The 110,754-nt window shown below is 64.6% G+C and carries 112 protein-coding genes, 1 tRNA gene and 1 pseudogene (2 of these 114 cut by a window edge); 55 read left to right on the top strand and 59 right to left on the bottom strand.

The window, feature by feature from the left end; all coding sequences use genetic code 11:
* From ugpE to ABID58_RS01620, 5 genes and pseudogenes are all read left to right on the top strand, one after another.
* Positions 1 to 264, top strand: the 3' portion of a protein-coding gene (gene ugpE, locus ABID58_RS01640; protein WP_148749064.1) for a sn-glycerol-3-phosphate ABC transporter permease UgpE. It extends 585 nt beyond the left edge of the window; the window shows 264 of its 849 coding nt (coding positions 586–849); the start codon falls outside the window, past its left edge; it ends in the stop codon at positions 262 to 264.
* Positions 265 to 270: 6 nt separating this feature from the next.
* On the top strand, positions 271 to 1,356 hold the full coding sequence (locus ABID58_RS01635; protein ID WP_354031288.1) for a sn-glycerol-3-phosphate import ATP-binding protein UgpC: 1,086 nt from the start codon (positions 271 to 273) through the stop codon (positions 1,354 to 1,356).
* A 242-nt stretch (positions 1,357 to 1,598) separates the two neighbouring features.
* Entirely contained in the window at positions 1,599 to 2,024 is a 426-nt protein-coding gene (locus tag ABID58_RS01630) for an Hsp20 family protein (protein ID WP_011083554.1), read from the top strand.
* A gap of 51 nt (positions 2,025 to 2,075) precedes the next feature.
* Positions 2,076 to 2,348, top strand: a complete 273-nt coding sequence (locus tag ABID58_RS01625; protein ID WP_148749062.1) for a BQ00720 family protein — start codon at positions 2,076 to 2,078, stop codon at positions 2,346 to 2,348.
* Positions 2,349 to 2,974: 626 nt separating this feature from the next.
* A pseudogene (locus tag ABID58_RS01620) lies at positions 2,975 to 3,127 on the top strand (GNAT family N-acetyltransferase); the annotation flags it as partial.
* A 1-nt stretch (position 3,128) separates the two neighbouring features.
* Here ABID58_RS01620 and ABID58_RS01615 read toward each other — a convergent pair.
* Genes ABID58_RS01615 through ABID58_RS01605 form a run of 3 tightly spaced genes read right to left on the bottom strand, consistent with a single transcriptional unit; the run spans position 3,129 to position 6,695 of the window.
* Positions 3,129 to 4,667: an AMP-binding protein gene (locus ABID58_RS01615; protein ID WP_354031287.1), complete on the bottom strand. Its 1,539-nt coding sequence runs from the start codon at positions 4,665 to 4,667 to the stop codon at positions 3,129 to 3,131.
* 57 nt (positions 4,668 to 4,724) lie between these two features.
* Positions 4,725 to 5,855, bottom strand: a complete 1,131-nt coding sequence (locus ABID58_RS01610) for a DUF5938 domain-containing protein (protein WP_354031286.1) — start codon at positions 5,853 to 5,855, stop codon at positions 4,725 to 4,727.
* A gap of 36 nt (positions 5,856 to 5,891) precedes the next feature.
* Positions 5,892 to 6,695, bottom strand: a complete 804-nt coding sequence (locus ABID58_RS01605) for an SDR family NAD(P)-dependent oxidoreductase (protein WP_354031285.1) — start codon at positions 6,693 to 6,695, stop codon at positions 5,892 to 5,894.
* A gap of 285 nt (positions 6,696 to 6,980) precedes the next feature.
* Here ABID58_RS01605 and ABID58_RS01600 point away from each other — a divergent pair, with 285 nt between their 5' ends.
* Positions 6,981 to 7,619, top strand: coding sequence for a TetR/AcrR family transcriptional regulator (locus tag ABID58_RS01600; RefSeq protein ID WP_354031284.1), 639 nt, complete (start codon positions 6,981 to 6,983; stop codon positions 7,617 to 7,619).
* Between the two features lie 147 nt (positions 7,620 to 7,766).
* On the opposite strand, the gene ptsN is transcribed toward ABID58_RS01600, so the two are convergent.
* The 9 genes from ptsN to ABID58_RS01555 all read right to left on the bottom strand — a co-directional run bounded on the left by ptsN (position 7,767) and on the right by ABID58_RS01555 (position 17,629).
* Entirely contained in the window at positions 7,767 to 8,228 is a 462-nt protein-coding gene (gene ptsN / locus ABID58_RS01595) for a PTS IIA-like nitrogen regulatory protein PtsN (protein WP_014438750.1), read from the bottom strand.
* Positions 8,229 to 8,439: 211 nt separating this feature from the next.
* Positions 8,440 to 9,039 carry a ribosome hibernation-promoting factor, HPF/YfiA family gene (gene hpf / locus ABID58_RS01590; RefSeq protein WP_354031283.1) on the bottom strand — a complete coding sequence of 200 codons (600 nt, stop codon included), beginning with the start codon at positions 9,037 to 9,039 and terminating at the stop codon, positions 8,440 to 8,442.
* 173 nt (positions 9,040 to 9,212) lie between these two features.
* Positions 9,213 to 10,841: an RNA polymerase factor sigma-54 gene (gene rpoN, locus ABID58_RS01585; protein ID WP_354031282.1), complete on the bottom strand. Its 1,629-nt coding sequence runs from the start codon at positions 10,839 to 10,841 to the stop codon at positions 9,213 to 9,215.
* 91 nt (positions 10,842 to 10,932) lie between these two features.
* On the bottom strand, positions 10,933 to 11,946 hold the full coding sequence (lptB, locus tag ABID58_RS01580; RefSeq protein WP_354031281.1) for an LPS export ABC transporter ATP-binding protein: 1,014 nt from the start codon (positions 11,944 to 11,946) through the stop codon (positions 10,933 to 10,935).
* Between the two features lie 215 nt (positions 11,947 to 12,161).
* The gene (locus tag ABID58_RS01575) at positions 12,162 to 12,893 is read right to left on the bottom strand and encodes an LptA/OstA family protein (RefSeq protein WP_354031280.1); all 732 of its coding nucleotides are present in this window, start codon (positions 12,891 to 12,893) and stop codon (positions 12,162 to 12,164) included.
* A gap of 5 nt (positions 12,894 to 12,898) precedes the next feature.
* Positions 12,899 to 13,624 (bottom strand): LPS export ABC transporter periplasmic protein LptC, encoded by a 726-nt coding sequence (lptC, locus tag ABID58_RS01570; protein WP_354031279.1) that lies wholly within the window; start codon positions 13,622 to 13,624, stop codon positions 12,899 to 12,901.
* Positions 13,625 to 13,808: 184 nt separating this feature from the next.
* Positions 13,809 to 14,423 (bottom strand): ribonuclease D, encoded by a 615-nt coding sequence (locus ABID58_RS01565; protein ID WP_148749038.1) that lies wholly within the window; start codon positions 14,421 to 14,423, stop codon positions 13,809 to 13,811.
* Between the two features lie 153 nt (positions 14,424 to 14,576).
* Entirely contained in the window at positions 14,577 to 16,304 is a 1,728-nt protein-coding gene (locus ABID58_RS01560) for a hypothetical protein (protein WP_354031278.1), read from the bottom strand.
* A complete protein-coding gene (locus tag ABID58_RS01555) occupies positions 16,304 to 17,629 on the bottom strand; it encodes a UbiA family prenyltransferase (RefSeq protein WP_354031277.1) in 1,326 nt (441 codons plus the stop codon). Before ABID58_RS01555 ends, ABID58_RS01560 begins: the two co-directional genes overlap by 1 nt.
* Positions 17,630 to 17,906: 277 nt before the next feature.
* Between ABID58_RS01555 and ABID58_RS01550 the strand changes: the two genes are divergently transcribed.
* The 4 genes from ABID58_RS01550 to ABID58_RS01535 all read left to right on the top strand — a co-directional run bounded on the left by ABID58_RS01550 (position 17,907) and on the right by ABID58_RS01535 (position 20,261).
* Positions 17,907 to 19,178, top strand: coding sequence for an MFS transporter (locus ABID58_RS01550; RefSeq protein WP_354031276.1), 1,272 nt, complete (start codon positions 17,907 to 17,909; stop codon positions 19,176 to 19,178).
* A gap of 21 nt (positions 19,179 to 19,199) precedes the next feature.
* Positions 19,200 to 19,376: a hypothetical protein gene (locus ABID58_RS01545; protein ID WP_502916369.1), complete on the top strand. Its 177-nt coding sequence runs from the start codon at positions 19,200 to 19,202 to the stop codon at positions 19,374 to 19,376.
* Positions 19,377 to 19,809: 433 nt separating this feature from the next.
* Positions 19,810 to 20,034 (top strand): hypothetical protein, encoded by a 225-nt coding sequence (locus ABID58_RS01540; RefSeq protein WP_354031275.1) that lies wholly within the window; start codon positions 19,810 to 19,812, stop codon positions 20,032 to 20,034.
* Between the two features lie 32 nt (positions 20,035 to 20,066).
* Positions 20,067 to 20,261: a hypothetical protein gene (locus ABID58_RS01535; protein ID WP_354031274.1), complete on the top strand. Its 195-nt coding sequence runs from the start codon at positions 20,067 to 20,069 to the stop codon at positions 20,259 to 20,261.
* A 390-nt stretch (positions 20,262 to 20,651) separates the two neighbouring features.
* On the opposite strand, the gene ABID58_RS01530 is transcribed toward ABID58_RS01535, so the two are convergent.
* The 3 genes from ABID58_RS01530 to ABID58_RS01520 form a co-directional block, all read right to left on the bottom strand.
* A complete protein-coding gene (locus ABID58_RS01530; RefSeq protein WP_354031273.1) occupies positions 20,652 to 20,945 on the bottom strand; it encodes a type II toxin-antitoxin system RelE/ParE family toxin in 294 nt (97 codons plus the stop codon).
* Positions 20,946 to 21,155, bottom strand: coding sequence for an addiction module protein (locus tag ABID58_RS01525; RefSeq protein WP_354031272.1), 210 nt, complete (start codon positions 21,153 to 21,155; stop codon positions 20,946 to 20,948). It lies immediately after the preceding gene.
* A gap of 219 nt (positions 21,156 to 21,374) precedes the next feature.
* Positions 21,375 to 21,461: transfer RNA gene (locus ABID58_RS01520), tRNA-Leu, on the bottom strand.
* 152 nt (positions 21,462 to 21,613) lie between these two features.
* Between ABID58_RS01520 and ABID58_RS01515 the strand changes: the two genes are divergently transcribed.
* Entirely contained in the window at positions 21,614 to 22,579 is a 966-nt protein-coding gene (locus ABID58_RS01515) for a complex I NDUFA9 subunit family protein (protein ID WP_354031271.1), read from the top strand.
* Between the two features lie 126 nt (positions 22,580 to 22,705).
* Here the strand turns inward: ABID58_RS01515 and ABID58_RS01510 are convergent, their stop codons facing one another.
* The 3 genes from ABID58_RS01510 to ABID58_RS01500 all read right to left on the bottom strand — a co-directional run bounded on the left by ABID58_RS01510 (position 22,706) and on the right by ABID58_RS01500 (position 25,679).
* Positions 22,706 to 23,446, bottom strand: coding sequence for an SDR family oxidoreductase (locus tag ABID58_RS01510; RefSeq protein WP_354031270.1), 741 nt, complete (start codon positions 23,444 to 23,446; stop codon positions 22,706 to 22,708).
* Positions 23,447 to 23,449: 3 nt separating this feature from the next.
* Complete coding sequence (locus ABID58_RS01505) at positions 23,450 to 24,778, bottom strand: FAD-binding oxidoreductase (protein ID WP_354031662.1); 1,329 nt, start codon at positions 24,776 to 24,778, stop codon at positions 23,450 to 23,452.
* Between the two features lie 94 nt (positions 24,779 to 24,872).
* Positions 24,873 to 25,679, bottom strand: a complete 807-nt coding sequence (locus ABID58_RS01500; protein WP_148749047.1) for an undecaprenyl-diphosphate phosphatase — start codon at positions 25,677 to 25,679, stop codon at positions 24,873 to 24,875.
* A 169-nt stretch (positions 25,680 to 25,848) separates the two neighbouring features.
* On the opposite strand from ABID58_RS01500, the gene ABID58_RS01495 reads away from it, so the two are divergent.
* Entirely contained in the window at positions 25,849 to 26,541 is a 693-nt protein-coding gene (locus ABID58_RS01495) for a glutathione S-transferase family protein (RefSeq protein ID WP_148749048.1), read from the top strand.
* Positions 26,490 to 27,695 (top strand): tRNA epoxyqueuosine(34) reductase QueG, encoded by a 1,206-nt coding sequence (queG, locus tag ABID58_RS01490; protein ID WP_354031269.1) that lies wholly within the window; start codon positions 26,490 to 26,492, stop codon positions 27,693 to 27,695. The genes ABID58_RS01495 and queG overlap by 52 nt, the downstream gene beginning before the upstream one ends.
* Positions 27,696 to 27,950: 255 nt before the next feature.
* On the opposite strand, the gene ABID58_RS01485 is transcribed toward queG, so the two are convergent.
* Together ABID58_RS01485 and ABID58_RS01480 are read right to left on the bottom strand one after the other, a co-directional pair.
* Entirely contained in the window at positions 27,951 to 28,418 is a 468-nt protein-coding gene (locus tag ABID58_RS01485) for a nuclear transport factor 2 family protein (RefSeq protein ID WP_354031268.1), read from the bottom strand.
* 142 nt (positions 28,419 to 28,560) lie between these two features.
* Entirely contained in the window at positions 28,561 to 29,349 is a 789-nt protein-coding gene (locus tag ABID58_RS01480) for an alpha/beta hydrolase (RefSeq protein WP_354031267.1), read from the bottom strand.
* A gap of 252 nt (positions 29,350 to 29,601) precedes the next feature.
* Here ABID58_RS01480 and infC point away from each other — a divergent pair, with 252 nt between their 5' ends.
* Positions 29,602 to 30,141 (top strand): translation initiation factor IF-3, encoded by a 540-nt coding sequence (gene infC / locus ABID58_RS01475; protein ID WP_148749060.1) that lies wholly within the window; start codon positions 29,602 to 29,604, stop codon positions 30,139 to 30,141.
* A 64-nt stretch (positions 30,142 to 30,205) separates the two neighbouring features.
* On the opposite strand, the gene ABID58_RS01470 is transcribed toward infC, so the two are convergent.
* On the bottom strand, positions 30,206 to 30,601 hold the full coding sequence (locus tag ABID58_RS01470; RefSeq protein WP_354031266.1) for a hypothetical protein: 396 nt from the start codon (positions 30,599 to 30,601) through the stop codon (positions 30,206 to 30,208).
* 271 nt (positions 30,602 to 30,872) lie between these two features.
* Here ABID58_RS01470 and rpmI point away from each other — a divergent pair, with 271 nt between their 5' ends.
* Both rpmI and rplT read left to right on the top strand, forming a co-directional pair.
* Entirely contained in the window at positions 30,873 to 31,073 is a 201-nt protein-coding gene (gene rpmI / locus ABID58_RS01465; protein WP_008539890.1) for a 50S ribosomal protein L35, read from the top strand.
* Positions 31,074 to 31,153: 80 nt separating this feature from the next.
* A complete protein-coding gene (gene rplT / locus ABID58_RS01460) occupies positions 31,154 to 31,513 on the top strand; it encodes a 50S ribosomal protein L20 (protein WP_014490867.1) in 360 nt (119 codons plus the stop codon).
* 8 nt (positions 31,514 to 31,521) lie between these two features.
* On the opposite strand, the gene ABID58_RS01455 is transcribed toward rplT, so the two are convergent.
* Positions 31,522 to 31,947, bottom strand: a complete 426-nt coding sequence (locus ABID58_RS01455; RefSeq protein WP_354031661.1) for a hypothetical protein — start codon at positions 31,945 to 31,947, stop codon at positions 31,522 to 31,524.
* A gap of 151 nt (positions 31,948 to 32,098) precedes the next feature.
* On the opposite strand from ABID58_RS01455, the gene pheS reads away from it, so the two are divergent.
* From pheS to ABID58_RS01440, 3 genes are all read left to right on the top strand, one after another.
* Positions 32,099 to 33,181: a phenylalanine--tRNA ligase subunit alpha gene (pheS, locus tag ABID58_RS01450; RefSeq protein ID WP_354031265.1), complete on the top strand. Its 1,083-nt coding sequence runs from the start codon at positions 32,099 to 32,101 to the stop codon at positions 33,179 to 33,181.
* 124 nt (positions 33,182 to 33,305) lie between these two features.
* Positions 33,306 to 35,714 (top strand): phenylalanine--tRNA ligase subunit beta, encoded by a 2,409-nt coding sequence (pheT, locus tag ABID58_RS01445; RefSeq protein WP_354031264.1) that lies wholly within the window; start codon positions 33,306 to 33,308, stop codon positions 35,712 to 35,714.
* Positions 35,711 to 36,481, top strand: coding sequence for a sulfite exporter TauE/SafE family protein (locus ABID58_RS01440; RefSeq protein WP_354031263.1), 771 nt, complete (start codon positions 35,711 to 35,713; stop codon positions 36,479 to 36,481). Before pheT ends, ABID58_RS01440 begins: the two co-directional genes overlap by 4 nt.
* A 5-nt stretch (positions 36,482 to 36,486) precedes the next feature.
* On the opposite strand, the gene ABID58_RS01435 is transcribed toward ABID58_RS01440, so the two are convergent.
* Positions 36,487 to 37,875 carry a flavin monoamine oxidase family protein gene (locus tag ABID58_RS01435; RefSeq protein WP_354031262.1) on the bottom strand — a complete coding sequence of 463 codons (1,389 nt, stop codon included), beginning with the start codon at positions 37,873 to 37,875 and terminating at the stop codon, positions 36,487 to 36,489.
* Positions 37,876 to 38,063: 188 nt separating this feature from the next.
* On the opposite strand from ABID58_RS01435, the gene ABID58_RS01430 reads away from it, so the two are divergent.
* Positions 38,064 to 39,029, top strand: a complete 966-nt coding sequence (locus ABID58_RS01430; RefSeq protein WP_148749056.1) for a YiiX/YebB-like N1pC/P60 family cysteine hydrolase — start codon at positions 38,064 to 38,066, stop codon at positions 39,027 to 39,029.
* Between the two features lie 26 nt (positions 39,030 to 39,055).
* Here ABID58_RS01430 and ABID58_RS01425 read toward each other — a convergent pair whose 3' ends face one another.
* On the bottom strand, positions 39,056 to 39,331 hold the full coding sequence (locus ABID58_RS01425; RefSeq protein ID WP_148749057.1) for a metal-sensitive transcriptional regulator: 276 nt from the start codon (positions 39,329 to 39,331) through the stop codon (positions 39,056 to 39,058).
* A 50-nt stretch (positions 39,332 to 39,381) separates the two neighbouring features.
* On the opposite strand from ABID58_RS01425, the gene ABID58_RS01420 reads away from it, so the two are divergent.
* Together ABID58_RS01420 and nikR are read left to right on the top strand one after the other, a co-directional pair.
* On the top strand, positions 39,382 to 41,832 hold the full coding sequence (locus tag ABID58_RS01420; protein WP_354031261.1) for a heavy metal translocating P-type ATPase: 2,451 nt from the start codon (positions 39,382 to 39,384) through the stop codon (positions 41,830 to 41,832).
* A 207-nt stretch (positions 41,833 to 42,039) separates the two neighbouring features.
* Entirely contained in the window at positions 42,040 to 42,486 is a 447-nt protein-coding gene (gene nikR / locus ABID58_RS01415; RefSeq protein WP_354031260.1) for a nickel-responsive transcriptional regulator NikR, read from the top strand.
* A gap of 210 nt (positions 42,487 to 42,696) precedes the next feature.
* Here the strand turns inward: nikR and ABID58_RS01410 are convergent, their stop codons facing one another.
* Both ABID58_RS01410 and ABID58_RS01405 read right to left on the bottom strand, forming a co-directional pair.
* The gene (locus ABID58_RS01410; protein ID WP_354031259.1) at positions 42,697 to 43,644 is read right to left on the bottom strand and encodes a hydroxymethylglutaryl-CoA lyase; all 948 of its coding nucleotides are present in this window, start codon (positions 43,642 to 43,644) and stop codon (positions 42,697 to 42,699) included.
* Positions 43,641 to 44,816 (bottom strand): CoA transferase, encoded by a 1,176-nt coding sequence (locus ABID58_RS01405; protein ID WP_354031258.1) that lies wholly within the window; start codon positions 44,814 to 44,816, stop codon positions 43,641 to 43,643. Before ABID58_RS01405 ends, ABID58_RS01410 begins: the two co-directional genes overlap by 4 nt.
* A 101-nt stretch (positions 44,817 to 44,917) precedes the next feature.
* Between ABID58_RS01405 and ABID58_RS01400 the strand changes: the two genes are divergently transcribed.
* From ABID58_RS01400 to ABID58_RS01390, 3 genes are all read left to right on the top strand, one after another.
* On the top strand, positions 44,918 to 45,844 hold the full coding sequence (locus ABID58_RS01400) for a LysR family transcriptional regulator (protein ID WP_148752697.1): 927 nt from the start codon (positions 44,918 to 44,920) through the stop codon (positions 45,842 to 45,844).
* A 221-nt stretch (positions 45,845 to 46,065) separates the two neighbouring features.
* On the top strand, positions 46,066 to 47,481 hold the full coding sequence (locus tag ABID58_RS01395; RefSeq protein WP_354031257.1) for an MFS transporter: 1,416 nt from the start codon (positions 46,066 to 46,068) through the stop codon (positions 47,479 to 47,481).
* A gap of 249 nt (positions 47,482 to 47,730) precedes the next feature.
* Positions 47,731 to 48,471, top strand: coding sequence for a sulfate transporter family protein (locus ABID58_RS01390; protein WP_354031256.1), 741 nt, complete (start codon positions 47,731 to 47,733; stop codon positions 48,469 to 48,471).
* A gap of 6 nt (positions 48,472 to 48,477) precedes the next feature.
* On the opposite strand, the gene ABID58_RS01385 is transcribed toward ABID58_RS01390, so the two are convergent.
* Genes ABID58_RS01385 through nth form a run of 3 tightly spaced genes read right to left on the bottom strand, consistent with a single transcriptional unit; the run spans position 48,478 to position 52,067 of the window.
* Entirely contained in the window at positions 48,478 to 50,106 is a 1,629-nt protein-coding gene (locus ABID58_RS01385) for an MFS transporter (protein WP_354031255.1), read from the bottom strand.
* Entirely contained in the window at positions 50,093 to 51,226 is a 1,134-nt protein-coding gene (locus ABID58_RS01380) for an HlyD family secretion protein (protein ID WP_354031254.1), read from the bottom strand. The genes ABID58_RS01385 and ABID58_RS01380 overlap by 14 nt, the downstream gene beginning before the upstream one ends.
* A gap of 37 nt (positions 51,227 to 51,263) precedes the next feature.
* Positions 51,264 to 52,067 carry an endonuclease III gene (nth, locus tag ABID58_RS01375; RefSeq protein WP_354031253.1) on the bottom strand — a complete coding sequence of 268 codons (804 nt, stop codon included), beginning with the start codon at positions 52,065 to 52,067 and terminating at the stop codon, positions 51,264 to 51,266.
* 22 nt (positions 52,068 to 52,089) lie between these two features.
* On the opposite strand from nth, the gene ABID58_RS01370 reads away from it, so the two are divergent.
* Together ABID58_RS01370 and ABID58_RS01365 are read left to right on the top strand one after the other, a co-directional pair.
* Positions 52,090 to 52,623, top strand: a complete 534-nt coding sequence (locus ABID58_RS01370) for a DUF2244 domain-containing protein (RefSeq protein WP_354031252.1) — start codon at positions 52,090 to 52,092, stop codon at positions 52,621 to 52,623.
* Positions 52,624 to 52,677: 54 nt separating this feature from the next.
* Positions 52,678 to 53,574 (top strand): methylated-DNA--[protein]-cysteine S-methyltransferase, encoded by an 897-nt coding sequence (locus tag ABID58_RS01365; protein ID WP_148752703.1) that lies wholly within the window; start codon positions 52,678 to 52,680, stop codon positions 53,572 to 53,574.
* A 112-nt stretch (positions 53,575 to 53,686) separates the two neighbouring features.
* On the opposite strand, the gene ABID58_RS01360 is transcribed toward ABID58_RS01365, so the two are convergent.
* The 8 genes from ABID58_RS01360 to dnaK form a co-directional block, all read right to left on the bottom strand.
* Complete coding sequence (locus ABID58_RS01360; RefSeq protein WP_148752704.1) at positions 53,687 to 54,310, bottom strand: 2,3-bisphosphoglycerate-dependent phosphoglycerate mutase; 624 nt, start codon at positions 54,308 to 54,310, stop codon at positions 53,687 to 53,689.
* A gap of 25 nt (positions 54,311 to 54,335) precedes the next feature.
* Positions 54,336 to 55,151, bottom strand: coding sequence for a 4-hydroxy-tetrahydrodipicolinate reductase (gene dapB, locus ABID58_RS01355; RefSeq protein WP_354031251.1), 816 nt, complete (start codon positions 55,149 to 55,151; stop codon positions 54,336 to 54,338).
* Positions 55,152 to 55,267: 116 nt separating this feature from the next.
* Positions 55,268 to 55,579 (bottom strand): DUF1330 domain-containing protein, encoded by a 312-nt coding sequence (locus ABID58_RS01350; protein ID WP_354031250.1) that lies wholly within the window; start codon positions 55,577 to 55,579, stop codon positions 55,268 to 55,270.
* 23 nt (positions 55,580 to 55,602) lie between these two features.
* The gene (gene pyrF / locus ABID58_RS01345; protein WP_354031249.1) at positions 55,603 to 56,313 is read right to left on the bottom strand and encodes an orotidine-5'-phosphate decarboxylase; all 711 of its coding nucleotides are present in this window, start codon (positions 56,311 to 56,313) and stop codon (positions 55,603 to 55,605) included.
* Between the two features lie 6 nt (positions 56,314 to 56,319).
* Positions 56,320 to 56,898: an NADPH-dependent FMN reductase gene (locus ABID58_RS01340; protein ID WP_354031248.1), complete on the bottom strand. Its 579-nt coding sequence runs from the start codon at positions 56,896 to 56,898 to the stop codon at positions 56,320 to 56,322.
* A gap of 57 nt (positions 56,899 to 56,955) precedes the next feature.
* The gene (locus ABID58_RS01335) at positions 56,956 to 57,555 is read right to left on the bottom strand and encodes a class I SAM-dependent methyltransferase (RefSeq protein ID WP_148752709.1); all 600 of its coding nucleotides are present in this window, start codon (positions 57,553 to 57,555) and stop codon (positions 56,956 to 56,958) included.
* 93 nt (positions 57,556 to 57,648) lie between these two features.
* Positions 57,649 to 58,785 carry a molecular chaperone DnaJ gene (gene dnaJ, locus ABID58_RS01330; RefSeq protein WP_148752710.1) on the bottom strand — a complete coding sequence of 379 codons (1,137 nt, stop codon included), beginning with the start codon at positions 58,783 to 58,785 and terminating at the stop codon, positions 57,649 to 57,651.
* A gap of 243 nt (positions 58,786 to 59,028) precedes the next feature.
* The gene (dnaK, locus tag ABID58_RS01325; protein WP_148752711.1) at positions 59,029 to 60,930 is read right to left on the bottom strand and encodes a molecular chaperone DnaK; all 1,902 of its coding nucleotides are present in this window, start codon (positions 60,928 to 60,930) and stop codon (positions 59,029 to 59,031) included.
* 410 nt (positions 60,931 to 61,340) lie between these two features.
* On the opposite strand from dnaK, the gene ABID58_RS01320 reads away from it, so the two are divergent.
* Positions 61,341 to 62,282, top strand: coding sequence for a hypothetical protein (locus ABID58_RS01320; protein WP_354031247.1), 942 nt, complete (start codon positions 61,341 to 61,343; stop codon positions 62,280 to 62,282).
* Between the two features lie 118 nt (positions 62,283 to 62,400).
* Positions 62,401 to 63,123, top strand: a complete 723-nt coding sequence (gene pncA / locus ABID58_RS01315) for a bifunctional nicotinamidase/pyrazinamidase (protein WP_354031246.1) — start codon at positions 62,401 to 62,403, stop codon at positions 63,121 to 63,123.
* Positions 63,124 to 63,268: 145 nt separating this feature from the next.
* Here the strand turns inward: pncA and grpE are convergent, their stop codons facing one another.
* Entirely contained in the window at positions 63,269 to 63,874 is a 606-nt protein-coding gene (gene grpE / locus ABID58_RS01310) for a nucleotide exchange factor GrpE (RefSeq protein WP_354031245.1), read from the bottom strand.
* Positions 63,875 to 63,972: 98 nt separating this feature from the next.
* On the bottom strand, positions 63,973 to 65,061 hold the full coding sequence (gene hrcA, locus ABID58_RS01305) for a heat-inducible transcriptional repressor HrcA (protein WP_148752715.1): 1,089 nt from the start codon (positions 65,059 to 65,061) through the stop codon (positions 63,973 to 63,975).
* A gap of 179 nt (positions 65,062 to 65,240) precedes the next feature.
* Between hrcA and rph the strand changes: the two genes are divergently transcribed.
* From rph to hemW, 3 genes are read left to right on the top strand one after another with little or no spacing between them, the layout of a single operon-like run.
* Complete coding sequence (rph, locus tag ABID58_RS01300) at positions 65,241 to 65,954, top strand: ribonuclease PH (RefSeq protein WP_354031244.1); 714 nt, start codon at positions 65,241 to 65,243, stop codon at positions 65,952 to 65,954.
* Between the two features lie 11 nt (positions 65,955 to 65,965).
* Positions 65,966 to 66,601, top strand: a complete 636-nt coding sequence (gene rdgB / locus ABID58_RS01295; protein WP_148752717.1) for an RdgB/HAM1 family non-canonical purine NTP pyrophosphatase — start codon at positions 65,966 to 65,968, stop codon at positions 66,599 to 66,601.
* A 16-nt stretch (positions 66,602 to 66,617) separates the two neighbouring features.
* Positions 66,618 to 67,802, top strand: a complete 1,185-nt coding sequence (gene hemW / locus ABID58_RS01290) for a radical SAM family heme chaperone HemW (RefSeq protein WP_354031660.1) — start codon at positions 66,618 to 66,620, stop codon at positions 67,800 to 67,802.
* A 115-nt stretch (positions 67,803 to 67,917) separates the two neighbouring features.
* Here hemW and ABID58_RS01285 read toward each other — a convergent pair whose 3' ends face one another.
* Entirely contained in the window at positions 67,918 to 69,153 is a 1,236-nt protein-coding gene (locus ABID58_RS01285) for a penicillin-binding protein activator (protein ID WP_354031243.1), read from the bottom strand.
* Positions 69,154 to 69,503: 350 nt separating this feature from the next.
* On the opposite strand from ABID58_RS01285, the gene rsmI reads away from it, so the two are divergent.
* The 7 genes from rsmI to ABID58_RS01250 all read left to right on the top strand — a co-directional run bounded on the left by rsmI (position 69,504) and on the right by ABID58_RS01250 (position 76,521).
* Positions 69,504 to 70,454 carry a 16S rRNA (cytidine(1402)-2'-O)-methyltransferase gene (rsmI, locus tag ABID58_RS01280; RefSeq protein ID WP_354031242.1) on the top strand — a complete coding sequence of 317 codons (951 nt, stop codon included), beginning with the start codon at positions 69,504 to 69,506 and terminating at the stop codon, positions 70,452 to 70,454.
* Positions 70,441 to 70,854 carry a YraN family protein gene (locus tag ABID58_RS01275; protein WP_354031241.1) on the top strand — a complete coding sequence of 138 codons (414 nt, stop codon included), beginning with the start codon at positions 70,441 to 70,443 and terminating at the stop codon, positions 70,852 to 70,854. The genes rsmI and ABID58_RS01275 overlap by 14 nt, the downstream gene beginning before the upstream one ends.
* Positions 70,855 to 70,864: 10 nt before the next feature.
* Positions 70,865 to 71,809 (top strand): glutathione synthase, encoded by a 945-nt coding sequence (gene gshB, locus ABID58_RS01270; protein WP_354031240.1) that lies wholly within the window; start codon positions 70,865 to 70,867, stop codon positions 71,807 to 71,809.
* A gap of 283 nt (positions 71,810 to 72,092) precedes the next feature.
* Positions 72,093 to 72,917: a Flp pilus assembly protein CpaB gene (gene cpaB, locus ABID58_RS01265; RefSeq protein ID WP_354031239.1), complete on the top strand. Its 825-nt coding sequence runs from the start codon at positions 72,093 to 72,095 to the stop codon at positions 72,915 to 72,917.
* A 10-nt stretch (positions 72,918 to 72,927) separates the two neighbouring features.
* Complete coding sequence (locus ABID58_RS01260) at positions 72,928 to 74,445, top strand: type II and III secretion system protein family protein (protein ID WP_354031659.1); 1,518 nt, start codon at positions 72,928 to 72,930, stop codon at positions 74,443 to 74,445.
* Between the two features lie 55 nt (positions 74,446 to 74,500).
* On the top strand, positions 74,501 to 75,235 hold the full coding sequence (locus ABID58_RS01255) for a CpaD family pilus assembly protein (RefSeq protein ID WP_354031238.1): 735 nt from the start codon (positions 74,501 to 74,503) through the stop codon (positions 75,233 to 75,235).
* A complete protein-coding gene (locus ABID58_RS01250; protein ID WP_148752724.1) occupies positions 75,232 to 76,521 on the top strand; it encodes a CpaE/TadZ family protein in 1,290 nt (429 codons plus the stop codon). The genes ABID58_RS01255 and ABID58_RS01250 overlap by 4 nt, the downstream gene beginning before the upstream one ends.
* A 45-nt stretch (positions 76,522 to 76,566) precedes the next feature.
* On the opposite strand, the gene ABID58_RS01245 is transcribed toward ABID58_RS01250, so the two are convergent.
* Positions 76,567 to 77,361 carry a tetratricopeptide repeat protein gene (locus tag ABID58_RS01245; RefSeq protein ID WP_354031237.1) on the bottom strand — a complete coding sequence of 265 codons (795 nt, stop codon included), beginning with the start codon at positions 77,359 to 77,361 and terminating at the stop codon, positions 76,567 to 76,569.
* An 83-nt stretch (positions 77,362 to 77,444) separates the two neighbouring features.
* A complete protein-coding gene (locus tag ABID58_RS01240) occupies positions 77,445 to 77,690 on the bottom strand; it encodes a PilZ domain-containing protein (protein WP_148738150.1) in 246 nt (81 codons plus the stop codon).
* Between the two features lie 227 nt (positions 77,691 to 77,917).
* On the opposite strand from ABID58_RS01240, the gene ABID58_RS01235 reads away from it, so the two are divergent.
* The 3 genes from ABID58_RS01235 (at position 77,918) to ABID58_RS01225 (ending at position 82,372) form a co-directional block, all read left to right on the top strand.
* Positions 77,918 to 79,456 carry a YifB family Mg chelatase-like AAA ATPase gene (locus ABID58_RS01235; protein WP_354031236.1) on the top strand — a complete coding sequence of 513 codons (1,539 nt, stop codon included), beginning with the start codon at positions 77,918 to 77,920 and terminating at the stop codon, positions 79,454 to 79,456.
* 95 nt (positions 79,457 to 79,551) lie between these two features.
* A complete protein-coding gene (locus ABID58_RS01230; protein ID WP_148752727.1) occupies positions 79,552 to 80,022 on the top strand; it encodes a hypothetical protein in 471 nt (156 codons plus the stop codon).
* Between the two features lie 124 nt (positions 80,023 to 80,146).
* Positions 80,147 to 82,372, top strand: a complete 2,226-nt coding sequence (locus ABID58_RS01225; RefSeq protein ID WP_354031235.1) for a PAS domain-containing hybrid sensor histidine kinase/response regulator — start codon at positions 80,147 to 80,149, stop codon at positions 82,370 to 82,372.
* Positions 82,373 to 82,476: 104 nt separating this feature from the next.
* Here ABID58_RS01225 and coaA read toward each other — a convergent pair whose 3' ends face one another.
* The 7 genes from coaA to hisB form a co-directional block, all read right to left on the bottom strand.
* Positions 82,477 to 83,433 (bottom strand): type I pantothenate kinase, encoded by a 957-nt coding sequence (coaA, locus tag ABID58_RS01220; RefSeq protein WP_148752729.1) that lies wholly within the window; start codon positions 83,431 to 83,433, stop codon positions 82,477 to 82,479.
* A gap of 28 nt (positions 83,434 to 83,461) precedes the next feature.
* A complete protein-coding gene (locus tag ABID58_RS01215; RefSeq protein WP_354031234.1) occupies positions 83,462 to 83,788 on the bottom strand; it encodes a phosphoribosyl-ATP diphosphatase in 327 nt (108 codons plus the stop codon).
* Between the two features lie 78 nt (positions 83,789 to 83,866).
* On the bottom strand, positions 83,867 to 84,643 hold the full coding sequence (gene hisF, locus ABID58_RS01210; protein WP_148752731.1) for an imidazole glycerol phosphate synthase subunit HisF: 777 nt from the start codon (positions 84,641 to 84,643) through the stop codon (positions 83,867 to 83,869).
* A 3-nt stretch (positions 84,644 to 84,646) separates the two neighbouring features.
* Positions 84,647 to 85,384 (bottom strand): 1-(5-phosphoribosyl)-5-[(5-phosphoribosylamino)methylideneamino]imidazole-4-carboxamide isomerase, encoded by a 738-nt coding sequence (gene hisA, locus ABID58_RS01205; RefSeq protein ID WP_354031233.1) that lies wholly within the window; start codon positions 85,382 to 85,384, stop codon positions 84,647 to 84,649.
* Positions 85,381 to 86,031 carry an imidazole glycerol phosphate synthase subunit HisH gene (gene hisH, locus ABID58_RS01200; RefSeq protein WP_354031232.1) on the bottom strand — a complete coding sequence of 217 codons (651 nt, stop codon included), beginning with the start codon at positions 86,029 to 86,031 and terminating at the stop codon, positions 85,381 to 85,383. Before hisH ends, hisA begins: the two co-directional genes overlap by 4 nt.
* Positions 86,028 to 86,558: a DUF2628 domain-containing protein gene (locus tag ABID58_RS01195; RefSeq protein ID WP_354031231.1), complete on the bottom strand. Its 531-nt coding sequence runs from the start codon at positions 86,556 to 86,558 to the stop codon at positions 86,028 to 86,030. The genes hisH and ABID58_RS01195 overlap by 4 nt, the downstream gene beginning before the upstream one ends.
* 67 nt (positions 86,559 to 86,625) lie before the next feature.
* Positions 86,626 to 87,219, bottom strand: a complete 594-nt coding sequence (gene hisB / locus ABID58_RS01190; protein ID WP_354031230.1) for an imidazoleglycerol-phosphate dehydratase HisB — start codon at positions 87,217 to 87,219, stop codon at positions 86,626 to 86,628.
* 192 nt (positions 87,220 to 87,411) lie between these two features.
* On the opposite strand from hisB, the gene hslV reads away from it, so the two are divergent.
* The 5 genes from hslV to ABID58_RS01165 are packed head-to-tail and all read left to right on the top strand — an operon-like array spanning position 87,412 to position 91,600.
* Positions 87,412 to 87,972 (top strand): ATP-dependent protease subunit HslV, encoded by a 561-nt coding sequence (gene hslV, locus ABID58_RS01185; RefSeq protein ID WP_027534993.1) that lies wholly within the window; start codon positions 87,412 to 87,414, stop codon positions 87,970 to 87,972.
* A gap of 3 nt (positions 87,973 to 87,975) precedes the next feature.
* Entirely contained in the window at positions 87,976 to 88,461 is a 486-nt protein-coding gene (locus tag ABID58_RS01180; protein WP_354031229.1) for a GNAT family N-acetyltransferase, read from the top strand.
* The gene (locus ABID58_RS01175; protein ID WP_354031228.1) at positions 88,458 to 89,090 is read left to right on the top strand and encodes a DUF2585 domain-containing protein; all 633 of its coding nucleotides are present in this window, start codon (positions 88,458 to 88,460) and stop codon (positions 89,088 to 89,090) included. The genes ABID58_RS01180 and ABID58_RS01175 overlap by 4 nt, the downstream gene beginning before the upstream one ends.
* Positions 89,091 to 89,142: 52 nt before the next feature.
* Positions 89,143 to 90,447, top strand: a complete 1,305-nt coding sequence (gene hslU, locus ABID58_RS01170; protein ID WP_354031227.1) for an ATP-dependent protease ATPase subunit HslU — start codon at positions 89,143 to 89,145, stop codon at positions 90,445 to 90,447.
* A gap of 28 nt (positions 90,448 to 90,475) precedes the next feature.
* Positions 90,476 to 91,600 (top strand): hypothetical protein, encoded by a 1,125-nt coding sequence (locus tag ABID58_RS01165; RefSeq protein WP_354031226.1) that lies wholly within the window; start codon positions 90,476 to 90,478, stop codon positions 91,598 to 91,600.
* Here the strand turns inward: ABID58_RS01165 and ABID58_RS01160 are convergent.
* Genes ABID58_RS01160 through ABID58_RS01150 form a run of 3 tightly spaced genes read right to left on the bottom strand, consistent with a single transcriptional unit; the run spans position 91,597 to position 94,404 of the window.
* Positions 91,597 to 92,190, bottom strand: coding sequence for a Smr/MutS family protein (locus ABID58_RS01160; RefSeq protein ID WP_354031225.1), 594 nt, complete (start codon positions 92,188 to 92,190; stop codon positions 91,597 to 91,599). The genes ABID58_RS01165 and ABID58_RS01160 overlap by 4 nt on opposite strands.
* Positions 92,187 to 93,722 carry a murein transglycosylase A gene (gene mltA, locus ABID58_RS01155; protein WP_354031224.1) on the bottom strand — a complete coding sequence of 512 codons (1,536 nt, stop codon included), beginning with the start codon at positions 93,720 to 93,722 and terminating at the stop codon, positions 92,187 to 92,189. Before mltA ends, ABID58_RS01160 begins: the two co-directional genes overlap by 4 nt.
* Entirely contained in the window at positions 93,700 to 94,404 is a 705-nt protein-coding gene (locus tag ABID58_RS01150; RefSeq protein WP_148752743.1) for a Tim44/TimA family putative adaptor protein, read from the bottom strand. The genes mltA and ABID58_RS01150 overlap by 23 nt, the downstream gene beginning before the upstream one ends.
* Before the next feature lie 401 nt (positions 94,405 to 94,805).
* On the opposite strand from ABID58_RS01150, the gene secB reads away from it, so the two are divergent.
* Positions 94,806 to 95,291, top strand: coding sequence for a protein-export chaperone SecB (gene secB / locus ABID58_RS01145; protein WP_148752744.1), 486 nt, complete (start codon positions 94,806 to 94,808; stop codon positions 95,289 to 95,291).
* 8 nt (positions 95,292 to 95,299) lie between these two features.
* Here the strand turns inward: secB and dnaQ are convergent, their stop codons facing one another.
* The 4 genes from dnaQ to ABID58_RS01125 are packed head-to-tail and all read right to left on the bottom strand — an operon-like array spanning position 95,300 to position 98,169.
* Positions 95,300 to 96,019, bottom strand: a complete 720-nt coding sequence (gene dnaQ, locus ABID58_RS01140; RefSeq protein WP_148752745.1) for a DNA polymerase III subunit epsilon — start codon at positions 96,017 to 96,019, stop codon at positions 95,300 to 95,302.
* Between the two features lie 41 nt (positions 96,020 to 96,060).
* The gene (coaE, locus tag ABID58_RS01135; protein ID WP_354031223.1) at positions 96,061 to 96,660 is read right to left on the bottom strand and encodes a dephospho-CoA kinase; all 600 of its coding nucleotides are present in this window, start codon (positions 96,658 to 96,660) and stop codon (positions 96,061 to 96,063) included.
* 23 nt (positions 96,661 to 96,683) lie between these two features.
* The gene (locus ABID58_RS01130; protein ID WP_354031222.1) at positions 96,684 to 97,292 is read right to left on the bottom strand and encodes a Maf family protein; all 609 of its coding nucleotides are present in this window, start codon (positions 97,290 to 97,292) and stop codon (positions 96,684 to 96,686) included.
* 37 nt (positions 97,293 to 97,329) lie between these two features.
* Positions 97,330 to 98,169, bottom strand: a complete 840-nt coding sequence (locus ABID58_RS01125; protein ID WP_148752748.1) for a pyruvate, water dikinase regulatory protein — start codon at positions 98,167 to 98,169, stop codon at positions 97,330 to 97,332.
* Positions 98,170 to 98,629: 460 nt separating this feature from the next.
* Here ABID58_RS01125 and hemJ point away from each other — a divergent pair, with 460 nt between their 5' ends.
* From hemJ to ABID58_RS01090, 7 genes are all read left to right on the top strand, one after another.
* Positions 98,630 to 99,064, top strand: coding sequence for a protoporphyrinogen oxidase HemJ (gene hemJ / locus ABID58_RS01120; protein WP_148752749.1), 435 nt, complete (start codon positions 98,630 to 98,632; stop codon positions 99,062 to 99,064).
* A 246-nt stretch (positions 99,065 to 99,310) separates the two neighbouring features.
* Positions 99,311 to 100,576 (top strand): transcription termination factor Rho, encoded by a 1,266-nt coding sequence (gene rho / locus ABID58_RS01115; protein ID WP_027535007.1) that lies wholly within the window; start codon positions 99,311 to 99,313, stop codon positions 100,574 to 100,576.
* A 327-nt stretch (positions 100,577 to 100,903) separates the two neighbouring features.
* The gene (gene mnmE, locus ABID58_RS01110) at positions 100,904 to 102,208 is read left to right on the top strand and encodes a tRNA uridine-5-carboxymethylaminomethyl(34) synthesis GTPase MnmE (protein ID WP_354031221.1); all 1,305 of its coding nucleotides are present in this window, start codon (positions 100,904 to 100,906) and stop codon (positions 102,206 to 102,208) included.
* 276 nt (positions 102,209 to 102,484) lie between these two features.
* The gene (mnmG, locus tag ABID58_RS01105; RefSeq protein ID WP_354031220.1) at positions 102,485 to 104,389 is read left to right on the top strand and encodes a tRNA uridine-5-carboxymethylaminomethyl(34) synthesis enzyme MnmG; all 1,905 of its coding nucleotides are present in this window, start codon (positions 102,485 to 102,487) and stop codon (positions 104,387 to 104,389) included.
* Positions 104,390 to 104,500: 111 nt separating this feature from the next.
* On the top strand, positions 104,501 to 105,172 hold the full coding sequence (gene rsmG / locus ABID58_RS01100; RefSeq protein ID WP_354031658.1) for a 16S rRNA (guanine(527)-N(7))-methyltransferase RsmG: 672 nt from the start codon (positions 104,501 to 104,503) through the stop codon (positions 105,170 to 105,172).
* A 25-nt stretch (positions 105,173 to 105,197) separates the two neighbouring features.
* A complete protein-coding gene (locus tag ABID58_RS01095) occupies positions 105,198 to 106,052 on the top strand; it encodes a ParA family protein (protein ID WP_354031219.1) in 855 nt (284 codons plus the stop codon).
* 146 nt (positions 106,053 to 106,198) lie between these two features.
* Entirely contained in the window at positions 106,199 to 107,086 is an 888-nt protein-coding gene (locus ABID58_RS01090; protein WP_354031218.1) for a ParB/RepB/Spo0J family partition protein, read from the top strand.
* A gap of 147 nt (positions 107,087 to 107,233) precedes the next feature.
* Here the strand turns inward: ABID58_RS01090 and holA are convergent, their stop codons facing one another.
* The 3 genes in view from holA to leuS are tightly spaced (at most 29 nt apart) and all read right to left on the bottom strand, a layout consistent with a single transcriptional unit that may run on beyond the window.
* Positions 107,234 to 108,262 carry a DNA polymerase III subunit delta gene (gene holA / locus ABID58_RS01085; protein WP_354031217.1) on the bottom strand — a complete coding sequence of 343 codons (1,029 nt, stop codon included), beginning with the start codon at positions 108,260 to 108,262 and terminating at the stop codon, positions 107,234 to 107,236.
* A gap of 29 nt (positions 108,263 to 108,291) precedes the next feature.
* A complete protein-coding gene (locus ABID58_RS01080) occupies positions 108,292 to 108,843 on the bottom strand; it encodes a hypothetical protein (RefSeq protein ID WP_354031216.1) in 552 nt (183 codons plus the stop codon).
* Positions 108,830 to 110,754, bottom strand: partial view of a leucine--tRNA ligase gene (leuS, locus tag ABID58_RS01075; RefSeq protein ID WP_354031215.1) — the 3' portion only. 727 nt of this gene lie beyond the right edge of the window; only the last 1,925 of its 2,652 coding nucleotides appear in the window; the start codon falls outside the window, past its right edge — the gene reads right to left on this strand; it ends in the stop codon at positions 108,830 to 108,832. The genes ABID58_RS01080 and leuS overlap by 14 nt, the downstream gene beginning before the upstream one ends.

Here is a 110,754-nt window from a genome sequence, read left to right as displayed (position 1 = left end):
CTGTCGCGCACCAACATGGCCGCGCTGTTCGTGATCCTCTTCATCCTCGGCTGGAATCAATATCTCTGGCCGCTGCTGATCACCACCCGCGACGACATGCAGACCATCCAGATCGGCATTCGCAAGATGATGACCACCAACGATGCGCTGACCGAATGGCCGATCGTGATGGCGACCGCCGTGCTGGCCATGCTGCCGCCGGTGTTCGTCGTCGTCGCCATGCAGAAACTGTTCGTGCGCGGCCTGGTCGAGACGGAGAAGTAGAGAGTCATGGCCAACGTCACCCTGCGCAACGTCCGCAAGACCTATCCCGGCGGCTTCGAGGCCATCAAGGGCGTCAACGTCGATGTCGGCGACGGCCAGTTCTGCGTGCTGGTCGGCCCCTCCGGCTGCGGCAAGTCCACGCTGCTTCGCATGGTCGCGGGGCTCGAGACCGTCACCGGCGGCGAGATCGACATCGGCGGCCGCGTCGTCAACCAGGTCGAGCCCGCCGATCGCGACATCGCGATGGTGTTCCAGAACTACGCGCTCTATCCGCATATGAGCGTGTTCAACAACATGGCTTACGGCCTGCGCAATCGCGGCATGAAGGAAGCCGAGATCAAGACCCGCGTCGAGGAAGCCGCGCGCGTGCTCGAGCTCTCGGCGATGCTGGAGCGCAAGCCGCGCCAGCTCTCCGGCGGCCAGCGCCAGCGCGTCGCCATGGGCCGCGCCATCGTCCGCCAGCCGAAGGTGTTTCTGTTCGACGAGCCACTGTCGAACCTCGACGCCAAGCTGCGCATCGCGATGCGCGTCGAGATCCGCAAATTGCAGCGCCGCCTCAAGACGACGTCGGTCTACGTCACCCATGACCAGCTCGAGGCGATGACGCTCGCCGACATCCTCGTCGTGATGAATGGCGGCCAGGTCGAGCAGATCGGCAATCCCCTCGCGATCTACGAGAAGCCGGCCACGACCTTCGTCGCCTCCTTCATCGGCGCGCCGCCGATGAATCTGATGTCGATGCGCACTGTTGAGATCAAGTCGCAGCTCGGCGGCAGCGCAACTGAAGCCGGCATCCTCGGCATCCGTCCGGAAGATTTTGTCATTACCGACCAGACCCCGGCCGGCGGTGTCGCATTGCCGCTGACGATCGAAGCGATCGAGCGCGTCGGCGCCGAAACTTTTATCTACGGCTCGCGCGCCCAGGACGAGCAGCGCGTCGCCGCCACTCCGGGTGAGCTGCCGCCGGGCGAAGTCATCGTCCGCATCCCCGGGACTGAGGCCCCGGCGATCGGTGAGAAGATCCGCGTCGCGGCAGTGCGCCAAAAGCTGCACCTGTTCAGCGGCGACGGGCGGACGCGGATCGAGGCCTGACGGGTCCGACAGAACAGCCGACTAAAGACCCAAAACAACCCCATGCACAGTAGAACGGGGCCTGTTTTCATTGGGATAAATCGCCCGCAAATTCGTCACGGCGGGGCGACGGCGGAAGCAGTGAATCCACAGCCCCTGCTACGTCCTTGAACCCACATGGGGATATGCCCATATTGCTGACCAAGGGGCGCCGCTTCCGGGCCCTGAAATGCCAAAGTCGCTTCGAGAGGACTTTGTAAACTATGTCTCGTGTTCCCACGTTATCCAGTCCGTTCCTTCTGGGCTTCGACGAGATTGAGCGCGTGCTCGATCGCGTCGTCAAAGGCGCCGACGGTTATCCTCCCTACAATATCGAGAGGTGCGACCGGTCGGACGGCCAGCCCGAGCGGTTGCGCATCACGCTGGCGGTCGCCGGATTTACCCGCGACCAACTCGATGTAACTATTGAGGAAAACCAGCTCGTGATCCGCGGACGACAGCAGGACGACAAGACCCGACAATACATCCATCGCGGCATCGCCGCGCGCCACTTCCAGCGCACCTTCGTGCTGGCGGAGGGGATGCTGGTACTGGGTGCGGATCTGAAGAACGGGTTGTTGTCGATTGATCTTGCCCGGCCAGAACCGGAGAGGATCGTTAAGACAATCGCTATCAATGAGCACGAATAATGGAACGAGTAGCGGACTCGACCGCTTAGTTTCTGTGAAGGAGTCGAGACCATGAGTGAAGGTCATGTTGCGTTCGAATACGAAGCCAAGACGGTCTCTCCGGAGACGCTGGCAAGCCTCGGCGAAGGCCACATCGCCTATGTGAAGCAGATCCGCTCCGAGGACGTGCCCGGCCTGTTTCCCGAGGCCCCGAAGATTGCGCCCGGCCTCAAGCTGTTCGCACTCCACGCCGCCGACGGCACGCCGATCATGCTGACCGACAGCCGCGAAGCCGCGGTTGCGAATGCCTGGAGCAACGAGCTGCAAGCGGTGAGCGTGCACTGAGCACGCGCGCGTCGCACGAATAGAGTTTTGAGCGGGCATGCCTTCGCACGAAGGCGTGCCCGCTTTCATTTTGCACAGTTTTCATTTTGCACACTTGGCAAAGCACCAGGACCGCTCGAGATTCGCTCGATCGAGCCACGGGCTCCCTCAACCTCTCCCGCTTGCGGGGGAGGTCGGCGCGAAGCGCCGGGTGGGGGGCTCCCTCCTCGCGGGGATACTCTCCGCAGCCCTCAAACACTCCCAACGCGGAGACACCCCCGCCCCAGCCCTCCCCCGCAAGCGGGAGAGGGAGTACACCGTCTTCACGACTGCGACTGAGCTTCTTCAAATCACGACTAGGACGGAGCGCGGAATGCCCGGACTCGACGAAAGCGATCAAGATAAGGGGCAAGTGGTGACTGTCGATTCCAACAGAGTGTCGGCTCAACCAGGCCTTCGTGAGTCAAATACTCAGCCAACCGGTGCAGACATTGTCGCTGCGCTCGCGAATTCGCCGCTCGCAATCGTCAACTTTGCTCGACTATCGATTCGCGCGAAGGTCCGATCGGAACCACACGATATGGACGAGTGGCTTTAAGTTACGCCGCAGGCGCCGCCACACGTTCCGGCAACCAAGCCCATGTTAGGCCGGACGCGATCGCATCGTCTGCGAAGTCAATCGGCAGCCTCCGAATCCGGCGTCGGATGCCTTTCACGCTGCGTTGGGATTTGCCGAGGTCGGCAGCGCGATCATCCACAACGGTAGCAAGACCGTGCGCTATTTGTCGCGTACCCTCTAGACTAATCGCCTGAGCGATCCGACAGCCGCGCGCGGATGTCCGGCTTCAGCACCTTGCCGACCTTGGAGCGCGGCAGATCGTCCCAGACTTCGATCTGCTTTGGTGTCTTGACGCTGCCGATCCGCTGCTTGACGAACGCCGCCAGCGCAACCGCATCGACGCTTTGGCCGGCGCGGGGCTGCACCACGGCGACGATCCGCTCACCCCATTTCTCGTCCGGAAGGCCAATCACGGCGCAATCCTGCACCGCCTCATGCGCCCGCAGCGCGTTCTCGACCTCGATCGAGTAGACGTTGAACCCGCCGGTGATGATCATGTCCTTGGCGCGATCGACGATATAGAGGTAGCCGTCATCGTCGATGTAACCGATGTCGCCGGTGTGGTGCCAGCCATGCGCGGAGGCCTCCGCCGTCGCCTCGGGATTTTTGTAATAGCCCTCCATCACCAGCGAACCGCGGACCACGATCTCGCCGCGTGCGCCGGTCGGCAGCAAATTGCCGTCGCCATCCATGATGCCGGCCTGCACCAGCGGGCTGATCCGGCCGGCCGAGGCGAGACGCTCCATCGCGATCGTGCCGTCGGCATTGTAATGCTCGCTAGGTGCCATCATCGAGATCATCATCGGCGCTTCGGTCTGACCGAACAGCTGCGCCATCGGCCCGATAAGCTGGAGCGCCTCCGCAAGCCGCGCGGCCGAGATCGGCGCCGCACCGTACCAGAAGCATTGCAGAGACCCGAGCTTCGCGGAATCGAGCTTTGGATGATCGAGCAGCATGTAGATCACGGTCGGCGGCAGGAAGGTATGCGTGACGCGATAGCGCTCGATCAAATCGAGAAATTCGGCGATGTCGGGGTGATGCATGATCACGATGCGGCCGCCGAGCGCCATGATCGGGAAACACAGCACGCCGGCCGCGTGGGTCAGCGGCGCGAGCGCGAGATAGATCGGACGCCCCTTGAAGGGATAGCCCATCAGCGTCAGGGCCGTCATAGCCTCGATATTGCGGCCCGACAGCATGACCCCCTTCGGCTTGCCGGTGGTGCCGCCGGTGCCGGGAATCATCGCGAGATCGTCGACCGTCTCGCGTTGATAGCGGTCGTCGGCGAGGCCGGCGAGCCAGCTGTCGAACGAGGGGGCGAAGGATAACTCGGCATCGAGGCAGACGAGGGCGCGCAGCTTTGGCAGCTCTGCACGCACCGCCTCGACCATCGGTGCAAAGCTTGAATGGAACAGCAGCAGGCTGCAGTCGAATTGGTCGAGGATGAGCCGATTTTCGACCGCCTCGTTGCGCGGATTGATCGGGCACCAGACCGCACCGCCACGGGAAATGCCGAACACGCAAGCAAACGCGACCGGATCGTTGCCGGAGAGGATTGCGACCTTCTCGCCGGCAGCAATACCCGATCGCGCGAGCCCGCGCGCGACGCGGTAGCTCAGCCGCTGCACCTCGCGATAGCTGAGGTCGCGCCCGTCCATGGTCAGGCACGGCGCGCCAGCGCCGAGCGAGGCACCTTTGTCCAGGTAATCGATGAAGCGCATGATCAACACCCGAAGCGGCAGCGGGTGACGCGGAGGTCCGCGCCACCCGCGATTGACTTAATCGTGCACGGTCAGAACAGGCTTGCTGACGAGCCCGAAGCTGCGCAATTGCCCGAGCAGCTCGTGATGGCCGAACGCCTGGCAGCCGGAGGCGAACCCCACGCGCTTCGGAGGCTGCTGCAGCAGGTGCGCCGCGGCATAGGCCTGCAACATGCCGGTCTGCTTGTAGTTGCTGTTGCCGTAGATGACGCAGTGCGCGCGCCCCAACGGGCCGGAGGCATGCACCGAATCCAGCGACTTGTTGACGCGCGGGTTCTCGCGCGGCGGCATGGTGTTCATCACACCGGCGGCGGTCTGCGCCAACGCGGCGTAGCGGTCGTCGGGGTTCATGTCCTTGGTCGCTTCCAGCGCGGCGGCGACGATCTGCGGCACGGCCAGCATCAGCCCGCGGTTGAACACGCCGCCCAGCACCTTCACGTTGGCCACGCGCGGATCGCGCTTGAACCACACCGGGTGCGAGGTGCCGCCCCAGGGCAGCGCCAGCGCCAGCTCGTGCTGGCCGGGGATAGCGAGGGTGGAGAGGCCGGCATCGGGCTGGTGCTCGACGTACTTGTTTTGCTCCAGGTAGTAGGCCTTGGCCATCGCGGCGTTGACCAGGATGGTCTGCGTCGATGCGATGGTCGGGCTGCCACCCCAGAACACGGCGATATCAAGCGTGTCGAGGCCGGGCGTCTCCAGGCACAGCTGCGCGGCGATCTCGCCGGTGGTGTACATCTGCGCGATGCCTGGCGCCAACAGCAGCCCGGCATTGGCGAACTTCGCGCCCCACTCCTGCTTGAGCGTGATCAGCCAGTCCTGCTCGCCGGTGGTGTCGCTGTAATGACACTTGGAAGCCAAGCAAGCCTGCACCACTTCGCCACCGAACTTGGCGAAGGGGCCCACGGTGTTGAGCACCACCGAGGCGCCCTTGAACAATTCAGTCAGCGCGGCCACGGTGTGCGGCACCTTAACCACCTCGTAGTCGGCGGTCTCGATGCCGGCCACATTCGACTTCATCGCGGCGTTGAGCTTCTCAGCGCTGCGGCCGGCGGCGATGAAGGGGATGTTGTACTCGCGTAAGTATTCGCAGACCAGCCGGCCGGTGTAGCCGGAAGCGCCATAGACGATGACGGGCTTCTTCTCGCTCATTGCGATCCTCCAAATTGCTTGTTGTCGGCCTTGTTGTCACATGCCCATGCCGCCATCGACCGGCAGTCCGATGCCGGTGATGAAGCGCGCCTCGTTCGAGCACAGGAACACCGCGGCATCGCCAATGTCCGAGACCTCTGCGAGCCGGCCGAGTGGGGTTTGCTCGACCACCGAGCCGACCGCAGCGTTGACGTCAGCCGCGAGTCCTACCTTGACGATGTCGTTGGCGAGCTGCATGCCCATGTCGGTCGGTATCAGGCCCGGATAGATGCAGTTCACGCGCACGCCGAAGCCGAGCTTGCCGGCTTCCATCGCTCCGACCCGCGTCATGCGGTCGACCGCGGATTTGGTGCCCGAATAGACCGCGATGCCGGGAAAGGCGATCGTCGCCGCAACCGAGGCGATGTTGACGACGGCGCCGCCCTTGCCGGCCGGCCCGCCCGGGCGCATGGCACGGAAGGCGTGCTTCATGCCGAGCACGGTGCCGACGATATTGACGTCGCACATCCGCCGCGCGTCCTCGGCCTTGACCTCGGAGATCAGCGACGTGATCTCGATGCCGGCATTGTTGATCAGGATGTCGTAGCCACCGAGGGTTGCGACCGTCTTGGCGATCGCCCGCTCCCATTGGGCGTCATCGGTGACGTCGAGCTGGACGAATCCCGTCGTCACGTCTTCCTTCGCGACTGCAGCCGCGCTGGCACGGCCGGTCTCTTCCAGGATATCGGCGATCATGATCGAGGCGCCGGCTCGCGCCAACGCCTGTGCGATGGCCGCGCCGATTCCGCGGGCACCTCCGGTGACCAGGGCTTTCCTGCCTGCAAGGCTCTTCCCACTCATGACGCACTCCTCCGTTGCTGGTGATTGATCGATGCGTGCTGCGCCAATCGGCGCGCACCAGGTCGCTGGGTGCCAAGCCTTTCGGCGACACCCAGCGAAGCGTTCCTCCATGGTCGGATGTCTTGACGACTGTCCAAATTCTTGGTGCGAACCTCCGCCAGAAGCTTGACACTTGTCAAGAACGAATTTGACAGTTGTCAAAGGAAGTGGTTGTGAGGGGATGGAGCATTCCGCGGTCGGCGCGGTATAAGTCCTTGAAAGAACGGGACTGAGGATAAGGACAAGATGGCGCGGCAGGTGACGGGAGCGGCCCGGCGTGTGGCTGATGCGGCCGAGGTGCTGCGCGACGAGAAGTTCAATGCACGGCGCATCGAGCTTGCCGAGGCCGCGCTCGAAACGCTTGGAGAGCTCGGCTTCGCACGCACCAGCCTGCGCGAAATCGCGCAGAACTCGGCGTTCACGCACGGCGTGTTCCACTATTATTTCAGCGACAAGCTCGACCTGATCTGCTGCTGCGTCCGCCACTACAAGGCGAAGTGCGTGACGCGATATGATGATGTCGTCGCAACAGCAACGAGCCGCGACGAATTGACGGAAGGTTTCCTCGCCAAGCTCGCCGCAACCCTGCAGAACGAAGCCCGTATGCACCGCCTCTGGTACGACCTGCGCTCGCAGGCGATGTTCGAGGCGGCGTTTCGCAAGGACGTGCTCGAGATCGACAAGAGCCTGGAAGCGATGATCTGGCGCATCGCCTCCCGCTATGCCGAGCTCGGCGGCAAGCGGCCGGCGTCGTCGCCAGCCGCGCTCTATGCACTGTTCGACGGTCTATTCCAGAGTGCTCTGCTCAAGCACCTCGCGGGTGACAAGACGGCGATGCCCGAACTGCTCGACGAAGTCCGGCACCTGCTGCCGACGGTCTGCTGAAGCGCACGGGCGGCGCCGGTGATGTTTCCGCGTCGTCATTGCGAGCGCAGCGAAGCAATCCAGAATCTTTCCGCGGAGGGACTCTGGATTGCTTCGCTGCGCTCGCAATGACGGCGTTGAGACAGCTACGCGCTCGATGACGAGCGATTACGCCGCGGTCGCCGGCGGCAGCGCCAGCACCGAGTAGATCGCCTGGGCATCGCGCGAGGCGCGGAGCTTCTTGGCGATGTCCTGGTCGCGCAGCAGGCGGGCGATGCGGGCGAGCGCCTTGAGATGATCGGCGCCGGCGCCTTCGGGGGCGAGCAGCAGGAAGACGAGGTCGACCGGCTGGCCGTCCATCGCCTCGAAATCGATCGGGCGATCGAGCCGGGCGAACAGGCCGAAAATCTTTTCCAGCTTGGGCAGCTTGCCGTGGGGAATGGCGACGCCGTAACCGACCGCGGTGGTGCCGAGCTTCTCGCGCTGGAGCAGCACCTCGAACACGGAGCGCTCGTTCTGGCCGGTCAGCTCCGCTGCCCTGGCTGCGAGCTCCTGGAGCGCCTGCTTCTTGCTGTTGACCTTCAATGCCGGAAGTATCGCCTCGGGCGCGACCAGATCGGTAATCGGCATGGAAGTGTTCCGAGGTGAATTAAACCGTCAGGTTCCGAATTGGCCGGCTCGATCAGATCGAGCCCGGCCGGCGTCAAGAAGGTGAAGCAGGAGGCGGACTTAGCCCCGATCCTGATGTTGGGGCGCTTCTACTCCAACGCAATCCCGGTGCCAACTCCCGCGTGCGGCTTTGCCCTGCTCATTGTTAAGGGCTGTGGTTGATACGGGACTCCTAGCCGCCCGATTTGGCGCCCGGGGGGTCGATCCAGCCGACATTGCCGTCGGCCCGGCGGTAGATGATGTTCACCCGGCCCGAGGAACCGTGCTGGAATACCAGGCAGGGTGCCCCGCTGAGGTCGAGTTCCATGACGGCTTCGCTGACCGACATCTGCTTCAGCGACGTCGTGGCCTCGGCGATGATCACCGGGCTGTAGCCGGTGACCTCGTCGTCGTCCTCCCCCTCGCCCGGCGCCTCGAGCACGTAAGCAGTCGCGTCGAGCGCAGCCAGCGCCGCGGAAGCGACATGGGTCTTGCGGGCCGAACGGTCCTTGAGCCGGCTCTTGTAGCGCTTGAGCCGCTTCTCGATCATGATCAGAGCCTGGTCGGCGCTGGCATAGGCGTCCGGCGCGTTCGATTCGGCCTCCAGCGTAATTCCCGAATCGAGATGCAGCGCGCAATCGGTCCGGAAGCCGAAGCCATCCTTGCTCAGGGTGATGTGGCCGGAATAATTGCCGTCGAAATATTTACGCAGGACCTCATCGGTCCGGTCGGTCACGCGGCCGCGCAGGGCCTCGCCAACGCTGACGCTCTTGCCCGAAATCCGAAGAGTCATGTGATGCCTCGCTTGGTTTGACGCCGAGCTGCCATGACTGCGTCATCGCAGCTCGGGTTGTTCCCTGCGCATGATCTGGCCGGAAAACCGCCGGACACTTTTCCGGATCATGCGCGTGCTTGGATCGGTCGCGACAGGGAGGATGAGAGTAGCGCGATTTCGCGCCAGCGCAATCAGGCCGGTTCGGTGTTGCGGGAGCGATCGGACATTGCGGTGGAAAGGACGTTACCAAGAGCGCTCTGCTTGTCACGACGGCGTTGCACCGAGGACGGAATGCGCATGGCTTCGCGGTACTTCGCGACCGTGCGGCGGGCAATATCAATGCCCGAGGCGCGCAAGCGTTCCACGATGGTATCATCCGACAGGATCGCGGCCGGTAGCTCCGAATCGATCAGCTGCTTGATGTGGTGACGCACGGCTTCGGCCGAATGCGCCTCGCCGCCGTCGGCCGAGGCGATCGACGCCGTGAAGAAATATTTCAACTCGAATGTGCCGCGATTTGTCGCCATGTATTTGTTGGCGGTGACGCGCGACACCGTGGATTCATGCATCTGGATGGCGTCGGCGACGGCCTTCAGATTCAGCGGCCGCAGATGCGCGACACCGTGCGTGAAGAAGCCGTCCTGCTGGCGCACGATCTCGGTTGCAACCTTCAGGATGGTACGGGCGCGCTGGTCGAGCGCGCGCACCAGCCAGGTCGCGTTCTGCAGCGCGTCGGTGAAATACGACTTGTCGCCGTCCTTGCCTTTTTTCTTCGAGAGCTCGGAATAATAGGTCTGGTTCACCAGCACGCGCGGCAAGGTGTCGCTGTTGAGCTCGACATGCCAGCCACCGTCCGGACCCGGGCGGACATAAACGTCCGGCACCATGGTCTGCAGCCGCGCCGAGCCGAACTTCATGCCGGGCTTGGGATTGAGGCGGCGAATTTCGCCGATCATATCGGCGATGTCCTCGTCGTCGACGCCGCAAACCTTGCGCAGACCTGCGATGTCGCGCTTGGCAAGGAGATCGAGATGCTCGACCAGCGCCTGCATCGCGGGATCGTAGCGGTCGAGCTCGCGGAGCTGGATCGCCAGGCATTCGCTCAAGTTGCGCGCGCAGACGCCGGGCGGATCGAATTTTTGCAGCACGGCAAGAACGCCGTCGACGTCGGCTTGCGACGCGCCAAGCCGTTCGGCGGCTTGCCCGAGATCGCCCGGCAGATAGCCGGCCTCGTCGACGAGGTCGATCAAATACTGCCCGATCATGCGCTGCGCCGCACCGGTGAAGGCAACCGAGAGCTGCTCGGCAAGATGGTCGCCCAGCGTGGTTTCCGCCGCGACGAAGGCCTCGAGATTGTAGTCCTCGTCGCCGGAGGCGCCGCCGCCCCATTCCGTGTAGGTGGTCGGCGCGACGTCCTGGGCGTTGCGCGCCGCCGTCTCGGCGGGCTCCTCCGAGAAGACGTTGTCCAGGCCCGTGTCCAGGGTCTGCTCGATCTCGGCGCGGGTGCCGAGATCCTTGCTCATCCATTCTTCCTGGCCCGGCTCGAAGGCGTTGCCGCTGCCGCCAAAACCGTCATCAGCACCCTGGCTGCCTGAATCATCGCCATCGTTGTCGCTGAACTGGCCGGCCTCGGCCGGGGCTTCGCCGCCGGGGGCCTCGTCATTGGCCCGCTCCAGCAGGGGATTACGCTCGAGCTCCTCCTCCACGAAGGTGGTGAGATCGAGATTGGACAATTGCAGCAGCTTGATCGCCTGCATCAGCTGCGGCGTCATGACCAGCGACTGCGATTGCCGGAACTCTAATCTCTGCGTAAGCGCCATCTAACAAGAACCGTTCCCAAAAAATTGGTCCAATTCTTGCTTATCTTAGTCCTGGCCCGATGTACACGCCTTGACGAAATGGAAAAAAGGGCTAGAGGCGGAACTCCTCGCCAAGGTAAAGGCGACGAACATCCGGATCGGCGACGATCTCGTCCGGGCTCCCCTCCGTCAGGATTTCACCGGCATAGACGATATAGGCGCGGTCCGTGAGGCCGAGCGTCTCGCGCACATTGTGGTCGGTGATGAGCACGCCGATGCCGCGATTGGTGAGATGGCGAACCAGGTCCTGAATGTCACCGACCGCAATCGGATCGATGCCGGCGAAGGGCTCGTCGAGCAGCATGTAGTTCGGACGCGTCGCGAGCGCGCGCGCGATCTCGACGCGGCGGCGCTCACCGCCGGACAGCGCGATCGACGGCGATTTCCGCAGCCGCGTGATGTTGAACTCGTCGAGCAGGGAGTCGAGCTGCTGCTCGCGCTTCTTGCGCGAGGGCTCGACCACTTCGAGCACGGCGCGGATGTTCTGCTCGACGGTGAGGCCGCGGAAGATCGAGGCTTCCTGCGGCAGATAGCCGATGCCGAGCCGCGCGCGCTGATACATCGGCAGCTTGGTGACGTCGTGACCGTCGAGCTCGATCGCGCCGCGATCGGCCTTGATCAGCCCGGTGATCATGTAGAACACGGTGGTCTTGCCGGCGCCGTTCGGGCCAAGCAGGCCGACCGCTTCGCCGCGCCGCACATAGATGCTGACGCCGCGCACGACCTGGCGGCTGCCGAAACTCTTTTCCACGCTATGCACAGCCAGGAAACCCGGCCGCTTCAGGAGTTGCGGTCCGCTTGTGCCGTTGGACTTTGCAGTGGGCCTGGCGCTGGATTTGGCTTTGGGCGGTTGAGCGGCCGGCTGACGCGTCCGCGGCCGGGCCTCAACGCCATAAGGGTCCGAGGCCTGCATGGGCTGGTCACGGGCAATCGGCGGCGCGTCCCGCACCGGGCTCGCCACCAGGCCCCCGACGCTGTCACCGAGCGCGGTAATGTCCTGACGGGCAAATCCTGGCCGGCCGCGCTTGGCGGGGCGCCGACGGAACATGCTGAATAGATCGACCATCCCCGCCTTCTTTACGGATCCTGCGCGGTGCTCGCGCGGTCTGCCGCGCCGGCCGCTTGCTTCGCCGACGCAGCATGAGTGTAGGGATGTCTCATGCCCAGTGAAACACGCCCGAAAAGCGGCGGACCCCGCTTAGAAAGCCCTGCGCGCTAGATACAGCCTCGCCGGGCAAGCTTCAACCTCGGATCGGCCGCACCTGGGCCAAGCTCTTGAATTTACTTTTGTTTACCTGAACCGGGCAACTGCAAGGGCGAGCCCGCGCCCGGGGCTACCGGCGTTCCGCATTTGCCGTTCGCGCCGCCCTGGGACTGGATGAACAGGCCCTGCACCTTGCCGCTGTCGGATTCCACCCGGGAGACGCCGGTGGTCATGTCGACCATGAGGCGGTCGCCGCGCAGCACGTTCTGGCACTGCGTCAGCACGACGCCGCCGAGCATGGTGATGAGGTTGGTCTTGGTGTCGAACACCGCGGTCTCGCCGGTCACCACCTGGTCCTTCTGGGTGACGACGACGCTGCCGCGCGCTTCCAGCCGCTTGATCGAGGAGGCGCCGCCCGGCCCCGGTGTCGCCGATTGCATCGGCGCCGCCTTCTGGCCTTTTGCAGAAGCGGATTGGGCCGGCGCAGCCTGCGGCGCGGCGGCCTTGTCGCTGCTCGATTCGTAGAACACCACCAGCGTCTTCGAGGTCATGGTGGTGTCGCCCTGCACGACCTTCACATTGCCGGCGAAGGTCGCTTCCTTCTTCTTGTCGCGCATCTCAAGCGAGGCGGCCTCGATCTGGATCGGCTGATCGCGGTTCTGCGAAAAGCCCTGCATCGCATTGGGCACGCCTTGCATCGTGCTTTGCGCGAGGGCTGCACCGGCCGCAATCAGTGCAGCGCCGCCAAGCGCGATCGCGGCGACGATGGCGCGACGCCTGCTGTCGTTGCGCGAAAAAAAATCAGTCATGAAAATCACTTTGAGTTCGCAGATTTGTTCTTGGACTTCACAGGCGCTGGCGCGGGCTGCTCGACCGGCGCGGGCGCCGCGTCATCCGTGCTGATCTTGTCCAGATGCATCACGACATTGCCTTCGAAGCGGATGACGTCGCCGCCCTCCGTGATGCGCAGCCGGTCGGCGGTCAGCGTGCCGTTGGTCAGCTTGACGTCGACGTGGTCATCGGAGGAGACCGTGCCCTTGTTCATGTCGACGAAAGCCGAGTTCAACCGCGCCTCGTAGCCGGTCGAGGTGCGCAGGAAGATGTCCTTGTGCAGATCGAGCTGCTGCTGCTTGTTGTCGAAGCGACCGGTGCGGGCATCCAGAAACAGGGTCGACTGGTCTTCCATCAGCACCTTTGCCTTGAGGTCATTGAGATCGACGTGGTCGGGATCCGTGATGTCCTGCGTCGCGGTCTTGGCCCAGAGCTCGTAGGGCCGCTGGTCCGGTGTGAAGCCGGACAAATGCGGCGATTCCATCGTGATCCTGGTGCCGGTCACCACCATGTTTCCGGAATCGACCTTCACGGGGATCATGGTGAAGGGGTTGAGGAAGGTCGAGACCGCGACGATCGAGGCCATGGCCAGAACCACGGTCACCGGCACCGCGATGCGCAGAAACCGCACCAGGCGGCTGTGGCGCGCCGCGCGGGCAAACTTCGCCGCAAGCGCGGCGTCGTAGGTTGGAAACTGGGCCGAGTTCACCGCTGCTCCGGGGGCATCGCTTGCCTGGTCAGAAGGCTCCAATCGAGGGCGCCCCATTGTACCCGCGACCTCAGGAATATGCAGCCTTTGGAATAGGCAGCCTTGGGCATACCAGCTTTGGACAGGCCGTTACGAAAGTGTCCGAAACGGGGCGGCAGCCTCAGCCTGGGTGCCGCTAAACGGCTCAGGAGTGCGCGAAAATGTCCTCTTCCGCCCAGCCCTGGAGGTCGAGCAGGGCGCGGGTCGGCAGGAAGTCGAAACAGGCCTTGGCCAGCGCGGTGCGGCCCTCCCGGACCAGCATGGCGTCGAGCCGCTCCCGCAGGGCGTGCAGGTGCAGCACGTCCGAGGCAGCGTAGGCAAGCTGCGGCTCGCTCAGGCTGTCGGAACCCCAGTCGCTGGACTGCTGCTGCTTGGAGAGGTCGATATTGAGCACCTCGCGCACGAGGTCCTTGAGGCCATGGCGGTCGGTATAGGTGCGGGTCAGGCGGGAGGCGATCTTGGTGCAGTAGATCGGCCCGGTCATCACACCGAGGCTCTGGTACAGCACCGCGACGTCGAACCGGGCGAAATGGAAGATCTTCGTGATGGCGGGATTGGCCAGCAGGGCCTTCAGGTTCGGCGCGTCGGTGTGGCCCTTGGGGATCTGCACCACGTCGGCGCTGCCGTCGCCGGGCGAGAGCTGGACCACGCAGAGCCGGTCGCGGTGCGGGTTCAACCCCATGGTCTCGGTGTCGATCGCCACCGCGCCGGTGTAGCGGGTGAGGTCAGGCAGGTCGCCGCGATGCAGGCGTACGGTCATGGCGTTTCAAACCCTCAATCGAATCGGCGCTAGATCAAATTAATGCCTGAAGCGGCAACTGGCGAGGGCCGGTCGGACCGGAGATCCGCCAGCAGCCTTGCGCGCCGCGATGTAGCTGCTGGCCACGGTCGGCGCAAGCATCGGGGCCGTATTTCAACCGGCCGGCGCGCGTTCGGCGGCCGAGACGCAGAGCCGTCCGGTCCGGAACACCACGTCACGCTGCGAGGACAATGTCTCGCAGCGATCGACGACGTAATCGATGCCGTGCCCCGCGGCATAGGCCAATCGTGCGGCGTGGGACTCCAGCGCCTCCGTCTCGGTCATGCGCTCGTGCCAGATCGGGTAGTAGGACGGCGTCCACATCGCGGCGGCGCCGCGCTTCTGGTCGACCCAGATGCGGCGATGCGCCACGAATTCGAAGATCGTCACTCGCGCGAGCGCGAGGTCCCCGGGATGCGCCGTCGTGGTTTCCGCGCGATGGGATAGCGGCAGGAAGATCGCATCGGTCCGTGTCGCAGCGCGCGCCCAATTGCCGACGTCCTGCCACTCACCGACCGCATCGTTGAAGAGGCGGTTAACGGCGACGTTCTGCCAGACCGCAAGCGGCCATAGCACCAGACCCGCCAGCGCCAACGCCGCATAGCCGAACCGGCGATGCGAGGCGGGCGCGTCGTCCGTCACGCCCGCGGCCAGGATCACGCCCACAACCAGCGGAACGACGAGCGCGATTGCGATGCCGTTGATGCCAAGGCAGAGCACCATCAGGCACCCCGGGAGGAAGGCGATCGCACGGTCACGGCTCAGCCAGTTGGTCGCGAGCGCCGCCATGGCAAGTCCGGCCAACAGATAGATCTGCGTCCCAGACCGCAGCAGCTGAAGATTGAGAATGAGATTCGCACCGGAGACAAATGGAATGACGATACCGACCGCATAGACCAGGAGCGCGCCGAGATAGGCCGCCCACAACGCGCGCGCCCGGGCGCCGAACCACGCCAACGCGGCGGCGCCGGCGGCGATCACCGCGACCATCACGAGGATGCTGTCGAGATCGACCGCCGCGATCAGCGAATGGCCGGCATAATATTCACGGAGATAGGCCGGATAGTCGAAACCGGGCGGCTTGCCGAACTCGGGATTGCCGAGCACGGCATGCAAGACCGGATAGGCAACGGGGAGCGAGATCACGAGCCCGGCGAGGGTCCGCCAGCAGACGGTCCGCAGCGTCGTCTCGCCTCGAAGCATCGAGGTGACCGCGACGAGAACCAGCAGCGGCGCCAGCCAGACGGCAACGAAGGCATTGACGAAGAACGTGACACCGCAGGCAATGGCCGCCGACGTGAACCATCCTCGCGCCGCGAAATAGATTGCGAGCAGGACGGTGCCGTTGGCGATCTCGGAATGCGTGAAATAGTTCACGAACAGTCCGCCCATGCCGGCCCGGCCGTAACCGTCGAGGAACGCGATCGCGCACAGGATCAGGCTGAAGGCGATCTTGTCGCGCCGCGTGACGACGCCGAGCAGCGAGGCGCAGCACAGGAACCCGACGAAAGACAACAGGCGCGACAGATAATTCAGGACGAAGAACAGCACTTCCGTCTGCCCCACGTCCTTCTGGGTGTCGTTCAGCAGGATCCAGACGCCGGAGGCGAAATAGCGCAGGGACTGGATGAAGGCGTCATCGTGAAACTGCGGCTCGTTGCCGAGCCCGGCGACGATCGGAAGATGGAACAGGTTGTTCCAGATGCCGAAGGCGAAGCCGGTGCGCAGCAGGGACACCACGGCCGCGAACGCCGCAATCACCAGCGTATCCACGATCGCAGGCGAGAGCGCCCGCAAGCCCTTCCGGCTCGCGGTACCCAGGCTCGATATCGCCAGGCTCATCAGATCGCCGCCAGCATGATGCAGACCATCGCCGCCACGGTGGTGCGGCTCGCGCCGTCCCGGAAGGCGTAGATGATGGGATCGTCGGGCATCTCGCGGCGATGCGCGATCATCAGGGCGCGGCCGAACCAGTAGAGCAGCAGGGGCGCGAGCAGCCACAGCAGCCGGGGACGGCTGTAGAGCGGCGTCACCGCGGAGGACGAGACGTAGAGCGCGAACACCGTCACCGCATTCATCGCGCTCGCGGCCGCCATCGCGGCGATGATGTGCAGATCGCTGATGCGGTAGTCGCGGTTGGAGGGATCGGCGAGGCCCTCGCCATGGCGCATGCTGAGCTCGCTGAAGCGCTTGATCAGCGCGAGCGAGGTGAACACGAACAGCGAGAACACCATCAGCCATTCCGACAGCATGACACCGGCCGCGACCGCGCCCGCGCCGATGCGCAAGGAGTAGAGGCCGGCGAGCGTGACGACATCGACCAGCATCTTGCGCTTGAGCACAAGCGAATAGGCGATGGTGGTGGCAAGGTAGGCGGCGAGCACGCCGAGGAAGGTCAAGGAGATGCAGAGGCTGGCGGCGAAGGCAAACAGCCACAGCGCGGGGATCGCCGATAGCGCCGAGGAGATCGGCAAGTCGCCCGCCGCGAGCGCGCGATGGCGCTTGGTCGGATGCTCGCGGTCGGCGGCGAGGTCGAGCAGATCGTTCATCAGATAGGCGCCCGACGCACAGGCCGAGAACGCCAGGAACGCCAGCAGCGTGGTGCCGAGCGTGGCAAGGTTCAGCTGATGCGCCGTGATGACAGGCACGAACACCAGCGTGTTCTTGGCATACTGATAGACCCGCAGCGCCTTCGCCCAGGTATTCAGGCTCGCGCGGCCGCGGCTTCGATGCGCGATGCGCTCGATCGCGGCGCGATCGAACGGCAGATCGTCGCCCGCAGCAAGATCGACGGGCGTAACGACGCCGTCAAAACCGAGATGCGCGGCGATGCCCGTGGCGTGCTCGGCGAAGCGGCCGGCGACCAGGAAAATCTTGGCGCCGCGCGCCCGCGCCGCCAGCGCCTGGTTCAGCACGTCGGCATCGTAGGGAAGCTGGGCGTAGTCGAGCTCGGCGCGCGCCAGAATATCCGTGAGCGCCGCCATGCCGGCGCGCCCCCCCGCACCGAAGCGGGCCAGCATGCGCGCGGGACTCGAGAACAGCGCCTCCATCAGCAGCTCCGAGCGCAACAGGGCGCCCTCGAGATCGATGACGAGGGTGCGCCCGGGCCCAGCAATGGCCTGCGGCGCGGCCTCGCTCCGATCGTACTGCCTGACGGGCTGCTCCATCCGAAAACGCTCTGACTGCCCGCGACACGGCCGGCCCAAGGGCTGGGGAGGCCGGGGAGCAGGAAAATGGACGGCCGCGAGCCTAGGGAGCATTCGCTAAGGGCGGCTTAATTCGACCGGCCGAACGGCGGCCGAGAGGGTCCGCCGCCAGGCTGTGTTGCCGGGATCCCACAATCCGGCGTGCGCGCGATATACCAGCGGAACTTGAGGCCGGTGCCCGTGGAAATCGCGCTTGCCCACCCTATCTGAGCCCAGCTTCTCACACGCATCAGGTGCCATGACAGACCAGACGCTCGCCGCGCCGATCGACGATCAACAGCAACGCCAGCGCGGCTTTTCGCGCTACCAGTCGCTCCTCGTGGCATTGCTCGCGTTCGCCCAGTTCACGATCATCCTCGATTTCATCATCATGTCGCCGCTCGGCGCCATCCTGATGCCCTCGCTCGACATCACCGCCGGGCAATTCGGCGTCGCGGTGTCGGCCTATGCGTTCAGCGCCGGACTCTCCGGCATCCTCGCCGCCGGCTTTGCCGACCGGTTCGATCGCAAGCGGCTGCTGCTGTTCTTCTATGTCGGCTTCACGCTCGGAACGCTGCTCTGCGCGCTGGCGCAGACCTACCACGTGCTGCTGCTCGGCCGGGTCGTGACCGGATTGTTTGGCGGCGTGATCGGCTCGATCGTGCTGGCCATCGTCACCGATCTGTTTCCGCTGCATTTGCGCGGCCGCGTGATGGGATTCGTGCAGACGGCGTTCGCCGCGAGCCAGGTGCTGGGCGTTCCGGCCGGACTGTTTCTCGCCAGTCACTGGAGCTGGCATGTCTGCTTCTTTGCGATCATCGCCCTGTCGATCCTGGCGATCGCCGTCATCGCCTTCGCCATGGAGCCGGTCGACGCGCACCTGAAGCTGAAGCAGGACAAGAACCCGTTCCACCATCTGGTCGCGACCATCGGCGAGCCGCGCTACACGCTGGCCTTCGCGGTCACGACATTGCTGGCGACCGGCGGCTACATGCTGATGCCGTATTCCAGCGCCTTCACCGTGAACAATATCGGCATCGACATCGTGCATCTGCCGACGATCTATCTGGTCTCCGGCCTGTTCAGCATCGTCACGGGACCGCTGGTCGGCCGCGCCAGCGACGCCTTCGGCAAATATCCGACCTTCGTGTTCGGCTGCGCGATGACCGTCGTCATGGTGCTGATCTACACCCATCTCGGCCACGTCTCGCTGGTGACCGCGATCATCGTCAACGTGCTGCTGTTCGTCGGCATCTTCTCGCGCATGATCCCGTCGCAGGCGCTGATATCGGCGATCCCCGATCAGAGCCAACGCGGCTCGTTCAGCGCGGTCAGCGCCTCGCTCCAGCAGTTCTCCGGCGGGCTCGGCTCGGTGCTCGCGGCCGCGATCATCTCGCAACAGCCGGATGGTTCGCTGCTGCATTTCGAGCGGATCGGCTATGTCGTCGTCACCACGACGATCATCACGCTGGCCGCGATGTATTTTGTGCAGAAGGCGGTGGTGGAAAGGGCGGGGCGGAGCGTGGTCTGAGGGCACTGGAGGAGAAGCAGCATGGCGATACGAGCGGGCTCGGGCAACGCCCATGAAAACCTTGCCACAAGGCTGGTTGCGCTAGACGCCGCGATCGCACGCGGGCTCGACGACGCCGAGACGGGTCGGGTAAAGCCGATTTCTGAGGTTTTTGACCGACTGGAGGCGGAATTTACCGGCAACGTCGACCAGACGTGATCCGTAAACGGGACCAAAAGACTAGATTTTCTACGAGGTGGCGCTGCCGAATAACGGTCGCACCGACTTAAAGTGGTGCCCAGGAAAGGACCGGATTGCGACCATCGAGAAAGCCCGAATTTGCTGGGATTTTCAGCCGTCCGGTAGGAACCGGCGTTGTGTACCGTTTTCAAGCCGGTTCGAGCCGCGCCAGGAGTACGATGTGACGGAACAGTTTGAAGCTAAGGCCGCAGAAGGGGGTCCGCCGCGACGGATCGATATTGAGCTATTTATTGTGCACCCAACGTTGGAGCCCACAGACATTAGCACCGCGCTTGGGTTGGACGCGCACTTTGGTCATCGTGTTGGAGAGCCCAGGAAGACCCCGAAGGGCACTCTCCTCCAGGGAAATTACCACGATACGCGATGGAGACACTGCTTCCGGTGCAGTCTCGTGGATCAATGGTATGCCGCAGAGGTGACGAGATTTGTCGATAGACTTGAGCCTCACAAGACGTTTTTCGCCGACCTCAAATCGACGGGCGGCACAGCGCAGGTAATCATCCAGTTTTTTGGCGACGGATACTTGGGTGACGAGCTACCCGTGGCCACTCTGGCGAAGCTGGTCGACCTTGAGCTGGCCCTTGCGATCGAATGTTTCGCCGACCCACAGTCGTGACCGGGTCAACCCTGTCGAGAGGATCGCTGTCCATGACCCGCAATTTGGATGACGAAGCGACGAGACTAACGGAGTTGCTTCGAGGAAAAGTCGTAAAGGTGATGTGGCGTCACCGGCCAAAAGAGATCGGGATTGAGTTCAATGACGGGACACGCCTGTTTGTTGACGCGGTCGATGACGGGCTGGATCTCTCTGTCACCGGAGGCGACGAGTTCGATGAGACTTAAACCGCTGTCACGGCTGATTCCGCATCGATGACACCACCGTGAAACACCCCAATCCAAGGAAGCATCGATTGGTTCGGCGGCTCCAGTGGAATCCCGATCGCGCGGGCATCATGTGGATGCTGGCGTCAGCAATTATCGCTACGACCATTTTTGCGGCGGTTGTAATTTACTATCCTTTCTTACCACAGCGGAACGCTGGTGCGGGCTTTGGACCCGACTGGGATTGCACCCCTCACCCCAGCGGCGAACCCACATGCATCAAGAAAATCGGCCGCTGAAAGTGAAGTTTCGATGAGGCTTGAACCCAGCCGTCGCGAGCCCTCGCTTTAATCGTTCAATCGAAAAGCAAAGCAATTCCGCTGGGACCAAATTCTTGAACGCTTGGCGATGCTACGAGCGCTGCTTCCAAACTAGGGGATCGCGACTCGTATGAAACACCGCAATGACATAGACCGCATCGTGCGTCTCACGAAATACGAGAATGTAAGGGAAGCGGCGTAGCAAAGCGCGGCGTGTGTTCTTGAGAGCCGGCGGAAACTGCTTCGGATTCTCCGCGATCCGCATCAGCGCTGTGCGCAAGGCCTCACGAAATTGCGGCACGACCTGCGGAGCGTGGGTGTCGTACCAACGGACGGCCTCGGCGAGGTCCGCCCTCGCCGCAAGCGTAAAAAGAATCTTGGCCACTTATCGGGACCGGCGGTCAAGCTCGGTGTCGATATCCTCCCAGGGGATCGCTTCGCGACGGTCCGCGTCAAACGTCGCAAGCCGACGGTCGAGCTCGGTCACCTGCGCCGCGGTCAACGTCACGTCGGCAGCGGAGAGACTGTCCCAGAGCTCGCCGATGAGGTCGAGCCGTTCCTTGGGCGTCAAGCGACTGATGTCGAGTGTTGCCATAGTCTCGAATCCTTTGGCCCTTTTGCCAACGAAATCACAATCCGCACGGAACCGTCGAGACCAATATCGTTATCGCCGCGATGAACGGAAAGAGCCGGCTCCGATGACTTTAGGACGATTCCGCAACATTATTGCGGACCAAGCTGCCGCCGGCACCCGCGACGGGTGAGCGCCTACCAACCTTCGGACTGCACCTTGGGGGTATCCAAAGAAAAAAGCTGGTGCCCAGGAAAGGACTCGAACCTTCACGGCCGTTAAGCCACTGGCACCTGAAGCCAGCGCGTCTACCAATTCCACCACCTGGGCATGCCGTTTGGGGCACGGAGGCGGTTACTACGGTTCAGTGACGCTGTTGTCAATTCATGGTTCGGCTTGCCGATTGCGCATTGCAAACCGGGCCGATACAAGCCTGACAACACTCTGCTCTTCCGCAGGAATGGACCCCGGGAATAGATCTCATGGCATCGAATCTGGAAACTCTCGTCACGGTTTTCGGCGGATCGGGGTTTTTGGGCCGGAATGTCGTCCGCGCGCTGTGCAAGCGGGATTACCGGATCCGGGTCGCGGTGCGGCGGCCGGAACTGGCCGGGTACCTCCAGCCCTCCGGCAAGGTCGGCCAGGTCCACACCATCCAGGCCAATCTGCGCTATCCGGCCTCGGTCGAGGCGGCGGTGCGCGATTCGGATGTCGTGATCAATCTGGTCGGCATCCTCACCGAGGGCGGCGGGCAGACCTTTGACGCCGTCCAGGCTAAGGGCGCCGAGACCGTCGCCAAGGCGGCAGCCGCCGTCGGCGCAAGGCTGATCCACGTCTCCGCGATCGGCGCCGATGCCGAATCGCCCTCGCGCTATGCCAGGGCCAAGGCCGCCGGCGAGGCGGCGGTGACGGCTGCCGTGCCGTCGGCCACGATCTTCCGCCCCTCCGTGATGTTCGGCCCCGAGGACCAGTTCACCAACCGCTTTGCGGCGCTGGCGCGGATCTCGCCGGTGCTGCCGCTGATCGGCGGGAGCACCCGGATGCAGCCGGTCTATGTCGGCGACGTCGCCACAGCGATTGCCGATGCCGTCGACGGCAAGGCCAAGGCGGGCGCCACCTACGAGCTCGGCGGGCCGGAGGTGCTGACCATGCGCGAGATCATCGAGGCCATCGTCGCCATTGCCGATCGCAAGCCGATGCTGGTGCCGCTGTCGTTCGGCCTCGCCCGCTTCCAGGCCAACTTCCTGCAATTTGCGCCTGGGGCCTTCAAGCTGACGCCGGACCAGGTCACGCTGCTCGAGCGCGACAACGTCGTGTCGGATGCGGCCAAGGCTGCCGGCCTGACGCTGGAAGGCCTCGGCATCACCCCCGATTCGCTGGAAGCGATCGCCCCGCAATATCTCTGGCGCTTCCGCGCCGCCGGCCAGTTCCAGCGCAAGAGCGTGTGAGCCTTCCGCGCCGTCATGGCCGGGCTTGACCCGGCCATCCACGTCTTTGTTAACGCGGATGCTAAGAACGTGGATGCCCGGCACAAGGCCGGGCATGACGAGCTTGTGGCGCGAGCTGCAGCAGCCTCAAAACTTCAGCTTCTTGAACACGGCCTCCGGCAGCGTCTTGATGATGAACATCACGAGACGCCATTTGCCGCTGACATAGACGACATCGGTCTTCTTCTCGACCGCGCCCAGGATCGCATCGCCGACGACAGGCGCATCGACGGTGAGCGGGCCGATCAGCTTCATGCCTTCCGTCATTTTTGTCCGGACGAAACCGGGCTTTACGGTGACGACATGCACGCCGCCGCGGCTGGCGCGGGCGCGCAGGCCGGACAGGAAAGCCGAGAAGCCGGCTTTGGCCGAGCCGTAGACATAGTTCGAGGCGCGGCCGCGATCGCCTGCCACCGACGACACGCCGACAATCGTGCCATTGCCGCGGCCTAAGAATTTTTCGGCGAACAGGCCGAGGATCAGCGACGGTCCCTCGTAGTTCGAGCGCATGATCGTGGTGGCGTGCGCGAGATCTCTCTCGGCATCTTGCTGGACGCCGAGGAGGCCGATGATCGAGACGACGACATCAGGCAACACGGGAAGGCCGGCGACAAAGCCATCGAATGATCCCGTGTCGAGCACGTCGAATCTCCACGTGCTCGCTTCGATGCTGTAGCGCGCGCGCAGATCCGCGGCGTCGGGCTCCAGCGCGGCAATTTCGCGGCCGGCGAGGCCGACATCGTATCCCGCCTTGGCAAAGGCGCGTGCCGCGGCGCGGCCGATATCGGAGGAGGCACCGAGCACCAGAACGGTCTTGCGTGATGTCACGGCTTAAACCTCATCGAACAGGCGTTGTGAAAGTCTGGAGCGAATGTTTTTGGCGGGATCGAGCGATCTGCGGATCGCGTTGAAGCGCGACAGCGCGGGATAGCCGGCCTCGAACGTCGCACGCGACTGCCGCGCATCCTTGGCGAGATAAAGCCGCCCGCTGGCGGCGACGACGAGACGGTCGATCTCGTCGAGGAAGTTCAGGATGTCGCCCTTCATCGGGAAATCCAGCGCCAGCGTGTAGCCGGGCAGCGGAAACGACAGCAGGCCGTCGCCGTGACTGAGCTTCTTCAGCACCGCGAGGAACGAGGCATCGCCGCGCTTCGAGACACGATCGAGGATCTCGCCGAGAGTGGCGCGCGCGCCAGCTTCCGGGATCACGCATTGATGCTGGAGGAAGCCGCGCCGTCCGTAGATGCGATTCCAGTCAGCGATGCTGTCGAGCGGAAAGAAATACGGATAGAGCGAGACCACATGGTCGCCGCCGGCGCGCCTTGCGCCCATGCGGTAGTAGAGCTCGTTGAAGGCACGGACGCTCAAGCGGTTGAGCGTCATCGACGGCAGATCGAAGGGCACGGCGAGGTGGGGATTTTTGCCGATTGGAAAGCGATCGGCGTCCTCAGTAAGCTCGTCGGCGCGGGCGTGCTCACCGAGATAGATCAACGAGCGGCCGAGATCGCGCCCTCGCGCCACGCAATCGATCCATGCCACCGAATAGGTCGCGGACTCGCTCGCCTCGAGCGCGCGCATCGCGGCGTCGAGATCGGATGCGGATATCACCCGCTCGCGGATCCAGCCGGTCTCGACGGGACGCAGCCGCATCGTGGCTTCGAGGATGATTCCTGTGAGGCCCATGCCGCCGACGGTCGCGAAGAAGGCATCGGAATTTTGCTCGCGCGAGATCTCGGTCGTCTCGCCCGCCCCGGTGCGCAGCAGAATGCTGTCGACATAGCGGCCAAATCCGCCCTCGCCATGATGATTCTTGCCATGCACGTCGGCCGCGATGGCGCCGCCGACCGATACGAATCGCGTGCCCGGCACCACGAACGGCAGGAAGCCGCGCGGGCCAAAGGTGTCGATCAGGTCGGACAGCAGCACGCCGGCTTCGAGCCGGATGCGGCCAGTTGCCGGATCGAACCACCTGACCCGGTCGAACCCGGTCATCCCGATCGTCCTGACGGCGCCGATCGCGGCATCGCCATAGGCGCGGCCATTGCCCCTGGCCACGGAGCCGGTCACAGCGACAGCCGCACCCACGGCCTCGAACGACCGCGGCCGCAGCACTTCGCTATCGACGACCGGGAAGCGCCCCCAGCCGCTGACGAGGGTCATCATTCAGCTCCGCCTGCGGGCCATCCCGCTCCGGACACTGCCTACCGGTCAAAAGCTGATATTGCGTTGAGGCTTGTCAGCAGATTGTCAAAGGTTAATGGCCGAGCGCCAGTGCGATCAGTCCGAGTGTGCCGACGATGACGCGCCACCAGGCGAACACCACGAAGCCGTGGCGGGTGACGTATCCGAGGAACGCCTTCACCACGATGACCGCGGTGATGAACGACACCACGAAGCCGATCGCGACGATGCCCATGTGGTCCATCGTCATCTCGGAGCGGTTCTTGTAGAAATCGTAGGCGAACGCGCCGATCATGGTGGGGATGGCGAGGAAGAACGAGAACTCCGCCGCCGCCCGCTTGTCGGCACCCAAAAACATCGCGGCGACGATGCTGGCACCGGAGCGCGACACGCCCGGGATCATCGCAACGCACTGGGCGATGCCGATATAGAGATACATCAGCAGCGGAAACCTGGTGGCGTCATGCTCGCGCGCCTTGAGATCGAGCCGATCGACCCACAACAGGATGGCGCCGCCAACGATCAGCGAGAAGCACACGACCCAGGGGTTGAACAGCATGCTCTTGATGTATTTGCCGGCGATGAGACCGACGATCACCGCAGGCAGGAACGCCACCAGCACGCCGATCACGAAGCGGCGCGCATAGGCATCACCCGTGAACATGCCGATCGCGACGTCCCACAATTTCTTGAAGTAGAGCACGACGATCGCAAGGATCGCGCCGAGCTGGATCAAAACCGTAAACGAATCCCAGAAGGCGCCCTCGCCAAGGCCGAAGAAGCGCTCCGCAAGCAGCAGGTGCCCGGTCGAGGAAACAGGAAGGAACTCGGTCACACCCTCGATGATGCCGAGGATCACTGCCCGTATTGCATCTGACATATTTACGGTCCATTTCCGCTGGAAAAGCGGGGCTCTTCTCGCCCATTCGCCCCTTTCCCGCAATCGCAAAATGCGGCATCGCACCCTTGCTTCGCGGTTTTGAAAGACTAGTGTGGCGCCGCACAAACATTGATGGATTCTTAAGCACCATCAAATAGTCAAAGGCTTCATGTTTACGCTGTTTCATCATCCGTTCTGTCCGCATTCGCGCTTCATCCGCCTGATCGCGGGCGAATACGGGCTCGAGCTGAAGCTGGCCGAGGAGCGCAGCTGGGAACGGCGCGAGGCATTTCTGCTGCTCAATGCGGCCGGCACGACGCCGGTGCTGGTGGACGACGAGCAGCCGCCGATCCCCGGCGCGGCCATCATCGCGGAGTATCTCGATGAGGCCTATGGCGCCGAGATGGGCCCCAAGCGCCTGATGCCGGAGACGATCGCCGAGCGCGTCGAGGTGCGCCGGCTGATGGCCTGGTTCAACGAAAAGTTTTTCGAGGAAGTCTCCCACCCGCTGGTCACCGAGCGCATCTACAAGCGCTTCATGAGCGAGGAGAATGGCGGCGGCCCGCCCTCACCCGACGTGATGCGCGCGGCGAAGGCCAATGTGCGCTACCATCTTGCCTATATCGGCTGGCTGGCGCAGACGCGTAACTTCCTCGCCGGCGACCGGCCCACTTACGCGGATTTCGCCGCCGCGGCGCATCTCTCGGCGATCGACTATCTGGGCGACGTGCCATGGAGCGAGGACGACGCAGCAAAGGCGTGGTACGCGCGGGTGAAATCCCGCCCGTCGTTCCGTCCGCTGCTGAGCGAATGGCTGGCGGGCGTGCCGGCGTCGCGGACCTACGTGGACCTGGATTTCTGAACGCCGATCCGACTGAACTGAAGGCGGCGCTGGCGCGCGAAGCGCGCGCGCTCGGCTTCGACTGCATCGGCATCACTGAGCCCGGCACGATCGAGAACGCTGGAAAACATTTCCTCGAGTTCATCGCTTCCGGCGGCCATGGCGACATGGACTGGCTCGCGAACCAGCCGGAGCGCCGGGTCGATCCACGCGGGCTGTGGGCTGACGTGCGCAGCGTGATCATGCTCGGCGTCAATTACGGCCCCGACCAGGATCCGCTCGCGATCCTGCGAGAGCGCACGCGTGCGGCGATCTCGGTCTATGCGCAGGGCGACGACTATCACGACCTCGTCAAGAAGCGGCTGAAGGCGCTGGCGCGCTGGCTGGTCGCGACCGCGACTCGTGAGGTGAAGACTCGTGAGGGGAAGACTTGCGAGGTCAAGGTGTTCGTCGACACTGCGGCGGTGATGGAGAAGCCGCTCGCGCAAGCGGCCCATCTCGGCTGGCAGGGCAAGCACACCAATCTGGTCTCGCGCGAGTTCGGCTCATGGCTGTTTCTCGGCGCGATCTACACCACGCTAGAGCTGCCGCGCGACGGCGCCGAGATCGATCATTGCGGCTCGTGCCGCGCCTGTCTCGACATCTGCCCGACCGCAGCGTTCCCCGCCCCCTATAAGCTCGATGCGCGGCGCTGCATCTCCTATCTCACCATCGAGAACAAGGGACCGATCCCGCGCGAGTTTCGTAAAGCGATCGGCAACCGTATCTATGGCTGTGACGATTGCCTCGCGGCGTGCCCCTGGAACAAGTTTGCGCAAGAGGGACGTGAAGCCAGGCTCTCCGCACGCGACGAGCTGCGTGCGCCCGGTCTTGCTGAACTTTCACGGCTCGACGACGCAGGGTTCCGCGCGCTGTTCACGAAGTCGCCGGTGAAGCGGATTGGTCGCGATCGCTTCTTGCGCAACGTGCTGATTGCAATCGGCAACTCCGGCGATGCAGCCTTGGCGGAAGAGGCGCGGCGATTGCTCGGAGACGAGAGCGCATTGGTGCGCGGGGCTGCTGTGTGGGCGCTGGGGCAGTTGCTGCCAAGTGAAGAACTTGCAGCGATGAAGACGAATGCGACTGCCAACGAACGCGACGAAAGCGTGCGTCAAGAGTGGCAGGCCGCTTCCTAACACTCGGTGTCATGCCCCGCCTTGTGCGCAGTTGCGCACTGGGGCGGGGCATCCAGTACGCCGCGGCCTCTCGATTTAATCACAGCCTTCTTGGAGTACTGGATCGCCCGGTCGACCGGGCGATGACAGTGGTTGTTGGTAACCCCGCTGTCATTCCGGGGCGTGCGAAGCACGAGCCCGGAATCCATCAGGCCGCAAGAATGGTGGCGGAATGGATTCCGGGCTCGCGCCAAGTGGCGCGCCCCGGAACGACAGCTACGCCAGATGCCGCTTCATCTCTGGCCGCGCCTTCAGCTCCGCGCCCTGCTTGCCGACGATCTTCGCAATCCGCTCCGGCGCAAACTTCAGATCGACGAACGCCGGCGCGGTGTTGGCGACCTCGTGGTAATTCACGATCTTGCCGTCGCGCAGCGTCATGATCGCAACACCTTCGAACATCGCCCGCGAACCGTTCGCTTCCGGCAGGGTCGATGTGTAGCTGAAGGTGTAGCGCGCATAGAGCGTGGTGCCGTTGCTGACGGGATCATGCATGTCCCATCGGAAATCCGTCGCCGTGCGATAGAACCAGTCGTCGACCATCGCGGCGATCTTGTCGCGGCCGGCGAACGCGCCGTAGAACACGTCGTGATAGACGCCGTCGTCGGTGAACAGATCGGCAAAGGCGCGACCGTTGCGCTGTTCGACCGCGTCGCAGAAGGCGCGCAGCATGGCGGTGGTGGTCATTGGGGTTTCTCCCTCTCCTCCGTCATGCCCCGCGAAGGCGGGGCATCCAGTACGCCGAGACTTTTCGGCTCAAACACAACGGCCTCTGGAATACTGGATCATCCGCCTTCGCGGATGATGACATCGAATTCTGGGCACCACTTCACCCGATCTCCGCCACCGCGGCAAGAATGCGCGCGATGTCTTGCGGGCGGGACAGGCGGTGATCGCCGTCCTGGATCATGGTGAGCACGACGTCGTCGGCCGGCAGGCGATGTGTCAGCGCGAACGCGTGCTGCCACGGCACATCGGGATCCTGGGCTCCCTGCAGAATTCGGACGGGGCAGCCGAGATCGATGGCGCTGCCGAGCACGAGGTGGTTGCGCCCCTCCTCGATCAGGTTCCGCGTAATCGGATAGGGCGTGCCGTCGCCATATTCGGATGGCCGCAGCCAAAAACCCTTGGTCTCGATCTCTTTCCTCACCTCGGGCGAAAAGTTCTTCCACATCAGCTCTTCCGTGAAGTCGGGCGCCGGCGCGATCAGCACCAGGCCCGCGAGCGATGCCTGTCCCGAACGCTTCTTGATCTCGCGCGCGAGCAGCAGCGCCATCCAGCCGCCCATGGAGGAACCGATCAGGATTTGCGGACCGGTGCAGAAACGCTCGAACACCGCGACGCTATCCTCGAGCCAGCGTCCGATGGTCCCGTCGGCGAAATCGCCGCTGGATTCGCCATGGCCGGAATAGTCGAACCGGACCGCGGCACGGCCATGCTCGCCGGCCCAGCCGTCGAGCGCCACCGCCTTGCCGCCCTGCATGTCCGACTTGAAGCCGCCGAGCCAGACCAGGCCGGGCCCTTGTCCGGCGCGGCTGCGCACCGCGATCCGGCGCGCCGACGGACCCTCGCCCAATTCGACAAAGTTGAGCACGGCATCGGGAATTGCTGGGGTCATGGAACGTTTACTCTGGCTGTGGGGTTTGAGCTGTCCGGGCGCATTTCCGCGAAGCAACCCTATATTGGTATTGACCCTTTGGGACGCTTGCGGAACGGGTGCAAGGTGTCTATGTCGAGCACCGTGCCGATGGGCGTGACCAAAATGCCTCGCATTTGAGGGTTTTCGCTCTCCGCAGGAGCGACTTGCTTGCCGGCAAACGCATCTTCCTGCAAAATAGCCGCTTCCTTTCACAACTTTGGAGAACCACCCATTCGCCGTCCCAATAGAGCCCCGGCCCCTGCCGCCAAAGACGGGCCGCGCATCAATGATGATATTCGCAATGCGCAGATCCAGCTGATCGATCAGACCGGTGACAACAAAGGCACCGTCGAGACGATGCTTGCCATCAAGTTGGCCCAGGAAGCCGGCATGGATCTGGTCGAGATCTCGCCAAATGTCAGCCCTCCCGTCTGCAAGATCATGGACTACGGGAAGTATAAGTATTCCGCCCAGAAGAAAGCCGCCGAAGCCCGCAAGCGTCAGAAGACCGTCGAGATCAAGGAGATCAAGCTCCGCCCGATGATCGACGATCACGACTATGACGTGAAGATGCGCGCGATGCTGCGGTTCTTCGAGGAGGGCGACAAGGTCAAGATCACCTTGCGCTATCGCGGCCGCGAAATGGCGCACCAGGAGATCGGCACCAAGCTGCTGGACAAGATCAAGACCGACGTCGCCGAGCTCGCCAAGGTCGAGCAGGATGCCCGATTCGAGGGCCGTCAGGTCGTCATGGTCCTGGCGCCGCGCTGACGCCGGCTCTTCAGGACTGAAAGTTCAACGGCCCGTCCGGATCTCCGGCGGGCCGTTTGTGTTTTCAGGTCCGCGTTGCCTGCCAGGTGCCGCTGCATTGGTCGCCAGAGATGATGCCCCTCCAGGAGCCCGCACCCGCCGCGCCGCCAAGCCGGCCACCGCCGCTGGCATGGGAGGCGCCGACCGACACCTGGACCGCGACAGCACCGCCGCGATTGATCGTGCCGGACACCCGGCCGCCGCCGGCGGACGACACCCGGCTGCCGGTCACGGTGAAGGGCACGCTGTAACCGGAGCTGCAACTGCCGCGGGTGGTCGCGAAGGTGACATTCCAGACCCCGTCATAACTGACGATGCGGGCATCGGCGGCCGAGGGGACGGCGGCAGCGAGCACGGCGAATAGCGCCAGGTGGCGCGGACGGGCGAAAACCGACAAAATCGATTGGGAAAAATGGGCCATTTTGGTCCTGCTCCGGACGGGACGACGTGAACAATGAGGTGGTAACCCCCAATAGTCGGCGGCCAGGTTCCGGCGGTTCATCGTTGCCAATTGGCCTGTCCTCTGTCATAAGGCCGACCTTCATCGCCCGGCTGATTAAGGGCTGCCGTGGCGGTGTTTCGTGCGGGTTTCGCGCTTGTTCGCAAAACCTGAGCACAATTAACGCTCTAACGAGCATTTTGACGGCCAGCCGCCTTCGCGGGCGGAACTCTGTGGCCATTAGGAGAGCCAAATGCCCAAGCTGAAGACCAAATCGGGCGCTAAAAAGCGCTTCAAGGTGACTGCCACCGGCAAAGTGATGCACGCCCAGCGCGGCAAGCGTCACGGCATGATCAAGCGGACGAAGAAGCAGATCCGTCAGCTCCGCGGCACCCGCGTGCTGTTCAAGACCGACGGCGACAACGTCAAGAAGTACTTCTTGCCGAACGCCTGACCGCGTCCACGATCATTGCCATCTCTGCCGCGCTTTAAGCGGCGATCCGAAAAACCAAGTCATCTCTGAAGGATTTTGTCATGTCTCGCGTCAAACGCGGTGTGACCGCCCACGCCAAGCACAAGAAAGTCTACAAGGCCGCCAAGGGTTTCTACGGCCGCCGCAAGAACACCATCCGCGCCGCCAAGCCGGCCGTCGAGAAGGCCCAGCAGTACGCCTTCCGTGATCGCAAGCGCAAGAAGCGCACTTTCCGCGCGCTCTGGATCCAGCGCCTCAACGCTGCCGTCCGTCCGTTCGGCCTGACCTACAGCCGATTTATCGACGGTCTCGCCAAGTCGGGCATCACCGTGGACCGCAAGGTGCTGTCGGATCTCGCGATCCACGAGCCCGCGTCGTTCCAGGCGATCGCCGAGAAGGCCAAAGCTGCGCTCGCAGCCTGAGGCTTGCGCTAGCGGGCCTTCCGGCCCGCGGCCTTCAGCGCGTGTTGGGAGTAACGCCGGGCCACCTCCGCCCGGCAGAATGCCGTAAACGAGAGATACATGGTGCCGGACTTGTTCCGGTACTTGCGGTCGCACACGCGCAGCTCGCGTTTGTAGGCCTGTGCCTGCGCGGCGTTGAGGCCGGACTTGAAGTCGGCCTCGCATTTCTTCTCGACGGCAGCACCGAGTTCGACGTCGCCGCTTGCGGTCAGTTCGCAATCCCTGAAGACCTTCATCGCGCTTTCGCAGCTCTTCTGCGCGCTGATGGTGTCGGCGACCTCGTCCAGCGTCATGGATTTGTCCATGCAGACCATGGCGCGCGCCGGGGTGCCTGCGACCGACAGAACGACGGCCACGACGGCAAGAAGAACAGCAAGGCAGCATTTCGAAAGCATCGCAAAGGCCTCCACGTATCCCCCTTGGTGCCCGGCCCCCATGCGAGGTTCAACCCGGCTGGTCCCACGCCCGAAATGACCGGCTTTTTGCTTGACGTTACGGCCTTCGGGCGGCGACAACCCAGCCGAATTTGGAGCTAAGGATTTGACTGTGTCCGACCTCGCAACGCTCGAAACCTCCATCCTCGACCAGATCGCCGCCGCCGGCGACGAAGCCGCGCTCGAAGCGGTGCGCGTCGCAGCCCTCGGCAAGAAGGGCACGATCTCGGCGCTGCTTGCCACGCTCGGCAAGATGTCGCCCGACGAGCGCAAGTCGCAAGGCGCGGCGATCAACCAGGCCAAGGACAAGGTCACCGAGGCGCTCGCCGCACGGCGCGACGTGCTGAAGTCGGCGGCGCTCGATGCGCGGCTGGCATCGGAGACCGTCGACGTGACCTTGCCGCTGCGCGATGCGGCAACTGATGCCGGCCGCATCCATCCGCTGAGCCAGGTCTGGGACGAGCTGACCACGATCTTCGCCGACATGGGATTCTCGGTCGCCGAAGGTCCCGACATCGAGACCGACGACTACAACTTCACCAGGCTCAACTTCCCGGAAGGCCATCCGGCGCGCGAGATGCACGACACGTTCTTCTTCCATCCGAAGGAGGACGGCTCGCGCATGCTGTTGCGCACCCACACCTCGCCGGTGCAGGTGCGCACCATGCTCACCCAGAAGCCGCCGATCCGCGTGATCTGCCCGGGCCGCACCTACCGCATCGATTCGGACGCGACCCACACGCCGCAATTCCACCAGGTCGAAGGTCTCGTCATCGACAAGCACTCGCATCTCGGCCACCTCAAATGGATCCTGCACGAGTTCTGCAAGGCGTTCTTCGAGGTCGACCACATCAACATGCGCTTCCGGCCGTCGTTCTTCCCGTTCACCGAGCCGTCGCTGGAAGTCGACATCCAGTGCCGCCGCGACAAGGGCGAGATCCGCTTCGGCGAGGGCGAGGACTGGCTCGAGATTCTCGGCTGCGGCATGGTGCATCCGAACGTGCTGCGCGCCTGCGGCATCGATCCCGATGAGTACCAGGGCTTCGCCTGGGGCATGGGCATCGACCGCATCGCCATGCTGAAATACGGCATCGCCGATCTGCGCCAGCTGTTCGACAACGACGTCCGCTGGCTCAACCATTACGGCTTCAAGCCGCTCGAGGTGCCGACACTTGCCGGGGGGCTGAGCTCGTGATGTTTGCGCCCAATGAAGGGCTTGCGATAGCTCCCCCGGTTCCCTTTGCAGAAACAACCCTCTCCCTGCCCGTCCCCCGCAAGCGGGAGAGGGAGCAGACCGCCTCCGTGGAGAAAAAGCAGCCATGAAATTCACCCTCTCCTGGCTGAAGGATCATCTCGACACCGACGAGCCGCTGGAAAAGCTTGCCGACAAGCTCACCATGATCGGGCTCGAGGTCGAGAACATCGAGGACAAGGCGAAGGCGCTGCAGCCTTTCACCATTGCGAAGGTGATTTCGGCCGAGCAGCATCCCAATGCTGATCGCTTACGCGTCTGCATGGTCGACACCGGTGACGGTGGCGCGCCGGTGCAGGTCGTGTGCGGGGCGCCGAATGCGCGCGCCGGGCTCGTCAGCGTGTTCTCTCCGCCCGGCACCTACATTCCCGGCAAGGACATCACGCTCGGTGTCGGCACTATTCGCGGCGTCGAGAGCCGCGGCATGCTGTGCTCGGCGGCAGAGCTGCAGATCTCCAACGACCATGACGGCATCATGGAATTGCCGGCGGATGCGCCGATCGGCGCCGGCTATGCCGAATGGGCCGCGCTCGGCGATCCCGTGATCGAGATCAATCTGACGCCGAACCGTCAGGACTGCACCGGCGTGCACGGCATCGCGCGCGACCTTGCCGCCGCCGACATGGGCAAGTTCAAGGACGCCTCGATCAAGCCGATCAAGGGCGAGTTCCCGTGTCCGGTGAAGGTCACGGTCGAGGACGCCGCGCTGTGCCCGGGTTTTGCGCTGCGCCTTGTGCGCGGCGTCAAGAACGGCCCGTCGCCGGAATGGCTGCAGAAGCGGCTGACCGCGATCGGCCTGCGCCCGATCAACGCGCTGGTCGACATCACCAACTTCATGACCTACGACCGCGCGCGTCCGCTGCACGTGTTCGACGCCAGGAAGGTGGTTGGCAATCTCGTGGTGCGCCGCGCCCGCAACGGCGAGGCGCTGCTCGCGCTCGACGGCCGCGCCTACAATCTCGATCCCTCGATCTGCGTGATCGCGGACCAACACGGCGTCGAATCGCTCGCCGGCATCATGGGCGGCGAAGCCTCGGGCTGCGATGAGAACACCACCGACGTGCTGATCGAATCGGCGCTGTGGAACGAGATCAATGTCGCCCAGACCGGCCGCAAGCTCGGCATCAACTCGGATGCCCGCTACCGCTTCGAGCGCGGCGTCGACCCGGCCTTCATGGTGCCCGGGCTGGAGCTCGCCACCAAGCTTGTGATGGAGCTGTGCGGCGGCACTCCGTCAGAGAACGTCGTGGTGGGCAAAACCTTCGGCGACGATCGCGTGATCGATTTCCCGCTCACCGAGGTCAAGCGTCTCTCCGGCATCGAGGTGCCGCAGGTCGAGATGAAGCTCATCCTGACCCGTCTCGGCTTCATGATGGCGGGGCCCGGCCCTGTGGTGAAGGTCGCAGTACCCTCCTGGCGCTCCGACGTGCACGGGAAGGCCGACATCGTCGAGGAGGTCATCCGGATCTACGGCGTCGACAAGGTGCCGATGACGCCGTTCGAGCGTGGCGAGGACGCCCGCAAATCCGTGCTGACGCCACTGCAGCTTCGCACCCGCCGCGCGCGGCGCGCACTCGCGAGCCGCGGCATGACCGAAGCCGTGACGTGGTCGTTCATCACCAAGCCCGCGGCACAATTGTTCGGCGGCGGCCAGCGCGAGCTCGAAGTCGCCAACCCGATCGCCGCTGATCTATCGGACATGCGGCCGAGCCTGCTGCCGGGCCTGGTCGCAGCCGCACAGGCCAATGCCGATCGCGGTTTTGGCGACGTCGTGCTGTTCGAGGTCGGTCAGGTGTTCAGGGGCGATCGCCCGCAGGATCAGTTCATGGCCGCAAGCGGCGTACGCCGCGGCCTTGCGTCGTCGGACGGGTTGGGACGGCACTGGTCGGGCTCAGCGCAGGCCGATGTCTTCGACGCCAAAGCCGACGCGCTCGCGGTGCTGGCTGCGGCCGGTGCTCCGATGCAGGCGCTCCAGATCGTTGCCGGCGGCCCCGCCTGGCTGCATCCGGGCCGCTCCGGCACGATCCAGATCGGCCCGCAGAACGTGCTCGGCACTTTCGGCGAGATGCATCCGCGCGCGCTGGAGGCGCTCGGCGCCGACGGCCCGCTGATGGTGTTCGAGGTGATCCTCGATCGCATCCCCGAGACCAAGAAGAAGCCAACCCGCGCCAAGCCGCTGATCGAGCTGTCGGCGTTCCAGCCGGTGTCGCGCGACTTCGCCTTCATCGTCGACCGCGCCGTGAAGGCGGGCGATATCGTGCGCGCCGCGCAAGGCGCCGACAAGAAGCTGATCACCGGCGTCAACGTGTTCGACGTCTATGAGGGCAAGGGCATCGACGACGGCAAGAAGTCGATCGGCATCGCGGTGACGATCCAGCCGCGCGAGAAGACGCTGACCGATCAGGAGATCGAGGCCGTCGCGGCGAAGATCGTGGCGGAGGTCACGAAGAAGACCGCCGGCACTCTTCGCGGATGACCCTCGCGGATTTTCTCCCGAAGGACGTCAGTCTCACCATCGCGATGGCGCTCTGCGCCATCGCTTTCGTTTCGGGCACCGCGCGCGGCTTCTCCGGCTTCGGCTCGGCGCTGATCTTCATGCCGCTGGCGAGCAGTGTCGCAGCACCGCGGCTGGTCGCGGCACTGCTCCTCGTCATCGATTTTGTTGCTGCCGCACCGCTCTTGCCCGACGCGTGGCGAAAGGCCGACCGCAAGGCGACCGCAGTGATCGTGCTGGGCGCACTGGTCGGCGTGCCCGTCGGCACCTACTTCCTCAGCGTGCTCGAGCCCGTCACCACGCGCTGGATCATCTCCTGCTTCGTGGCCGCGCTGCTGCTGCTACTGCTGTCGGGCTGGCGCTACCGCGGCAAGGACCACGCCTGGCTGTCAGTCGGTATCGGCGGCCTCTCCGGCTTCTGCAGCGGACTGGCGCAGACCGGCGGGCCACCGATCGTCGGCTATTGGCTCGGCCGCCCCATTGCTCCCATCGTCGCGCGCGCCAATATCGTGCTGTTCTTCGGCGCGTCGGATTTCTTCTCGATGGTCAGCTATGCCACGACCGGTCTGATCTCCCGCGAGTCACTCGTGCTGTCGCTGATTGTCGGCCCGGTCTACGCGATCGGCGTCGCCTCCGGCGCATCGCTGTTCGGCCGCGCCAGCGAAACGATATTCCGCGGCATCTGCTACGCGCTGATTGCGATGGCGGTGATCACCGGGCTGCCCGCGCTGGACCGGGTGTTGCGGTAGTTCGCCTACTGCCGCGGCGCCCGCCGCCGCTTCGTCGACTGCGTCGGCACTTCGGCCGGCTCATCCTTCAGCGCACCGATCTTGCGGAGCGCGGCGTCCGCGGCGCGCTCGCCGCTTTCCCAGGCGCCGTCGACCGTGCCCCACAGCGTTTCATGCGTGGCTTCACCGGCGAGGAACATGTTACCGATCGGCTCGGTCAAGACTTTTCGCGACAGCTGGCCGCCGGGCGAGGCCGCCGACATCGCGCCCATCACATAGGGCGAGGCGTTCCAGCGCGTCACAGCGGTCTTCTTCACATTGGCCACCGCCTCGCTGCCGAACAGCTTCGTGATCCACTCCTTTGCGAAGGCCGCCATCGCCTTCTCGCCCTGCTCCGAGAGATCGCGGCCGAACGAACCGCCGACGTCGATCGAGCACAGCGAGGAGCCGCCGATATTGGCGAACATCAGCGCGGTGCGCATCGAGTTGCTCTGCTCGATCAGGATGTCGTCGCGCGAGAGCCCGAGCGGATTTCCCGGCAGTTGCAGCACGATATGATCGTAACTGCCGAGCGTAAGCTTGGACGCCGCATCGAGCGTGCGCTTGGGGATGTCAGGCGCGAACTTGATCGCGCCGCCGGCGAGCACATTGGTCGAGACCGTGATGATGGCGGCGCGCGCGGCGATCTTCCCTCCTTGCGTCTCCACGCTGACGTCGCGATTGCTCCAGACAATCCGGCTTGCCGGTGTCGCAAGCGCAACCGGCGCCTGCTCGCCGAGCCTGGCGATCAGGGTACCCAGACCCTGGCGGCAGGCGATCGGGGCATTGCGGTCCTGCGCACGCGCCTTGTCGATCGCCGACAGCTCCTTCAGGTCCTTGCCGGCAAAACTCGCACCAAGCACGAACTCGGTGGCGCCCGCCCAATCGCCGAGATCTTTTGGCTGGACCGATGCGCAGGACGTATCCAACTTGCCGCGCGCTGCCTCGTCGATGGCACGATTGGCGCGCACCAGCGCCGCCAGGAACTCCTCGGTCTCGCCCGCGCGCGCGTTGCGGCGGCCGATGCGCATCTTCTGGCCCGACGGTGCCGGCAACACATCGAGCCCGGCACTGCGCGCCAGCCGGATCATCGGGTTGGTGTCGGGATTGTGCATCCAGCGCGCGCCGCGATCGAACGGCACGTCGAATGTGGTGGTGTCAGTGATACAGCGCCCGCCGATTTGCGAGGCCGCCTCCACCACGATCACCTTGCGATTGGCGGCCATGACGCGCCGCGCTGCAGCGATTCCGGCCGCACCCGCACCGATCACGACAATGTCAGCCTCGCGCGGCAGCGGCGCGGCCGTTGCGCCCAGGACCGGCATCGCGGCATAGGCCGCCGAAGCCGATAGGAAGCCGCGGCGCGTGATTGTCATGTCATGGTTTCCGGGGACTTGCAGCGAACGGGAACAGCAAGCGAACCTTGCCGCATCTGATGTTGCGCAGCAACTATCATGGTGAATCAATCGTGCTTGATCTCACAGACTGATGAACCGAATGGCAACACGTTTCGACCATGATAGAGAAGGAAAAAAGCGGCCGGAAAGGCCTGGGGGAGTTCGATATGGGGACGGTCCTGGATTCAGTCGGCAAGTTGATTGCCGCGTACCTCTCGAAGGAGGTGCCGGGCTATGAGCCGTTCACGCCGAGCGACCCCGAGCATCTCCGCGGCGTGATCCAGCCCGGCGATGTCATGCTGGTCGAGGGCAACAACCGCATCTCCGGCATCATCAAGTATCTGACGCAGTCGACCTGGTCGCATGCCGCACTCTATGTCGGTCCGGTCGAAGGCGCGGTGGAGCCCGACGGCGAGCCGCACGTGCTGATCGAAGCCAATATCGGCGAGGGCGTCACCTCCGCGCCGCTGTCGAAATATTTCCCCTACCACACCCGCATCTGCCGCCCGGTCGGGCTGTCCTACGAGGACCGCACCACGGTCTGCCGCTATGCGATCAACCGCATCGGCTTCGGCTACGACACCAAGAACATCATCGATCTGATGCGCTTCCTGTTTCCTCTGCCGATACCGCAGCGATGGCGGCGGCGCATGATTGCGATCGGGTCGGGCGATCCGACCAAGATCATCTGCTCGGCGCTGATCGCGCAGGCGTTCGACGCGGTGCGCTATCCGATCCTGCCGAAGATCACCAAGGCCGGCAGCCGCGCCGCCCGCCGCGAGATCCTGCACATCCGCGATTCCTCGCTCTACATGCCCCGCGACTTCGACATCTCGCCCTATTTCGAAGTGGTCAAACCCACCATCGTGCACGGCTTCGACTACACAGCCTTGCACTGGGCCGACAAGCAAAAGCCGCTCGAGGAGGTAGCGGGCTCATTCGGTGTGTTTCCAGAAACGCTCCGTGCGCCGCCGCTCGTTCCTGAAGCGGCTGACGAAGAAACGCCGGCCGAAATTCCGGCTGAGCAAGTGACGGGCGAAAGCGTCGACGCCAGAGGGCATTTTGTGCTGCTGAAGAAGCTCGCGATGTACCGTCCGCGGCGGCGTCGACAGGCACGCGAGATCGCAGCGTAACGATCTTCAGCCTCGTGGCGAAAGATCTACCTTTCCGCCCGTCCAATCACCGCCATCAGCTCCGCGAGCTTCTCGCGCTGATCCGCCTTGTCCCCGCTTGCGATCGCGTGCTCGACGCAATGGGCGACGTGGTCCTTCAAGACCTCCTCCTCGACCCGGCGCAGTGCGGCGCGCACTGCCGAGATCTGCGTGACGATGTCGATGCAGTAGCGGTCCTCCTCGACCATTTTCGACAGGCCGCGAACCTGGCCCTCGATCCGGCCGAGACGTTTTCCGACGGATGCCTTGATGTCCTTGCGCATGGCGCCTATATACCCCTACCGGGTATAGGTTACAAGGCCGGAGTGCAGGAATGAACGACGCGGACCACAAGCACCATCACGACGGAGACACGCATTCCGGAGGCTGCTGCTCGCCCAAGACCGCGGCGCCCCCCAAGCCTGCGGCTTCGTCCTGCTGCGGCGATCATGCTGGCCATGCCCATCACCACGCCCATGACCTTGGCGCAGCCGCGTCAAAAGTCCTCGATCCCGTTTGTGGCATGACGGTCGATCCCGCGACCTCAAAGCATCGCTTCGAGCGTCACGGCGAGACCTTCCATTTCTGCTCGGCCGGCTGCCGCACCAAATTCGCTGCCGATCCCGCCAAATATCTCGCAAAAGAGAGAACGCCCGAGCCGGAGACCCCGGCGGGCACGATCTATACCTGCCCGATGCATCCGGAGATCCGCCAGGCCGGACCCGGCAGCTGCCCGATCTGCGGCATGGCGCTGGAGCCGGAGGTCGCGAGCCTGGAGACCGGGCCCAATCCGGAGCTCGCCGACATGACGCGGCGGTTCTGGATCGGCGGCGCGCTGGCGCTGCCGCCCGTGGTGCTGGAGATGGGCGGACACCTCGCGGGTCCGCACAACTGGATCGTGCCTGTGCTGTCGAACTGGATCCAGCTCGTCTTCGCGACACCCGTGGTGCTCTGGGCCGGCTGGCCGTTCCTGGTACGCGGCTGGCAATCGCTGCTGACGCGCAACCTCAACATGTTCACGCTGATCGCGATGGGCACGGGAGTAGCGTATGTCTACAGCCTGATCGGCACCATCGCGCCGCAGATTTTCCCCACCACCTTCCGCGGCCATGAGGGCGCGGTCGCCGTCTATTTCGAAGCCGCCGCGGTCATCACCGTGCTGGTTTTGCTCGGCCAGGTGCTGGAGCTGCGCGCCCGCGATGCCACCTCGGGCGCGATCAAGGCGCTGTTGCAGCTCGCGCCGAAGACCGCACGGCGCGTCGAGCCTGATGGCAGCGAGCATGAGGTCGAAATCGACTCTCTGCACGCCGGCGATTCCCTGCGCGTACGTCCCGGCGAAAAAGTGCCGGTCGACGGCACCATTCTCGAGGGCCGCTCCTCGCTCGATGAATCGCTCGTGACAGGCGAATCCATGCCTGTCAGCAAGGAGGTTGGCGCAAAACTCATCGCCGGCACGCTCAACCAATCCGGCAGCTTCATCATGCGCGCCGACAAGGTCGGGCGCGAGACGTTGCTGTCGCAGATCGTGCAGATGGTCGCCGATGCACAACGCTCGCGCGCGCCGATCCAGCGGCTGGCGGACCAGGTCGCCGGCTGGTTCGTGCCGACCGTGATCGCAGTCGCTGTCACCGCCTTCGCCGCCTGGGCCTGGTTCGGCCCGGAGCCGAGGCTCGCCTTCGGCCTCGTCGCGGCCGTCAGCGTGCTGATCATCGCCTGCCCCTGCGCGCTGGGCCTGGCGACCCCGATGTCGATCATGGTCGGCGTCGGCCGCGGCGCGCAAGGAGGCGTTCTGATCAAGAACGCCGAGGCGCTGGAGCGGATGGAGACAATCGACACACTGGTGGTCGACAAGACCGGCACGCTGACCGAGGGCAAGCCGAAAGTGGTCGCGATCGTGCCAGCGGCCGGCTTTGCCGAGGACGACATCCTTCGGCTTGCAGCCAGCGTCGAGCGTGCCAGCGAGCATCCGCTCGCCGACGCCATCATGCGCGCCGCGAAAGAAAAGCAGCTCACGCTCGGCCAGGTCGAGCAATTCGATTCGCCGACGGGCAAGGGCGCAACCGGCAAGGTCGATGGCAAGACTGTCGTCCTCGGCAACGCCAAGTACCTGACATCGATCGGCATCGACATCAATGCGCTTGACGCGGAGGCCGAGCGCCTGCGTGGCGACGGCGCCACCGTCATCAACATGGCGATCGACGGCAGGCTCGCCGGACTGTTCGCCATCGCCGATCCTGTCAAGGCTTCGACGGCGGAGGCGCTGAAAGCGCTCGCGGCCGAAGGCATCAAGGTCATCATGCTGACCGGCGACAACCGCACCACGGCCGAAGCCGTCGCGCGCAGGCTCGGCATCGCCGATATCGAAGCCGAAGTGCTGCCGGACCAGAAGAGCGCAGTCGTGACCAAGTTGCAAAAGGCCGGACGCAGCGTCGCGATGGCCGGCGACGGCGTCAACGACGCTCCGGCATTGGCGGCGGCCGAGGTCGGCATCGCCATGGGCACCGGCACCGATGTGGCGATGGAGAGCGCGGGCATCACCCTGCTCAAGGGCGACCTCACCGGCATCGTCCGCGCCCGAAAACTGTCGCAGGCGACGATGAGCAACATCAGGCAGAACCTGTTCTTCGCCTTCATCTATAATGCCGCCGGCATTCCGATTGCCGCCGGCATCCTCTATCCCGCCTTCGGCGTGCTGCTCTCGCCGATCATCGCGGCCGCGGCGATGGCGCTGTCCTCGGTGAGCGTGGTCGGCAATGCCCTGCGGCTGCGCGCGACGCGGCTGTGAAGATGATGGCGCGCTCCCTCTCCCCGCTCTTCGCGGGGTCGCGACGAGCTTCGCTCGCGCTGAGAGGGTTGGGGTGAGGGGCTGCTTCCACAACGACGGTAAGACGCGGAGAGTCCCCCTCACCCGGAATTCAAGCTACGCTTGAATTCCGACCTCTCCCCGCAAGCGGGGCGAGGTAAGAAGAGCGCCACCCGCGGAGAGGACCTGATGCAGCGGATTACGATCACGATCGAGGACGATTTGCTGGCGGAGATCGATGCCGCAGCCGAAGCGCGCGGCTACCAGAACCGCTCAGAGATTATCCGCGACCTCGCCCGCGCCGGGCTGCAGCGATCGAGCGAGGACACGGCGCCGACCGGCGCTTGCGTCGCCGGCCTCGTCTATGTCTACGACCACGCCGCGCGCGATCTCTCGAAGCGGCTGGTGCAGGAATTCCACGGCCATCACGACCTTGCGCTCGCGACGCTGCACGTCCATCTCGACGACAACAATTGCATGGAGATGACGGCACTGCGCGGTGACGCCGCCGAGGTCAGGCACTTTGCCGACCACATCATCGCGGAGCGTGGCGTACGTTATGGACGTGTGGTGATGATCCCGACGGGAGAGAGCAAGCCGGCGAAGGTGCGGAAGCACGGGCATCGGCATGAGTAGGCTTGCCGCAAGGACGGTGCGTCCCCATCTCCCCTTGTGGGCCCCCTTGTGGGAGAGGGTGGCACGCCGCGCAGCGGCGAGACGGGTGAGGGGTCTCTCTCCGCGAGCGCATCGCTCACGATTTGAACTCGCGGAGAGAAACCCCTCATCCGGCGCTTCGCGCCACCTTCTCCCACAAGGGGAGAAGGGAAGAGCACTGTGCTCGTGGCTTTACGCCGCCTTCGCAGCACTCCCACCGGGCAGGCCCGCCCGCGCCACGCCGCCGTAGAGCTGCTCGTTCGGCATCTCCTCACGCAGAATCTTGCGGACCGCGATCAGCTGCTCCAAATCAATCCCCGTCGCAAAGCCTTTGCTCTCGCAGAGGAACACGAGGTCCTCGAACACGACATTGCCGGTCGCACCGGGCGCGAACGGGCAACCGCCGAGGCCGCCGAGCGAGCCGTCGAGGATGCGCACGCCCTCGTCCAGCGCAGCCGCGGCGTTGGCGATGCCCATGCCGCGGGTGTCATGGAGATGGATGCAGATCGGCTTTGCGCCGGCGAGCTTGACCGCGGCGCGCGACAATTCACCCACCTGCTTCGGTCCGGCATAGCCGACAGTGTCGGCGATCGCGACGAAATCGACGCCGGCCTCAAGGCATTTGTCGACCAGGCGCAGCACCTCTTTCGGGTCGACCGCGCCGGTGATCGAGCAGCCCAGCGCCATCGAGATCGCGGCGTTCACGAGCGGCTTGTGGGCGCTCACATCGCGCATCTCGCAGAGACGCCTCACATTGGCCATCGCGGAGTCGCGTGAGCGATGTGTGTTGGCCTGGCTGTGCTCTTCGGTCGCCGAAACCACCGAGGCGATCTCGCCGACGCCGGATTCCAGCGCCTCGTTGACCCCGCGCTCGTTGAGCGCAAGCGCGATGCCGTGGGCACCGGGCAGACCTGCCACCGTTCCGATCACATCGCGAACGTCGACAAATTGCGGAAACGTCTTTGCCGGCAGGAACGAGCCGACCTCGAAATGACGCACGCCGGCGGCATATTCCTCGCGCAGCCAGCGCTGCTTGGCCTCGGTGGACGGAAACTGCTTCACGAGCTGGAGCCCATCGCGCAAGCCGACTTCGCGCAGGCTGACGCGATCCACGGGGTAAATTGTCTCGATCCGGCTCATGCGCGCCTCCGAGCGGCTTTTGACGTGACGTCGTTGTTGTCGATCTCGGCGCGAACCGCCGACGTGTCGGCACCGAGCGGCGCGACCTTCAGGCCTTCGCCGATGTGGCTGCCGTTCCACTCGACCGGTAGCGCCGGCACGCGGAACGGCTTGCCGTCGGCATTGATGTTGTTGACGAGACCGCCCGGCCGCAGCACATGCGGATCGGTCAAGAGATCCTCGGGACGGTTGATAGGCGAAAAGCAGATGTTGAGCGCGTCGAGCCTTTGCGAAAGCTCTCCGACATTCCGCTGCCGGATGATCTCCGCGACACGCGGAATGATCCGCGACCGTGCCAGGATGCGGTCGGTCGTGGTGCGCAAGGCCGGATCATCAAGGAATTCCGCAAGGCCGAACTCGCGGCAAAAGCTTTGCCAGTGACCTTCGGTGACGACGCCGATGAAGATGCGCCCGCCGTCTGCGGCATCGAAGATGTCGTAGATCGGCCAGGCATGCTCGCGCTCCGGCATCGAGCGCGGCTTGTTGCCGGTCATCTCGTAGTCGACCATATGCTGGGCGACCAGGAAGAGGCAGTTCTCGAACAGGCCGATGCGGATGTCAGCGCCGTCGCGCTTGCCCCCGCGCTTCTGGTAGAGCGCGGCCAAAATCGCGATAACGCCGAACATGCCGCCCATGATGTCGTTGGCGGAGGAGCCGACGCGCTGCGGCTTCTCTTTCGTGCCGGTCATGGCGGCCAGGCCCGACATCATCTGCACCACCTCGTCGAGCGCGGGCCGATGCTCGTAGGGCCCGGACAGAAAACCCTTGTGGCCGGCGACGATCAGATGCGGATGAAGGCGGCGCAACTCCTCGGCATTCAGCCCCTGCTTCTCGAGCTGACCATCGCGGAAATTTTCCAGGAACACGTCGGCCGTCTCGAGCAGCCGGTGCATGGTGTCGCGGTCAGCAGGGATCGCTAGATCCAGCACGACGCTGCGCTTGCCACGGTTGAATAGCGGAAAGAACGCTGTCCCCATGCCGCCAAGCGTGCGGGTCTTGTCGCCGGCGGGCGGCTCGACCTTGATCACCTCGGCACCGAATTGCGCGAGGATCATGCCGCAGGTCGGGCCCATGACCATGTGGGTCATCTCGACGACCCGCACGCCCTCAAGCGGCAATCCGGCCTCAATCATGCGTCTCTCCCTGTTCTTCGCCTCGAAAACTAGGCCTTCACAAGCCTTCTGAAAAATATAATCTATCGAAGATTGCCTTCGTGCTTATAGAACGCTTCGCCATGGATTCACGCCAGCTCCGTTATTTCATCGCCGTCTACGAGCAGCGGAACCTGTCGCGCGCGGCCGACCAGGTCAGCGTCGCGCAGTCCGCGCTCAGCCATCATATCTCGAACCTGGAGGCCGAGTTCGCAACACGCTTGTTCGAGCGCAAGCCGCGCGGAATGGAACCGACGGCGGCGGGCGAGCGGCTCTACGAACATGCCCGCATCATCCTGCGCGCGATGACCGAGGCCGAGACCGAGGTGCGTGAGGGCGCGCGCGTCATCGCCGGCAATATCTCGATCGGCATGGCCAATTCCGCCGTCAAGGCGATCGGCGTGGCCCTGATGCGTACCGTGCTCTCCCAATATCCCAAGCTGAAGCTGTCGCTCACCGAAAGCATGTCCGGCGCGACGCTGATGCATCTGATGGCGTCCAACGTCGATTTGGCGCTGGTCTACAATCCACCGTCGGAGAAGGAGCTGATCGCCGAACCGGTGCTGGAAGAGGAGATGTTCTGTGTCGGCATTCCGAAGCTGGTGGGCAGGAGCAAGGCCCCGATCCGGTTCGAGGAGCTGAGCAGATTGCCGCTGATCCTGTTGCGCTACGGCCTCTCCTCGCGCGCGCTGCTGGATGATCCGGTGCTGCTCAAGCGCCTGGAGGCGAACGCTATCCTGCACGCCAACTCGATCACCGGCATGACCGGCGCGCTGGTGGAGGGGCTCGGCTGTGCCATCGCCACAAAGCTGTTCGCACGAGAGGAGCTGGACGCCGGCCGCCTGGTCGCGCGCGAGGTGGTCGCGCCAAAACTGATCCGCACGCTGTATCTGTGCCGCCTGCGCAACCGCCCGATGACCTATGCGATGGAAGAGATGAGCCGCCTGATGCTCGCCTTGATCGCCGAGCAGGTCCGCAGCGGCGGCTGGCAAGCGACGTTGGTGGGGTAGATCGGCGGCGCTGCTGTCCCCTCTCGCTGTTCTTACGGGGAGCACGCGGGGAGAGGCGAAGAACACGCGAGTTCGAAAATATAGAACGCTTCGATCGATATGTTCGTCTGGATTTCTGGCTTCGGCCGGCCAACATGGCGCGGTCCGGCAAGGCTCGCGAGAAAAGACAGAGATGAGCCGCCGGGAACCGCGCGCGATCCGCGCGCCACGGGGAGGACATCATGAGCGTTGTCGGCATCGACACAGGCTTTGAGCTCGGCACTGCACCATCTGGACCGGACGAGATCTCGCGACGGCTCGAGGCGATGCCGGCGACGGGCTATGTCTGGCGCCTCGTCATCCTGCTCTCGCTCGGCGGCTGCTTCGAGGTCTACGATCTGTTCCTGACCGGCTACATCGCGCCGGGGCTGAGCCGCAGCGGATTGCTCTCGACGACGACCACGGCCTTCTTCGGCTTCTCCGGCATCGGCGCCTTCGTCGCCGCGACCTTCGCCGGCCTGTTCGTCGGCACCTTCTTCCTCGGCTTCCTCGCCGACCGTTTTGGCCGCCGCGCAATTTTCACCTACGCGCTGCTCGGCTACACCGCTGCGTCCGTGATCATGGCCTGCCAGGTCTCCTCGGAAGGCCTGCTGTTCTGGCGCTTCCTCGCCGGCATCGGCATCGGCGTCGAGGTTATCACCATCGACGCTTACATCACCGAACTGGTGCCGAGCCGGGTGCGCGGGCGCGCCTTTGCGGTCAACCAGTCGATCATGTTCGTTGCCGTGCCGGTCGTCGCCTTTGTCGCCTGGTGGCTGGTGCCGCTCGCGCCCTACGGTGTCGAGGGCTGGCGCTGGGTGGTGCTGATCGGCGCCGCCGCCAGCATGATTATCTGGGTGGTAAGACTGTTCGTGCCCGAGAGTCCGCTCTGGCTGGCGCGTCATGGCCGCACCGAGGAGGCGTTCAGGATTCTCGCGACGCTGGAAGCCGGGGGCGGGGCCGCCGCGCCGGGCCCCTCAGCCTTGCTCGCGCGGCCGGCGGCGCAAACAGCCGCGCGCATCAACTTCGCCGATCTGTTCCGTCCGCCCTATCTCTCGCTCGTCATCCTCTTCATGGTGTTCAACCTGTGCCAGGCCTTCGGCTTCTATGGCTTCGCCAATTGGGTGCCGACGCTGCTGGTCGAGAAGGGCATCACCATCACCAAGAGCCTGCAATATTCCTTCATCATCGCCTTCGCCTATCCGATCGCACCGCTGCTGGCCGCAAGCTTCGCCGACCGATACGAACGCCGATGGATCATCGCCGGTGCCTGCATCGCCATCATCGCCTTCGGCTTGGCGTTCGCGCAATTGACCGAGCCTGGACTGTTGATCGTCTGCGGCGTGCTGCTGACGGCCTGCAACACGACGATGTCCTACGCCTATCATGCCTACCAGACCGAGGTGTTTCCGACCCAGATCCGTGCGCGGGCGTCCGGCCTCGTCTATTCCATGAGCCGGCTGAGCGCGACGTTCTCCGGATTCATCGTCGCCTACATGCTGAAGGAGGCCGGCGTCGTCGGCGTGTTCGGCCTGATCACCGTGGCAATGCTGATCGTGGTGATCGCGATGGCGCTGTTCGGCCCCAACGTGCGCGGCAAGGCGCTGGACACGATGTGACTCCGGTGGCTCGCGATCCGCAACGTCTCCGACCCACACATCAAGGCTGAGCGCACGCTGAAGCAGCAGGAGCGGGTGGCCGCCCGGATCTACAAGGGGTTCGGCCGCTGGAGCACGGTCTGCAGCGCCATCACGTGTTGGGCGAGTATCGTGGCGGAGCCATAAGCCGCGGCCGCCCACCGGTCAGCCTCTCTTGCCGAAGCGGCCCGGGGTGTCTACCTCTCGCGGGTGGTTTCGTGAGAGGTTTCCATGCTGGATGCCGCCGTCAAGGCGCTGTCGCAAATGATATCGCCGCCGATGCGCTCGATCCTGTGGCGGTCGATCGGGCTTGCACTGGTGCTGATCGTCGTGCTGGCGATCGGGTTGCAGCGGCTGCTGAGCTGGTTCGCGACCTATGGCGAGGTCTGGCTGGAAGGCCTGCTCGGGCCGAGCTGGCACTCGTCGCTGGAGGTGCTCGCCTGGATCATCTCGATTGCGGCCGGTCTTGGCGTCGTGTTCGGCAGTGTATTTCTAATGCCCGCCATCACCTCACTGGTTGCGAGCCTGTTCGTCGACGACGTCGCCGACATCGTCGAGCGCGAATATTATCCCGCCGAGCGGCCGGGCACCGCGCTGCCGTTCAACCAGGCGATCCTCGAGGGCATCAAGACCGCGCTGCTGACGATCGTGGTCTATCTGATCGCGCTGCCGTTCGTGTTCCTGGCCGGCGCCGGCTTCCTGATCTTCTTCCTCGCCGCCGCCTGGCTCTTGGGCCGCGAATATTTCGAGCTCGCAGCAATGCGCTTCCGCTCGCCGGAAGACGCCAAGGCAATGCGGCGCGACAACGCCGCGACGATCTTCACCGCAGGCCTCTTCATCGCGGCCTTCGTCTCGATCCCGGTCGTCAACCTGGCGACGCCGATCTTCGGCATGGCCTTCATGGTCCACATGCACAAGCGCCTGTCCGGGTCGCGGCCCGAGCTGATCGAGCCCGCGCGGCAGATGCGGTGACGGAGATTACGCGACCTTCACCCCGCAGTTTCGCAGCAGCATCTTGGCGAAGCCGAACGGCGCCGGGGTGAACGGGCCCGGCGGCGCGCGGGTGATCAGGGCGATGAAGCCGAGCGCGGCCATGGCCAACCAGAAACAGAGCCAGAAGCCGTCGATATAGGCGAGCACGTTGGCCTCGCGCGCGACGAAGCTCGCGAGCGTGCCGACCGCACGCGCCGACGCCGAGCCGGCACCGTGGGCGGCGAAGTGATCGGCAAGCTGCTTCAGCGCGCGCACCACATTGACGTCGCCGATTTCGAGGTTCTGGCCGAGATAGAAGGAATGGATCTGCTCGCGGACGCGCAGCCACGTTCCCATCAGGGCCACGCCGATCTCGGCGCCGCCCAGCCGCATGATCTGGATATAGGCGGCAAACGAGGTCGCGCGGCTCGGATCGGAATTGGACAACGCGATGATGATGAGCGGCAGCAGCGTCGTCGACTGGCCGACGGCCTGCAGCAGGACGATGCCGGCAAAATCCTCGCGCGCCCAGTCATGAGTAAGCTGGGTGCCCCAGAGATTGGCAGCCGCGAAGCAGGCAAATCCCACTACCGTCACCGCACGCGCATCGAAATGGCGGAGCAGCCAGATCGAAACAGGCACCAGCACGAACATCGGCAGCGCGCCATAGGTGAGCAGCAACAGCCCGCTCTGCTCCGGCCTGAGCAGAACGACGTTGCCGAGGAAGTTCGGCACCAGCGACGAGTTGGAGAGCGAGGTCAGCGTGTAGAGCAGGATCACCACCAGTGACAGCCCGATATTGCGCGAGAACAGCACGTTCACATGCGCCCAGGGCTGCCGCACCAGCGACTCGTTGACGAGGAAAGCCACGAACAGCACGCCGCCGCCGACCAGCAACGCCATCACCGTGCCGGAGCCGAGCCAGTCCAGGCGATTGCCCTGATCGAGCCCGGCATAGATCATCCCGACGGAAGCGCCGAGCAGCAGCATGCCGCCCCAGTCGGCCTCGCGCAGCAGCGCGCGATTGACCGGCTCGTTCGGCGTGCCCAGATAGACCATCAGGCCCATCAGCGGCGCGATCAGGACGCTCTGCCAATACAGCCACTGCCAGCCGAGATGATCGACATAGAAGCCGACCAGCGAGGTCGATGAGTCCAAGGCAAAGCCGACGCGGATCGAATAAAGCGCGATCGCCGGCAGCCACCAGCGGATCGGCAGATTGCGGAACACGATCATCAGCGTCGCCGGCACGAAGGTGCCGAGCAGCAGGCCATGCACGACGCTGAGCGCGATCAGCGTCGGATAATCGCGCACGAAGGGAACGATCAGCGAAACGACGGCATAGACAAGACTCGGGATGCCGAGCACGCGGCGCAGGCCAAACACGGTCGCAAGCCACGCCACCGCGGGTGCGATGAAGATCTGCGAGCCGATGCCGGCGGTGGAGAGCCAGGCGCCCTCGTCGAAGGTAAGCCCGAATGCGCCGCGCAGATCGGGCAGGCCGACCGTGGTCAGCCGGCTGTCGAAATTGGCCAGGAACGAGCCGAGCAGGACGGCCGCGACCGCGAACAGCGGCTGCGCCGCAATGCTGCCGCGCGAGACCGGTCCACGGCCGGCGTCGTCATTTCCCGCCATTCGCGTCCTTCGTGTCGATGCTGGTCACGACGGACATGCCCGGCACGAGTCGCGCCAGCAAGGGCTGATTGTCGTCGAACTGGACGCGCACGGGAATGCGCTGCACGACCTTGGTGAAATTGCCGGTCGCATTATCAGGCGGCAGCAGCGCGACCTGCGCACCGGTCGCGGGTGCGATACGCTCGACCTTTCCGCGCAGCTTCTCGCGTGGGAAACTGTCGACGGTGATCTCGACCGGCTGGCCCGGAGCGACGTGCGTGAGCTGGGTCTCCTTGTAATTCGCGATCACATAGACCTGTGGCAGCGGCACCACGTTGATGAGGTTGGTCCCGATGTTGACGTAGTCGCCGGGCTGCACCTGGCGCTCACCGACGACGCCGTCGAACGGCGCGGTGATCCTGGTGTAGCCGAGCTTGAGCTTGACGCTTGCTAGCGTCGCCTTGGTGGCGTCGAGATCGGCGGCGCGTTGCTTCTTGGTGCCTTGCAGGACCTCGAGCTGATGCTGCTGGGCCGCGATCACCGCGCGGCTCGCGCGCACATCGGCCTGCGCCTTGGCGAGGCCCGCGACCGCCTGCTCAAGCCGCTGCCGCGTGCCGGCTTCGGACTGCGACAGCGATTGCTGGCGCTCCTGCTCCTGCTTGGCTTCGACCTCGATCGCCTCTGCCGACAGGCGCGAAGCCTCGGCCTGGGCGATGGTCGCATATTGCAGCTCGATCTGGTTGGCCAGATTATCGAGCACGGCTTGCGCGGCGGCCACGGCCGCCTCGGACTGCGCGACCTGGGCCTGGTAATCGGCGGGATCGATCTGGATCAGGAGATCGCCGGCCTTGACGCGCTGGAAGTCGGTCACGGCGACAGTCAGCACCTCGCCGGAGACACGGCTTGCAAGCCGCGTCAGCTCGGCGCGCACATAGGCGTCATTGGTGGTCTGGACCACGGCATTGCCGACCCATTCGTCGAACCGCAACGTCGCCAGCGCGACGAAGGCGAGCGCAACGATCACGGCAAGCAGCGGGATCGCGAGCCGGCTCCAGAGCGAGCTCGCCGGCCGCTGCGTCGGTTTGGGCGGCGGAGCCGGTGTGGCGGTCGGCGACGGCGAAACTTGTTCCTGCTGACTCACGATGGTCCCCCAAAACCCCTTTGCCCGAGCGCCATGCTCACACCGTCTTCTCCGGCCACCGGCAGAGATCGTTGATCAGGCATACCTCGCAGCGCGGTTTTCGCGCGAGGCAAGTATAACGGCCGTGCAGGATCAGCCAATGATGGGCATGCAGCATGAATTCGGCCGGGATCACCTTTTGGAGACCAAGCTCGACCTCGAGCGGCGTCTTGCCGGGCGCCAGCGCGGTGCGATTGCCGACGCGAAAAACATGCGTGTCGACCGCCATGGTGTGCTCGCCGAAGGCCATGTTGAGCACGACGTTCGCGGTCTTGCGTCCCGCGCCCGGCAGCGATTCGATCTCGGCACGCGTGCGCGGCACCTCGCCGCCGAAATCGCTGAGCACCTTTGCCGACAACGCGATCACGTTCCTGGCCTTGGTGCGGTAGAGGCCGATAGTCTTGATGTAGTCGCGCAGGCGTTCTTCGCCGAGATCGAGCATCTTCTGCGGCGTATCCGCGACCGCGAACAATGCGCGTGTCGCCTTGTTGACCCCGGCATCGGTCGCCTGCGCCGACAGCACCACGGCGACCAGCAGCGTGAACGGATTGAGGTGCTCGAGCTCGCCCTTCGGCTCCGGGTTGGCTTTGCGGAAACGGCTGAAGACCTCGTGGATCTCCGCGGGCGTCCAGGGTTTGATAGAATTGGGCTTTATCGCCTTGAGCGATTTTTTGGCCGGCGCCGATTCCTTCGCGGAAGGCGATTTTTTGGCGGAAGGCTTGGGCTTCGCGCTGGCTGCCTTTGCCTTTTTCTTCGGCACCGCCGTTTTGCGCGGGGCCGGCTTGCGGGTGATTTTCGCCATGATCGGGATATACTGAAGGACGATGAGCACAGGCAACGAAATTGAGCGCCAAGATCTTGAAGGTCATGCCGAGCAGCAGATCTTCTCCGCGCTGCTGACGCCGCATCGCTCGCTGAACCGCACCGGCTTTCTCGCCGTGATGCTGTTCCTGAGCGTCGTCAGCTTCGTCACCGGCATCGTCTTCCTGATGAAGGGCGCCTGGCCGGTGTTCGGCTTTTTCGGCCTCGACGTCCTGGTGATCTGGTGGGCCTTCAAGGTCAATTTCCGCACCGCGCGAGCGCGCGAGGAGATCACGGTCACGACCACCGAAATGCGCGTCCGGCGCGTCAGCCATCGCGGCCGGGTTGCAGAATGGACCTTCAATCCGCTCTGGGTCCGCCTCGACATGGAAATGGACGAGGATTTTGGCATCGAGCATCTCTATCTGATCTCGCGCGGCCACCAGATCCAGATCGCCCGTTTCCTGGGACCGGACGAAAAGGCAAGTTTCTACAAAGGCTTGGTTGAGGCGCTGAATGCTGCCAAGCGCGGCCCGACCTACAATCCGGTCATCTGATCGCAGTCGGAAATCGGGTGGTTTAGTACCCCTGGCGCGCTTACATTTCCGGTCATGATGACACTCGCCATACATGACCAGCGCCTGGCCAGGCCGGGCTCCCAGAACGCCGCGCTGCGCGACTACGATTCGGTGCGCCGGGCGATCGCCTTCATCTCGGAGAACTGGCGCGCGCAGCCGGCCATCGAGGCAATGGCGGATGCAGCCGGCGTCACGCCGGATGAGCTGCACCATCTGTTCCGCCGCTGGGCCTCGATCACGCCGAAGGCCTTTATGCAGGCGCTCACCCTCGACCACGCCAAGGGGTTGCTGCGGGACTCCGCGAGCATCCTCGACGCCGCGCTCGACTCAGGCCTCTCGGGGCCAGGCCGGCTGCACGATCTCTTCGTCACCCACGAAGCGATGTCGCCGGGCGAATGGAAGAACGGCGGCGCGGGCCTCACCTTGCGCTACGGCTTCCACCCCTCGCCGTTCGGCACCGCGATCGTGATCGCCACCGATCGCGGTCTGTCAGGTCTCGCCTTCGCCGACCCCGGCGAAGAGAAGATCGCACTCGCCGACATGACGCGACGATGGCGAAACGCAACCTATGTCGAGGATCACGAAGGCACCGCACCGCTCGCGCAGCGCATCTTCGACACGAAACTCTGGCGGCCGGATCAGCCGCTGCGCGTAGTCATGATCGGCACCGATTTCGAGGTGCGGGTGTGGGAGACGCTGTTGAAGATCCCGATGGGACGCGCGGTGTCCTATTCCGACATCGCCTGCAACATCAACAATCCGAAGGCGTCGCGCGCCGTCGGCGCAGCCGTCGGCAAGAACCCGGTCTCATTCGTCGTGCCCTGCCACCGCGCGCTCGGCAAGAGCGGCACGCTCACCGGCTATCACTGGGGCATCACCCGCAAGCAGGCGATGCTGGGCTGGGAAGCCGGGCAGCTGGGGATGCAGTAGGCGAGATGCAGTAGGGTGGGCAAAGGCGCACAGCGCCGTGCCCACCATGCTTCCGCGATCGCCGACGGATGGTGGGCACGCTATTCGCTTTGCCCACCCTACGGGACCGAGCTCAGCCCGCCAGATCCAGCTTCGATGCCACCGTCGAATCCGCGTTGAGGCGATAGATGATCGGCACGCCGGTGGCGAGCTCGCGCTTCAAGATGCCTTCGGGCGACAGCTTCTCCAGCACCATGATCAGAGCGCGCAGCGAGTTGCCGTGAGCGGCAACAAGCGTGCGCTTGCCGTTGAGCACCCCGGGCAGGATTTCCTGCACATAATACGGCAGCGCCCGCGCCAGCGTGTCCTTCAGGCTTTCGCCGCCGGGCGGCGGCACGTCGTAGGAGCGGCGCCAGATCAGCACCTGGTCCTCGCCCCATTTCTTGCGCGCGTCGTCCTTGTTGAGGCCGGAGAGATCGCCGTAGTCGCGCTCGTTCAGGGCGAGGTCCTTCGAGGTCGGCAAGCCCGTCTGGCCGAGCTCGCCGAGAATGAGATCGAGCGTGTGCTGTGCGCGCGTGAGCACCGAGGTGTAGGCGACATCGAACACGAGGCCCTGCACCTTCAGCTTGCGGCCGGCTTCCGAGGCCTCCTTCATACCAAGCTCGGTGAGATCAGGATCCTTCCAGCCGGTGAACAGGTTCTTCAGATTCCATTCGCTCTGGCCGTGCCGCACCAGCACGAGAAGACGTTCGCTCATTGACTAGTTCCGTTGCTTGCTTTGCTCAGATGTCTGAAAGGCCGAGCACGTCGGCCATGGAGTAGTGCCCCGGCTTCTTGCCATGCGCCCACAGCGCCGCCTTCAGCGCGCCGTGCGCGAACAGCATGCGGTCCTCGGCGAGATGCGACAGCGTCAGGCGCTCGAACGGGCCGAGGAAGGTCACGCTGTGCTCACCGGCGACGGTGCCGCCGCGCAAGGAGGCAAAGCCGATCGCGCCCGGCTTGCGCGCGCCGGTGATGCCGTCGCGGCCGCGTTCCGCATTGTCCTCGAGCGAGATGCCGCGGCCGGCCGCTGCAGCCTGGCCCAGCATCAGCGCGGTGCCGGAGGGCGCATCGATCTTCATGCGGTGATGGGCTTCGACGATCTCGATGTCAAAATTCTCGTCGAGCGCCTTGGCGACGCGCTTGACCACGGCGGCGAGTAGATTGACGCCCAGGCTCATATTGCCCGATTGCACCACGACCGCGCGGTTGGTGACGCTCCTGATCACGGCATTATCGGAACTGGAAAGCCCCGTGGTGCCGATGACATGGACGAGCCCGCGCTCGGCTGCGATTGCGACATTGGCGATGGTGGCCGCCGGCACGGTGAAATCCAGAATGCCGTCGGCCTCCTTCGACATCGCCCAGAGATCGGCGGACACCGTGATGCCGTTGGCGGGCAGGCCGGCGAGCACGCCGGCATCCTTGCCGAGCAGCTCCGAGCCCGGCGCCTCCAGGGCGCCAGCCAGCACCGCGCCTTTGCTCTCGGAAATCGCCCGCGTCAGCGCACGGCCCATCCGGCCGCCGGCTCCAGCAACAATCAAGCGCATGTCAGACATGGTGTGATCCTCTCAGGGCCGTTGTAGCGGCGGGATGCAGTTCCGGCAACCGAAGCCCACCAGCACGCGGCGCGCTCCTATCCTCCCCTGGAGGGTAGGAAAGAGAAGATCGAACCTCAACCGTCCGACGGCTGTGGGCCGTCATAGCCCTCGATGATAATGAGGTCGGCGATCGCGTGCGGCTGGCGCACCTTGATGTTGGCCTGGTATTCCGGCGAGTTGTAGCAGGCGATCGCAGTCTCGTAGTCCGGGAATTCGATCACGACGTTGCGGGTCCGGCTGGCACCTTCGACCGTGGTGAACTTGCCGGCGCGGACGACGAAGCGGCCGCCCCATTTTTTGAAGATGGGACCGTTGGCGACGGCATAGGGCTTGTAGCCCTCGTCATTGCTCACATCGACGCGCCCGATCCAGTAGCCTTTTGCCATTGTTCTTCTCCCTGTGTTGTTGGTTAGCCTAGCGCCTGCGCGATCTCGGCCTGGATGGCGTCCGCGACTGCCTTGGGGTCCGTGGCTTCCACCACCGGGCGCCCGACGACGAGGTAATCGGCGCCCGCGGTGATCGCGCGACCGGGCGCCATGATGCGCTTCTGGTCGCCGGTTGCCGAGCCCGCCGGGCGAATGCCGGGAGTGACGAGATGCATCTGGTGGCCGACGATCTTGCGCAAGGCTCCGACTTCCTCGGGCGAGGACACCAGCCCATCGACGCCGAGCAGCTGCGCCTGCTGCGCGCGCGCTTCGACGAGCTCGGAGACGCCGAGCCGGTAGCCGGCCGCGTGCAGATCGTCCTCGTTGTACGAGGTCAGCACCGTGACGGCGAGGATCTTCAGGCGCGACGTGCCGCGGCCTTCGACGGCGCCCTTCATGGTCTGCGGATAGGCGTGCACGGTGAGGAAGGTCGCACCCAGCCTGGCGACACTCTCGACACCGCGCGTCACCGTGTTGCCGATGTCGTGCAGCTTGAGATCGGCAAACACCTTCTTGCCCTTGTCGGCGAGCTTGCCGATCAGCGGCAGGCCGCCGGCATAAGCGAGCTGATAGCCGATCTTGTAGAACGTGACGCTGTCGCCAAGCCTTGCGATCATCGCTTCCGCGGCATCAACGCTCGGCAGATCGAGCGCAACGATCAGGCGGTCCTTCGGGGCGATTTCGGCTGGCGTCATGTCACCTCACATCATGTGTTGGGAAATGTCGATCAACTGCCGCACCAACTCCTTCAACGAAGCGATATCGCCCTCGTCCTTCAACCTGTCCATATCGTCATAGGCCTGGTCGGCAAAGGCGAGCGTGAGCTGGCTGGCGATCACATTGGCGTGGCAGGAGGTCAGGATCAGCCGCAACGCCTGTAGCGCGCGGGCTGCACCGAGCCGGCTCTGTGAAGCACCGGCAAGCGCAAAGGCGCGGTTGCGGAACACTTCGCCGCGCGCCTCGTGGAGCTCATGCACGCGGCTCACCCAGTCGATCGCATTCTTCAGCAGCGGCGGCACCGAGGCATTGTATTCGGGCGAGACGAACAGCACGCCATGATGCGCGCCGATCATGCGCTTGAGATTGATCGCGTGCTTGGGCACGCCGGATTTGGCCTGGAGATCGCCGTCGTAAATCGGCAGCGGAAAATCGGCGAGCGAGATGCGGGTGACGTCAACGCCGGCGCGGGCGAATTCATACGCGGCGACCGCCGCCAGCTTCGCATTGTGCGAGCCGGTGCGGAGCGAGCCGGGAATGACCAGGATTTTCGGGGCTGACATCCGATCCAATACGTTCGGCGAAACAAGCCCGCCGCGCATCAGAGGAAGCCGGCGGAATTAGTCCTTGCGATACACCCAGACGCGGGCCGGCGGAAGGTTCATCCAGATCCGTTCCGAGGCCTCCGTGGTCACGCCGGGCAGCGATTTCGGGATCGGTGGCACCACCGCATAGGTGAACTGGACGAAGGGCGCACCGGGCGCGAGCGCCGTGAAGGCGTCGCGAATGAGCCGCAGCCGCGTCAGCATCGGTTTTGTGACCAGCGGCAGGCCGGAGACCACCGCGCTAGCCGGCGCGCTCAGCACGTTCCAGAGCGTGTCACGGAGGCGATAGGCATCGCCCTGCACCACCTTGGCCTGCGGATAGCGGTCGCGCAAAAGCGCGCAGAAGCCGGGATTGTATTCGACGAGGACGAGGCGCTTCTGGTCGACGCCGCGCTCGACCAGCGCCGAGGTGATGGCGCCCGTGCCGGGCCCGAGCTCGACCACCGGAGCATCCGAATTGACATCGACGTAATGAGCCATGGTTCGGGCGAGAAGTTTGCCCGACGGCATCACCGCGCCCATGTGGAGGGGCTTTTCGATCCACGACCTCAGAAAGCGCACCTCGTCGTCAAGACGAGGCTTCTTCAACGCACGCGCGGACGACGGCAATGGCATGTCTGGACCGGACGGGACGAGACCGCGTGACCGCGGCGTGTCAGAAAATGGTCACAAAGAGGTATAGGCCGAAGGCGATACGGTCAAGACGGCTCAACTCGCCCGATTACCGAAGAAATCCTTGACCTTGGTAAAGAAGCCCTCGGATTCCGGCTGGGTGTTGCCGGACGAGAGCTTGTCGAACTCGGCCAGTAATTCCTGCTGCTTCCTGGTGAGGTTCTGCGGGGTCTCGACCACGACCTGAACGTACATGTCGCCCATCTGGCGTGAGCGCAGCACCGGCATGCCCTTTGATGCAATGCGGAATCGGCGGGCGGACTGGGTTCCGGCGGGGACCTTCACCTTGGCCTTGCCCTTGTCGATGGTCGGCACCTCGAATTCACCGCCAAGCGCCGCGGTCACCATCGAGATCGGCACGCGACAATGCAGATCGGCGCCGTCGCGCTGGAAAAACTGGTGCTGGGCCAGCGACAGGAAGATGTAGAGATCGCCGGGCGGGCCGCCGCGGACGCCGGCCTCGCCTTCGCCGGCGAGCCTGATCCTGGTGCCGTCCTCGACGCCCTGGGGGATGTTGACCGACAGATTCCGCTCGCGGGTGACGCGACCCTGGCCCGAGCAGGACGGGCAGGCGTCCTCGATCATCTGGCCGCGGCCCTGGCAGCCGGGGCAGGTGCGCTCGAGAGTGAAGAAGCCCTGCGACTGCCGCACGCGGCCGGCACCGCCGCAGGTCGAGCAGATCTTGGGCTTGGTGCCCGCCTTGGCGCCGATGCCCGAGCAGGCCTCGCAGGTGACCGAGACCGGAATCTCGATCTGCGCGGTCTTGCCGCCAAAGGCTTCCTCGAGAGTGATTTCCATGTTGTAGCGGAGGTCGGCGCCACGCTCGCGGCCGCCGCGGCCGCGCTGTCCGGCCATGCCGAACAGATCTTCGAAAATATCGGAGAACGAGGAGGCGAAGCCCGCACCGAAACCGGCACCGCCGCCGCCGGGACCGCCCTGCTCGAAGGCGGCATGGCCGAAACGGTCATAGGCCGCGCGCTTGTCCTTGTCCTTCAGGACCTCGTAGGCCTCGTTGATCTCCTTGAACTTGACCTCACTGGTGTCATCCCCGGGATTGCGGTCGGGGTGAAACTTCATCGCCAGCTTGCGGAACGACGACTTCAACCTGGATTCGTCGGCGTCACGTTCGACTTCGAGGGTTTCGTAATAGCAGCGCTTGGCGGACGTGGACATGTTCAACTCGGTCTATCCAATCGCGATTCAAGTCGGGGCGAAGCAACGTCGCCACGTGACGATATAGGCAGCCTTCCGCCTTGCGGCAGAGGACTGCATGGCAACGTCGAGAATAACGGCTGGGAATTGATCGATCGTAACGGGCGCTCGTCCCGTCGAGCCCGACACGGCGGCCTCCCCCTTGAGAGGGGAGGCCAGTGCAGCGTGTGGGGTCCAAGCCGTCCGCATCATACCCTCTCGGGCTTATGCAGACTTCTTGTTGTTCTTGTCGTCGTCGACCTCGGTGAATTCCGCGTCGACGACGTCGTCCTTGGCCGCATCCCTCTTGGCGTCGGCCTCGGCCTGCTGCGTGTACATGGCCTCACCGAGCTTCATCGAAGCCTGGGCCAGCGTGTTGGTCTTGGTCTTGATCGCCTCGGCATCGCTGCCCTTCAGCGCTTCCTTGAGGTCGCTGACGGCATCCTCGATGGCGCGGCGCTCGGTCTCGCCGACCTTCGAACCGTGCTCGGCCAGTGCCTTCTCGGTGGAGTGCACCAGCGCGTCGGCGTGGTTCTTGGCGTCGACCGCCTCGCGGCGCTGCTTGTCGGCCGCGGCATTGGCCTCGGCGTCCTTGACCATCTTGTCGATGTCGGCTTCCGACAGGCCACCGGAGGCCTGAATACGGATCTGCTGTTCCTTGGCGGTCGCCTTGTCCTTGGCCGAAACGTTGACGATGCCGTTGGCGTCGATGTCGAAGGTCACCTCGATCTGCGGCATGCCGCGCGGAGCCGGCGGAATACCCATCAGGTCGAACTGGCCGAGCATCTTGTTGTCGGCCGCCATTTCACGCTCGCCCTGGAAGACGCGGATGGTGACCGCGTTCTGGTTGTCCTCGGCGGTCGAGAACACCTGGCTCTTCTTGGTCGGGATCGTGGTGTTGCGGTCGATGATGCGGGTGAACACGCCGCCCAGCGTCTCGATGCCCAGCGACAGCGGGGTCACGTCGAGCAGCAGCACGTCCTTGACGTCGCCCTGGAGCACGCCGGCCTGGATCGCGGCACCGATCGCCACGACCTCGTCCGGATTGACGCCCTTGTGCGGCTCCTTGCCGAACAGCTGCTTCACGACTTCCTGGACCTTCGGCATGCGCGACATGCCGCCGACCAGAACGACTTCACCGATCTCACCGGCGGTGACGCCGGCGTCCTTCAGCGCCTTGCGGCAGGGCTCGACGGTCTTCTGGACGAGGTCGTCGACCAGCGCTTCGAACTTGGCGCGGGTGAGCTTCATCGTCAGATGCTTCGGGCCGGTCTGGTCCGCGGTGATGAAGGGCAGGTTGATCTCGGTCTGCGTCGTCGACGACAGCTCGATCTTGGCCTTTTCAGCGGCTTCCTTCAGGCGCTGCAACGCGAGCTTGTCGTTGCGCAGGTTGATGCCCTGCTCCTTCTGGAACTCGTCGGCCAGATAGCCCACGAGGCGCATATCGAAATCTTCGCCGCCGAGGAAGGTGTCGCCGTTGGTCGACTTCACCTCGAACACGCCGTCGCCGATCTCGAGAATGGAAATATCGAACGTGCCGCCGCCGAGGTCGTACACGGCGATCGTGCCGGTCTTGGTCTTGTCCAGACCATAGGCCAGCGCAGCCGCGGTCGGCTCGTTGATGATGCGCAGCACTTCAAGGCCCGCGATCTTGCCGGCGTCCTTGGTGGCCTGGCGCTGGGCGTCGTTGAAGTAGGCGGGGACGGTGATGACCGCCTGGTCGACCTTCTGGCCGAGATGGGCTTCCGCGGTCTCCTTCATCTTCTGCAAGATGAACGCCGAGACCTGCGAGGGCGAGTAGGTCTGGCCGTCGGCCTCGACCCAGGCGTCGCCGTTGGAAGCCTTCACGATCTTGTACGGAACGAGCTTCTTGTCCTTCTCGACCATCGGGTCGTCGTAGCGGCGGCCGATGAGGCGCTTCACTGCGAAGAACGTACGCTCTGGATTGGTAACGGCCTGGCGCTTGGCAGGCTGGCCGACGAGGCGCTCACCGTCGTCCGTCACGGCGACGATCGAAGGCGTCGTGCGCATGCCTTCGGAATTCTCGATGACTTTGGCGTTCTTGCCATCCATTACGGCGACGCACGAATTCGTGGTGCCGAGGTCGATCCCAATGACCTTTCCCATGGTCCTGATATCCTTGTTTTTGCGGCAGGTTGGCTGGGCCCAGAAGGCACCCGAACCGAAACCCCCTAAGATCAAACATTCGCGATATTGCGATGGTTGACGCTCATATAGGAGGGGGGGAGGGGCCCGCAAGGACCGAGCGCAAGTTTCGGCCGTGAAAACATTGGGTTTTGGAAGATCATATCCGGGCCTCACCGTCCTTGCGGGTGAGGAAATATTAACAGGTTCGGCCATCTGCCAGCCCCGCCGCCATGATTGGCCCGGCCCTGTTGCCGGCGTGCCAAACCCGCTAAAAGGGCGCCGGCCGGACGGCCTCGCCATGGGCTGCCTCCCATGGGGCTGCTTCGCGCGACAAAGCGGCCCAATCGCCGACCATTGAACGGCCTCAATGTGAACCAATCAGAGTGCCCATGAAGCTGACCCGCCCCCTCGCCGCGCTCGCCCTGCTAGTTGCCACAGCATTTCCGGCGCTCTCCGCCGACGCCGTGTTTCCGCCTGGCTTGCGCCTCGGCATGGTACCGCTGGTCGGGCTGAACACGGCCAAGACCTTTCCGGGCTTCGAGAGTGAGGACGGCAGCGTCAAGGTGCTGATCACCGAGCTGCCGCCGGCGGCCTATGGCGAGGTCGTGGGCGCCTTCAACGCCAATCCGGCCGGCAGCAACGGCATCAAGCCGGACAAGATTGAGACGCTCGCGGGCCTTGCCTATTTCACCACCGAGAGCGGCAAGGCCGGCACGACCCCGGTGAGGCGCTATTCGATGATCGTGCCGGGCACCGGCTTCTCCGGCTATGTCGCCGTGCAGGTGCCCGAGAACGCGTCGAAGATCTACACCGATGAGGCGGTGCGGCAGATGTTTGCCACCGCCGTGACCCGCAAGGAGGTGTCGGCTGACGAGCAGATCGGGCTGATGCCGTTCAAGATCACCGATCTCGCCAGCTTCAAGGACATCCGCACGCTGGTCCCGGGCTCGAGCATCATCCTGGCCGACGGCAACGAGAGCTCGGGCTATGAATCTAAGCCGTTCATGATCCTCGGCCTGATCGGCGCGACGCCGCAGCAGGCTGACGACCGCGCCCGCTTTGCCCAGGAGGCGGCGCTCCAGATCCCCGGGGTGCGCGAGTCCCGCGTCACCATGTCGGAGCCGATCCGCATCAACGGCCAGCCGGGCTTCGAGACCCGGATCGACGGCGTTAGTGGCAAGGACAAGACGCCGGTGACCGTGGTGCAGTGGATCCGCTTCGCGCCCGGCGGTGCTTCGCTCCGCATCATCGCCAGCGCGCCGCGCGACCAGTGGCCGGACGCCTTCACCCGCTTCCGCGCCGTGCGCGACGGCATCCAGCCCAAGGGCTAGTTTCTTGGGGCTGACAGCCCAACCGCTCACCAGAGCCGGCTGCATTTTCGGGCTTTTGTTCGTACACGAACGGAACTAGGCTTCCCTCCATTGGATCATCCTGGAGGGGAGGCCGACGATGCTAAACCGACGACAGATCTTGGCGGCGCTGGGGACCACGGCCCTCGCGGGCCTCGCTCCATCAGCACTTTTCGCAGCGGCCACGATCAAGCCCGACAACACATCCGCGCTGCTCGTGATCGACGTGCAAAACTGCTTCCTGCCCGGCGGCAGCCTCGCGGTAAAGGAAGGCGAGCAGGTCGTGCCTGTGATCAACAAGATGGCGAAAGCGTTCTCGAACGTGGTGATGACGCAGGACTGGCACACGCCCGGCCACGTCTCGTTCGCTTCGGTGCATTCCGGCAAGAAGCCGTTCGAGACCATCGACCTGCCCTACGGCAAGCAGGTGCTGTGGCCCGACCATTGCGTGCAAGGCACCGACGGCGCCTTGCTGTCGAAGGACCTCTCGATCCCGCAGGCCGAGCTCATCATCCGCAAGGGCTTTCACAAGGACGTCGACAGCTATTCGGCGTTCCTCGAAGCCGACGGCAAGACCTCGACCGGACTTGCCGGTTATCTCAAGGGCCGCAAGATCAAGCGCGTCTTCGTGGCGGGTCTCGCCACGGATTTCTGCGTCGCCTGGACCGCGCTCGATGCGCGCAAGGCGGGTTTTGAGGTCTATGTCGTGGAAGACGCCTGCCGCGGCATCGACAATCAGGGCTCGCTCGCGAAGGCCTGGGCCGATATGGCCAAGGCCGGCGTGAAGCGGATTCAGTCTGCGGATATCGCGGCGAGCGCGTAAGGTTTTCGCACGGTCATTCCGGTTCGGCTCACGGAGCCGAACCCGGAAGCTCGAGATTCTCAGGTGCGCAATTGCGCACCATAGTTCGATGCGTCGCATCGCCCCGGAATGACACCTCAATTTTCAGAACGCGGCTTGACGCCGCTCAGTCCGCCTCGTTGCTGTTCGCCGCGGGCGCGGGCTTGGTGCCACCCTTGGCGACGCCGACCAGCGCCGGACGCAGCACGCGATCGCCGATGGTGTAGCCAGCCTGCATGACCTGCACCACGGTGCCCGCGGGCACCGACGCATCGGGCACCTCGTACATCGCCTGCTGGAAGTTCGGATCGAACTTCTGGCCCTGCGGATCGAACTTCTTCACGCCGTGCTTTTCCAGCGCGTTGAGCAGCGAGCGCTCGGTGAGCTCGACGCCTTCGATCAGCGCGATCAGGCCGGGATCGGCGGCGGCACGCGCTTCCGCCGGAACGGCGTCGAGCGCGCGCTGAAGATTGTCGGCAATGTCGAGCACGTCGCGGGCAAAGCCGGTGACGCCGTAGAGCTTGGAGTCAGCGACCTCCCTGGCGGTGCGCTTGCGCAGATTTTCCATCTCGGCCAGCGTCCGCAGCATGCGGTCGCGCGACTCGGCGGCTTCCTTCTGCAGCAATTCCACCGAACCCGGCTCGGGATCGTCGGGCATGATGTAGGGTTTTGACACCACCGGCTCGCCGGTCGCGGCGGTCGTGTCTTCGGGTTGCCGGTCTTGATCGGTCATCGGCTCTCTTTTCAAGCTCGTCTTACGGGATTTTGCTGGCCCGGATATCGTGCTTCGGGCGCTGAAAATCAAGCGCCCGTGATCGGCTCAAATGCCGGTCAGCCCCCCAGCAGCCGGCTGACGATGCGGGCGGCGTAGTCCACGGTCGGGATCACACGGGCATAATTCAGCCGCGTCGGCCCGATCACGCCCAGAACGCCGACGATGTGGCCGGCGGCATCCCGATAGGGCGAGATGATGGTGGACGACCCCGACAGCGAGAACAGCTTATTCTCCGAACCGATGAAAATCCGCACGCCTTCGGCGGTTTCGGCGCGCCCGAGCAGGTCGATCACGCCGCGCTTGGTCTCGAGATCGTCGAACAGCAGCCGCACCCGCTCGAGATCCTCCAGCGCGTGCAGATCCTCCAGCAGATTGGCGTGGCCGCGAACGATGAGCTGGCGGTCTTCATTATCGCCGCCGGACCAGCTCGCAATCCCGGCCGAGATCACCTTTTGCGTCAATTGGTCGAGCTCGGCGCGAGCCTCGCCGAGCGCGGTTTCCAGCTCGAGTCGCGCCTCGGCGAGCGTCCGGCCGCGAATCCGCGAATTGAGAAAGTTGCCGGCTTCGGTGATGGCCGAGGAGGGAACCCCCGGCGGCAGCGTCAGCACGCGGTTTTCGACCTGGCCGTCCTCGCCGACCAGGATCACCAGCGCCTTCTCGGGTTCCAGCCGGACGAATTCGATATGTTTCAGCCGGGTATTCGATTTCGGCGTTAGAACGACAGCCGCGGTGCGGGTGAGACCCGACAGCCGCGTCAGCGCCTGATCGAGCGCCGCCTCGACCGACTGCGCCTGGCCGACCGAGGTCAGCTGGCTTTGGATCGACTGCCGCTCGGCATCATTGAGGTCGCCGACCTGCATCAGGGCGTCGACAAAGAAGCGCAAGCCGAGTTCCGTGGGCAGCCGGCCAGCAGAGGTGTGGGGCGCATAGATCAGGCCGAGATGTTCCAGATCGGCCATGACGTTGCGGACCGAGGCCGGCGACAGCGGCATCGCGATCAGCCGTGAGATGTTGCGCGATCCGACCGGCTCACCGGTCGCGAGATAGCTTTCGACAATTTGACGAAAGATGTCGCGGGAACGCTCGTTGAGCTGGGCGAGGCCTGCGCGCGGCGCGATCAGATGGATCGGATCGTGATGGGCCACAGGGTAACTCCTCTCAGATGCTGATAATTTGTCCATCCCCGAGGGTTCTGACAAGCGTGGCGTTTGCGGGGTGGAAAACCGGGGGTGAAAAAGCCTTGTCTTCCCCCCTTGCCGCCCACCCTCACCCCACCTACAAGCACCGCGAATAGCCCTTTTCCGAGAGTTTTGGAGGAATTCCCATGCGGCCAAGCCGCCGTGCGCCCGACGAATTGCGCCCCGTGACGCTGGAGCGTGGCGTGGTCAAATATGCGGAAGGCTCCTGCCTCGTGAAGTTCGGCGACACCCATGTGCTGGTCACCGCTACGCTGGAAGACCGTTTGCCGCCCTGGCTGAAGGGCCAGGGCCGCGGCTGGGTCACCGCCGAATACGGCATGCTGCCGCGCGCGACCTCCGAACGCACGCGCCGCGAAGCCGCCGCCGGCAAGCAGAGCGGCCGCACCGTCGAGATTCAGCGCCTGATCGGGCGTTCGTTGCGCACCATCGTCGATCTCGAAGCGCTCGGCGAGCGCCAGATCACGGTCGATTGCGACGTGCTCCAGGCCGACGGCGGCACCCGCACCGCCTCGATCACCGGCGCCTGGGTCGCGCTCGCCGACTGCATCAACTGGATGAAGACGCGCAACATCATCAAGGCCAACGTGATGCGCGACAACGTCGCCGCGATCTCCTGCGGCATCTATCAGGGCAAGCCGGTGCTGGATCTCGACTATGCCGAGGATTCGGAAGCCCAGACCGACGCCAATTTCGTCATGACCGGCGATGGCCGCATCATCGAGGTGCAGGGCACGGCGGAACGCGAGCCGTTTACCCAGCACGAGTTCCTTGCGCTGATCGCCCTGGCGCAAAAGGGCATCGCGCGTCTCGTGGACTTGCAGAAACTGGCTGTCGCGTAGTCAATAGGCCCATGCACCGCCGAATCACCGGAAAGCTCGTCATCGCGACCCATAATCCCGGCAAGCTCGCCGAGATGAAGGAGCTGCTCGCGCCTCATGGCATCGAGGTGGTGTCGGCCGGCGAGCTCGGCCTGCCCGAGCCAGACGAGACCGGCAACGATTTCCGCAGCAATGCGGCGATCAAGGCGGTCGCGGCGGCGCAGACGTCGAAGTTGCCCGCTTTCGCCGATGATTCCGGCATCGTGGTCGATGCGCTCGACGGCGCGCCCGGCATCTACAGCGCGCGCTGGGCCGGACCGTCCAAGGATTTCGCTGCCGCAATGGCGCAGATCGAGCGCCTGTTGCAGGAGCGTGGCGCCACCACGCCGGACAAGCGCAAGGCGCATTTCGTCTCCGCGCTCTGCGTCGCCTGGCCCGACGATCATCTCGAAGAGGTCGAGGCGCGCGTCGACGGCACGCTGGTGTGGCCGCCGCGCGGCACCGCCGGCTTCGGCTACGATCCGATGTTCCTGCCGGATGGTTACGATCGCACCTTCGGCGAGATGACCGGCATTGAAAAGCACGGCCTGCCACCGCTCGGCCTCGGCCTGTCCCACCGCGCCCGCGCCTTCGTGAAACTGGCGGAGATCTGCCTTGAGCCGCGCTAGAGCGTTTTCGAGCGAAGTGGATACCGGTTCGCGCCAGGAAAACGCGTCAAAACAGGAATCCGAAGCCTTTGGCGTCTACGTGCACTGGCCGTTCTGCCTGTCGAAGTGCCCCTATTGCGACTTCAACAGCCATGTCCGCCACGCCGCGATCGACGAGGCGCGCTTTGCATCCGCCTTCGCCCGCGAGATCGAAACCACCGCGCAGCGCTCGCCCGGCCGCGAGGTGACCTCGATCTTCCTCGGCGGCGGCACGCCGTCGCTGATGCAGCCGGCAACCGTCGGCGCCGTGCTCGACGCGATCGGCAAGCACTGGAAAGTTGCCAACGACGTCGAGGTGACACTCGAGGCAAACCCGACCAGTGTCGAAGCCACGCGCTTTGCCGGCTATCGCGCCGCCGGCGTCAACCGCGTCTCGCTCGGCGTGCAAGCGCTCGACGATACCTCGCTGAAGGCGCTGGGCCGCATGCACAGCGCGCGCGAGGCGCTCGATGCCGTTGCGATCGCGCGTCGTTCGTTCGATCGCTATTCGTTCGACCTGATCTACGCCCGCCCCGACCAGACGCCGGCGATGTGGGCCGATGAACTGCGTCTCGCAATCGACGAAGCGGCCGAGCATCTGTCGCTCTATCAATTGACGATCGAGGAAGGCACGCCGTTCTTCGGCCTACACCAGGCCGGCAAGCTGAAGACGCCCGACGAAGCGGTCGCGCGCGCTCTCTACGACGTGACACAGGAGACCTGCGACAAGCTGGGGCTGCCTGCCTACGAGATTTCCAACCACGCGCGGCGCGGCGCCGAGTGCCGGCATAATCTGGTGTACTGGCGCGGCGAGGAATATGCCGGCATCGGTCCCGGCGCGCATGGCCGCCTCGACATCGACGGCACCAGGCACGCGACCGCCACCGAGAAGCGTCCCGAAGCCTGGCTGATGCGCGTCGAGAGCAGCGGCCATGGCGTTGTCACCGACGATCTTCTCAACAGCGAAGAACGCGCCGACGAATTCTTGCTGATGGGATTGCGCTTGGCCGAAGGTATCGACCCCGAGCGCTACACTGCGCTCTCCGGCCGCCCGCTCGATCCCAAACGCATCGCGCTACTGCGCGAGGAAGGCGCGATCACGGTGGATGCGACGGGCCGTTTGCGCGTCACGAGCAGCGGATTCCCAGTGCTCGACGCAGTGGTCGCGGATCTCGCGGCATAATGAGATCTCGTAGGGTGGGCAAAGCGGAAGCGTGCCCACCATTCCATGAAAATTTGTTGAGAGATGGTGGGCACGGCGCGCAAGCGCGCGCCTTTGCCCACCCTACAGCAGCTCGTTAAGCCCCAAAGCTCTTCGGCGAACCCGCGACTGCAACGCCGCCGCCCGTCGTCACCTTCATCACCGCGAGCCCACGCTCATTGGTGCCGTCGGCGCGGAAGCGGAACAGGCCGTCGATGCCGGCGAAGCCGGAGGGATTGGTGAGCACGTCGGACGAGAAGCGCGTGGTGCCCTGCGTGCGCGCGAGCGCTGCGACAAGCGCCACCGCGTCATAGGCGAGCGTCGCGGTGCGGATCGGTTCGGCACCATATTTGGTACGGTAGCGGCCGGAGAACGCGCGGAAGCCGGCTGGATCGGGTGCGGCATAGAGGCCACCCTGCAGGCTTGGGCTGGCATAGACACGCGGGCTGTCCCACAGGCCGGTGCCGAGCAGCTGGATGTTGCGCAAATTCGCGCCCGCTGCGGTCATTGCATCCGCGACCGCGACGACGGCATCGCCGTCATCGGCAATGAACAGTGCATCCGCGCTGCCGAGCTGCTGCGCGACGGTGCGCGCCGGCGTCGCGCGATCGGCGCCGTATTTCTCGAACGCGACGATGCGTCCGCCGCGCCTGGGCACTGCGGCCTTCACCGCGGCTTCGACCACATTGCCATAGGCATTGTCGGGCACGAGCACGGCGACGGAGCGTTTCCCGATACTGGCGGAATATTCGACGATGCGATTGACGTCGGACTCCGGCAGGAAGCTCAAGAGATAGACGCCGCGGCCTGCGATGCTCGAATCGGTCGAGAACGCCATCACCGAGATGCCGCGCGTGCGCGCGACCTGCGCCACGGCCGGGACCGACTGTGCGAACAGCGGCCCCAGAATGATCTCGGCACCTTCGTCGACCGCCTGCTGCGCACCAGCTTGCGCGCCTTGCGGGCTGCCATTGTCGTCCTTGATCAAGAGCTGGATGTTCGGGTTCTGGAACTCGGCCAGCGCCATCTCGGCGGCGTTGCGCATCGACTGCGCGGCAAGTCCGGCATTGCCGGCGGCCGAGAGCGGCAGGATCACGGCGACCTTCACCCCGCCGGTGCCGGCGGTCGTCGCCTGTTGCGGCGGCCCGGCCGGCTGGGCCGGCGGCGGGGATGAGCTGCTGAACGGGTTGGAAAACTGGCTGAGGCTCTGCTGCACGCCGGCGCAGGCCGACAGCAAGGGCGTGCCGAGCAGCAGGCCAAGCGCACTCCGCCGGGTCGTCCCCGACAAACGGGACCCGTCAACGGGAGACTTCAGATCACGCGGGCCCACCATGGCAGCTCTTCTTCTGATCTTCCGTCGCCGGCCGATCACAGCAAATCTTGCCGCGACAGAAGCCGCGGATTCAGGCATATTGTCGGCAAATAGTTAACCAAAACAAAAGGATAATGCCCGCTTAACGCGACTGCCTTACGTTCCTGGTTGGCTGCTCGCCGTCCGTCATCCAGCATCAAAGCGGGGTTTCCGCCACGAATATGGCGCTGACGCTTCATTTCCTAGGGAATGTGATGCCGGATGGATCACATTCCAGTCTTTCCTCGCCCCAGTTCAGTATCTTGCCCGGCACGATCTTTTTCGGGGGACCGGTTCCCAGCCCCGGGGATCATGCCTAAGTTCGTCTGATTATGCGCGCAAAGCCGGCCCCGATAAATACGACTGAAGCTACGGATGCCGCCCCGCGCGGTTTCTCCATCGACGCCCATCGGCTCGCGGTGCCGAAGGCGGCGGCCGGCCTCTATCTGGTCGCGACCCCGATCGGCAATCTCGGCGACATCACCCTCCGTGCGCTGCAGACGCTGGCCGGGGTCGACGTCATCTGCTGCGAGGACACCCGCATCACGCGGCGCCTGACCGAGCGTTACAATATCTCGGCGCCGCTCAAGCAATATCACGAGCACAATGCCGAGGCCGCCCGCCCAAGGATCCTGGAGGCGCTTGCCGCAGGCGGCTCGGTCGCGCTGGTGTCGGACGCCGGCACGCCGCTGATCTCCGATCCCGGCTTCAAGCTGGTCCGCGATGTCTGCGCAGCCGGCCATGCGGTCTATGCGCTACCCGGCCCATCCTCGGTGCTGGCGGCGCTGTCGGTCGCGGCCCTGCCGACCGACCGTTTCTTCTTCGAGGGATTTTTGCCGGCGAAATCCGCCGCGCGGCGGTCGCGCCTCACCGAACTTGCCCGCATCGACGCGACGCTGGTGATGTTCGAATCCGGCAATCGGGTGCAGGATACGCTCGCCGAGCTCGCCGAGATCATGGGCACGCGCGAGGCCGCAATCTGCCGCGAGCTGACAAAACTGCACGAGGAGATCTCGCGCGCGAAGCTCGATGAGCTGGCGCGCGAGGCGGACACGCTGGAGACGCGCGGCGAATTCGTGCTGGTGATCGCTCCGCCTGCCGCGGATGCCGACGTGCTGACACCGGACGCGCTGGACGATCTCCTGCGCGAGCAGCTCGCCACCCATAGCGTCAAGGACGCCGTCGCACACGCAGTCGCGCTCTCGGGTCGGCCGCGGCGCGAGGTCTATGCCCGCGCGCTCGAACTCGCAAAAGATTTGCGGGGCGGCGATGGCGAAGCCTAAGGATCCAGCGGATCCGAAACCGGAACCGAAGATCGCCTCGCCCGAGCGCGTCGCCGCGTTCCGCACCGGCATCTCCGCGGAGAGCCGCGCCGCTGCCTATCTGATGGCGAAGGGCTACCGCATCCTCGCCAAGCGCTACCGCACCCCGCATGGCGAGATCGACCTCGTGGCGCGCCGCCGCAACCTGATCGCCTTTGTCGAGGTCAAGGCGCGTGCCAGCTTCGATGAGGCCGCCTATGCGGTGACGCCGCGCCAGCAGCAGCGCATCATCGACGCCGCGCAGGGCTGGCTTGCCACGCATCCCGAGCATGCGGAATTCGAATTGCGATTCGACGCCATGCTGATTGCGCCGCGATCACTTCCACGCCATGTGTTGGCGGCATTCGACGCCTCGACCTGAAAGGCAGACCATGAAACTGAACGTCGCCGTCCAGATGGACCCCATCGCCCGCATCAACATCAAGGGCGATTCCACCTTTGCGCTGCTTCTGGAGGCGCAGAAGCGCGGCCATGGCCTGTCCTATTACACACCCGACAAGCTCTCGATGGTCGGCGACGAGATCGTCGCGCCGGTGCAGCTCCTGACCGTGCGCGACGAGCCCGGCGATCACTTCACTCTCGGCGAGCCCAGGCGCGAGGCGCTGAACGGCTTTGACGTGGTGCTGTTGCGCCAGGATCCGCCGTTCGATCTCGCCTACATCACCTCGACGCACCTGCTCGAGCGCATCCATCCGAAGACGCTGGTCGTCAACGACCCGGCCTCGGTGCGCAATGCGCCCGAAAAGCTGTTCGTGATGAACTTTCCGCAGTTGATGCCGCCGACCCTGATCTCGCGCGACCTCGAAGAGATCAACGCTTTCCGCGACAAGTACGGTGCCGTGGTGATGAAGCCGCTGCACGGCCATGGCGGCGCCGCGGTCTTCCGCGTGATGCCGCAGGACATGAATTTCGGCTCGCTCTACGACATGTTCTCGGTCACCTTCAAGGAGGCCTGGGTGATCCAGCAGTTCATCCCCGAGGTGAAGCTCGGCGACAAGCGCATCATCCTGGTCAATGGCGAGTTCGCAGGCGCGGTGAACCGCGTGCCGGCCGCCGACGACCTCCGCTCCAACATGGTGCGCGGCGGCGCGGCAAAGGAGACCGAGCTGACGCCGCGCGAGCGCGAGATCTGCGCCACCGTCGGCCCGGCGTTGCGCGAGCGCGGACTGCTGTTCGTCGGCCTCGATGTCATCAACGGCAACCTCACCGAGATCAACGTGACCTCGCCGACCGGCATCCGCGCCATCGCGCGGCTAGGCGGCCCCGATGTTGCGGCGAAGATCTGGGACGCGATCGAGCAGAAGCGGGCGAAGTAAGCAGCGGCGCTACAGACATCAACGGAAACATTGACCGCGCTTCACTAACCACCCATTCACCATGACGCCCCGCGCCTTGTGCGAATGCACGAGCGCGCCTGCGTGAATCTACGGGGCCGCTGGCCGCGCGGCTAACGCGGCATTCACCATCTGCCCAGAACCCGCGCCATCACTGACCATCACACTCGGCCTCGCAACACCCCTTATACTTTTACTCCCTACTCATCGATGCCGGGGAACCCGCCACGTGCGGTTCGAGTGCCCCGCGTAAGAGTAGAAGCGTATGAACACCGCACGCATTGTCGTTCTCGTCATCGCACTTGGCGCCGGCGGCGTCGCTGCGTATCTGGCGAGCGGCTACGACAACAAGCCCGCGCCCGCGCTCCCGGTGGCCGAGAAGCTGCCGACGGTCGAGGTGCTCGTCGCCAAATCCGACATTCAGCTCGGCCAGGCCGTGAAGGCCGAGGATCTGCAATGGCAGACCTGGCCGCAATCGACCGCGAGCGGCGCCTTCATCCGCCGCGACAGCAGGCCCGACGCGCAGACCCAGATCGCCGGCTCGATCGCGCGCGTGCCCTTGATGCAGGGCGAGCCGATCCGCGAGCAGAAGCTGGTGAAGGCCGACGGCTCCGGCTTCATGGCCGCGATCCTGCCGTCCGGCATGCGAGCCGTGTCCACCGAGATCTCCGCCGAGACCGGGGCCGGCGGCTTCATCCTGCCGAACGACCGCGTCGACATCGTCCTGACGCGACGCCTGAAGAACCCTGATGGCGCCAACACCAACAGCTCGACCGGCGGCAATGACCTGATCCTGTCGGAAGTCATCCTGACCAACATCCGCGTGCTCGCGATCGACCAGGCGCCGAAGGAGAAGGACGGCCAGAACGCCGTGCTCGGCAAGACGGTCACGCTCGAGCTCCGGCCCGACCAAGTCGCGACGCTGTCGGCCTCGCGCCAGGGCGGCGCGCTGACACTTGCATTGCGCAGCATCGCCGATGCCAGCGCCTCCGACGGCACGCCCGAGGACCAGTCGCTCAAACAACGCTCGAGCGGCGTGAACGTGATCCGCTACGGCGTGCAGGCGCGACAACTGACGTCACAGAAGTGATGGGGACATGATGAACTACGGGGGTAATCGGATGGGCCTGCGCATTCGGGGGAAGCGCGCTGGCTCGTTCCGGGCAGGGGCAATGCTGATGCTGGGGCTGCTCGCAGCCCCCGATCTCGTCCGCGCTGCGGATGCGCCGGTCGGAGACCAGGCGCCGATGCAGGCGCCGGATCTCGGCGTGTCGCCGGTCGCAACCATCGCGCCGGCGCGGACGCGTTCGCTGTCGCTCGGCGTCGGCAAGTCGGTCGTCATCGACCTGCCGCGCGAGGTCAAGGACGTGCTGGTGGCCGATCCCAAGATCGCCAATGCTGTGATCCGCTCAGCGCAGCGCGCCTATATCATCGGCGGCCAGGTCGGCCAGACCAACGTGGTGTTCTTCGGCGCCGACGGCCAGCAGGTTGCTTCCTACGACATCGCGGTCAAGCGCGACCTCAACGGCATGCGCACGGCGCTGCGCGCATCGCTGCCGGGCGTGCAGATCGAGGGCGTCGGCGACAGCGTGATGCTGACCGGCTCGGTGTCGAGCCCGGTCGAGGCCCAGCAGGCCGGCGACGTCGCCGCCAAGCTCGTCGGCGGCGCCGACAAGGTCGTCAACAACATCGTGGTGCGCGGCCGCGACCAGGTGATGCTGAAGGTCGTGGTCGGCGAAGTCCGCCGCGACATCGTCAAGCAGCTGGGTGTCGATCTCAGCGCCAGCCTGAACGCCGGCACCGCGGTGGTGAATTTCAACAATTCCAATCCGTTCTCGGCCAGCGGCGGACCGCTGGTCAGCGGCAACGGGCTCGGCGTCGCCGGCCTCGCCAAGGGCGTCGCCACCGTCAGCGCCACGATGCGCGCGATGGAAAGCGCCGGCGTGATGCGCACCCTGGCCGAGCCGAGCCTGACGGCGATCTCCGGCGAATCCGCGACCTTCATCGCGGGCGGCGAATTCCCGATCCCCGCAGGCTATTCCTGCGATCCGACCACGCATGTCTGTACCACCCAGATTTCCTACAAGAAATTCGGCATCTCCCTGAACTTCACGCCGGTCGTGCTGAGCGAAGGCCGGATCAGCCTGCGGGTGATGACCGAGGTCTCGGAGCTGTCGAACCAGAACGCCATCACCGTGTCGCAGGCACTGTCCTCGAGCTCGACCAATTCGATCACCATCCCCTCGGTCCAGACCCGTCGCGCCGAGACGACGCTGGAAATTCCCTCGGGCGGCTCGATGGCGATGGCCGGCCTGATACAGCAGCAGACCAAGCAGGCCGTCAACGGCCTGCCCGGCGTCGACCAGGTGCCGATCCTCGGCGCGCTGTTCCGCAGCCAGGACTTCGTCAACAACGAGACCGAGCTGATGGTGATCGTGACCCCCTATGTGGTGCGCGCGGTCGCCCAGAAGGAATTGTCGCGGCCCGATGACGGCTTCGCGCCGTCCTCGGATGCGCAGTCGGCGCTGCTCGGCCGCATGAACCGCCTCTACGGCATCGCCCGCCGCGCCGATCCGATCGACGGCGATCGCGGTGATTTCGGCTTCATCATCGACTGACACCAACGGTTTGGGGACCGGGCAAGACACGACACGGACAAGAGGGGATGAAGCGATGACGAAGACAAATGATCGACGTCGCAATTTGCGCATCGCGCTCGCGCTGACGGGGCTCTCCGTCATGCTGGGAGCCTGCAACACCACGGGCGACGTCGTCACCACCCAGACGGTACCGACCGACTACCGCATGCGTCACCCGATCGCGGTGCAGGAAGCCAAGCGCTCGATCGTGATCTTCGTCGGCAAGGCGCGCGGCGGACTTTCGACCGCGCAGCACGCCGACGTGATGGGCATCGCCCAGGATTGGGTGCGCGAAGGCACCGGCTCCGTCGTCGTCGACGTGCCCATCGACACCGCGAATTCGCGCGCGGCGGCTGCGACCTACCACGAAATCCGCGCCGTGCTCGGCAGCGGCGGCGTGCCGTCGCGCGCCATCGTCCAGCATCGCTATCGTCCCGAAGACCCCGTCCTGCTGCCGACCATCCGGCTGAGCTATTCCAAGATCGCGGCGGTGGCCGGCCCCTGCGGGCTGTGGCCAGAGGACATGGGACCGTCGATCCTCGATCCCGGCTACAACGAGAACCGGCCTTACTTCAATCTCGGCTGCGCCACCCAACGTAATCTTGCCGCGATGATCGACAACCCCGCCGACCTCGAGCAGCCGCGCGCGGAGACGCCGGCCTATACCGCACGGCGCGACATCGCCTTCGACCGCTACCGCAAGGGCACCTCCACCGCGACCGCTTATCCCGAGGCTGACAAGGCCAAACTCAGCGAAACAGGCAAATGACGGGCATCCACGACGAAGAGGCGGACGATCCGCAGCACCCCGAGGAGCACATTGCGCCGGTTCCCCGGATCTCGGTGCAGGCCTTTTGCGAGACCGAGCAGACGCTCGCCGCGGTGACCGCGGCCGGGCAGGACCGCCGTCTCGCCAAGGCGCATCTCACCGCCAGGAGCGGCGGCCTCGCCGCGGCAATCGATGTCTATGACACGATGCCGACGCCGAACGTCATCGTGATCGAATCCGACGGCACACGCGACATCCTCGAGGGCCTCGACGACCTCGCCGGCGTTTGCGATCCCGGCACCCGCGTGGTCGTGATCGGCAACCCCAACGACACCGCGCCCTACCGTGAGCTGGTGCGTCGCGGCGTCAACGACTACGTGGTCGGGCCGGTCGAAACCCTCGACGTCGTGCGCTCGATCTGCAGCCTGTTCTCGGCCTCCGAAGCCATCATCACCGGCCGCGTCATCGCGGTGGTCGGCGCCAAGGGCGGCGTCGGCGCCTCCACCGTCGCGCACAACGTGGCCTGGACCATCGCGCGCGACCTCGCGCTCGATTCCGTCGTGATCGATCTCGACCTCGCCTTCGGCACCGCCGGCCTCGACTACAACCAGGATCCGGCGCAGGGCATTGCGAACGCGGTGCTGTCGCAGGACCGGCCGGACACGGCGTTGATGGAGCGCCTGCTCGCCAAATGCACCGACCGCCTCAGCCTTCTCGCCGCACCGGCTACGCTTGATAGGGTCTATGATTTCGGCGCGGAGGCGTTCGATGCGATCTTCGACACGCTGCGCATGACCACGCCCTGCATCGTGCTCGACGTGCCGCATCAATGGTCGGCCTGGACCAAGCGCGCGCTGGTCAATGCCGACGACATCGTCATCGTGGCCGAGCCGGATCTCGCGAACTTGCGCAACACCAAGAACATGCTGACCGTGCTCAAGGCGGCACGGCCGAACGACCGGCCGCCACTCTATTGCATCAACCAGGTCGGCATGCACAAGCGCGCCGAGATCGACGTCAAATCGTTCGCCAAGACCATGGAAAGCCAGCCGCTGGCGGTGATCCCGTTCGATTCAAAGCTGTTCTCGACCGCCGCCAATAACGGCCAGATGATTGCGGAGGTCTCCAAGAGCCACCGCACCACCGAGCTGTTCCAGAACATGGCCAACCGCCTCGCCGGGCGCGGCGAAGTGAAGAAGCCGAAGCGTTCGCTGCTCGGACCGCTGCTGAAGAAGCTGAAGGGCAGGACCGGACGCGCATCCGCTCCGCATCGCAAGGCGTCGTAAGCGCAAGAGCGTTCTCGAGCGCGCAGTGCTCTCGGCGGCGGCGGATTACTTCTCCGCCCGCTGCTGCTGCTTCTTCGACAGCAGCTGGCGTAGCGCCGTGACCTTTGCCGCCGCCTGATCCGGCGGCAGATCGGCCTTCACGATGGTCTCGGCCTCGGCCTGCTTGCCTTCCAGCCCCAGCACCAGTGCGAGATTACCCCGCACGCGGGAATCGGCCGGGTTGCGCCGATAGGCGCGGCGCATGGTGTCCTCGGCCCGCGGCAGATTGTTCTGGAGCATGTAGGACAGGCCGAGATTGGACAAAACCTGCGGCTCGTCCGGCACGATCTTCAGCGCCGACGCATAATATTGCTGCGCTTCCTCGTTGCGGCCGAGCTGATCGAGCGCCGCGCCCTGCGCCGACAGGATGTGCCAGTCCGGATCCTCCGGCGTATGCGCCCGGCTGAGCACGTCGAAGGCCTGCTGGAAATTGCCGTTGTCGGCGAGCGCGCGACCGTAGCCGGCGAGCAGCGCCTTGTTGCTGGGATGGGCGAGCACGGCCTGCTCCATCACCGCGACCGCCTGGGCGCGCTGGCCGGTCTCGCGCAGCGCCTTGCCATAGTCGAGGGCGATGGCGGGATCGCTGGGCCTGGCGCGATAGCGCTCCCGCAAGCCGTCCATGTCGGGCTTGATGTCGGGCTTGGCGTCCGCCGTAGCGGCCGCTTCCGGCTTGCCACCGACGCCGAGCGCGCCGGTCACATCCTCCAGGCTCGTGGTCTGGCAGCCACCGAGGGCAAGCACCAGGAGCGCGGGAAGCAGGAATCTCGCCGGGGGAGAGGCAAGGGACGAACGCTTGGACATACTCTGATCACCGCCGGCGGACTGATCAGAGATGCTTTGCCGATTAACGCTAAATTCCCGTTAAGGACGCCCGCCTCTTGGGCTTAGTCGGTAAATTCCGCGCCGAATTCGCAGCCGATGCGCCAGCGCAGGCGGCATTGGCGGGAATAGTCGGGTGCGAAGATGATGGTGAATTGCGGCGGCAGTTCCAGGAATTCCGCCACGACCTTGACGCCGCCATCCGAGATATCCGTGATCGTGCAGTCCCGTGGCAGCGACCCCGCGCCAAAATGGATCTTGGCGAGCCGCGTGCACATCCGGCGTTCGCTTCTGCGGCGATTTGCAAGCATTTGAATTGTTCACCCGTTAGATCACGGCCCATCCCGCAGCCCTAGGAGTAGCGGACATTCATTGGAATGTGCTGAGCGCAGCCGCTCGCATTCGAGGCGTAGTCGAAGCTTAGTGTCTCCGTCCCGTTTACCGGTCGTTAGGAATCGCGGCGCCCTTGCCTTCGTTCTTGTATTGTTCTTGTCAGGGCCATCGCGCTCTGCTACCCCTAATTGTGCGAGGGGGCATCATGGTCCAGCGGGTTTCGACAGTCGCCTTTGAAGGGATCGAGGCCCGCGCGGTCGACGTGCAGGTGCAGGTCGCGCCGGGCCTGCCGGCGTTCGCCATCGTCGGCCTGCCCGACAAGGCGGTGTCGGAGGCGCGCGAACGGGTGCGCTCGGCCCTGATCGCGTCGGGCCTGGCGCTGCCGGCGCGGCGGATCATCGTCAATCTCGCCCCTGCCGACGTCCCGAAGGAAGGCAGCCATTACGACCTGCCGATCGCGCTCGGGCTGATGGCGGCGATCGGCGCGATCCCGCCGGATGCGCTGACGGGTTTTACCGTGCTCGGCGAACTCGGCCTCGACGGCTCGATCGCACCGGTGGCCGGCGTTTTGCCAGCCGCGATCGGCGCCAATGTGCGCGAGGAAGGCCTGATCTGTCCGGCGGCCTGCGGCTCGGAAGCGGCGTGGGCGAGCCCGGACATCCAGATCGTCGCCGCACACTCCCTGATTCAGATCGCCAACCATTTCAAGGGCACACAGGTGTTGTCGCGGCCCGTGCCGAAAGTCCACGAAGCAGCAAGCTCGCTGCTCGATCTGCGCGACATCAAGGGCCAGGAGAGCGCCAAACGGGCGCTGGAGATCGCGGCCGCGGGCGGCCATCACCTGTTGATGATCGGCGCGCCCGGTGCCGGCAAATCGATGCTGGCGGCGCGGCTGCCCTCGATCCTGCCGCCGCTGTCGCCGGGCGAATTGCTCGAGGTCTCGATGATCGCCTCCGTCGCCGGCGAGATCGAGGGCGGCGCGCTGACATCGCAGCGGCCGTTTCGCTCGCCACATCATTCCGCCAGCATGGCCGCGCTCACCGGCGGCGGCGCGCGCGCGAAGCCCGGCGAGATCTCGCTGGCGCATCAGGGCGTGCTGTTCCTCGACGAGCTGCCCGAGTTCGATCCGCGCGTGCTGGATTCGCTGCGCCAGCCGCTGGAGAACGGCGAGGTCTCGGTCTCCCGCGCCAACCACCGCGTGACTTACCCCGCGCGCTTCATGCTGATCGCAGCGATGAACCCCTGCCGCTGCGGCCATGCGTTCGAGCCGGGCTATGCCTGCAAGCGCGGCCGCATCGATCGCTGCGCCGGCGATTACCAGGCGCGCATCTCCGGTCCGCTGATGGACCGCATCGATCTGCGCATCGAGGTCCCGGCCGTGACCGCGGCCGATCTGATCCTGCCGCCGGCGGCGGAAGGCTCCGCCGAAGTCGCCGCGCGCGTGGCGGCGGCGCGCGACATCCAGCTCGCGCGCTACGCCGATGCCGGCCTGCCGCGGGTCCGCACCAATGCCGAGGCGCCGGCTTCCGTGCTGGAGGAGATCGCAAAGCCGGACGCACAGGGCCAGAAGCTGCTGCGCGATGCCGCCGAGACCATGCGGCTGTCGGCGCGCGGCTATCACCGCGTGCTGCGGGTTGCCCGCACGCTCGCCGACCTCGACGGCGCCGACAAGATCGGCCGGCTGCATCTTGCCGAGGCGCTGTCCTACCGCGCACTCGCGGAGGATGTGCGCCAGATGGCGTGATCGCGCAGCGCATCAACCCGGCGGTAACGAGTTTCCTTTACGCTCTGCAAACCATAGGCCCACAAGTCCAGTCCGGGCCCGGCGAGTAGAGCGTCATGTTGCGTTTCAAGATCCTGGCCTCGGTGGTTCCCCTGTTGGCGGCTGCGGTGTTCGCCCGCAACGAGATCACATCGGTCTCGCATCCTTGCATCGCCCTCGGCGACACCTCGGTCGAGCTGACATCCCTGTTCTGGACGGCCGGCGTCCATGTCGCCTTCACCGACGATGTGTCGCGGGCCACGGTGCGGGTCCAGATCACCGACGATGCGGATGCCGCCGACTTCGCAGTCGTGGACGACGGCGCAAGCGACGAGCCGAGCGCCTGCCAGGCCAATCCGGCGACGCGCCTCATCACGATTGCCGCGCAGCCGGTCGATGACGGCCCGGTCATTTATCTCTCCGCAGATGGTCCCGCTGACTTCCGTGTTTACGTCCGTTCGAAGACATTTACACAGAAGGAGGCCGCAGCCCTGATCGTCGGCGCTCATGGCCCCCACCCACTCCCCCTCCAGGCCGCTTCGCTCTGAAGCGTTAACACCTCGTCAACCCTGTTTGGAGGCCGCCGCAAAGCCGCAAGCTGTTCGCAAGGTCGGCGAGACATCGTCGCCAATGGCGGTGGCGGGTTTCGGATAAGAGTCGGGGTCGGTGGCAATGGGTCGGACGTTCCGGATCAAGGTGCGCATGCGCCGCTTCAGGCGACGGCATCCTCGAATTGCCTTTGCGATCCGCTCCTTCATGATCTTCTCGGCGACTTTCGGCGGCGCCTATGGCTTCGTCACCGGCAGCCGCGCGCCGAATTCCGGCTACGATCCCAACACCTTTGCGATCGGCGCGAGCTTCCTGTTTGCGCTGGCCTGCCTCGGTCTCGCGACGCTCAGCATGCGGCTGCGCTTCGTCAACAAGCGGATGCGCAAGCTCGCCGCCCACAACGAGGCGCTGATCGACCGCAATTGGGAGCTGAAGGAAGCCGAAGAGCGCGCCCGCAGCCTGTTCGAATCGCAGGGCGATCTGATCGTGCTGCGTGACCATCAGGGCCGCATCACCTTTGCCAACGACGCCTATTGCGCGCTGGCCGGACAGACGCGCGGTGCGCTGGTCGGCACGCGGTTCGACTTCGAGGTGCTGGAGCAGGGCGACAGCGCGCGCGAGAGCAACGGCACGCGCATCCACGACCAGAGAATCTCCACCCCGCTCGGCGCGCGCTGGATCGCCTGGCGCGAAGGATTCGTGCGGCTCGATGCCGGCCAGCCCGCCGATCTGCAGAGTGTCGGCCGCGACGTCACCGACCGCACCGAGACCGAACGCGCGCTGTCGGATGCGCGCGACCAGGCCAACGCCGCCAACCGCGCCAAGTCGCGGTTCCTCGCAATGGCCTCGCACGAGATCCGTACCCCCCTGAACGGCATCATCGGCATGGGCGGGCTGTTGCTCGACACCACGCTGACGCCGGAGCAGACGACCTACGCCAGGGCCGTGAAAACCTCGGGCGAAGCGCTGATGGCGCTGATCGAGGAGCTGCTCGACTATTCCAAGATCGAGGCCGGCAAGCTCGATCTCGACCAGCGTCCCTTTGCGCTCTCGACCTTGATCGAGGAGGTCACCGAGCTGCTGGCACCGCGCGCGCAGGCCAAAAACCTCGAGATCGCTTCCTATGTCGACGAGCGCCTGCCGCTGGAAGTCGTTGGCGATGCCGCACGGCTGCGCCAGGTGCTGCTCAATCTCGCCGGCAACGCCATCAAATTCACCGCAAGCGGCGGCGTTGCGCTGATCGTCGAGCCCGGCATCTGGCCGAACGAGATCAGCTTTCTGGTCCGCGATACCGGCATTGGCATCGTGCCAGAAGCACAGTCGCGCATCTTCCGCGAATTCGAGCAGGCCGACGACCGTGTCGCCCGCACCTATGGCGGCACCGGGCTTGGCCTTGCCATCAGCGAGCGCATCGTCAAGCGCATGGGCGGTCGCATCACGCTGGAGAGCGCACCGGCTCAGGGCTCGACCTTCGAGGTCGCAATCCCGCTCGCGCCGTCGCATGGAAACACCGGACAGACCGCGTTTCCGAGCCCGGACCTCGCCGGCAAGTCGATCCTGCTGGTGGCCGACGGCATCGAGGCGTCTCTGATCGCACGGCGGCTGGAGCGCTGGGGCGGCCAGACCTGCCTGGTCGCGGATGCGGCCGTGGCCGAAGCGCTGCTGCCGGAACGCCCATGGCATGCTGTGGTGGTCGATCGTGCGCTCGGTCCGGCTGTTGCCGATCGCCTGGGCGAAGTCGCCCGCGCTCATGCGACGCAGCGGCTCGTGCTGCTGACGCCGAGCTCGCGTCATGAAAAACTTTCGCCGGCCTTCACCGGCTTCCTCGTCAAGCCACTGCGCACAGCCTCCCTCGCCGCGCGTCTCGCGCTGACGCCGGAAGTCGCCTCGCCCGACCTCGCGCCCGAGCCTGTCGAGCCGGCCGCGGTCACAACGCCTGCCAACGGCCTCTCGATCCTGGTCGCCGAAGACAACGAGATCAACGCGCTCTTGATGCGGTCGCTTCTCACAAAACTCGGTCACCGCGTCGTCATCGCGGTCCATGGCGAGGCCGCGCTGGAATCCTGGCTCGCGGCCAGCTCCGCCGGTACGCCCTATGATCTGGTTGTGATGGACATCCAGATGCCGCAGCTCGACGGCATCGAAGCAACCAAACGCATCCGCGCCCATGAGGCCGCCACCGGCGGCCACCACACGCCGATCCTCGCGCTGACCGCGAACACGCTGGTGGAAGATCGCTACGCCTGCTTCGAGGCGGGCATGAACGGGTTTCTCATCAAGCCGCTCGATCGGGAGAAGCTGGACGAGGCGCTGGCCGGGCTGGCGGCGTCACGGCGTCTGGTGGTGTAGGGAGGTCTCTCCGCCGTCATTGCGAGCGGAGCGAAGCAATCCAGACTCTCACCGCGGAAAGATTCTGGATTGCTTCGCTGCGCTCGCAATGACGAGTGTGTTGCCTACAGCCTTCGCAGCGCCACGCTCTCCACCGCGTGATCCGCGGCCTTCTTCAGGATCAGCGTCGCGCGGGGGCGGGTCGGCAAAATGTTGTCCTCGAGATTGGCGAGGTTGGTGCGCTCCCAGATCGCGGTGGCGGTGGCGGTGGCCTCCTCGTCCGACAGGAGCGCATAGCGGTTGAAGTAGGATTTTGGATTGGTGAACGCGGTGTCGCGCAACGCCAGGAAGCGCTTGATGTACCAGCGCCGCAGCGCCGCCTCGTCGGCGTCGATATAGACCGAGAAGTCGAAGAAGTCGGAGACCACGGGCACCGCCTTGCCGTCGCGCGGCAGCTTGCCGGTCTGCAGCACGTTGACGCCCTCGACGATCAGGATGTCGGGCTGGTCGATCTCGGCCCATTCGTTCGGCACGATGTCGTAGGTCAGATGCGAATAGACCGGCGAGCGCACGTGGCGGCGGCCCGACTTGATGTCGGACAGGAAGTTGAGCAGCAGCGGCAGGTCGTAGCTCTCCGGAAAGCCCTTCTTCTGCAGAATGCCTTGCTGCTCGAGCAGGGCCTTCGGGTAAAGGAATCCGTCGGTGGTGATCAGGTCGACCTTCGGACGCGGCGACCAGCGCGCCAACAAGGCCTGGAGCACGCGGGCCGTGGTGGATTTACCGACCGCAACCGAGCCGGCGACGCCGATGATGTATGGGACCTTGCGGTCGCGGATGTTGAGGAACTGGCGCTCCGCGTAGTACAGGCGCTGCATCGCATCGACATAGATCGAGAGCAGCCGCGACAGCGGCAGATAAATGTCCTCGACCTCCTTGAGATCGAGGCGATCGTGCAGCGAGCGCAGCCGGTCGAACTCGCCCGGCTCCAGCGTCATCGGCGTGTCGTCGCGCAGCCGCGCCCATTCTTCGCGCGAATAGACGCGGTATGGATTATATTGCTGCTCGGGTGCGCGGATATCCATGACGCGACCTTCTCCGTAAAGAACTTGGCTAGCTGCCGCTCTTGCGAGACGCTTTCTCTTCCAGCCCGGACATGTTCGTACGCTTGTCCAGCGCCGCCTCCACCTCTTCCAGTTTTACGCCGCGCGCCTTGAGCAGCACAAGGAAGTGATAGAGCAGGTCGGCACCCTCGGCGATCAGATGATCGCGATCGTTTTCGACTGCTGCGATTACGGTTTCGACTGCTTCCTCACCGAACTTCTTGGCGCAATGTTCGGCGCCCTTGTCGAGGAGCTTACGGGTATAGGAGCCCTCGGCACCGGAGGCCGCGCGGGCATCGATGGTGACGGCGAGATCGTGGATCGTGAAACGCGGCATACTGAAGACCCGAAACGCGCGTCTGGCCGGTTGGGCCAGTCCCGCCGGTTGATGTAGCACTTTTATGAACGGAAGTCGTCAGGCATCCAGCCGCATGGGTAGTCCGCGCCGGGCCATGTGCTCCTTGGCTTCGCGGATGGTGAATTCCCCGAAGTGGAAGATCGAGGCGGCCAGTACGGCGGTGGCACGCCCGTCGCGGATGCCATCGACGAGGTGGTCGAGATTGCCGACGCCGCCGGAGGCGATCACGGGAACGGGAACGCTGTCGGCAATGGCCCGGGTCAGCGGAATATCAAAACCCTGCCTGGTGCCGTCACGGTCCATCGAGGTGAGCAGAATTTCACCAGCGCCGAGCGAGACCACTTCCTGGGCATATTCGATGGCGTCGATACCGGTCGAGTTGCGGCCGCCATGGGTGAAGATCTCCCAGCGCTCGCCGCCGCCGGCGCGCTTGACCCGCTTGGCATCGATCGCGACCACCACGCACTGCTCGCCGAACTTTTCGGCGGCTTCCTTGACGAACTCGCGCCGCGACACCGCGGCGCTGTTGATCGAGACCTTGTCGGCGCCGGCGCGCAACAACGTCTTGATGTCGTTGACCTCACGGACGCCGCCGCCGACGGTGACCGGCATGAAGCAGGCTTCCGCCGTGCGGCGGACCACGTCGAGCATGATGCCGCGGTTTTCATGGGTCGCGGTGATGTCGAGGAACGTGAGCTCGTCGGCGCCGGCGGCGTCATAGGCGATCGCCGCTTCGACGGGGTCGCCGGCATCACGCAGATCGACGAAGTTGACGCCCTTGACGACGCGGCCGTCCTTGACGTCGAGGCAGGGGATCACGCGCACCTTGAACATGTGTCAGCTCCCGGGCGCGTTGCGGATCAAGGAGAGGGCGGCGGCGGGATCGAGGCGGCCGTCATAGAGCGCCCGGCCGGCGATCGCGCCGGCGAGCTTCTTGGCGCGTGGCGTCAGCATCGCCTTGACGTCCTCGATCGAGGCAAGACCGCCGGAAGCAATCACGGGAATCGAGATGCTGTCTGCCAGCGCAATGGTCGCATCGAGGTTGAGGCCCTTGAGCAGGCCGTCGCGCGCGATGTCGGTGAAGACGATGGCGGAAACGCCGGCGTCCTCGAAACGTTGCGCGATCTCAAGCACCGTCACTTGCGATGTCTCGGCCCAGCCTTCGACCGCGACCTTGCCGTCACGCGCGTCCAGCCCGACCGCGACGCGGCCGGGGAATTTTTTCGAGGCCACCTTCACCAGCTCCGGATCCCGCACCGCGGCCGTGCCGATGATGACGCGGGTGACGCCCTTCTCGAGCCAGGCCTCGACAGTCGCAATATCGCGAATACCGCCACCGAGCTGCACCGGAATCTTGATCGTCTTCAGCATCGCCTCGACGGCCTGCGCATTCACCGGCTTGCCGGCGAACGCGCCGTCGAGATCGACGACGTGGAGATACTCAAAGCCCTGCGAGACAAAGCTCTCGGCCTGGGCTGCGGGATTGAGATTGAACACGGTCGCGCGCGCCATGTCGCCTTGCTCGAGGCGCACGCACTGGCCGTTCTTGAGGTCGATGGCAGGAAAGAGAATCACGGCTTCCATCGCAAAAAGTTCGAGATCAGGGCCAGGCCAAAACGCTGGCTCTTCTCGGGGTGAAACTGCGTGCCGATGGCGGTGTCCTTCGCGACGATCGCGGTGACAGGCCCGCCGTAGTCGGCGCGCGCGAGCACGTCCGCCTCGTTGGCAGCGTTGAGGTGATAGGAGTGCACGAAATAAGCGTGCTGGCCCTTGGGCCCGAGCGGCAGCTTGTTCAACACCGGGTGCTCCCTGAGCACATCGAGCGTATTCCAGCCCATGTGCGGGATCTTCAGGCTTTCATCGCGCGGCGTGATCTTCTCGACGTCGCCGCCGATCCAGTTCAGGCCTTGCGTGATGACATGCTCCTTGCCGCGGGTGGCGAACAGCTGCATGCCGACGCAAATGCCGAACATCGGCCGCGCCTTGACGCGCACGGCTTCGGTGATCGCCTCGACCATGCCGTTGACGGCATCGAGCCCGCGCCGGCAATCGGCAAAGGCGCCAACGCCCGGCAGCACCAGACGATCGGCGCTGTAGGCCTGATCCGGATCGCTGGTCACGAAGACCTTCTGCGGATTCTCCATGCCGCGCGCGGCACGCTCAAACGCCTTCGCGGCGGAATGCAGATTCCCGGAACCGTAATCGATGATGGCGATGCTCATCTTGACCCTCCCGGTTCTGGAAACAATCCAATGATGCCGCCGGCCGGAATCGGCGGCGGGTTGGAAAATTGCTGACCCGGCAAATTGCGGGTCGGCGGCGGCCCGCCGCGATCGACGGCCCATTGATCGTTGACGATGCCGCGCTGTGTCTTGCTCCAACGGTCGAAGAAGCGCCGCTCGGCGGTGTCCTCGTCGTCAGCGACGACGACGTCGAGCTGCCGCCACTTGCCGCGCGACAGCGTCCAGCGGCGCAGGCTCGAGGCCTCGAAACCCATCAGCAGCGCGACGATGGTGTTGGCAAGGAAGATCGAGCTGCGGCCGACGCCGAGGCTGTGCAGCCCGGCATCGAACGCGGCGAGAAAGACGATCCAGCCGATCAGGGCCAGCCAAAGCCTGTTCCAGGCCAGCCAGAACGGCCCAAAGATCATCGCCCAGAAATGGAAGCCGTCGCGCACGAACACGAATCTGTCGGTCGCGCGCAGGTCGGCCCCGGCTGGGGTGGGAGCATGAACTGTGTAGACAGGCATTTTCGATGCCCCGTTCTCGAGAATTGAGCAGATGCCGCCGGCGGCGTTTGATTAACCGACGGAGATGTCAGCCGCCGAGCGAGCCCTTGGTGGACGGGATCTCTCCCACCGCCTTGGGATCGATCGCAACCGCCGTGCGCAGCGCCCGCGCCAGGCCCTTGAAGCAGGACTCGGCGATATGGTGGCTGTTATCGCCATATAGGGTCTCGACGTGGAGAGTCACGCCGGCGTTGATGGCGAAGGCCTGAAACCACTCGCGCACCAGCTCGGTGTCGAATTCACCGATCTTGTCACGGGGGAAGTCGGCCTTGAACACCAGGAACGGGCGGCCTGAGATGTCGATGACCACGCGCGTCAGCGTCTCGTCCATCGGCATGTGCACGCCGGCATAGCGGGTGATGCCCGCCATGTTGCCGAGCGCCTGCCTGACCGCCTGGCCGAGCGCGATGCCGGTGTCTTCGGTGGTATGGTGGTGATCAATGTGCAGGTCGCCAACCGCCTTGACCGTGAGGTCGATGCGGGAATGGCGGGCGAGGAGATCGAGCATATGGTCGAAAAAGCCGATGCCGGTCGCGATATTGGCCACGCCGGTGCCATCGAGGTTCACGGTGACCTCGATGTCGGTTTCCTTGGTCTTGCGCTTGATCGTCGCGGTGCGCATTGAAAGCTGGTTTCCATCCTGGCTTGAGGGCCGAAAACGCCAGTCTATTAACAGCCAAATGACGCCTTCGCTACTGCGGGAACGGCTGGCCGGGCTCTACTTCTGCCTATGGTGAGCGAAATTGGGCCCGGAGCGGCCCGTTGTGCGCCCGCTCTCGACCCCCTAAATCAGGCCGGACAACGAGGGTCATTTATGCAGGATTCCCAGAACAGCTCGCCGGTCTGGCACGGCACCACGATTTTGACCGTCCGCAAGGGCGGCAAGGTGGTGGTCGGCGGCGACGGCCAGGTCTCGATCGGCCAGACCGTGATCAAGTCCAACGCCAAAAAGGTCCGGAAACTCGGCAAGGGCGACGTTATCGGCGGCTTCGCCGGCGCCACCGCCGACGCCTTCACCCTGTTTGAGCGGTTGGAGAGCAAGCTCGAGCAATATCCGGGGCAATTGACCCGGGCCGCGGTCGAGCTCGCCAAGGACTGGCGCACCGACCGCTACCTGCGGCGGCTGGAGGCCATGATGATCGTGGCCGACAAGGACGTCTCCCTGGTGCTGACAGGGACCGGCGACGTGCTCGAGCCCGAGGCCGGCGTCATGGCGATCGGCTCCGGCGGCAATTATGCGCTGGCCGCCGCCCGCGCCCTGATCGACACCGACAAGGACGCCGAGACCATTGTCCGCCGCTCGCTCGACATCGCCGCCGACATCTGCGTCTACACCAACCGCAACGTCACCATCGAAGCGCTGACGGCCGGGTAGGGCATGGCCCCCGCCTACACGTTCCGCCCGATGACCGCGGCCGATCTGCCGCTGGTCCGCCGATGGCTGGGCGGGGCGCATGTACGGGAGTGGTGGGGCGATCCGGACGAGCAGTTCGCGCTCGTCAGCGGCGACCTCGACGAACCCGCTATGGACCAATTCATCGTGTTGGCCGGGATGCGGCCGTTCGGCTATCTTCAATGCTACGACCTGACCGCCTGGAATACGGGCTTCGGGCCGCAATCGGAGGGCACGCGTGGGATCGATCAGTTCATCGGCGAAAGCGACATGATCGGGCAGGGCCACGGTTCGTCGTTCATTCGCCAATTCGCCGAGGAGCAGTTGCGGCACGGCCTGCCGCGCATCGTCACTGATCCGGACCCGCGCAACCGACGCGCCGTGCGTGCCTACGAGAAGGCAGGCTTCGTCCGCGACCGCATGGTCGATACGCCGGACGGAGCAGCGCTGCTGATGGTGCGCGAGAATTGACGCTAACAAGCACGCACGAAAGCAAGCTCGCCGTCCCGCCGCTCGCCTGGGCCGGCATCGCACTGCTCCTGCTGGCGCTTCAGGCCTCGATCCTGCTTGCGATGGGCCGGGTGCCGATCTGCACCTGTGGCTACGTCAAGCTGTGGCATGGCGTCGTCAACAGCTCGGAAAATTCGCAGCACATTGCCGACTGGTACAGTTTTTCGCACGTCCTGCACGGCTTCCTGTTCTACGGGCTGACCTGGCTGCTGTTCGCGCGCGTCGCGTTCCTGGCACTCGCCCTTCCAAGTCTTTCCTGGCCGGCGCGGCTGATCATGGCCATGCTGATCGAAGGCGCCTGGGAGATCGTGGAGAACTCGCCGTTCATCATCGAGCGCTACCGCGCCGGCACGATCTCGCTGGACTATTTCGGCGACAGCATCGTCAATTCGCTCTCGGACACGCTGTTCATGGTGCTGGGGTTCCTCGCCGCACGCACGCTGCCGGTCCCGGTGACGGTCCTTCTGGGGCTCGCCTTCGAAATCATGCTGGCGCTCCATATTCGCGACAATCTGACGCTCAATATCCTGATGCTCATCCATCCGATCGAGGCCGTGAAGCAATGGCAATCCGGTCCGCCGATCATTTGACGGTCAAAAAAGCGGCTTGTCCCCGCCGGCTTCTGATCCTAGCTAAGGTCCCATGACAGACTTCTCTCCCCGCGAAATCGTTTCCGAACTCGACCGTTTTATCGTTGGCCAGGCCGACGCCAAGCGCGCCGTCTCGATCGCGCTGCGCAACCGCTGGCGCCGGCAGCAGCTCGAAGGTTCCTTGCGCGAGGAAGTGCTCCCGAAGAACATCCTGATGATCGGGCCCACCGGCGTCGGCAAGACGGAAATCGCGCGGCGGCTCGCCAAGCTCGCCAACGCACCGTTCCTGAAGGTTGAGGCGACAAAATTCACCGAGGTCGGCTATGTCGGCCGCGACGTCGAGCAGATCGTGCGTGACCTCGTCGAGGTCGCGATCGCCCAGGTGCGCGAGCGCAAGCGCAAGGACGTGCAGGCGCGCGCCCAGCTCGCAGCCGAAGAGCGCGTGCTCGACGCGCTGGTCGGCGCCAATTCCAGCGCAGCGACGCGGGAATCCTTCCGCAAGAAGCTGCGCGCCGGCGAGCTCAACGACAAGGAGATCGAGGTCGAGACCCAGTCGTCCGGCAGCGGCATGCCGATGTTCGAGATCCCGGGCATGCCGGGCGCGCAGATGGGTGCGATCTCGATCGGCGACATCTTTGGCAAGTTGGGTGGCCGCAGCAAGACGCGGCGGCTGACGGTCGAGGGCTCGCACGAGATCCTCATCAATGAGGAATCCGACAAGCTGCTGGATACCGATCAGCTGACGCTGGAGGCGATCAGCGCGGTCGAGAACAACGGCATCGTGTTCCTGGATGAAATCGACAAGATCTGCGCCCGCGACGGCCGCGTCGGCGGCGACGTCTCGCGCGAGGGCGTGCAGCGCGACCTGCTGCCCCTGATCGAGGGCACAACGGTCTCGACCAAGCATGGCGCGGTCAAGACCGACCACATCCTGTTCATTGCCTCCGGCGCCTTCCACGTCGCAAAGCCGTCCGACCTGCTGCCGGAATTGCAGGGCCGGCTACCGATCCGCGTCGAGCTGCAGGCGCTGACCCGCGACGACATGCGCCGCATCCTCACCGAGCCCGAGGCCTCGCTGATCAAGCAATATGTCGCGCTGTTGCAGACCGAAGGCGTCACGCTCGACATCACCGACAGCGCCATCGACGCGCTCGCCGACGTCGCGGTCGCCGTCAATTCGACCGTCGAGAACATCGGCGCGCGGCGGCTCCAGACCGTGATGGAGCGGGTGCTGGACGAAATCTCCTTCACCGCCCCCGACCGCAACGGCGAGACCGTCCGGATCGATGCCGATTTCGTGCAGACGCACGTCGGCGACCTCGCCAAGAACGCTGATCTGAGCCGGTTTATTTTGTAATTCCGGGCGACCGCGCTATTGATGCGGCGTGACCGCACGCATCCTGCAAAACCCCTGGCGCCTTCTGCTCGCGATTAACGCTGCCGTGATCGTCGGCGTGCTCGTTCACAAGATCCAGCTGCCGCCTTACGTCCCCTACATCCACCTCCTCGTCGACTACCATTTCGGCTTCATCAAGCGCGCGCTGATCGGGGCGATCGTCGCGCTGTTCACGGCCAAGGTGCCGGTCTGGCTGGTGTTCGCGCTCGGTGGCGCGACGTGGCTGGCGACGCTGGGGCTGTACGCAAGACTGTTTCAGAAGACGTTCGGCTTCACGGCGAAGACGCTGCCGCTGTTCGTCTTCATCGCGGGATCGCCGTTCTTCCTGAAGAACTTCATGCACACGCTCGGCCATTTCGACATCTATGGCTGCGTGCTGGCGATCATCCTGCTGCTGATGCCCGCGGGCTCATTGCTGTTCGTGGCGACGGCCGCGCTGTTCTCGATCATCCTCGTCCTGATCCACCACATTCATCTGCTGATGTATGTGCCGACGATCATCACCATCGTCGTAGTCAGGCACTATCTCGCTTGCGGCCTCAATCGCGGCAATCTCGCGTTCGGCATCGTCGCCCTCGCCGCGGTCTCTGTGCTGTTCTTCGCCGCGCAGTTCCTGGGGACGATGCCGATCCCCGAAGCGGATTTCGTCGCCTATCTGAAGACCCGGACGGCCGATCCCTCGCGCACCGATCTCTTACAGTTCAGCTACATCTGGTATCAGCCGCTGGCGAAGGAGATTTCGGACACCTGGGCTTGGCTGCCGCACAACATCCCTGGCATTCCCGTGTTCGCCCTATTGATCTGGCTGCACACGCCGCTATGGCGCTATTTTTCTGACCTGATCGGCTCGCTCGCGCACGAGGCCCACCGACGCCTCGTCATCGCGGCGCTGATCGGCGTCAGCTTCGCCTATCTCATGATGTTCGCGATGGTGTTCGACTATTCGCGCTGGATCTCGAACTGGGCCGTCTGCATGTTCCTGATCCTGCATGCGGTGAAGATGCTGCCGACCAGCAAGGAGGCGCCGCTGATTCCGGCCGAAGACCAGAAGACCAACATCTTCGGCTTGATCATCACGCTGATCCCGCGCGTCGGAATCGTCCGGCCGTTCTAGGATCTCGCCCGTCTGATCCGCACATAGAGCGCGCCCTCGCCGCCATGACCGATCCCGGCTTCCTCGAACCCGACCACGAAGGCGCGGAATTCCGGCAGGCTCAGCCATTCCGGCACCTGCCGGCGCAGCACGCCGCTTTCGCCGCCGCTGCGGCCTTTGCCGGTGATGACCAGCACAAAGGTCAAGCCGTCGCGGTGCGCGCGGTGCAGGAAGCCGGTCAGCGCGCGGTGCGCGCGCAGCTGGGTCATGCCATGCAGATCAAGCCGCGCCTCGATCTCGCTGCGGCCGCGCGACAGTTTTGTCCGCTCGCGCTTGCCGAGCGGGGCAAGCGGCGGCATCGCCGGCTTTGACGGACGCGGGGCGAGCGCTTGCGTCAATGGCCGCGGCGACGGCGTTGGCTTGGCAACAACCGCTGTGGGCGACGGCTCGGCGCGCGACGCGACGTGCACCTTCGTCGCGCGATGCTTCCGCAGCGGCTTGACCTGCTTTGCAACGAGCTCCCACAGCTCGCGGTCTTCCTCGCTGAGTCCACGCCGGCGCGACGAAGGACGCGGAGGATCCAGCACGGGCGGACGGGACGATCGTTTCATTGCTGGTGGGAACGACTTTTCATGTGCCTGCGCGGTTCGCGGACAGGTTCTATCACAGGACGCGGCGCCGGCAGCGGCACCGGGCCGGCAATTGCGACAGTCTCGCCCTTCGCCGGGTCCTTGGCCGGATCCTTGGCCGGATCCTTGGCCGGATCCTTGGGACCAGTCTGCGGAAACAGCTTTGCGATCTTCTCCGACGGCCGCGGATCCGGCACCGGCAGCTTTGCTGCGCGGACGCCGGGGTCGAGGCTCTTCGGCACCAGCATCACGAAATGCATGGGGTGGCGCAGCCGGCCCGAGACGCGGCCGGCGTCGGCGCCCGCGCCAAAATAGAGATCGGCGCGCGCGGGGCCGATAATGGCCGAGCCGGTATCCTGCGCAATCATCAGCCGATGGAACGGGGTCCTGGCACGGTCGGACTCGATCGGCAGCTCGCCTTCGATGAAGAACGGCGTGCCGTAGACATGGAGGGATTTGTCGACCGCGATCGAACGGCCGGCGGTCAGCGGGATGCCTTGCCCACCGACGGCTTCGTCCTTGTCGGACAGATTGACCTCGCGGAAGAAGATGTAGGCGCGGTTCTGGCGCCGCAGCTCCTTGGCGCCGTCGGGGTTCTGCGCCATCCACTCCCTGATCTTCTGCATCGACATCTCTTCCTTGGGAATGATGCCACGCTCGATCAGGACACGCCCGACGGCCGTGTAGGGATAGCCGTTGTAGGAATCGTAGTTGAGCCGGATGGTGCCGCCGTCGTCGAACTTGATCCGCGCCGAGCCCTGGATCTGGGCGAACAGCAAATCGGTCGGGTCCTTCAGCCAGGCGATCTCGAGCCCGCGGCCGGCGATCTTGCCGTCCTCGATCTCGCCGCGGTCGTAATAGGGCACGAGCTTGCGGCGGCCGATCTTGCGGTAGACCGATCCCTTGTTGGGCAGGCTGACGGAGGCCTGATTGTAGCCGCGCACGAACAGGTTCGAGGGCCGGCGATAGACCGGGACGTTGTAGACATCGGTCTGCGTGCGCGATCCCTCCAGCACCGGCTCGTAATAGCCGGTGACGAAGCCGTCGGGCTCGCCGAGACGCGAGATCCGCAGCGGCGAAAAATTCTCCTCGAAAAAAGTCCTTGCCTGGGCGTCGTCGGCCGGCTCGAGCGATTTGGCGGCCCGGCACGGTTCGCTCAACGAGCCGCCCAGTGCCTTCTGTTCACCCGCGCCGGTCTGCGCGTTGATCGAGCGGCAGCTGGCGCGAAAGGTCTTGTAAGCCGCAAGATGATCGTCATCGCTCCAGCCCTTCACGTCCGCCCAGGCCAGCGGCAGGTATTGTGCGCCGGGAATTTCGAACGGCAGAGGGAGCTGCGGATAGGGCAACGCGCGCGGCGGGATCGCGGCGACTTCGGGAACGTGATGGTAATGGCTGCGGGAATGGCGCCGCGCAGCCTCGGCGCCAAGCGAAAACGAAGCCAGCACGACGACACCTGCGCAAAGCGCCGTCGCGCTGTTCTTCAGAAAGATATTAGTTCGCGCTTCCGGTGCCAACCAGCTTCCAGTTCGGATCGCGAGAGGTGGTGTCGCGGGCGAAAGTCCAGATGTCGGTGATGTCGGCGACCGTGTCGGCGCTGCCGTCGACGATGTTGCCGGCCTTGTCACGGGTGGCCGAGATCATCTGCGAGACGAAGCGGATGGTCAGCTGTGCGGTGCGGTCGCGCAGCTCGGCGCCGGCCAGCTCGGCCTTGTCGATCGAGACGAAGCGCGTCTCGGTCTTCTGCTCGTTCTTCTCGCGGTCCTTGATCGCGGCGTCGAAGCTCTCATAGACCTCGGACGACAAGAGGTCGCGCAGCGCGCGGCGATCGCCATTGGCGAAGGCCAGCACGATCATCTCATAGGCGCCGCGGGCGCCCGAGATGAAGTGGCGCGGATCGAAGGTGGAATCCCGCTCGACGATCGCGTCGAGGCCCTGGGCGAGCGCAGTGCCGGGCTCGGTCAGGCCCTTCCAGCGGTCGGAAGGCGGGGTCGGCTCGGCCGTCGGGGCCAAGGGCGCCTGGTCGATCACCTTGCCCGGCATGGTCACGACGTTCTTGTCCGGGGCACCACCCAGCGCATTGCGAGCCGCGCGGTCGAACGGCGGCCGCTCGTTGCCGGTCCGCTGCCCCAGCACGCTGCGCAGTCGCAGGAAAATAAAGACCGCCAACGCCAGGAAAATGATGGTGTAGATGTCCACGTGGTATTCGCTTTCTGGTCTTCTCGAGAAGGGGGTCGCCGGGAAAATCGATCCGGCCAGTAGACCGTTCCATACGGGAACGGCAAGTCTACATCGCCCTTTTGGGTCCGCGCGTTACGTCCGCCGGATGTAGGCACGAAATTTGGCCCGGCCAATGGCGCCTTTTGGCACAGCGCGGAGTGTAGCGCGTTTTATGCTTAAGGGGAAACCCGATCCTGCCCGGAAATCGCGCATCTTCAAGCGTTTAACCTGCGATTTCGGGTTCCGGGCGGATCAAGCGTCACGGTTGCGGGCGCGGGCCGGATCGATCCTCCGGAGCCGTTCGTCCTTGTGGAATGAGGCGGCCCTATGTTAGCCAACCGCCGCGAAATTCAGCCCAAATCGGGTAAGGAGACACTTCGATGACCAACGGTAACGGTACCCCTCCCGAGGCGGCCCAGGCTCCCCAGCTCAACGTGCTGGCGCAATATACCAAGGACCTCTCGTTCGAAAATCCGAACGCACCGACCTCGCTGCAGCCGCAGAGCCAGGCGCCCCAGATCAACATCCAGATCAATGTCAGCGCCAACAATCTCAGCGAATCCGAGTTCGAGGTGACGCTGTCGGTCGAGGGCAAAGCCGAGAACGCGGGCAAGGTGATGTTCTCGTTCGAGCTCGCCTATGCCGGCGTGTTTCGGATCGTCAATGTGCCGAAGGAGAACCTGCACCCGCTGGTCATGATCGAGTGCCCGCGCCTGCTGTTCCCGTTCGCCCGCGAGATCATCGCGACCGCCGTGCGCGACGGCGGGTTCCCGCCGCTGATGCTGGACCCGGTCGATTTCGTCGGTCTCTATCGCCAGAACATGGAGCGGCAAATGGCCGCCGGTGGTCAGGCCGGCCAGGCTTAACTATAGGCCTAACCAGCCGGATTGACGGCAGCTGGAGCGGGCAAGAACTCGTTCCAGATCGCCTTGTCGCCGAGCGTTGCGATGAAAGCCCGATGGGCTTCGCGCTCGGCGTCCGAAACCCGCGGCGCGAGCGGCACCGACCGCTGCCGCCGCGGCGCATCGCCGGCGGCATTGACGCGAATGTCCTGGGAGTCCGACGCCAGCAGCAGCTGCGACTGCCGCGCCCCGACCAGATCGACATAGACTTCTGCGAGCAGTTCGGAATCGAGCAGCGCGCCGTGCTTGGTGCGGTGTGAATTGTCGATCGCGTAGCGCGAGCAGAGATCGTCGAGCCGGTTCGACACACCGGGATGCTTGCGCCGCGCCAGCAGCAGCGTATCGACCAGCCGCTCGCGCGGGATCGCGGCGCGCTTGATCCGGTCGAGCTCGGCATTGATGAAGCTGATGTCGAACGAGGCGTTGTGGATCACCAGCGGCGCATCGCCGATGAACGCCAGGAAATCGTCGACGACCTCGTGGAACAGCTGCTTGGTCGACAGGAACTCGGCCGACAATCCGTGTACGGCAAAGGCTTCCGCCGGCATGTCCCTTTCGGGATTAATATAGACGTGAAACGTCTGTCCCGTCGGCATGCGGTTGAAGATCTCGACGCAGCCGATTTCAACCAGCCGATCGCCGCGGAGCGGATCGAGGCCGGTGGTTTCGGTATCGAGAACGATTTCACGCATGATTTTGAGGTGCCGTGCAAGAAGCCTTGTAAGTCGGCGAATCAGGCTCGCCGCTGCGGCATCTTAACGACCTCGGCCAGGATGTGCGTGATTTGCGCGCGCACCGGCTCCAGTCCGTGTGAGGTATCCACGACGAAATCGGCCCGCTTGCGCTTTTCAGCGTCCGGCATCTGCTTGGCGATGATGGCGTCGAGCTTGGTCTCATCCATGGTTCCCCGCGCCAGCACCCGCTCGCGCTGCAGTTCCGGCGAGGTCGAGACCACGACGACGGCGTCGACGCGCTTCTCGCCGCCGGTCTCGTACAGCAGCGGTATGTCGAGAACCACAACCGGCGCCTTGGCGGCTTCCGCATCGGCAAAGAATTTTTGCCGGGAGGCGCCGAGCATGGGGTGAACGATCTGCTCGAGCTGCTTGATCGCGGCCGGATCGTGCACAACGCGCGCCGACAGTTTGGGACGATCGACCTTGCCGTTCGCGGTGGTGCCGGGGAAGGCGGCCTCGATCGCAGGCGCGGCCTCGCCCTCATACAGCCGATGGACGGCGGCATCGGCGTCGTAGACGGGCACGCCAGCCTCCGCGAACAATTTTGCGGTGGTGGATTTGCCCATACCGATCGAGCCGGTCAGTCCGAGAATCCGCATCAGCGCAAAGCCATCCCTGTCAGTTACACCGCAATGAGCCGCTCACGCCGCAGGAACGCAAGCAGCGGCAGCAACGGCAGGCCGAGAATGGTGAAATGGTTGCCCTCGATGCGCTCGAACAGATGGATGCCGAGGCCTTCGAGCTGATAGGCGCCGACGCTCGTGGTGACGGCATCGCCGGCGGCGTCGAGATAGGCCGAAAGTTCGCCCTCGGACATCTGCCGCATGGTCATGCGGGCGACCGACACATCCTCGAAGACAATCCTGCCGTCACGGGCCACCGCGACGGCCGAATTCAGCTCGTGGCTATGGCCGGCGAGATCGCGCAATTGTGCCAGCGCCTGAATGCGACCGGCAGGCTTGTTGAAGAGACGGTCGCCGAGGGCGAGCGTCTGGTCGGCGCCGATCACATAACTTCCGGGACGATGGGCCGAAACCGCCTTGGCCTTCTCGCACGCCAGCAGCAGGCCGATTTCGCGCGGGTTTGAAAGTTTTGACGCAGCCTGAATGCCGCGCTCGTCGATGTCAGCGGAAACGGTCTCGAATTCGAGCCCGGCGTTCGCCAGCAGCATCTTTCGTGCGACGCTCTGCGAGGCCAGGATCAACGGAGTTTTGCCGCGCCACAGATCCATTTTCGAGAACTATTCCCAAGGCTATTCAGATGGCAGACTATTCAGATGGCCGGTTGCGTTGGCGATCGCTATAGAGCTTCATGATCGCCGCCGCGGTTTCCTCGATCGAGCGCCGCGTGACGTCCAGCAGCGGCCAGTCATGCTTGGCGCTCAGCTTGCGCGCAAACGCGACCTCCTCGGTGACCGACTGCCTGTCGGTATAGGTGTCGCTGCCGGATTCGGCGCCCATGGAGAGCAGGCGGTTCTGACGGATCTGGATCAGACGCTCCGGCGTCGCATGCAGGCTTACCACCAGCGGCCGGGTCAGCGTCTCCAATTGCGCCGGCACGGGAATGCCCGGAACCAGCGGCACGTTGGCGGTGCGGATGCCGCGGTTGGCGAGGTAGATCGACGTCGGCGTTTTCGAGGTGCGGGACACGCCGACCAGGACGACGTCGGCCTCCTCGAGCCCGTCGACGTGCTGGCCGTCATCGTGGATCATCGTGTAGTTCAGCGCGTCGATGCGCTTGAAATATTCGGCATTGAGCACGTGCTGCGCGCCGACGCGACCCGTGGTCGCTGCTCCGAGATAGGCTTCGAACAACTGCATGACCGGGCCGATGATCGAGAGGCTCGGAACGTTGATGTTTTTGCACTTGTCCTCGAGCCGGGAGACCAGGTCTTTCTCCAGCAGCGTGAACAGCACGATGCCGGGCGCTTCCTCGATCTCGTCGAGCACGCGATCGAGCTGCTTCTGGCTGCGCACCAGCGGATAGACATGCTCGACCGGCGTGACGTTTGCGTACTGCGCGGCGACGGCGCGGGCGACCGTGATCAGGGTCTCACCGGTGGAGTCCGAGACGAGGTGCAGATGGAAATAATTGTTCGAGGTCGGCACAAAAACTCTTTGTATGAAGGCGGTGTGGTTTGTGGATTTCTGTGGACCTTAACCGCTCGGAAAGGGTTGCGCGACACCAGGGGCGGGACAAGTGCCAATTTTCTTCACACCACTGCCCATCGGAACAAGTTTGGGAGCCTTCCGAGAGGGAAACGGGATTGCGCGGACAAGTCCCTTGATAAACTGCGGATCAAAACGCGCAAGCCTTTGAGCCCGGGTGACTTATCGGGGTCAGGCAGGAACCGCATTGGACATGTTGATGGATGTGAACAAGCGTCTACGAAGTGGCGGACGGCATTGTGTGAGTCCAATCCACCGTCACTCAGACTCAAACCTTAAGAATCTAAGATTCTTTATTGGAGAAGGGCGCTCCAGAGAGATATGTGTGCAGGTGAGACCTTAACGAGTTCTTACTATCCCCAGATCGCCGGACGGCTGGGCGCAAAGGCGGACGCCGGACATGTTTGAAGACGTCTACCTCTGGATCAAGGCGCTGCACGTGATCGCGGTCATCTCATGGATGGCCGGCATGCTCTATCTGCCGCGGCTGTTCGTCTATCACTGTGAGGCCGAGATCGGCTCGAAGCAGTCGGAAACGTTCAAGGTCATGGAACGCCGTCTGCTCAAGGCGATCATCAACCCCGCCATGATCGTCACCTGGCTTGCCGGGCTCTACCTCGCCTGGGCCGGCCATTGGTTCACTTTCGGCTGGCTGCACGTAAAACTGGCACTGGTGCTGGCGATGTCCGCCGCCCACGGCTTTTTTTCCCGCTGGCTCAAGCAATTCGCCGCCGACAAGCGCCCGCACAGCCAGAAATTCTTCCGGATTATCAATGAGGTGCCGACCGTCCTGATGATCATCATCGTCATCATGGTGATCGTGAAGCCGTTCTAGGCAGGAATCGTGAATGATCGCTCAGCGCTTCGGCTTGCGGAGTGACAAGCGATTTTCTATATTAGCGATATCCCACCCAACGCAGGCGGATGTGGTTGGTCCGAGCTTTCCAGAGGCCGGACACCGCATCAGGTTTGAAGCCCCCACCGGCGCTCTCCTTGCCAGACCTGCGGACCTTACCTTCTCGCGTCCGCATTTCAGAGCCTCCTCGCACCCCTCCCAAGGTTACCCCACAGGACCACCCCAATGCGGGAAATTAAACTTCAGGACCTCAAGTCGAAGACGCCGGCCGAGCTTGTCTCGTTCGCGGAAGAGAACGGGGTCGAGAATGCCAGCACCATGCGCAAGCAGGAGCTGCTGTTCGCCATCCTCAAGCAGCTTGCGCTGGCCGAGACTGACATCGTCGGCGAGGGCGTCGTCGAGGTGCTCTCCGACGGCTTCGGCTTCCTCCGCTCGCCCGATGCCAACTATCTGCCGGGCCCGGACGACATCTACGTCTCGCCCTCGCAGATCCGCCGTTTCGGCCTGCGCACCGGCGACACCATCGAAGGCCACATTCGCAGCCCGAAAGAGGGCGAGCGTTATTTTGCGCTGCTGAAGGTCAACACACTCAATTTCGAGGACCCGGAAAAGGCCAAGCACAAGGTCAATTTCGACAACCTCACGCCGCTGTTTCCGAATCAGCGTTTCCGCATGGAAATCGACGATCCGACGCGAAAAGACTTGTCTGCAAGGGTGATCGACATCGTCGCCCCGATCGGCAAGGGCCAGCGCGCTTTGATCGTCGCGCCGCCGCGCACGGGTAAAACCGTGCTGATGCAGAACATCGCGCATTCGATCACGCACAACCATCCCGAATGCTATCTGATCGTGCTGCTGATCGACGAGCGTCCGGAAGAAGTCACGGACATGCAGCGCTCGGTGAAGGGCGAGGTCGTGTCGTCGACCTTCGACGAGCCGGCCGTGCGTCACGTCCAGGTCGCCGAGATGGTGATCGAAAAAGCAAAACGTCTGGTCGAGCACGGCCGCGACGTCGTCATTCTGCTCGATTCGATCACGCGCCTCGGCCGCGCCTACAACACCGTGGTGCCGTCATCCGGCAAGGTGCTGACCGGCGGTGTCGACGCCAACGCGCTGCAGCGCCCGAAGCGCTTCTTCGGTGCCGCCCGCAACATCGAGGAGGGCGGCTCGCTGACCATCATCGCGACCGCGCTGGTCGATACCGGCAGCCGCATGGACGAGGTCATCTTCGAAGAGTTCAAGGGCACCGGTAACTCGGAACTGATCCTCGACCGCAAGGTCTCGGACAAGCGCACCTTCCCGGCCATCGACATCTCGCGCTCCGGCACCCGCAAGGAGGAGCTCATTACCGACAATCAGGTGCTGAAGAAGATGTACGTGCTCCGCCGCATCCTGAACCCGATGGGCACCATGGACGCGATCGACTTCCTGCTCGACAAGCTGCGCTCGACAAAGAGCAATTCGGAGTTCTTCGATTCCATGAACACCTGAGATCAACACCTGAGCCAGGGTGCATCAAGAGCTTTAAGGGCGCCTTCGGGCGCCCTTTTTTGTGCGGCTTTGCTGCAGCGATTGCGCAGCATTACGGTGGGATCGGCGTCGGAGCCAAGTCTGTCTTAGCCTATTGATATATCTGAATAATACTTGACTTCTCCTTAGCCGACCTGGTGCGCGAAGGCTTTTTTTGCAGCAGCAAAGCGCTGCGGTTATGTTGCGGTGCAATATGGTCGTTGCTGCGGGTTGGGATGCAGCAACACGGGTTGCGGTCGCCCGAGAACGGGCCGTTTGCCTTTTTCCGTCGAGCCGGACAAATAGGCCATGCACCCGCGAGACCAGACCATCTTTGCGCTGTCGTCCGGCCGTCCGCCGAGCGCAATCGCCATGGTGCGTGTCTCAGGCCCGCAGACCGGCCTGGTGCTGACGACGCTCGCAGGCAAGTTGCCGGCGCCGCGGCAGGCCAGCCGCCGGCTGCTTCGGGACGGCGCTGGCCAGCCGATCGACGATGCGATCGTGCTCTGGTTTCCGGGGCCAGGGACTGCGACCGGTGAGGACGTCGCCGAATTCCACGTCCACGGCGGCCGCGCCGTGCTGGCCGCGCTCCTTGCTGCTATTTCCAAAATTCCGAATACGCGCGCAGCCGAGCCCGGGGAGTTCACGCGGCGCGCGTTCGAGAACGGCAAGCTCGATCTCACCGAGGCCGAGGGCCTCGACGATCTCGTTCACGCCGACACGGATCGCCAGCGCCGCCAGGCGCTACGGCAGCTGCAGGGCCTGCTCGGCAATCGCGCACGCGACTGGCGCGAGCGCATCATCGAGGCGTCGGCGCTGATCGAGGCGGGCATCGATTTTTCCGACGAGGGCGACGTGCCCGCGGAATTGATGGCGCCGGCCGTGAAAGCGATCCAGGCGCTGCACGATGAAATTACAAAGGTCCTTGCGGCACAGGCACATTCTGAACGCCTGCGTGATGGCCTGGTGGTTGCGATCGCAGGCGAGCCGAACGTCGGCAAGTCGACGCTGATGAATCAGCTCGCGCGCCGCGAGGTCGCGATCGTGTCGCCCCACGCCGGCACCACGCGTGATGTGATCGAGGTGCAGCTGGATCTCGATGGCTATCCCGTTACCGTCATCGACACTGCCGGCATTCGCGAGACCGACGATCCTGTCGAGCAGGAAGGCGTGCGCCGGGCGAGGGCACGGGCTGAGGACGCCGACCTCGTGCTGTGGCTGGTGGAGGGCGAGCGCGCCGTCGATCCGTCCGGCGGCCAGATCTGGATCGTGCGCAACAAGATCGATCTCGGGGGAGCAGGGTCACCCGGCGAGTTCGGAATCTCCGCGAGCCGAGGCGACGGCATTCCAGAGCTGGTCGAGGCCCTCGTCAAATTCGCGGCCGAGTTTTTCGGAACCACCGAGGGCGCGTTGGTGGCCCGGGCCCGGCAACGAGATCTGTTGGGCCGGGCGTCGGACAGCTTGCGCCGGAGTCTGGAGCTTGTAGAAGAGGGCGAAGAGCTCGCCGCCGAAGAGCTGCGAGCTGCCGCCTCTGCCCTGGGCCGGCTGCTCGGCCGGGTGGACGTCGAGGACGTCCTTGGCGCCATTTTCCAGAAGTTCTGTATCGGAAAGTAGCGCTAGTTCTTTAGTGTAGAACTAGTCCTTGTTCCGTTGCTTGGGTTTTAGGGTTTCACGTGAAACAATTCCCCTCTTGGCTCGCGCGCCGTCCGCAGTTCCGCCGGGCGCTCGCGTTTCACGTGAAACAATAGCCATCCAGCGCACTTCCTACTGTGCATGGGGTTGTTTTCGCGAAGCCGCGCCGGCTCTCTCCGCGACCCCGTTTCACGTGAAACAGCCACCGCGCCCAGTTTCTACTTCCGGCTTTCCTGCCGCTGAGCTAGAAGTCCGCACATGCGACCAGAGCAAGAGAGTTTCGACGTCATCGTGATTGGCGGTGGCCACGCCGGCTGTGAAGCTGCGACTGCCTCCGCTCGGATGGGTGCGACGACCGCTCTGGTGACGCACCGTTTCTCCACCGTGGGCGCGATGTCCTGCAATCCCGCCATTGGCGGTCTCGGCAAGGGCCATCTGGTCCGCGAGGTCGATGCACTCGATGGCCTGATGGGGCGGGTCGGCGATGCCGGCGGCATCCAGTTCCGCGTTCTCAATCGCCGGAAGGGTCCGGCGGTCCGCGGTCCGCGGGCTCAGGCCGACCGAAAGCTCTATGCGGCCGCGATGCAGGCCGCGATCCGGGAGACCGAGGGCCTCGTCGTCATCGAAGGCGAGGCGGACGAGCTGATCGTGGTCGATGGCCGCGTCACCGGACTGCGCCTGGCCGACGGTCGGGTGCTCCGGGCAGGGGCTGTCGTCATCACCACCGGCACCTTCCTCCGCGGTCTGATCCATCTCGGCGAGAAGAACTGGCCCGCCGGCCGCGTCGGCGAGGCCCCGGCAATGGGTCTTTCCGCCTCCTTTGAGCGCGCCGGCTTCACCCTTGGACGCTTGAAGACCGGGACGCCGCCCCGTCTGGATGGTTCCACCATCGACTGGTCCGCGGTCGAGATGCAGCCCGGAGACGAGCCGCCGGAGCCGTTCTCGGTGATGACCGAGCGGATCACGACCCCACAGATCCAGTGCGGGATCACCCGGACGACGGCCGCCACCCACGAGGTGATCCGGGCCAATGTCCATCGCTCTCCGATGTACTCCGGCCAGATCAAGAGCTCCGGTCCGCGCTATTGCCCCTCGATCGAGGACAAGATCGTCCGCTTCGGCGATCGCGATGGCCATCAGATCTTCCTGGAGCCGGAAGGGCTCGACGACACCACCGTCTATCCCAACGGCATCTCGACCTCGCTGCCGGAGGAGGTCCAGCTCGCGATCCTCGCCAGCATCCCCGGTTTGGAGCGGGTGAAGATGGTCCGACCGGGCTATGCCATCGAGTATGACCACGTCGATCCCCGCGAACTCGATCCGACCCTCCAGACCAAGCGTCTGCGTGGTCTCTTCCTGGCCGGGCAGATCAACGGCACGACGGGATACGAAGAGGCCGCCGGGCAGGGCATCGTAGCCGGTCTCAACGCGGCACTGTCCGCCAGTGGGGCTGCACTGACGGTGTTTGACCGTGCAGATGGCTATCTCGGGGTCATGATCGACGACCTCGTGACCCGCGGGATCAGCGAGCCCTATCGGATGTTCACCTCGCGGGCCGAATACCGGCTGACCCTGCGGGCCGACAATGCCGATCAGCGCCTGACCGAGAAGGGCATTGCGCTGGGTTGTGTCGGCAGTGCCCGGACCCGGCATCATCGCGCCAAGATGGATGCCCTGAACGCGGCGCGGACGCTGTCGAAGTCGCTGACCATCACCCCGAACGAGGCGATCAAGCACGGACTGTCCCTAAACCGGGATGGCCAGCGCCGCTCGGCCTTCGAGCTGATGGCCTACCCGGATATCGGCTGGAGCCAGATCCGCACGATTTGGCCGGAGCTGTCCTCCATTGATCCCGTCATCGCCACCCATCTCGAGATTGACGCCAAGTACGACGTCTATCTGGAGCGCCAGACCGCCGACGTCGAAGCCTTCCGCCGCGACGAGGGGATGGTGCTGTCGGAGGTCGACTACCAGCAGGTTCCGGGTCTCTCCAACGAGGTCCGCGCCAAGCTGGAGAAGGCGCGGCCGTTCACGGTCGGCCAGGCCGGTCGGATCGACGGCATGACGCCAGCGGCGCTCGGCATCCTCGCGGCCTATCTCCGCCGCGAGGCGCGCAAGAGTACCAATGTGACTTCCGAAGTAACTTCCAAGGCAATCGCATAGGCGTTTCACGTGAAACAGCGCGGACCGGGCGGGGACAAACCGCTAACCCGACGATCCGGAGCAGGTGAGGGCGCGGCTCGTCGATCCGAGCCGGCATCGACCAAGCCGAAGATCGACAAGGCCAACGCCAACGATCAGGCGCTCGACGCCGTCATCGCCGCCGACAAGCGTGAGGCGTTGAAGCTCGCGCCCGTTTCACATGAAACGGAGGTGCGGCTCGATCGCTACATCGCCCTGTTGCGGGAATGGCAGGCCAAGACCAATCTGGTCGCGCCCTCGACTCTGCCGCAGCTCTGGACCCGGCATATCGCCGACTCGCTTCAGCTCCTGGATCTCGCGCCGTCAGCTAAACGCTGGGCCGATCTCGGCAGCGGTGGCGGCTTTCCCGGCGTCGTGCTGGCCTGCGCCATGGCGGGGACATTGGGCGCCAGCGTCCATCTCGTCGAGCGGATCGCCAAGAAGGCCGCCTTTTTGCGCGAAGCCGTTCGCGTCACCGCATCTCCGGGGGTCGTACATCTCGCTGAGATCGGGGATAATGTGGATAGAATCACCGGCCCCGTCGATTGCGTCACCGCCCGTGCGCTGGCTCCGCTACATCAGCTCATCGGCTTTGCGGAGCCGCTGATGCGCCAGGGTGCAAAAGCGCTGTTTCTCAAGGGTCAAGATGTAGAGGCTGAATTGACCGACGCCGCTAAATATTGGAATATTCAGCCGCAGCTCTACCAAAGCCGGACCGGTGACGGTTGGATCGTCGAGCTGACTTCAGTCGAACGGCGCGGGTGAACGTTCAGGGGTTGGGGAAATTTCGATGACCGTGATTGACGAGCCGCAGCAAGACCAGACCGCCGAGGTCCCGCATGGTCCCCCGCGCATCCTGGCGCTGGCGAATCAGAAGGGCGGAGTGGGGAAAACAACCACAGCGATCAATCTCGGCACGGCGCTCGCAGCGATCGGCGAGCGCGTTTTGATCGTCGATCTCGATCCGCAGGGTAACGCCTCGACCGGTCTCGGCATCGATCGCCGCAACCGCTCGTGCTCGACCTATGACGTGCTGATCGGCGAATCCAGCTTGCGCGAAGCGGTGGTCTCGACCGCGGTGCCGCGGCTGCACATCGCGCCCTCGACCATGGATCTCTCGGGCCTCGAGCTCGAGCTTGGCACCACGCCCGGCCGCGCCTTCAAGCTGCGCGACGCGATCGGCGCGCTCAACAACAACGTCTCGCCGGAGGCCGACTACACCTACGTGTTGATCGACTGCCCTCCGTCGCTCAACCTGCTCACGGTCAACGCGATGGCTGCGTCGGATGCGATCCTGGTGCCGCTGCAATGCGAATTCTTCGCGCTCGAAGGTCTGTCGCAATTGCTGCAGACGGTGGAGCAGGTGCGCTCGACGCTCAACCCGAACCTGTCGATCCACGGCATCGTGCTGACCATGTTCGACTCGCGCAACAACCTCTCGAACCAGGTCGTCGCCGACGTCCGCCAGTTCATGGGCGAGAAGGTCTACAAGACCATGATCCCGCGCAACGTGCGCATCTCGGAAGCGCCGTCCTACGGCAAGCCGGTGCTGGTCTACGATCTCAAATGCGTCGGCAGCGAAGCGTACTTGCGGCTCGCCACCGAAGTGATCCAGCGCGAGCGCGAGCTGCGGACGACGCACTGACGTTGCCGTAGGGTGGGTTAGCCGAAGGCGTAACCCACCATTCTGCCGCCGCGAACAAACCAATGGTGGGTTACGCTTCGCTAACCCGCCCTGCGATTCGAAATTCAGTTCTGGAGTGCTGCAGCGTGAATCCAAGGGAGCTGGCGATGGCCGACGAAGCACGTTCGCGATTGGGCCGAGGTCTTGCGAGTCTGATCGGTGACGTCGGCGGCGAAGCTCAGCACGTCGACCGTCCGCGCGCGCAGCGCAAGGTGCCGATCGAATTCATCAAGGCCAATCCGCGCAATCCGCGCCGCACCTTTTCGGACACCGAGCTCAAGGAGCTCTCCGAGTCCATCAAGCAGCACGGCGTGATCCAGCCGATCGTGGTGCGCCCCGTGAAGGGCGCGCAGGATCGCTTCGAGATCATCGCCGGTGAACGGCGCTGGCGCGCCTCGCAGATGGCCGGCCTGCATGAAGTGCCGATCGTGCCGGTCGACATCAGCGACAGCGATGCGCTGGAGTTCGCGATCGTCGAGAACGTGCAGCGCGAAGACCTCAACCCGATGGAAGAGGCGCAGGGCTATCACGCACTCGCCAATGAGTTCAAACGCAGCCAGGACGACATCGCAAGAGTCGTCGGCAAGAGCCGCAGCCACGTCGCCAACATGATGCGACTGACAAAACTGCCGGCCGAGGTGCAGGCCTTCATCGCGACCGGCGAGCTAACCGCCGGTCACGCCCGCGCGCTGATCGGCGTGCCCGATCCGCTCGCCGCCGCCAAGCGCATCGTCGCTGAGGGCCTCAACGTCCGCCAGGCTGAAGCGCTCGCGCATGAAGAGGGCGTGCCGGAGCGCAAGCCGCAAAAGGCCCGCGCCACCGGCGGCAAGGAAAAGGACCCTGATACGATCGATCTGGAGAAGCGTGTCAGCGACGCGCTCGGCCTCAAGGTTACCGTCAGTCATCGCGATCCCGGCGGCTCGGTCCAGATCAGCTACCGCAACCTCGATCAGCTCGACGAGGTGATGAAGCGGCTGGCGAAGGGCGCGCTGTAATTCACCTTCAATGTTGGTAGGACGCCCAACTCTCCCCACTCGTCATTGCGAGCGAAGCGAGGCAATCCAGAATCTCTCCGCGGACGGATTCTGGATTGCTTCGTCGCAAGAGCTCCTCGCAATGACGGGGAGAGAGCGCGGTCCTAATTAGCCCCGCCGCTTCGCGTTCGCGGCGATAGCCATCAGCGTGCGCTGGGCGATGGCGGCGGCCAGCGTCGATTGCTTGCGGGTGTCGAGCGCGGCGGTTGCGAGCTGCTCGATGATGCCGGCGAGCCTTGCCACGCTGAAATTGCGCAGCGCGGTTTCGACCGCAGGCTTTCGTGAAAAATGCAGCCGCGGATATCCGCCGTCGAGCACGGCGGAGGCCGGCGTGCCGTCGGCAATCGCGAGCGCGGATTTGTGCAGCCATGCCGCCTGGCGCTGTGCCGCCGAGATGATTACGCCGGGATAGGTGCCGGCGATCATGGCCTTTGCGAATTCGGTCTCGACGATATCGGGCCGGCCGGCGAAGGCGCCGTCGACGATCGGATCGAGCTTCAGCTCGGACGCGTCGGCGACGACCGACATCACGTCATCCAGCGTGATCTCGCCTTTGCCGTGGGCGTAGAGCGTGAGCTTGCGCAGCTCGTTGCGCGAGGCCTGGCGGTCGCCGCCGAGGAACGACATCAGCGCGGCGCGGGCATCCTGGGCGATACGCAAATTGGCGATGCGGAGCTCATCCTCCATCAGTTTTGCCAGGTCGCGCTCGGTGTCGGGATAGCAGCCGATCGCCACGGCGGTCTTCGCCTTCTCGCAGGCCTTGCGCAGCGGGGACTCCGGGCGCAGCTCGCCGGCCTCGATCACGATGCGGCAATCCTTCACCGGCATCTCAGCCAGCGTGTCGACGCCGCTGGCAAAGCTGCGCGAGCCGGCGCGGATGCGAATGGCGCGGCGACCGCCGAACAGCGGCACGGTCATGGCCTCGTCGACCAGGCGCGAAGGCTCGGCGGAGAGCTCGTCGCCATCGAGCTTGACCAGCGAGAATGGATCATTGGGATCATCGACCCCAGAGGCGATCAGCGCATCGGCGCGCTCGCGCACGAGGCCGGCATCGGGACCATAGAGCAGGATGATCGGGCGGCCCGCATCGGGGCGGGCGAGGAAGGCATCGATCTCTTTTCCGCGCAGTGCGACCATGACCTAGATCGTCATGCCAGGAAGCAAGCTCAAGTGCCTGCGGTGAAGAACGCGGCGAGCCGGGTGTTGATGTTCTCGGCGATCTCGTTGGCGGCACGATCCTCGGCATCACGCACCGCGCGGTTGCGGGCGAAGCGCTGGTAGGAGCCGGGCATGTCGTAGGACACGCGCGAGAACGTCGTGCCGGTCATCACCGACTTGCCGGTCACGACCTCGATCAGATTGTACTGGCAGTCGATGCCGTAATTCTCGCTGTTCGGCAGGCCGGTGGCGGGATCGACGATCAGGGACGACTTGCTGGAGGTGAAGCGGATCACCAGGCGGTGGGTCGGCGGCATGCCCGTGGCCGAGCCGTAGAGCTTGAACGCCAGCGCGTTGCGGACCTCGACCCCGACCCGGGCTTCGCGGGAGGCGTTCGCCTTGTCGATCGGCGGCAGCTCGACGCCCATCAGCTTCTCACGCAAGCCGGGGGTGCCGTCGGTATGCTCGGCATACATCGGCTGGAAACAGCCAGCCGTCAGCGCCGCCAATGCGGCGACCGCCAGCAAGCGGGCTGCGATACGGATCCTAGCCGACAACATTCACGATCCTCTTGGGGACGATGATCACCTTGCGGACGGGCTTGCCGTCCAGCGCCAGCTTTACAGCATCGAGGGTCAAAGCGGCAGCCTCGATTTCCGGATTCTGGGCCGCTGTTGCAACCGTGACCTCGCCCCGCTTCTTGCCGTTGACCTGAACCACAAGCGTCACGCTGTCTTCGACCAGCAAATCGCGTTCGATTTGCGGCCAATTGGCCTCGGAAACCAGCCCGGGCTGGCCCAGACCATTTTGAAACAAGACTTGCCAGCACTCCTCGGCCAGGTGCGGCATCATCGGGGAGAACAGCTGAACCAGGATCTGGCTGGCTTCCCGGATTGCCCAAGCCAAATCTGGAGTGAGGTCAGCGGCTGGCTGGCCGGGGCGCTGCAGCACCTCCGAGAACGTATTCGTGAATTCACGGATATGGGCGAGGCAGACGTTGAAGTGGAGCCGCTCGACGCCGGTCGTGACCTTGTCGAGCGCGCCGTGGGCGGCCTTGCGCAAGGCGGCCGCGTCCGGACCGAAGGCGGCCGGCCGGGTCGCCGGCGCGATCTTGCCGAGTTCCACCGAGTCGTTCACCAGCCGCCACAGCCGCTGCACGAAGCGCGAGGCGCCCTGGACGCGCTCGTCGCTCCAGATCACGTCGCGGTCGGGCGGAGAGTCCGACAGCATGAACCAGCGGGCGACATCGGCGCCGTAGGTCGCGATGATGTCGTCGGGGTCGACCGTATTCTTCTTCGACTTCGACATCTTCTCGATCGCGCCGATCTGGATGTCCTCGCCGGTCGCAAGCAGCGTCGCGCGGCGTCCGTTGCCGCCAACCTCGACCTTCACCTCGGCCGGCTGCACCCAGGTGCCGTCGACCTTCTGGTAGGTCTCGTGCACCACCATGCCTTGCGTGAACATGCCGGCGAACGGCTCGTCCAGCGCGATGTGCCCGGTCGCCTTCATGGCGCGGGTGAAGAAGCGGCTGTAGAGCAGATGCAGGATCGCGTGCTCGACGCCGCCGATATACTGGTCGACCGGCAGCATCCGGTTGGCGACCGCAGGGGTCGTCGGCGCGTTCTCGTTCCAGGGATCGGTGAAGCGCGCAAAATACCAGGACGAATCCACGAAGGTGTCCATGGTGTCGGTTTCGCGCAACGCCTTAGCCCCGCATTTCGGGCAGGTGACGTGCTTCCAGGTCGGGTGATGATCGAGCGCGTTGCCCGGCTTGTCGAAGCTCACATCCTCCGGCAGCACCACCGGCAGGTCGGCATCCGGGACCGGCACCACGTCGCACGTCGGACAGTGGATGACGGGAATCGGGCAGCCCCAATAGCGCTGGCGCGAAATGCCCCAGTCGCGCAGGCAGAAATTGACCTGACGCTCACCGACCGGCGTGTTGCCGCGCAGCTCGCTTTCCAGGCGTTTTGCAACTTCCTCCTTCGCCTGCTCGATGGTCATGCCATCGAGGAAGCGCGAATTGATCATGCTGCCGTCACCGTCATAGGCCGTGTCTGATATGACGAATGTCTTGGGATCCTGGCCCTCGGGGCACACCACCGGCGTGTTGCCGAGATTGTACTTGTTGACGAAATCGAGGTCGCGCTGGTCATGCGCGGGGCAGCCGAAGATCGCGCCGGTGCCGTATTCCATCAGCACGAAGTTGGCGACATAGACCGGCAGCTTCCAGCTCGGATCGAACGGATGCACCGCGCGGATGCCGGTATCGAAACCCTGCTTCTCCGCGGTGTCGATGATCTCCTGCGCGGTGCCGATCTTCTTGATGTCGGCAATGAACCGCGCAAGCTCGGGGTCCTTCGCGGCTGCGGCCTGCGCCAGCGGATGATCCGACGAGATCGCCATGAATTTCGCGCCGAACAGCGTGTCGGGGCGCGTCGTGAAGATCTTCAGCTCGCTCTCGCCGGCAG

This window comes from Bradyrhizobium sp. S3.2.6, assembly GCF_040546885.1.
GTDB lineage: Bacteria > Pseudomonadota > Alphaproteobacteria > Rhizobiales > Xanthobacteraceae > Bradyrhizobium > Bradyrhizobium cytisi.
The sequence above is the reverse complement of the archived record's forward strand: the minus strand, read 5'-3'. Positions and strand labels throughout refer to the sequence as shown.

Excerpts from the sequence above, each read along its gene's own strand:
- ABID58_RS01635 (WP_354031288.1), top strand. The coding sequence starts at position 271 with ATGGCCAACGTCACCCTGCGCAACGTCCGCAAGACCTATCCCGGCGGC.
- ABID58_RS01630 (WP_011083554.1), top strand. The coding sequence starts at position 1,599 with ATGTCTCGTGTTCCCACGTTATCCAGTCCGTTCCTTCTGGGCTTCGAC.
- ABID58_RS01625 (WP_148749062.1), top strand. The coding sequence starts at position 2,076 with ATGAGTGAAGGTCATGTTGCGTTCGAATACGAAGCCAAGACGGTCTCT.
- ABID58_RS01615 (WP_354031287.1), bottom strand. The coding sequence starts at position 4,667 with ATGCGCTTCATCGATTACCTGGACAAAGGTGCCTCGCTCGGCGCTGGC.
- ABID58_RS01610 (WP_354031286.1), bottom strand. The coding sequence starts at position 5,855 with ATGAGCGAGAAGAAGCCCGTCATCGTCTATGGCGCTTCCGGCTACACC.
- ABID58_RS01605 (WP_354031285.1), bottom strand. The coding sequence starts at position 6,695 with ATGAGTGGGAAGAGCCTTGCAGGCAGGAAAGCCCTGGTCACCGGAGGT.
- ABID58_RS01600 (WP_354031284.1), top strand. The coding sequence starts at position 6,981 with ATGGCGCGGCAGGTGACGGGAGCGGCCCGGCGTGTGGCTGATGCGGCC.
- ptsN (WP_014438750.1), bottom strand. The coding sequence starts at position 8,228 with ATGCCGATTACCGATCTGGTCGCGCCCGAGGCGATACTTCCGGCATTG.
- hpf (WP_354031283.1), bottom strand. The coding sequence starts at position 9,039 with ATGACTCTTCGGATTTCGGGCAAGAGCGTCAGCGTTGGCGAGGCCCTG.
- rpoN (WP_354031282.1), bottom strand. The coding sequence starts at position 10,841 with ATGGCGCTTACGCAGAGATTAGAGTTCCGGCAATCGCAGTCGCTGGTC.
- lptB (WP_354031281.1), bottom strand. The coding sequence starts at position 11,946 with ATGGTCGATCTATTCAGCATGTTCCGTCGGCGCCCCGCCAAGCGCGGC.
- ABID58_RS01575 (WP_354031280.1), bottom strand. The coding sequence starts at position 12,893 with ATGACTGATTTTTTTTCGCGCAACGACAGCAGGCGTCGCGCCATCGTC.
- ABID58_RS01565 (WP_148749038.1), bottom strand. The coding sequence starts at position 14,423 with ATGACCGTACGCCTGCATCGCGGCGACCTGCCTGACCTCACCCGCTAC.
- ABID58_RS01560 (WP_354031278.1), bottom strand. The coding sequence starts at position 16,304 with ATGAGCCTGGCGATATCGAGCCTGGGTACCGCGAGCCGGAAGGGCTTG.
- ABID58_RS01555 (WP_354031277.1), bottom strand. The coding sequence starts at position 17,629 with ATGGAGCAGCCCGTCAGGCAGTACGATCGGAGCGAGGCCGCGCCGCAG.
- ABID58_RS01550 (WP_354031276.1), top strand. The coding sequence starts at position 17,907 with ATGACAGACCAGACGCTCGCCGCGCCGATCGACGATCAACAGCAACGC.
- ABID58_RS01545 (WP_502916369.1), top strand. The coding sequence starts at position 19,200 with ATGGCGATACGAGCGGGCTCGGGCAACGCCCATGAAAACCTTGCCACA.
- ABID58_RS01535 (WP_354031274.1), top strand. The coding sequence starts at position 20,067 with ATGACCCGCAATTTGGATGACGAAGCGACGAGACTAACGGAGTTGCTT.
- ABID58_RS01525 (WP_354031272.1), bottom strand. The coding sequence starts at position 21,155 with ATGGCAACACTCGACATCAGTCGCTTGACGCCCAAGGAACGGCTCGAC.
- ABID58_RS01515 (WP_354031271.1), top strand. The coding sequence starts at position 21,614 with ATGGCATCGAATCTGGAAACTCTCGTCACGGTTTTCGGCGGATCGGGG.
- ABID58_RS01505 (WP_354031662.1), bottom strand. The coding sequence starts at position 24,778 with ATGACCCTCGTCAGCGGCTGGGGGCGCTTCCCGGTCGTCGATAGCGAA.
- ABID58_RS01500 (WP_148749047.1), bottom strand. The coding sequence starts at position 25,679 with ATGTCAGATGCAATACGGGCAGTGATCCTCGGCATCATCGAGGGTGTG.
- ABID58_RS01495 (WP_148749048.1), top strand. The coding sequence starts at position 25,849 with ATGTTTACGCTGTTTCATCATCCGTTCTGTCCGCATTCGCGCTTCATC.
- queG (WP_354031269.1), top strand. The coding sequence starts at position 26,490 with ATGGCTGGCGGGCGTGCCGGCGTCGCGGACCTACGTGGACCTGGATTT.
- ABID58_RS01485 (WP_354031268.1), bottom strand. The coding sequence starts at position 28,418 with ATGACCACCACCGCCATGCTGCGCGCCTTCTGCGACGCGGTCGAACAG.
- ABID58_RS01480 (WP_354031267.1), bottom strand. The coding sequence starts at position 29,349 with ATGACCCCAGCAATTCCCGATGCCGTGCTCAACTTTGTCGAATTGGGC.
- ABID58_RS01470 (WP_354031266.1), bottom strand. The coding sequence starts at position 30,601 with ATGGCCCATTTTTCCCAATCGATTTTGTCGGTTTTCGCCCGTCCGCGC.
- rpmI (WP_008539890.1), top strand. The coding sequence starts at position 30,873 with ATGCCCAAGCTGAAGACCAAATCGGGCGCTAAAAAGCGCTTCAAGGTG.
- rplT (WP_014490867.1), top strand. The coding sequence starts at position 31,154 with ATGTCTCGCGTCAAACGCGGTGTGACCGCCCACGCCAAGCACAAGAAA.
- ABID58_RS01455 (WP_354031661.1), bottom strand. The coding sequence starts at position 31,947 with ATGCTTTCGAAATGCTGCCTTGCTGTTCTTCTTGCCGTCGTGGCCGTC.
- pheT (WP_354031264.1), top strand. The coding sequence starts at position 33,306 with ATGAAATTCACCCTCTCCTGGCTGAAGGATCATCTCGACACCGACGAG.
- ABID58_RS01440 (WP_354031263.1), top strand. The coding sequence starts at position 35,711 with ATGACCCTCGCGGATTTTCTCCCGAAGGACGTCAGTCTCACCATCGCG.
- ABID58_RS01435 (WP_354031262.1), bottom strand. The coding sequence starts at position 37,875 with ATGACAATCACGCGCCGCGGCTTCCTATCGGCTTCGGCGGCCTATGCC.
- ABID58_RS01430 (WP_148749056.1), top strand. The coding sequence starts at position 38,064 with ATGGGGACGGTCCTGGATTCAGTCGGCAAGTTGATTGCCGCGTACCTC.
- ABID58_RS01425 (WP_148749057.1), bottom strand. The coding sequence starts at position 39,331 with ATGCGCAAGGACATCAAGGCATCCGTCGGAAAACGTCTCGGCCGGATC.
- ABID58_RS01420 (WP_354031261.1), top strand. The coding sequence starts at position 39,382 with ATGAACGACGCGGACCACAAGCACCATCACGACGGAGACACGCATTCC.
- nikR (WP_354031260.1), top strand. The coding sequence starts at position 42,040 with ATGCAGCGGATTACGATCACGATCGAGGACGATTTGCTGGCGGAGATC.
- ABID58_RS01410 (WP_354031259.1), bottom strand. The coding sequence starts at position 43,644 with ATGAGCCGGATCGAGACAATTTACCCCGTGGATCGCGTCAGCCTGCGC.
- ABID58_RS01405 (WP_354031258.1), bottom strand. The coding sequence starts at position 44,816 with ATGATTGAGGCCGGATTGCCGCTTGAGGGCGTGCGGGTCGTCGAGATG.
- ABID58_RS01400 (WP_148752697.1), top strand. The coding sequence starts at position 44,918 with ATGGATTCACGCCAGCTCCGTTATTTCATCGCCGTCTACGAGCAGCGG.
- ABID58_RS01395 (WP_354031257.1), top strand. The coding sequence starts at position 46,066 with ATGAGCGTTGTCGGCATCGACACAGGCTTTGAGCTCGGCACTGCACCA.
- ABID58_RS01390 (WP_354031256.1), top strand. The coding sequence starts at position 47,731 with ATGCTGGATGCCGCCGTCAAGGCGCTGTCGCAAATGATATCGCCGCCG.
- ABID58_RS01385 (WP_354031255.1), bottom strand. The coding sequence starts at position 50,106 with ATGGCGGGAAATGACGACGCCGGCCGTGGACCGGTCTCGCGCGGCAGC.
- nth (WP_354031253.1), bottom strand. The coding sequence starts at position 52,067 with ATGGCGAAAATCACCCGCAAGCCGGCCCCGCGCAAAACGGCGGTGCCG.
- ABID58_RS01370 (WP_354031252.1), top strand. The coding sequence starts at position 52,090 with ATGAGCACAGGCAACGAAATTGAGCGCCAAGATCTTGAAGGTCATGCC.
- ABID58_RS01365 (WP_148752703.1), top strand. The coding sequence starts at position 52,678 with ATGATGACACTCGCCATACATGACCAGCGCCTGGCCAGGCCGGGCTCC.
- ABID58_RS01360 (WP_148752704.1), bottom strand. The coding sequence starts at position 54,310 with ATGAGCGAACGTCTTCTCGTGCTGGTGCGGCACGGCCAGAGCGAATGG.
- dapB (WP_354031251.1), bottom strand. The coding sequence starts at position 55,151 with ATGTCTGACATGCGCTTGATTGTTGCTGGAGCCGGCGGCCGGATGGGC.
- ABID58_RS01350 (WP_354031250.1), bottom strand. The coding sequence starts at position 55,579 with ATGGCAAAAGGCTACTGGATCGGGCGCGTCGATGTGAGCAATGACGAG.
- pyrF (WP_354031249.1), bottom strand. The coding sequence starts at position 56,313 with ATGACGCCAGCCGAAATCGCCCCGAAGGACCGCCTGATCGTTGCGCTC.
- ABID58_RS01340 (WP_354031248.1), bottom strand. The coding sequence starts at position 56,898 with ATGTCAGCCCCGAAAATCCTGGTCATTCCCGGCTCGCTCCGCACCGGC.
- ABID58_RS01335 (WP_148752709.1), bottom strand. The coding sequence starts at position 57,555 with ATGCCATTGCCGTCGTCCGCGCGTGCGTTGAAGAAGCCTCGTCTTGAC.
- dnaJ (WP_148752710.1), bottom strand. The coding sequence starts at position 58,785 with ATGTCCACGTCCGCCAAGCGCTGCTATTACGAAACCCTCGAAGTCGAA.
- dnaK (WP_148752711.1), bottom strand. The coding sequence starts at position 60,930 with ATGGGAAAGGTCATTGGGATCGACCTCGGCACCACGAATTCGTGCGTC.
- ABID58_RS01320 (WP_354031247.1), top strand. The coding sequence starts at position 61,341 with ATGAAGCTGACCCGCCCCCTCGCCGCGCTCGCCCTGCTAGTTGCCACA.
- pncA (WP_354031246.1), top strand. The coding sequence starts at position 62,401 with ATGCTAAACCGACGACAGATCTTGGCGGCGCTGGGGACCACGGCCCTC.
- grpE (WP_354031245.1), bottom strand. The coding sequence starts at position 63,874 with ATGACCGATCAAGACCGGCAACCCGAAGACACGACCGCCGCGACCGGC.
- rph (WP_354031244.1), top strand. The coding sequence starts at position 65,241 with ATGCGGCCAAGCCGCCGTGCGCCCGACGAATTGCGCCCCGTGACGCTG.
- rdgB (WP_148752717.1), top strand. The coding sequence starts at position 65,966 with ATGCACCGCCGAATCACCGGAAAGCTCGTCATCGCGACCCATAATCCC.
- ABID58_RS01285 (WP_354031243.1), bottom strand. The coding sequence starts at position 69,153 with ATGGTGGGCCCGCGTGATCTGAAGTCTCCCGTTGACGGGTCCCGTTTG.
- rsmI (WP_354031242.1), top strand. The coding sequence starts at position 69,504 with ATGCGCGCAAAGCCGGCCCCGATAAATACGACTGAAGCTACGGATGCC.
- ABID58_RS01275 (WP_354031241.1), top strand. The coding sequence starts at position 70,441 with ATGGCGAAGCCTAAGGATCCAGCGGATCCGAAACCGGAACCGAAGATC.
- gshB (WP_354031240.1), top strand. The coding sequence starts at position 70,865 with ATGAAACTGAACGTCGCCGTCCAGATGGACCCCATCGCCCGCATCAAC.
- cpaB (WP_354031239.1), top strand. The coding sequence starts at position 72,093 with ATGAACACCGCACGCATTGTCGTTCTCGTCATCGCACTTGGCGCCGGC.
- ABID58_RS01260 (WP_354031659.1), top strand. The coding sequence starts at position 72,928 with ATGAACTACGGGGGTAATCGGATGGGCCTGCGCATTCGGGGGAAGCGC.
- ABID58_RS01255 (WP_354031238.1), top strand. The coding sequence starts at position 74,501 with ATGACGAAGACAAATGATCGACGTCGCAATTTGCGCATCGCGCTCGCG.
- ABID58_RS01250 (WP_148752724.1), top strand. The coding sequence starts at position 75,232 with ATGACGGGCATCCACGACGAAGAGGCGGACGATCCGCAGCACCCCGAG.
- ABID58_RS01245 (WP_354031237.1), bottom strand. The coding sequence starts at position 77,361 with ATGTCCAAGCGTTCGTCCCTTGCCTCTCCCCCGGCGAGATTCCTGCTT.
- ABID58_RS01240 (WP_148738150.1), bottom strand. The coding sequence starts at position 77,690 with ATGCTTGCAAATCGCCGCAGAAGCGAACGCCGGATGTGCACGCGGCTC.
- ABID58_RS01235 (WP_354031236.1), top strand. The coding sequence starts at position 77,918 with ATGGTCCAGCGGGTTTCGACAGTCGCCTTTGAAGGGATCGAGGCCCGC.
- ABID58_RS01230 (WP_148752727.1), top strand. The coding sequence starts at position 79,552 with ATGTTGCGTTTCAAGATCCTGGCCTCGGTGGTTCCCCTGTTGGCGGCT.
- ABID58_RS01225 (WP_354031235.1), top strand. The coding sequence starts at position 80,147 with ATGGGTCGGACGTTCCGGATCAAGGTGCGCATGCGCCGCTTCAGGCGA.
- coaA (WP_148752729.1), bottom strand. The coding sequence starts at position 83,433 with ATGGATATCCGCGCACCCGAGCAGCAATATAATCCATACCGCGTCTAT.
- ABID58_RS01215 (WP_354031234.1), bottom strand. The coding sequence starts at position 83,788 with ATGCCGCGTTTCACGATCCACGATCTCGCCGTCACCATCGATGCCCGC.
- hisF (WP_148752731.1), bottom strand. The coding sequence starts at position 84,643 with ATGTTCAAGGTGCGCGTGATCCCCTGCCTCGACGTCAAGGACGGCCGC.
- hisH (WP_354031232.1), bottom strand. The coding sequence starts at position 86,031 with ATGAGCATCGCCATCATCGATTACGGTTCCGGGAATCTGCATTCCGCC.
- ABID58_RS01195 (WP_354031231.1), bottom strand. The coding sequence starts at position 86,558 with ATGCCTGTCTACACAGTTCATGCTCCCACCCCAGCCGGGGCCGACCTG.
- hisB (WP_354031230.1), bottom strand. The coding sequence starts at position 87,219 with ATGCGCACCGCGACGATCAAGCGCAAGACCAAGGAAACCGACATCGAG.
- hslV (WP_027534993.1), top strand. The coding sequence starts at position 87,412 with ATGCAGGATTCCCAGAACAGCTCGCCGGTCTGGCACGGCACCACGATT.
- ABID58_RS01180 (WP_354031229.1), top strand. The coding sequence starts at position 87,976 with ATGGCCCCCGCCTACACGTTCCGCCCGATGACCGCGGCCGATCTGCCG.
- hslU (WP_354031227.1), top strand. The coding sequence starts at position 89,143 with ATGACAGACTTCTCTCCCCGCGAAATCGTTTCCGAACTCGACCGTTTT.
- ABID58_RS01160 (WP_354031225.1), bottom strand. The coding sequence starts at position 92,190 with ATGAAACGATCGTCCCGTCCGCCCGTGCTGGATCCTCCGCGTCCTTCG.
- secB (WP_148752744.1), top strand. The coding sequence starts at position 94,806 with ATGACCAACGGTAACGGTACCCCTCCCGAGGCGGCCCAGGCTCCCCAG.
- dnaQ (WP_148752745.1), bottom strand. The coding sequence starts at position 96,019 with ATGCGTGAAATCGTTCTCGATACCGAAACCACCGGCCTCGATCCGCTC.
- coaE (WP_354031223.1), bottom strand. The coding sequence starts at position 96,660 with ATGCGGATTCTCGGACTGACCGGCTCGATCGGTATGGGCAAATCCACC.
- ABID58_RS01130 (WP_354031222.1), bottom strand. The coding sequence starts at position 97,292 with ATGGATCTGTGGCGCGGCAAAACTCCGTTGATCCTGGCCTCGCAGAGC.
- hemJ (WP_148752749.1), top strand. The coding sequence starts at position 98,630 with ATGTTTGAAGACGTCTACCTCTGGATCAAGGCGCTGCACGTGATCGCG.
- rho (WP_027535007.1), top strand. The coding sequence starts at position 99,311 with ATGCGGGAAATTAAACTTCAGGACCTCAAGTCGAAGACGCCGGCCGAG.
- mnmE (WP_354031221.1), top strand. The coding sequence starts at position 100,904 with ATGCACCCGCGAGACCAGACCATCTTTGCGCTGTCGTCCGGCCGTCCG.
- mnmG (WP_354031220.1), top strand. The coding sequence starts at position 102,485 with ATGCGACCAGAGCAAGAGAGTTTCGACGTCATCGTGATTGGCGGTGGC.
- ABID58_RS01095 (WP_354031219.1), top strand. The coding sequence starts at position 105,198 with ATGACCGTGATTGACGAGCCGCAGCAAGACCAGACCGCCGAGGTCCCG.
- ABID58_RS01090 (WP_354031218.1), top strand. The coding sequence starts at position 106,199 with ATGGCCGACGAAGCACGTTCGCGATTGGGCCGAGGTCTTGCGAGTCTG.
- holA (WP_354031217.1), bottom strand. The coding sequence starts at position 108,262 with ATGGTCGCACTGCGCGGAAAAGAGATCGATGCCTTCCTCGCCCGCCCC.
- ABID58_RS01080 (WP_354031216.1), bottom strand. The coding sequence starts at position 108,843 with ATGTTGTCGGCTAGGATCCGTATCGCAGCCCGCTTGCTGGCGGTCGCC.